Origin of the sequence: Streptomyces sp. CG4 (genome assembly GCF_041080655.1) — a bacterium.
GTDB lineage: Bacteria > Actinomycetota > Actinomycetes > Streptomycetales > Streptomycetaceae > Streptomyces.
The window spans coordinates 4,506,787-4,620,261 of sequence record NZ_CP163525.1 but is presented as its reverse complement, the minus strand read 5'-3'; the positions used below and the strand labels follow the sequence as shown (position 1 = coordinate 4,620,261).

Annotated in this window: 103 protein-coding genes, 1 tRNA gene and 3 pseudogenes (2 of these 107 cut by a window edge); 71 read left to right on the top strand and 36 right to left on the bottom strand. The window is 70.3% G+C overall.

Annotated elements, in window-relative coordinates; translation table 11 throughout:
- From AB5L52_RS20995 to AB5L52_RS20985, 3 genes are all read left to right on the top strand, one after another.
- Window positions 1–277, top strand: the 3' portion of a protein-coding gene (locus AB5L52_RS20995; protein WP_351017360.1) for a DinB family protein. 233 nt of this gene lie to the left of the window's left edge; the window shows 277 of its 510 coding nt (coding positions 234–510); the start codon falls outside the window, past its left edge; the stop codon is at window positions 275–277.
- 315 nt (window positions 278–592) lie between these two features.
- The gene (locus tag AB5L52_RS20990; RefSeq protein WP_369365588.1) at window positions 593–4,663 is read left to right on the top strand and encodes a Pls/PosA family non-ribosomal peptide synthetase; all 4,071 of its coding nucleotides are present in this window, start codon (window positions 593–595) and stop codon (window positions 4,661–4,663) included.
- Window positions 4,660–6,075 carry a M1 family metallopeptidase gene (locus AB5L52_RS20985; protein WP_369365586.1) on the top strand — a complete coding sequence of 472 codons (1,416 nt, stop codon included), beginning with the start codon at window positions 4,660–4,662 and terminating at the stop codon, window positions 6,073–6,075. Before AB5L52_RS20990 ends, AB5L52_RS20985 begins: the two co-directional genes overlap by 4 nt.
- A 666-nt stretch (window positions 6,076–6,741) precedes the next feature.
- On the opposite strand, the gene AB5L52_RS20980 is transcribed toward AB5L52_RS20985, so the two are convergent.
- Window positions 6,742–6,963: a hypothetical protein gene (locus tag AB5L52_RS20980; protein WP_351017369.1), complete on the bottom strand. Its 222-nt coding sequence runs from the start codon at window positions 6,961–6,963 to the stop codon at window positions 6,742–6,744.
- 315 nt (window positions 6,964–7,278) lie between these two features.
- Here AB5L52_RS20980 and AB5L52_RS20975 point away from each other — a divergent pair, with 315 nt between their 5' ends.
- The 10 genes from AB5L52_RS20975 to AB5L52_RS20930 all read left to right on the top strand — a co-directional run bounded on the left by AB5L52_RS20975 (window position 7,279) and on the right by AB5L52_RS20930 (window position 17,307).
- On the top strand, window positions 7,279–7,791 hold the full coding sequence (locus tag AB5L52_RS20975; RefSeq protein ID WP_351017371.1) for a hypothetical protein: 513 nt from the start codon (window positions 7,279–7,281) through the stop codon (window positions 7,789–7,791).
- A 148-nt stretch (window positions 7,792–7,939) separates the two neighbouring features.
- Window positions 7,940–8,296, top strand: coding sequence for a hypothetical protein (locus AB5L52_RS20970; protein WP_351017374.1), 357 nt, complete (start codon window positions 7,940–7,942; stop codon window positions 8,294–8,296).
- A 72-nt stretch (window positions 8,297–8,368) separates the two neighbouring features.
- The gene (locus AB5L52_RS20965; RefSeq protein WP_351566516.1) at window positions 8,369–8,578 is read left to right on the top strand and encodes a hypothetical protein; all 210 of its coding nucleotides are present in this window, start codon (window positions 8,369–8,371) and stop codon (window positions 8,576–8,578) included.
- A gap of 259 nt (window positions 8,579–8,837) precedes the next feature.
- Window positions 8,838–9,101 carry a hypothetical protein gene (locus tag AB5L52_RS20960; protein WP_369365581.1) on the top strand — a complete coding sequence of 88 codons (264 nt, stop codon included), beginning with the start codon at window positions 8,838–8,840 and terminating at the stop codon, window positions 9,099–9,101.
- Window positions 9,102–9,210: 109 nt separating this feature from the next.
- Entirely contained in the window at window positions 9,211–10,656 is a 1,446-nt protein-coding gene (locus AB5L52_RS20955; protein WP_369365579.1) for a condensation domain-containing protein, read from the top strand.
- Window positions 10,653–10,901 carry an acyl carrier protein gene (locus tag AB5L52_RS20950; RefSeq protein WP_351017386.1) on the top strand — a complete coding sequence of 83 codons (249 nt, stop codon included), beginning with the start codon at window positions 10,653–10,655 and terminating at the stop codon, window positions 10,899–10,901. The genes AB5L52_RS20955 and AB5L52_RS20950 overlap by 4 nt, the downstream gene beginning before the upstream one ends.
- On the top strand, window positions 10,898–12,133 hold the full coding sequence (locus tag AB5L52_RS20945; protein WP_369365577.1) for a beta-ketoacyl synthase: 1,236 nt from the start codon (window positions 10,898–10,900) through the stop codon (window positions 12,131–12,133). The genes AB5L52_RS20950 and AB5L52_RS20945 overlap by 4 nt, the downstream gene beginning before the upstream one ends.
- A 542-nt stretch (window positions 12,134–12,675) precedes the next feature.
- Entirely contained in the window at window positions 12,676–12,903 is a 228-nt protein-coding gene (locus AB5L52_RS20940) for a hypothetical protein (RefSeq protein ID WP_369365575.1), read from the top strand.
- A 271-nt stretch (window positions 12,904–13,174) separates the two neighbouring features.
- Complete coding sequence (locus tag AB5L52_RS20935; RefSeq protein ID WP_369365572.1) at window positions 13,175–14,374, top strand: MFS transporter; 1,200 nt, start codon at window positions 13,175–13,177, stop codon at window positions 14,372–14,374.
- Between the two features lie 260 nt (window positions 14,375–14,634).
- Window positions 14,635–17,307, top strand: coding sequence for a WD40/YVTN/BNR-like repeat-containing protein (locus tag AB5L52_RS20930; protein WP_369365570.1), 2,673 nt, complete (start codon window positions 14,635–14,637; stop codon window positions 17,305–17,307).
- A 245-nt stretch (window positions 17,308–17,552) separates the two neighbouring features.
- Here the strand turns inward: AB5L52_RS20930 and AB5L52_RS20925 are convergent, their stop codons facing one another.
- The 4 genes from AB5L52_RS20925 to AB5L52_RS20910 all read right to left on the bottom strand — a co-directional run bounded on the left by AB5L52_RS20925 (window position 17,553) and on the right by AB5L52_RS20910 (window position 23,537).
- Window positions 17,553–19,460: a hypothetical protein gene (locus tag AB5L52_RS20925; RefSeq protein ID WP_369365568.1), complete on the bottom strand. Its 1,908-nt coding sequence runs from the start codon at window positions 19,458–19,460 to the stop codon at window positions 17,553–17,555.
- 943 nt (window positions 19,461–20,403) lie between these two features.
- Entirely contained in the window at window positions 20,404–21,129 is a 726-nt protein-coding gene (locus AB5L52_RS20920) for a glycoside hydrolase family 16 protein (protein WP_351033366.1), read from the bottom strand.
- 158 nt (window positions 21,130–21,287) lie between these two features.
- Window positions 21,288–21,491: a hypothetical protein gene (locus AB5L52_RS20915; RefSeq protein WP_369365566.1), complete on the bottom strand. Its 204-nt coding sequence runs from the start codon at window positions 21,489–21,491 to the stop codon at window positions 21,288–21,290.
- Between the two features lie 252 nt (window positions 21,492–21,743).
- Window positions 21,744–23,537, bottom strand: a complete 1,794-nt coding sequence (locus AB5L52_RS20910) for a cellulose-binding protein (protein WP_369365563.1) — start codon at window positions 23,535–23,537, stop codon at window positions 21,744–21,746.
- A gap of 244 nt (window positions 23,538–23,781) precedes the next feature.
- Between AB5L52_RS20910 and AB5L52_RS20905 the strand changes: the two genes are divergently transcribed.
- The 4 genes from AB5L52_RS20905 (at window position 23,782) to AB5L52_RS20890 (ending at window position 28,688) form a co-directional block, all read left to right on the top strand.
- Complete coding sequence (locus tag AB5L52_RS20905; protein ID WP_369365561.1) at window positions 23,782–24,768, top strand: expansin EXLX1 family cellulose-binding protein; 987 nt, start codon at window positions 23,782–23,784, stop codon at window positions 24,766–24,768.
- Between the two features lie 43 nt (window positions 24,769–24,811).
- Entirely contained in the window at window positions 24,812–25,342 is a 531-nt protein-coding gene (locus AB5L52_RS20900; RefSeq protein ID WP_351033375.1) for a SigE family RNA polymerase sigma factor, read from the top strand.
- Entirely contained in the window at window positions 25,339–26,124 is a 786-nt protein-coding gene (locus AB5L52_RS20895; RefSeq protein WP_369365558.1) for a hypothetical protein, read from the top strand. Before AB5L52_RS20900 ends, AB5L52_RS20895 begins: the two co-directional genes overlap by 4 nt.
- 137 nt (window positions 26,125–26,261) lie before the next feature.
- The gene (locus tag AB5L52_RS20890) at window positions 26,262–28,688 is read left to right on the top strand and encodes a non-reducing end alpha-L-arabinofuranosidase family hydrolase (protein WP_369365556.1); all 2,427 of its coding nucleotides are present in this window, start codon (window positions 26,262–26,264) and stop codon (window positions 28,686–28,688) included.
- A 119-nt stretch (window positions 28,689–28,807) separates the two neighbouring features.
- Here the strand turns inward: AB5L52_RS20890 and AB5L52_RS20885 are convergent, their stop codons facing one another.
- The 11 genes from AB5L52_RS20885 to AB5L52_RS20835 all read right to left on the bottom strand — a co-directional run bounded on the left by AB5L52_RS20885 (window position 28,808) and on the right by AB5L52_RS20835 (window position 36,927).
- Window positions 28,808–30,433, bottom strand: coding sequence for an RICIN domain-containing protein (locus AB5L52_RS20885; protein ID WP_369365554.1), 1,626 nt, complete (start codon window positions 30,431–30,433; stop codon window positions 28,808–28,810).
- An 863-nt stretch (window positions 30,434–31,296) separates the two neighbouring features.
- On the bottom strand, window positions 31,297–31,584 hold the full coding sequence (locus tag AB5L52_RS20880; RefSeq protein WP_351033382.1) for an SCO5918 family protein: 288 nt from the start codon (window positions 31,582–31,584) through the stop codon (window positions 31,297–31,299).
- A 34-nt stretch (window positions 31,585–31,618) separates the two neighbouring features.
- The gene (locus AB5L52_RS20875; RefSeq protein WP_351033418.1) at window positions 31,619–31,954 is read right to left on the bottom strand and encodes a hypothetical protein; all 336 of its coding nucleotides are present in this window, start codon (window positions 31,952–31,954) and stop codon (window positions 31,619–31,621) included.
- Window positions 31,955–32,105: 151 nt separating this feature from the next.
- Window positions 32,106–33,620 (bottom strand): DEAD/DEAH box helicase, encoded by a 1,515-nt coding sequence (locus tag AB5L52_RS20870; RefSeq protein WP_369365552.1) that lies wholly within the window; start codon window positions 33,618–33,620, stop codon window positions 32,106–32,108.
- A 216-nt stretch (window positions 33,621–33,836) separates the two neighbouring features.
- Window positions 33,837–34,043 carry a cold-shock protein gene (locus tag AB5L52_RS20865; RefSeq protein ID WP_020943091.1) on the bottom strand — a complete coding sequence of 69 codons (207 nt, stop codon included), beginning with the start codon at window positions 34,041–34,043 and terminating at the stop codon, window positions 33,837–33,839.
- A gap of 232 nt (window positions 34,044–34,275) precedes the next feature.
- Window positions 34,276–34,614: a MerR family transcriptional regulator gene (locus AB5L52_RS20860; RefSeq protein ID WP_351033388.1), complete on the bottom strand. Its 339-nt coding sequence runs from the start codon at window positions 34,612–34,614 to the stop codon at window positions 34,276–34,278.
- Between the two features lie 174 nt (window positions 34,615–34,788).
- Entirely contained in the window at window positions 34,789–35,061 is a 273-nt protein-coding gene (locus AB5L52_RS20855) for a DUF5994 family protein (protein WP_351033391.1), read from the bottom strand.
- 109 nt (window positions 35,062–35,170) lie between these two features.
- A complete protein-coding gene (locus tag AB5L52_RS20850; protein WP_351033394.1) occupies window positions 35,171–35,560 on the bottom strand; it encodes an STAS domain-containing protein in 390 nt (129 codons plus the stop codon).
- A gap of 71 nt (window positions 35,561–35,631) precedes the next feature.
- Complete coding sequence (locus tag AB5L52_RS20845; RefSeq protein WP_369365548.1) at window positions 35,632–36,126, bottom strand: DUF5994 family protein; 495 nt, start codon at window positions 36,124–36,126, stop codon at window positions 35,632–35,634.
- Between the two features lie 135 nt (window positions 36,127–36,261).
- Window positions 36,262–36,588 (bottom strand): hypothetical protein, encoded by a 327-nt coding sequence (locus AB5L52_RS20840; protein WP_369365546.1) that lies wholly within the window; start codon window positions 36,586–36,588, stop codon window positions 36,262–36,264.
- Window positions 36,589–36,666: 78 nt separating this feature from the next.
- The gene (locus AB5L52_RS20835) at window positions 36,667–36,927 is read right to left on the bottom strand and encodes a hypothetical protein (protein WP_351033402.1); all 261 of its coding nucleotides are present in this window, start codon (window positions 36,925–36,927) and stop codon (window positions 36,667–36,669) included.
- Window positions 36,928–37,216: 289 nt separating this feature from the next.
- Between AB5L52_RS20835 and AB5L52_RS20830 the strand changes: the two genes are divergently transcribed.
- Window positions 37,217–37,906 (top strand): hypothetical protein, encoded by a 690-nt coding sequence (locus tag AB5L52_RS20830; RefSeq protein WP_351033404.1) that lies wholly within the window; start codon window positions 37,217–37,219, stop codon window positions 37,904–37,906.
- Between the two features lie 410 nt (window positions 37,907–38,316).
- Here the strand turns inward: AB5L52_RS20830 and AB5L52_RS20825 are convergent.
- A tRNA-Gly gene (locus AB5L52_RS20825) sits at window positions 38,317–38,390 on the bottom strand.
- 284 nt (window positions 38,391–38,674) lie between these two features.
- On the opposite strand from AB5L52_RS20825, the gene AB5L52_RS20820 reads away from it, so the two are divergent.
- From AB5L52_RS20820 to AB5L52_RS20810, 3 genes are all read left to right on the top strand, one after another.
- Window positions 38,675–38,833, top strand: coding sequence for a hypothetical protein (locus tag AB5L52_RS20820; RefSeq protein ID WP_023547984.1), 159 nt, complete (start codon window positions 38,675–38,677; stop codon window positions 38,831–38,833).
- Window positions 38,834–38,949: 116 nt separating this feature from the next.
- Window positions 38,950–39,525 carry a dCTP deaminase gene (gene dcd / locus AB5L52_RS20815; RefSeq protein WP_351034247.1) on the top strand — a complete coding sequence of 192 codons (576 nt, stop codon included), beginning with the start codon at window positions 38,950–38,952 and terminating at the stop codon, window positions 39,523–39,525.
- Between the two features lie 13 nt (window positions 39,526–39,538).
- Window positions 39,539–40,045 carry a phosphoribosyltransferase gene (locus tag AB5L52_RS20810; protein ID WP_351034250.1) on the top strand — a complete coding sequence of 169 codons (507 nt, stop codon included), beginning with the start codon at window positions 39,539–39,541 and terminating at the stop codon, window positions 40,043–40,045.
- Window positions 40,046–40,150: 105 nt separating this feature from the next.
- Here the strand turns inward: AB5L52_RS20810 and AB5L52_RS20805 are convergent, their stop codons facing one another.
- On the bottom strand, window positions 40,151–41,194 hold the full coding sequence (locus tag AB5L52_RS20805) for a YIP1 family protein (RefSeq protein WP_369365542.1): 1,044 nt from the start codon (window positions 41,192–41,194) through the stop codon (window positions 40,151–40,153).
- A 126-nt stretch (window positions 41,195–41,320) separates the two neighbouring features.
- Between AB5L52_RS20805 and AB5L52_RS20800 the strand changes: the two genes are divergently transcribed.
- A complete protein-coding gene (locus AB5L52_RS20800; protein WP_369365540.1) occupies window positions 41,321–41,644 on the top strand; it encodes an antibiotic biosynthesis monooxygenase in 324 nt (107 codons plus the stop codon).
- A gap of 111 nt (window positions 41,645–41,755) precedes the next feature.
- Window positions 41,756–42,139: a YrdB family protein gene (locus tag AB5L52_RS20795; protein ID WP_351025803.1), complete on the top strand. Its 384-nt coding sequence runs from the start codon at window positions 41,756–41,758 to the stop codon at window positions 42,137–42,139.
- Between the two features lie 117 nt (window positions 42,140–42,256).
- Here AB5L52_RS20795 and AB5L52_RS20790 read toward each other — a convergent pair whose 3' ends face one another.
- Window positions 42,257–44,539: a (Fe-S)-binding protein gene (locus AB5L52_RS20790; RefSeq protein ID WP_369365537.1), complete on the bottom strand. Its 2,283-nt coding sequence runs from the start codon at window positions 44,537–44,539 to the stop codon at window positions 42,257–42,259.
- 187 nt (window positions 44,540–44,726) lie between these two features.
- Here AB5L52_RS20790 and AB5L52_RS20785 point away from each other — a divergent pair, with 187 nt between their 5' ends.
- The 5 genes from AB5L52_RS20785 to AB5L52_RS20765 all read left to right on the top strand — a co-directional run bounded on the left by AB5L52_RS20785 (window position 44,727) and on the right by AB5L52_RS20765 (window position 50,065).
- Window positions 44,727–45,746 (top strand): MraY family glycosyltransferase, encoded by a 1,020-nt coding sequence (locus AB5L52_RS20785; RefSeq protein ID WP_351025808.1) that lies wholly within the window; start codon window positions 44,727–44,729, stop codon window positions 45,744–45,746.
- 94 nt (window positions 45,747–45,840) lie between these two features.
- Complete coding sequence (gene dnaK / locus AB5L52_RS20780; RefSeq protein ID WP_351025811.1) at window positions 45,841–47,688, top strand: molecular chaperone DnaK; 1,848 nt, start codon at window positions 45,841–45,843, stop codon at window positions 47,686–47,688.
- Entirely contained in the window at window positions 47,685–48,401 is a 717-nt protein-coding gene (gene grpE, locus AB5L52_RS20775; RefSeq protein ID WP_369365535.1) for a nucleotide exchange factor GrpE, read from the top strand. Before dnaK ends, grpE begins: the two co-directional genes overlap by 4 nt.
- 42 nt (window positions 48,402–48,443) lie before the next feature.
- On the top strand, window positions 48,444–49,613 hold the full coding sequence (gene dnaJ, locus AB5L52_RS20770; protein WP_351025816.1) for a molecular chaperone DnaJ: 1,170 nt from the start codon (window positions 48,444–48,446) through the stop codon (window positions 49,611–49,613).
- A 5-nt stretch (window positions 49,614–49,618) separates the two neighbouring features.
- Window positions 49,619–50,065, top strand: coding sequence for a heat shock protein transcriptional repressor HspR (locus AB5L52_RS20765; RefSeq protein WP_023547970.1), 447 nt, complete (start codon window positions 49,619–49,621; stop codon window positions 50,063–50,065).
- Window positions 50,066–50,155: 90 nt separating this feature from the next.
- On the opposite strand, the gene AB5L52_RS20760 is transcribed toward AB5L52_RS20765, so the two are convergent.
- Window positions 50,156–50,491: a hypothetical protein gene (locus AB5L52_RS20760; RefSeq protein ID WP_369365532.1), complete on the bottom strand. Its 336-nt coding sequence runs from the start codon at window positions 50,489–50,491 to the stop codon at window positions 50,156–50,158.
- Between the two features lie 331 nt (window positions 50,492–50,822).
- Here AB5L52_RS20760 and AB5L52_RS20755 point away from each other — a divergent pair, with 331 nt between their 5' ends.
- Entirely contained in the window at window positions 50,823–51,929 is a 1,107-nt protein-coding gene (locus AB5L52_RS20755) for a substrate-binding domain-containing protein (protein WP_351025821.1), read from the top strand.
- Between the two features lie 266 nt (window positions 51,930–52,195).
- The gene (locus AB5L52_RS20750; protein ID WP_351025823.1) at window positions 52,196–53,242 is read left to right on the top strand and encodes a LuxR C-terminal-related transcriptional regulator; all 1,047 of its coding nucleotides are present in this window, start codon (window positions 52,196–52,198) and stop codon (window positions 53,240–53,242) included.
- On the opposite strand, the pseudogene AB5L52_RS20745 reads toward AB5L52_RS20750, so the two are convergent.
- Both AB5L52_RS20745 and AB5L52_RS20740 read right to left on the bottom strand, forming a co-directional pair.
- A pseudogene (locus tag AB5L52_RS20745) lies at window positions 53,205–54,266 on the bottom strand (helix-turn-helix transcriptional regulator). The gene AB5L52_RS20750 and the pseudogene AB5L52_RS20745 overlap by 38 nt on opposite strands.
- Window positions 54,259–55,107, bottom strand: a complete 849-nt coding sequence (locus AB5L52_RS20740; RefSeq protein ID WP_351025826.1) for a helix-turn-helix transcriptional regulator — start codon at window positions 55,105–55,107, stop codon at window positions 54,259–54,261. The pseudogene AB5L52_RS20745 and the gene AB5L52_RS20740 overlap by 8 nt, the downstream one beginning before the upstream one ends.
- 278 nt (window positions 55,108–55,385) lie before the next feature.
- Between AB5L52_RS20740 and AB5L52_RS20735 the strand changes: the two genes are divergently transcribed.
- A complete protein-coding gene (locus AB5L52_RS20735; protein WP_351025829.1) occupies window positions 55,386–55,607 on the top strand; it encodes a hypothetical protein in 222 nt (73 codons plus the stop codon).
- On the top strand, window positions 55,604–55,939 hold the full coding sequence (locus AB5L52_RS20730) for a hypothetical protein (RefSeq protein ID WP_351025831.1): 336 nt from the start codon (window positions 55,604–55,606) through the stop codon (window positions 55,937–55,939). The genes AB5L52_RS20735 and AB5L52_RS20730 overlap by 4 nt, the downstream gene beginning before the upstream one ends.
- Window positions 55,940–56,085: 146 nt before the next feature.
- Here the strand turns inward: AB5L52_RS20730 and AB5L52_RS20725 are convergent, their stop codons facing one another.
- The gene (locus tag AB5L52_RS20725; protein ID WP_369365529.1) at window positions 56,086–56,478 is read right to left on the bottom strand and encodes a pyridoxamine 5'-phosphate oxidase family protein; all 393 of its coding nucleotides are present in this window, start codon (window positions 56,476–56,478) and stop codon (window positions 56,086–56,088) included.
- Window positions 56,479–56,594: 116 nt separating this feature from the next.
- Here AB5L52_RS20725 and clpB point away from each other — a divergent pair, with 116 nt between their 5' ends.
- The gene (gene clpB, locus AB5L52_RS20720) at window positions 56,595–59,192 is read left to right on the top strand and encodes an ATP-dependent chaperone ClpB (protein ID WP_351025836.1); all 2,598 of its coding nucleotides are present in this window, start codon (window positions 56,595–56,597) and stop codon (window positions 59,190–59,192) included.
- A 139-nt stretch (window positions 59,193–59,331) separates the two neighbouring features.
- Entirely contained in the window at window positions 59,332–59,874 is a 543-nt protein-coding gene (locus AB5L52_RS20715) for a YbjN domain-containing protein (protein ID WP_351025839.1), read from the top strand.
- 15 nt (window positions 59,875–59,889) lie between these two features.
- Here the strand turns inward: AB5L52_RS20715 and AB5L52_RS20710 are convergent, their stop codons facing one another.
- Together AB5L52_RS20710 and AB5L52_RS20705 are read right to left on the bottom strand one after the other, a co-directional pair.
- Window positions 59,890–61,002 carry a hypothetical protein gene (locus AB5L52_RS20710; protein ID WP_369368943.1) on the bottom strand — a complete coding sequence of 371 codons (1,113 nt, stop codon included), beginning with the start codon at window positions 61,000–61,002 and terminating at the stop codon, window positions 59,890–59,892.
- 169 nt (window positions 61,003–61,171) lie between these two features.
- Window positions 61,172–62,356, bottom strand: coding sequence for a pyridoxal phosphate-dependent aminotransferase (locus AB5L52_RS20705; protein ID WP_369365525.1), 1,185 nt, complete (start codon window positions 62,354–62,356; stop codon window positions 61,172–61,174).
- A gap of 119 nt (window positions 62,357–62,475) precedes the next feature.
- Here AB5L52_RS20705 and AB5L52_RS20700 point away from each other — a divergent pair, with 119 nt between their 5' ends.
- From AB5L52_RS20700 to AB5L52_RS20610, 19 genes are all read left to right on the top strand, one after another.
- The gene (locus AB5L52_RS20700; protein ID WP_369365523.1) at window positions 62,476–62,808 is read left to right on the top strand and encodes a hypothetical protein; all 333 of its coding nucleotides are present in this window, start codon (window positions 62,476–62,478) and stop codon (window positions 62,806–62,808) included.
- A gap of 319 nt (window positions 62,809–63,127) precedes the next feature.
- Window positions 63,128–63,679 carry a DUF2617 family protein gene (locus tag AB5L52_RS20695; RefSeq protein ID WP_351025847.1) on the top strand — a complete coding sequence of 184 codons (552 nt, stop codon included), beginning with the start codon at window positions 63,128–63,130 and terminating at the stop codon, window positions 63,677–63,679.
- A gap of 115 nt (window positions 63,680–63,794) precedes the next feature.
- Window positions 63,795–65,432 carry a polyamine aminopropyltransferase gene (locus AB5L52_RS20690; protein WP_351566609.1) on the top strand — a complete coding sequence of 546 codons (1,638 nt, stop codon included), beginning with the start codon at window positions 63,795–63,797 and terminating at the stop codon, window positions 65,430–65,432.
- Between the two features lie 66 nt (window positions 65,433–65,498).
- Window positions 65,499–66,374, top strand: coding sequence for an SRPBCC domain-containing protein (locus AB5L52_RS20685; protein WP_369365520.1), 876 nt, complete (start codon window positions 65,499–65,501; stop codon window positions 66,372–66,374).
- 62 nt (window positions 66,375–66,436) lie between these two features.
- Window positions 66,437–67,243: an aldose 1-epimerase gene (locus AB5L52_RS20680; RefSeq protein ID WP_351025855.1), complete on the top strand. Its 807-nt coding sequence runs from the start codon at window positions 66,437–66,439 to the stop codon at window positions 67,241–67,243.
- A gap of 10 nt (window positions 67,244–67,253) precedes the next feature.
- A complete protein-coding gene (gene pyrE / locus AB5L52_RS20675; RefSeq protein ID WP_351025858.1) occupies window positions 67,254–67,802 on the top strand; it encodes an orotate phosphoribosyltransferase in 549 nt (182 codons plus the stop codon).
- Window positions 67,803–67,946: 144 nt separating this feature from the next.
- A complete protein-coding gene (gene fbaA / locus AB5L52_RS20670; RefSeq protein ID WP_351025861.1) occupies window positions 67,947–68,969 on the top strand; it encodes a class II fructose-bisphosphate aldolase in 1,023 nt (340 codons plus the stop codon).
- 119 nt (window positions 68,970–69,088) lie between these two features.
- Window positions 69,089–70,540, top strand: coding sequence for an MFS transporter (locus AB5L52_RS20665; RefSeq protein ID WP_369365517.1), 1,452 nt, complete (start codon window positions 69,089–69,091; stop codon window positions 70,538–70,540).
- A gap of 94 nt (window positions 70,541–70,634) precedes the next feature.
- Complete coding sequence (locus AB5L52_RS20660; RefSeq protein WP_351025865.1) at window positions 70,635–71,048, top strand: DUF3151 domain-containing protein; 414 nt, start codon at window positions 70,635–70,637, stop codon at window positions 71,046–71,048.
- Between the two features lie 196 nt (window positions 71,049–71,244).
- Window positions 71,245–72,129, top strand: a complete 885-nt coding sequence (locus AB5L52_RS20655) for a tryptophan 2,3-dioxygenase family protein (RefSeq protein ID WP_351025868.1) — start codon at window positions 71,245–71,247, stop codon at window positions 72,127–72,129.
- Window positions 72,122–73,321 (top strand): kynureninase, encoded by a 1,200-nt coding sequence (gene kynU / locus AB5L52_RS20650; protein ID WP_351025871.1) that lies wholly within the window; start codon window positions 72,122–72,124, stop codon window positions 73,319–73,321. Before AB5L52_RS20655 ends, kynU begins: the two co-directional genes overlap by 8 nt.
- A gap of 251 nt (window positions 73,322–73,572) precedes the next feature.
- Window positions 73,573–74,514, top strand: a complete 942-nt coding sequence (locus AB5L52_RS20645; RefSeq protein WP_369365513.1) for an alpha/beta hydrolase — start codon at window positions 73,573–73,575, stop codon at window positions 74,512–74,514.
- 375 nt (window positions 74,515–74,889) lie between these two features.
- A complete protein-coding gene (locus AB5L52_RS20640) occupies window positions 74,890–75,921 on the top strand; it encodes an alpha/beta hydrolase (protein ID WP_351025876.1) in 1,032 nt (343 codons plus the stop codon).
- 214 nt (window positions 75,922–76,135) lie between these two features.
- Complete coding sequence (locus AB5L52_RS20635) at window positions 76,136–77,248, top strand: acyltransferase (RefSeq protein ID WP_351026211.1); 1,113 nt, start codon at window positions 76,136–76,138, stop codon at window positions 77,246–77,248.
- Between the two features lie 13 nt (window positions 77,249–77,261).
- Window positions 77,262–78,752, top strand: coding sequence for a sensor histidine kinase (locus AB5L52_RS20630; RefSeq protein ID WP_351025880.1), 1,491 nt, complete (start codon window positions 77,262–77,264; stop codon window positions 78,750–78,752).
- A gap of 117 nt (window positions 78,753–78,869) precedes the next feature.
- Window positions 78,870–79,550: a response regulator gene (locus AB5L52_RS20625; RefSeq protein ID WP_369365512.1), complete on the top strand. Its 681-nt coding sequence runs from the start codon at window positions 78,870–78,872 to the stop codon at window positions 79,548–79,550.
- Window positions 79,551–79,688: 138 nt separating this feature from the next.
- Entirely contained in the window at window positions 79,689–81,035 is a 1,347-nt protein-coding gene (locus tag AB5L52_RS20620; RefSeq protein WP_351025886.1) for a histidine kinase, read from the top strand.
- Window positions 81,032–81,697, top strand: coding sequence for a response regulator transcription factor (locus AB5L52_RS20615; protein ID WP_351566634.1), 666 nt, complete (start codon window positions 81,032–81,034; stop codon window positions 81,695–81,697). The genes AB5L52_RS20620 and AB5L52_RS20615 overlap by 4 nt, the downstream gene beginning before the upstream one ends.
- Window positions 81,698–81,801: 104 nt before the next feature.
- Window positions 81,802–83,025 carry a cytochrome P450 gene (locus AB5L52_RS20610; protein ID WP_369365509.1) on the top strand — a complete coding sequence of 408 codons (1,224 nt, stop codon included), beginning with the start codon at window positions 81,802–81,804 and terminating at the stop codon, window positions 83,023–83,025.
- Window positions 83,026–83,041: 16 nt separating this feature from the next.
- Here the strand turns inward: AB5L52_RS20610 and AB5L52_RS20605 are convergent, their stop codons facing one another.
- Window positions 83,042–84,613, bottom strand: a complete 1,572-nt coding sequence (locus AB5L52_RS20605) for an ABC transporter permease (RefSeq protein ID WP_351025895.1) — start codon at window positions 84,611–84,613, stop codon at window positions 83,042–83,044.
- On the bottom strand, window positions 84,610–85,512 hold the full coding sequence (locus tag AB5L52_RS20600) for an ABC transporter ATP-binding protein (protein WP_351025898.1): 903 nt from the start codon (window positions 85,510–85,512) through the stop codon (window positions 84,610–84,612). Before AB5L52_RS20600 ends, AB5L52_RS20605 begins: the two co-directional genes overlap by 4 nt.
- 75 nt (window positions 85,513–85,587) lie before the next feature.
- Here AB5L52_RS20600 and AB5L52_RS20595 point away from each other — a divergent pair, with 75 nt between their 5' ends.
- A complete protein-coding gene (locus AB5L52_RS20595; protein ID WP_351025901.1) occupies window positions 85,588–86,079 on the top strand; it encodes a MarR family transcriptional regulator in 492 nt (163 codons plus the stop codon).
- Window positions 86,080–86,101: 22 nt separating this feature from the next.
- Here AB5L52_RS20595 and AB5L52_RS20590 read toward each other — a convergent pair whose 3' ends face one another.
- Window positions 86,102–87,613 (bottom strand): APC family permease, encoded by a 1,512-nt coding sequence (locus tag AB5L52_RS20590; RefSeq protein WP_351025903.1) that lies wholly within the window; start codon window positions 87,611–87,613, stop codon window positions 86,102–86,104.
- A 377-nt stretch (window positions 87,614–87,990) separates the two neighbouring features.
- Window positions 87,991–88,812, bottom strand: a complete 822-nt coding sequence (locus tag AB5L52_RS20585; protein WP_369365506.1) for a diacylglycerol kinase — start codon at window positions 88,810–88,812, stop codon at window positions 87,991–87,993.
- 212 nt (window positions 88,813–89,024) lie between these two features.
- Here AB5L52_RS20585 and AB5L52_RS20580 point away from each other — a divergent pair, with 212 nt between their 5' ends.
- From AB5L52_RS20580 to AB5L52_RS20530, 11 genes are all read left to right on the top strand, one after another.
- A complete protein-coding gene (locus tag AB5L52_RS20580) occupies window positions 89,025–90,308 on the top strand; it encodes an adenylosuccinate synthase (RefSeq protein ID WP_351025911.1) in 1,284 nt (427 codons plus the stop codon).
- Window positions 90,309–90,415: 107 nt separating this feature from the next.
- A complete protein-coding gene (locus tag AB5L52_RS20575; RefSeq protein ID WP_369365503.1) occupies window positions 90,416–91,684 on the top strand; it encodes an ATP/GTP-binding protein in 1,269 nt (422 codons plus the stop codon).
- Window positions 91,684–92,457 carry an RloB family protein gene (locus AB5L52_RS20570; RefSeq protein WP_369365501.1) on the top strand — a complete coding sequence of 258 codons (774 nt, stop codon included), beginning with the start codon at window positions 91,684–91,686 and terminating at the stop codon, window positions 92,455–92,457. The genes AB5L52_RS20575 and AB5L52_RS20570 overlap by 1 nt, the downstream gene beginning before the upstream one ends.
- 105 nt (window positions 92,458–92,562) lie before the next feature.
- Window positions 92,563–95,289, top strand: coding sequence for an N-6 DNA methylase (locus AB5L52_RS20565; RefSeq protein WP_369365500.1), 2,727 nt, complete (start codon window positions 92,563–92,565; stop codon window positions 95,287–95,289).
- Complete coding sequence (locus AB5L52_RS20560; RefSeq protein WP_369365498.1) at window positions 95,279–96,499, top strand: restriction endonuclease subunit S; 1,221 nt, start codon at window positions 95,279–95,281, stop codon at window positions 96,497–96,499. Before AB5L52_RS20565 ends, AB5L52_RS20560 begins: the two co-directional genes overlap by 11 nt.
- Before the next feature lie 87 nt (window positions 96,500–96,586).
- The gene (locus tag AB5L52_RS20555) at window positions 96,587–97,441 is read left to right on the top strand and encodes a helix-turn-helix domain-containing protein (protein WP_369365496.1); all 855 of its coding nucleotides are present in this window, start codon (window positions 96,587–96,589) and stop codon (window positions 97,439–97,441) included.
- Between the two features lie 4 nt (window positions 97,442–97,445).
- Window positions 97,446–97,643 (top strand): DUF397 domain-containing protein, encoded by a 198-nt coding sequence (locus AB5L52_RS20550; RefSeq protein WP_369365494.1) that lies wholly within the window; start codon window positions 97,446–97,448, stop codon window positions 97,641–97,643.
- A 180-nt stretch (window positions 97,644–97,823) separates the two neighbouring features.
- Window positions 97,824–98,216 carry a hypothetical protein gene (locus AB5L52_RS20545; protein ID WP_369365492.1) on the top strand — a complete coding sequence of 131 codons (393 nt, stop codon included), beginning with the start codon at window positions 97,824–97,826 and terminating at the stop codon, window positions 98,214–98,216.
- Window positions 98,216–98,488 (top strand): hypothetical protein, encoded by a 273-nt coding sequence (locus tag AB5L52_RS20540; RefSeq protein WP_369365490.1) that lies wholly within the window; start codon window positions 98,216–98,218, stop codon window positions 98,486–98,488. The genes AB5L52_RS20545 and AB5L52_RS20540 overlap by 1 nt, the downstream gene beginning before the upstream one ends.
- Window positions 98,489–98,626: 138 nt before the next feature.
- Complete coding sequence (locus AB5L52_RS20535; protein WP_369365489.1) at window positions 98,627–98,980, top strand: hypothetical protein; 354 nt, start codon at window positions 98,627–98,629, stop codon at window positions 98,978–98,980.
- Window positions 98,977–99,240: a hypothetical protein gene (locus tag AB5L52_RS20530; protein WP_369365487.1), complete on the top strand. Its 264-nt coding sequence runs from the start codon at window positions 98,977–98,979 to the stop codon at window positions 99,238–99,240. Before AB5L52_RS20535 ends, AB5L52_RS20530 begins: the two co-directional genes overlap by 4 nt.
- Before the next feature lie 24 nt (window positions 99,241–99,264).
- Here AB5L52_RS20530 and AB5L52_RS20525 read toward each other — a convergent pair whose 3' ends face one another.
- Both AB5L52_RS20525 and AB5L52_RS20520 read right to left on the bottom strand, forming a co-directional pair.
- Window positions 99,265–99,885 (bottom strand): restriction endonuclease subunit S, encoded by a 621-nt coding sequence (locus tag AB5L52_RS20525; RefSeq protein ID WP_369365485.1) that lies wholly within the window; start codon window positions 99,883–99,885, stop codon window positions 99,265–99,267.
- A gap of 105 nt (window positions 99,886–99,990) precedes the next feature.
- Complete coding sequence (locus tag AB5L52_RS20520; protein WP_369365482.1) at window positions 99,991–100,338, bottom strand: hypothetical protein; 348 nt, start codon at window positions 100,336–100,338, stop codon at window positions 99,991–99,993.
- Window positions 100,339–100,698: 360 nt separating this feature from the next.
- Here AB5L52_RS20520 and AB5L52_RS20515 point away from each other — a divergent pair, with 360 nt between their 5' ends.
- From AB5L52_RS20515 to AB5L52_RS20505, 3 genes are all read left to right on the top strand, one after another.
- A complete protein-coding gene (locus AB5L52_RS20515) occupies window positions 100,699–104,451 on the top strand; it encodes a type I restriction endonuclease subunit R (protein ID WP_369365480.1) in 3,753 nt (1,250 codons plus the stop codon).
- Between the two features lie 4 nt (window positions 104,452–104,455).
- The gene (locus tag AB5L52_RS20510; protein ID WP_369365479.1) at window positions 104,456–105,280 is read left to right on the top strand and encodes a M48 family metallopeptidase; all 825 of its coding nucleotides are present in this window, start codon (window positions 104,456–104,458) and stop codon (window positions 105,278–105,280) included.
- Window positions 105,281–105,760: 480 nt separating this feature from the next.
- Complete coding sequence (locus AB5L52_RS20505) at window positions 105,761–107,578, top strand: bifunctional UDP-sugar hydrolase/5'-nucleotidase (protein WP_369365477.1); 1,818 nt, start codon at window positions 105,761–105,763, stop codon at window positions 107,576–107,578.
- 3 nt (window positions 107,579–107,581) lie between these two features.
- Here AB5L52_RS20505 and AB5L52_RS20500 read toward each other — a convergent pair whose 3' ends face one another.
- The 5 genes from AB5L52_RS20500 to AB5L52_RS20480 all read right to left on the bottom strand — a co-directional run bounded on the left by AB5L52_RS20500 (window position 107,582) and on the right by AB5L52_RS20480 (window position 111,003).
- Window positions 107,582–107,773: a hypothetical protein gene (locus AB5L52_RS20500; protein ID WP_351566649.1), complete on the bottom strand. Its 192-nt coding sequence runs from the start codon at window positions 107,771–107,773 to the stop codon at window positions 107,582–107,584.
- A complete protein-coding gene (locus tag AB5L52_RS20495) occupies window positions 107,760–108,011 on the bottom strand; it encodes a DUF6400 family protein (protein ID WP_369365475.1) in 252 nt (83 codons plus the stop codon). Before AB5L52_RS20495 ends, AB5L52_RS20500 begins: the two co-directional genes overlap by 14 nt.
- 75 nt (window positions 108,012–108,086) lie before the next feature.
- Window positions 108,087–108,737 (bottom strand): hypothetical protein, encoded by a 651-nt coding sequence (locus tag AB5L52_RS20490; protein ID WP_369365473.1) that lies wholly within the window; start codon window positions 108,735–108,737, stop codon window positions 108,087–108,089.
- A gap of 76 nt (window positions 108,738–108,813) precedes the next feature.
- The gene (locus AB5L52_RS20485) at window positions 108,814–109,509 is read right to left on the bottom strand and encodes a GntR family transcriptional regulator (RefSeq protein WP_369365471.1); all 696 of its coding nucleotides are present in this window, start codon (window positions 109,507–109,509) and stop codon (window positions 108,814–108,816) included.
- A 138-nt stretch (window positions 109,510–109,647) separates the two neighbouring features.
- Window positions 109,648–111,003: an aspartate aminotransferase family protein gene (locus tag AB5L52_RS20480; RefSeq protein WP_369365469.1), complete on the bottom strand. Its 1,356-nt coding sequence runs from the start codon at window positions 111,001–111,003 to the stop codon at window positions 109,648–109,650.
- Window positions 111,004–111,154: 151 nt separating this feature from the next.
- Here AB5L52_RS20480 and AB5L52_RS20475 point away from each other — a divergent pair.
- The 3 genes and pseudogenes from AB5L52_RS20475 to AB5L52_RS20465 form a co-directional block, all read left to right on the top strand.
- Window positions 111,155–111,640 (top strand): annotated as a pseudogene (locus AB5L52_RS20475) (DJ-1/PfpI family protein); the annotation flags it as partial.
- Window positions 111,632–112,012, top strand: a pseudogene (locus tag AB5L52_RS20470) (MarR family winged helix-turn-helix transcriptional regulator); the annotation flags it as partial. The pseudogenes AB5L52_RS20475 and AB5L52_RS20470, both read left to right, overlap by 9 nt.
- 119 nt (window positions 112,013–112,131) lie before the next feature.
- Window positions 112,132–113,475 carry the 5' portion of a serine/threonine-protein kinase gene (locus tag AB5L52_RS20465; RefSeq protein ID WP_369365467.1) on the top strand. Its footprint extends 603 nt past the window's final position, so the window shows 1,344 of its 1,947 coding nt (coding positions 1–1,344); the start codon lies at window positions 112,132–112,134; its stop codon lies beyond the right edge, outside the window.

Below are 113,475 nucleotides of genomic sequence, written 5' to 3'. Positions count from 1 at the left end.
GATGCTCTGGTCGCAGAAGGAGTTCGACTTCCAGGCCGCGTACGACACCACGGGCGCGAGCGCCGAGGAGGCGTTCGCGGTGTGGCGGGCCGAGGTCGAACACTCGCGCCGCATCGAGCGCGAGGCCGAGTCCCTGGACCTCGCCGGGCACCAGCCGCGCTGGGGCGAGGACGTGTCCCTGCGGATGGTGATGCTCCACATGATCCTGGAGTACGGCCGCCACAACGGCCACGCGGACTTCCTCCGCGAGGGAGTGGACGGCACGGTCGGCGCCTGACCTCGCGATTCCGTAAGGGATGGGTAAGTAAATTCGGTACCTGCTTTTTACTCGCGTCGACATCCGGTCGAAGGTGAAATAAACCCCTCGTCAATTCTTCCCCATCGACTGGTCGAGATTGCGTATCGAGACCGGTATAAAGACCAGCTCACCTGCCCAAACAGGATGTTTTGACGTACGTTCAATTTGTCTGATTCTTATGTGCGGTGGCGAACCGGACGACGGATGTACGGCATCTTCTGTTGCGAGTTACCGGAGGATTTCCTGATCCGCCGGCAGGGTACGAGCAACAGAGGCATATTGATGTCTTGGTCCTTGGAAAGATCTCCTTCCGGGCCGTCGACGGCACTGGCCGGCCGCGCCGTCTACCACGCTGGGGAGGCTGCCGCGCCCCGGACGCTGATCGCCGTTCTGGACGCGACGGCAGCCGCGTTCCCCGAGGCGCCCGCACTGGACACCGGGACGGAGGTCCTCTCCTACCGTGAGCTGCGCGAGGAGACGGCACGCCGGGCGCGGGAGCTGGCGGGACGGGGCATAGGCCCTGGTGACCGGGTCGGGGTACGGGTGCCGTCGGGTACGGCGGAGCTCTACCTGTCGATCCTGGCGGTGCTGAGGTGCGGCGCCGCCTACGTACCGGTGGACGCGGACGACCCCGAGGAGCGGGCCGCCACGGTCTTCCGGGAAGCGGGCGTCTGCGCCGTCCTGGGTCCCCACGCACAGGCCGCGGAACTCGTCGAGCCGGTCGGGGCCGCCACGGCGGACGGCCGTACGACGCGGCGGCACATGACGCCCGGACAGATCCCGCTCACACACACGACGCCCGGACAGATGATGTCCGGACAGATGACGCCCGGCCCGGGACCGGACGACGACGCGTGGATCATCTTCACCTCCGGCTCGACCGGCGCTCCGAAGGGCGTCGCCGTCACCCACCGGTCTGCGGCGGCCTTCGTGGACGCCGAAGCGGGCCTGTTCCTGCGGGAGCGGCCGCTGGGCCCCGGTGACCGCGTGCTGGCGGGGCTGTCCGTCGCCTTCGACGCCTCCTGCGAAGAGATGTGGCTGGCGTGGCGAAGCGGCGCCTGTCTCGTGCCGGCCCCGCGCTCGCTGGTGCGGGCCGGGTACGAGCTCGGCGGCTGGCTGGTCGAGCGGGGCATCACCGCCGTGTCGACGGTTCCGACCCTCCTCGCGCTGTGGCCGGTCGAGGCGCTGCGCCGGGTGCGGCTGCTGATCCTGGGCGGCGAGGCGTGCCCCGCGGGGCTGGTGGACCGGTTCGCCGCACCCGGCCGGGAGATGTGGAACACCTACGGGCCGACCGAGGCCACGGTGGTCGCGTGTGCCGCTCCGCTGGAACCGGGCGAGCCGGTGCGGATCGGACTGCCCCTGGACGGCTGGGAGTTGGCCGTGGTGGACGCGGCCGGCGACCCGGTGCCCTTCGGGGCGGAGGGCGAGCTGGTCATCGCCGGTGCCGGCACGGCCCGTTACCTCGACCCCGTCAAGGACGCCGACCGCTTCCGGCCCTGCCCGGCGCTGGGTTGGGAACGCGCGTACCGCACGGGTGACCTGGTGCGCGCCGACGCCGAGGGCCTGGTCTTCGTCGGGCGCGCCGACGACCAGGTCAAGCTGGGCGGCCGCCGTGTCGAGCTCGGTGAGGTGGACGCGGCGCTCAGCGACCTGCCGGGTGTGCGCGGCGCCGCGGCGGCCGTGCAGACGACACCGGCCGGGACCCAGGTGCTGGTCGGCTATGTGATGCCCGAGCTGAATCCGGCCGGCGGCTCGGCCTTCGAGCCCGACAAGGCACGCGCACTGCTCGTGGAGCGGCTGCCGCAGCAGTTGGTGCCGGTGCTGGCCGAGGTCGCGGAGCTGCCGACGCGTACGTCGGGCAAGGTGGACCGCAAGGCACTGCCCTGGCCGCTGCCCGCCCAGCGCGACGGGGCGCGAGGCGACGGGTCACGGGCCGACGGCGGTCCGGTCGGCCCGGCCGCGGAACTCGCGGGGACGGCCGCGCGGCTCGCGGACGTCTGGGAGGAACTGCTGGGCGTACGCCCCGGCCCGGACAGCGACTTCACGGCCCTGGGCGGCACCAGCCTGACCGCGGCGCGCATGGCGTCGCTGCTGCGCCGGCACCATCCCGGTGTCTCGGTCGCCGATCTGTACCGGCACCCGGTGCTGCGCGACATGGCCGGCCATCTGGACACGCTGGCCCCTGCGGCCGAGGAGCCACGGCCGGTGCGGCCCGTGCCGCGCCGCGCCGCGGTGGTGCAGGGCCTGGTCCAGACGGCCCTGTACGGGGTGGCCGGGCTGCGCTTCCTGACCGGACTGGCCGTGGCGGACAACGTGCTCGACTGGTACTCGCCGCGCGCCTGGGCGCCCCACACGCCGTGGTGGCTCGTGGCGGTGGCGTGGGTGGTGCTGTTCAGCGCCCCGGCACGCTGCCTGATCGGGGCGGGCCTGGCCCGTGCGCTGACCGGTTCCGTCCGCCCCGGGGCCCACCCGCGCGGCGGCAGCGTCCATCTGCGCCTGTGGAGCGCCGAACGGGCGGTGGCCGCGTTCGGTGTCCCGTCCCTGCTGGGTACGCCCTGGGCCGCCCGGTACGCCCGGGTGCTGGGCTGCACGACCGGCCGGGACCTGAGCCTGCACGCGATGCCGCCGGTGACGGGACTGGCGGAGCTGGGTGACGGGTGCGCCGTAGAGCCCGGAGCGGACATCTCCGGCTGGTGGCTGGACGGTGACACGCTGCACGTCGGGCCGGTGACCGTGGGCGCGGGCGCGCGCGTGGGGCATCGCAGCATGCTGCTGCCCGGCGCCGTGGTCGGCCGGGACGCGGAACTCACGTCCGGTGCCTGCCTGGACGGACGGGTCCCCGACGGCGCGTGCTGGGCGGGCTCGCCGGCCCGCCCGGCGGACGAGACCGAACGCCTCGACGGCGCGGGGTGGCCCGCCCCGCCGCAGCGGGCCCGACGCCGGTGGCACATCGCCTACGCCGGGTCCCTGACCGTCCTGCCGCTGGTGTCGTTCGTGGCTTCCCTGCCGGGCCTGTGGGTGGGGTACCGGCTGGTGCGCGACGCATCGACCCTGCAGACCGTGGCACTGCGCCTGCTGGCGGCCGTCCCGCTGTTCACCGTCATGACGGCCTTCTCCTCGGTGCTGGTCCTCGCGCTGCTGGTGCGGGGCCTGAGCCGGGGGATCACACCGGGTGTGCATCGCGTGGACGGCGGGGTGGCCTGGCGGGTGTGGCTGGTCACCCGGCTGCTCGACGGCGCCCGCTCCAGCCTCTTCCCGCTGTACGCGAGCCTCGCCACGCCGCACTGGCTGCGGCTGCTCGGGGCGCGCGTGGGACGGCACGCCGAGATCTCGACGGTGCTGCCGCTGCCGTCGCTGCTGCACGTCGAGGACGGTGCGTTCCTCGCGGACGACACGCTCGTCGCCCCCTTCGAGGTACGCGGCGGATGGCTGCGGCTCGGTCATGTGCGCATCGGACGACGGGCGTTCGTCGGCAACTCCGGCATCGTCGGACCCGGCCGTACGGTGCCCGACCACAGCCTGGTCGGCGTGCTCTCCGACATGCCCGCGCACGGCGAGGAGGGCATGTCCTGGCTCGGGCGGCCGGCGCTGCCGCTGCCGCGGGTGGCCACGGCCGCCGATCCGCAGCGCACGTTCGCCCCGCCCCGGCGGCTGCTGGTGGCCCGCGCCCTGGTGGAGACGTGCCGCGTGCTGCCGCTGATGGCGGGCACGGCCCTCGCCGAATGCGTGCTGCTCGGCGAACAGGACGCCTTCACCCAGGGCGGTCTGGCCCTGGCGGCTCTCGTCGGCGCCCCGTTGCTGCTGGCCGCGGGCCTGGTGGCGCTGCTGACGGCCACCTGCGCCAAGTGGCTGCTGGTCGGCCGTTTCCGGACCGGTGAGCATCCGCTGTGGTCGTCGTTCGTGTGGCGCAACGAACTCTTCGACACGTTCGTGGAGTCGCTGGCCGTGCCCTGGATGGCCGGCGCCTTCCTCGGCACCCCGGTCCTGAACTGGTGGCTGCGCAGCCTGGGCGCACGCATCGGACGCGGCGCGTGGCTGGACACCTACTGGCTGCCGGAGACGGACCTCGTCACGGTGGGCGACGGCGCCAGCGTCAACCGCGGCTGTGTGCTGCAGACCCACCTCTTCCACGACCGCATCATGCGCATGGACACCGTGCGCCTGGCCGACGGTGCCTCGCTCGGCCCGCACGGCATCGTGCTGCCCGGGACCACGGTCGGTGCGGGCGCCTCCATCGGCGCCGCCTCGCTGGTGATGCGCGGCGAGACGGTGCCCGCCGGCACCCGCTGGGCCGGCAACCCCATCGCGGGCGAACCCGCCGTACACCCCGCACCACCGCTCGCCGAGGGCGGTGCGGCCGCGTGACCCGCTGCAGCCGTCGCACCCTGATCAGGGGCGCGGCCGTGATCCCGCTCGCCGCGGCCGTCTGTGACGGTCTCGGCGACGCGGCCGGGCCGGACGACCGCTACTTCTCGCACCACGGCACGTACGACCACCACACCCTCTCCTACGACCTGCATCTCACCTACGATCCGGCGGGCGGCAGCCTCGACGGGCGCGCGTACCTGCACGCCGTGGCCGCCCGGCCGCTGCGCCAGGTGGAACTGGACCTCGCCCACCTGACCGCCTGGACCGCCCGCATCGACGGAACTCCGGTGCGCCCCAGGCAGCGCGGCCACAAGGTGTACCTGCCCAGCCCGCACCCGCTCCCCGCGGGCACCCGGTTCACCGTGGAGGTCGGCTACCGGGGCCGGCCGGCCCCGGTGGGCTCGCCGTTCGGACAGATCGGCTGGGACCGTACCGGCGACCGGCACGGCGGCACCCTCGTGGCCTCCCAACCGCTCGGTGCGCCCTCGTGGTTCCCCTGCAACGACCGCCCCGACGACAAGGCCGCCTACACCTTCCGGATCACCGTCCCGCACGGCCACCACGCGCTCGCCAACGGCACCCTGCGGGAACGGCGCGCCACCGGAACCGGCGAGTGCCTGACGTACCACCACCCGGGCCCCATGGCCCCCTACCTCGCCGCCCTCTACACCGGCCGCTTCGCGCACCAGACCTGGCGGGCCGTGGACAGCGCGTCCGGCAGAACGATCACCGGACGCAACCACTACCCCGCACACCTGTCCCGCGAGGCCCGCCACGACCTGGCCCGGCAACCGGAGATGCTGGCCGCGTTCACCGGCTGGTTCGGCCCCTATCCCTTCGAGACCTACGGCGCCGTCGTCGTCGACGCGGAGGTCGACCAACCGGTGGAGAACCAGACCCTGCCCGTGTTCGGCAGCAACCACATCGACGGCGCCCGCGGCTCGGAGACACTGGTGGCCCACGAACTCGCCCACCAGTGGTTCGGCAACAGCGTCAGCCTGTGCGACTGGCGCGACATCTGGCTGAACGAGGGTTTCGCCACCTACGGCGAGTGGCTGTGGTCCGAACACATCGGCGAGGACTCCGCCGACACCATCGCCCGTGCCGAATGGCGGAGCCTCCACCGCCGCAAGCAGGACCTGGTCCTCGCCGATCCGGGCCCGCACCGCATCTTCGACGACCGCGTCTACACCCGCGGCGCCTGCACCCTGCACGCCCTCCGTCTCGCCCTGGGCGACGCCCGCTTCTTCCCGCTGCTGCGCACCTGGCACGAGGCCCACGGCGGCGCCAGCGCCACCACGACCGCCTTCATCACCCACGCCACACACAACTCACCCCACCTGGCCCCACCACTCCTGCACTCCTGGCTCTACGAGAGCCCCCTGCCCCCGTTTCCCACCACCGCGTAGCCCCACCGACAGCCACTCACCGCACGGCAACGCCGGTCAGTTCCCCGGACACGGCCCACAGCCGGCGGGCGACGTCCGTAACTAACGGTCCGTCAGAAGCCCGGCCACGGCGGCCCGGTGACCCACGCCCCGTTCGGCCCGAGCACACCGATCACCTTGCCGGCCGGCACCTCCAGGCCGACGCCGTCCGGCGCGACCATGTCCGGGGCAGGCTCTGGCAGGCGCACTTACGCCCCAGAGGCTCCGGCCGTAGGCTCTTGTCCGGCGGACACATTCGTTGGTTGGTGGCCCGACCGTGTGCAGGCGTGTGCACGGTGAACGGGACTGGATGAGACGGAGACCGAGACAGCCGCGCTCCTCACCGCAGCGGCGGTGACGGCCCGCAGCCGGTTGCCGCAGCCACCGTCGCTCGTGGAGCTAGGCTGCCTCGGGTCGCGCCGCACGCATGCCCGAGTCGGGCTCCTGTGCGCCATCGAGCGGCAACGTCTCCTCTTCCTCGAAGTCAGGGGCCTGGAAGGGGTTTTTCGCCGGAGGCGGCGATGCCGCGGTGGAGTAGCGGGGCTTCCCGTCCGGGGCGGAGAACAGCGGCGTCAGATCGATGAGAGGTCTCTCTTTCCATACAGGTCCCCCAAGGGGCCTGGTGTGCCGTGACCGGGCACAGCGGTCCTACAGCTTGGTCATCTTGGCGTACGGGCTCAAGATCCGCATGCGCGCCGAGCCGAAATCCACGAGCGCCGCGATTCCGTCCTCGATGCCGATCACCCGGCCAAGGCCGTACACGTCATGTGTGACCTGGTCACCCACGGCGAAGTGCTTGGGTGCCGGTGCGACCGGGGCCTTGAAGGGACTGGTGGGCAAATGACGCTTCGGTGCAGCAGGCTTTGTCATGGCTCAGTATGAGCCTACGCGTATCGCGCTCGCTGTGGCCGTCGGCACAGATCCAGACGAGAAAAACCGCGTCACGCCGCTGACCTGCGGCTTCGAGACCCGGTGCGGCGAAAACTCGACCGCGGGTCGCTCACTTCTGCGCACCGTAACCGTCGTTTTCGAATACCGCGAGTTGTCGGGAATCGCGCGGCCGACTGCCCCATGATCGAAGTGCGGCCGCCTTCGCGCGCCTTGACGATGGCGCTGAAGGGCGGAGCGCGAAGCTGGTGACAGCCGAACACTCCGCCGAGTCATGCGTCAAAGAAAGAGAGAGTCATGACGGCTACGACGGAGACCCCCACTCGAGAAAAGGCCGGGGTGGGCCAGGAAGAGCTGGGTGAGGAATCCGCCTTCGGACCGCTTCTGCTGGCCGCGCTTCTGGCGCGTGGTGAGGAGGGGGGCGAGGAGTCGGTCATCGAGCATCCGCTTCTCCTTGCCGCGCTCGCGCGCCGCCGCGAGGAGCGTGGTGAGGAGTCGGTCATCGAGCACCCGCTTCTCCTCGCCGCGCTCATGCACCGCCGTAAGGAGCGCGGTGAGGAGTCGATCATCGAGCATCCGCTGCTGCTGGCGGCGCTCACGCGCCGTCGTCGTGAGGAGCGCGGTGAGTCGCTGATCGAGCACCCCCTCCTGCTGGCGGCGCTCATGCGCCGTCGTCGTGAGGAGGGGGGTGAGGAGTCGATCATCGGGCATCCGCTGCTGCTGGCGGCGCTCATGCGCCGTCGTCGTGAGGAGCGCGGTGAGTCGCTGATCGAGCATCCGCTTCTGCTCGCCGCGCTGATGCGCCGCTGAACGGAAACGGCGACACCCCTGCCCCCCGGATCCCCGCAGTCGCCGGAATCGGGGGGCAGGTCCCATAGGGAAATCGAGACATGAGGACATAAGGACATGAGGAACGACCATGGCAGCTGAGTCCGGCGGACAATCGGAACGGGACCCCTTGGAGAGCTTCATCGACGAGATCTTCGATGAAATGGTGCGTGACGCCGGAATGCTCCATACCGGCATCGGCGTCAGGCACGGAAAGGACCCGCTGGCGGGAGCCCTGATGGAAGCGGCCGTGGCATCCCTGTCGCAGCCGCCCTCCCGTTCCTCGGAACTCGAAAGGGTGCTCTTCGCGCAGACCCTCGCGACCGCACTGGCAGAAGCTCTCGCGCCCGCTCTGTCGGACGTACTGGCCTCGGAGATCATGAAGGTGCTGACCCACCACGCGGACCCCCAAAGGAGCCCCACCCATGAATCCGTCGGCGGGACCGGCCACGGCCACCGTTCTTCCGCAGGCGGCGAACATTCCTAGGAGCCCTTGAAGTCCCTTGCGTAAGAGGCTGTACAAGGAGCGCGGCGAGCCGGTCGACCCTAACCTGAAGGCATGGACGGTGAAGAACACCTCTGCCCTGTCTGCGGGCAGCCCGTGGAGGCGGTCGTCCGGCGGCACAAGACTCTGGGCGTCTGGGTGCCGGTATGGGGGCCCGGGCCGTGCCGGAACCCCGAGTGCAGGACTTTCGCTCGCCCCGCCGGTCCCACTGGCCCCGCCCGCCCCGCTCGTCAGCAGGCGGCCGGGCCGCGGGCGAAGCGTTAGTACACGCCTCGCCGGGCCGCCCTCCGGATCCGTCGCGCACCCTGCGGTCGCGCCCCGGCTCACTGTTCTCCGCCACCCGCGCCGCCCACGCCGTCGACCGGGGATCGGGAACCGGGGACCGGGGGCGCGTCGGCGCGCGCGTGGAGGGCGGCCGCCCACAGGTTCTACGCCGCCCAGGCGGAATCGCGTGCCCTGGACCACCGTGCCTCCCCGACCGCTACCGGTCCGGTGGCTGCTGCCGAAGGCGGCTTGGACGGCAGTGCCGCTGATCATCACCGTGGCGTACCTGGCGTTGTTCGCGGTCGCCGCCCGATCCTGGAGGCAGCGCACCGGCGTGGCACTCCGGTTCGACGTGCCGCCCAAGCGCGCGACCGTTCCCCTGGTGATCGGCATGCCCATGCTGTTGGCGGGGCCGGCCTGGATGTTCCGCGCCACCGGCCAGGCATGGTGGCTCGCCGCCGCCTCGGTTGTCTTCGAGGTCGACTCATCCCTTTGTGTGGTCGACTCACCCCTTTGTGTATGAGATGCGCCCGGCAGGCGTGGGGCCGTCCGTGCTCGGGCAGGCAGAGCGGTGATGCGAAGTTCGAGAGAGGTCGGGTGGGCGTGGAGCGTACTCGGGCCGGGGGGTACGGGTGCTGATCGCCACGCTGTCGGAGTGCCGTGTGCGGCCCGGGCTGCTCAGGGAATGGCGGCTGGACGAGAGCCCCTTCCATGAGGCGGCGCGGGCGGCCGGGGAGGCCGTGCCGGCGTCGTACAACCAGGAATGGCACCTGAAATCCGTCTCCAAGCTCACCGAGCGGGGCTTGGGGGTCCCGCCGTGGATCGGGTTCGGCTTCGAGCTTCCCGGCCCGCTGGACGCCGAGGCGTTCCGTGAGACGCTGCGAGCCTGGGTCGTACGCCATGACACGCTGCGCAGCGCTTTCCGCATGGCGGTCACCGGGGTGGAGCGCTTCTCGATCCCACCCGCCACGGTGTCCGTGCGGGACACGGTGGTGGGGAAGCTCTCCGACGGGGACGACATTCCCGGCCGCCTCCAGGTCCGCATCGACGCGGCCGTCGGCGCGTTCCGCAGACCCAGTCACGTGGTGGAGACCGTCGAACGGGACGATTCCACCACGGTGTTCGTGGCCATGGACCACGCCCACGCCGACGGCTACTCGGTCATGACGGCCGTCGCCGAATGGCAGCACCTGTACGGCGCCGCCCTCGCCGGGGGACGGCCGACCGCCCTCCCTCCGGCCGGCAGCTATGTGGACTTCGGCCTGGACGAGCGTGCCGCTGCCCGGCGGATCGGCGCCGGCCATCCGGCCGTGGGGCACTGGAGCCGATTCCTGGAAGGTGGCGGAGACCGGCTGTTCCGCTTCCCGCTCGACCTCGGTGTCGCCGACGGTGAACTGCTGACGCATGCCAAGTTGGACGTACGGCTGCTGGACGCCGCCGAGGCCGACGCGGTCGAGGAGGTCTGCCACTTGGCGCACGGCGGTTTCCTCGCCGGTCTGTTCGCGGGCCTGGCCGCTGTCTCGTACGACATCACGGGCGAGCCCGTCTACCGGACGGTGATGCCGGTGCACACCCGCTCCCGGCCGGAGCTGCTGCACTCGATGGGGTGGTACGTCGGGCTCGCCCCGGTCGAGATCAGCCTCGGCACGGCGGGCAGCTTCCGTGAACTGGTACCCGGCGCGCACCACTCCCTGGGGACGGCCCTGCGCTCCGGCCGCGTACCGATCGTGAGGATCGCCGAGATCCTCGGGATCAGCGAGGAACTGGAGCGCCGGATGCCCGAGGTGTTCCCGTTCGTCTCCTTCATCGACACTCGCGTGATCCCGGGCGTGCGGCAATGGCCCGAGTGGAACGCCCGGACCGTGGTCCGGATGAGAACCCGCGGCAGCAAGGTGAACATCTGGGTCCACCGCACCCACGACGGCCTGTGGCTGACCGCACGGTATCCCGGAACCGAGTCCGCGGAAACCGGCATCGCCGACTTCTTCGACCGGCTGCGGGGCGTGCTCCACTGCGTGGCGAAGACCGGCGACCACACATTCGACCGCAGCCCAAGGACAATGGGAGGAACACCATGACCTCGACAGCCTCCGCACGGGAGACCGTGACGGCCGCCCTCACGGGCAAGTTCGAAGTGCTCCCCCAAGCGCTCCGGCCGGAACAGCCGTTGGCCGAGCTGGGCCTTGAGTCGCTGGACGTCGTCGAGCTGATCTACACCGTCAACCGGGACCTGGGCATCCGGATCGGCGAGGACGAGGTGACCACCTGGAACACGCTCGGGGAACTGCTCGCCCTGGCCGAGGCGAGGACCGGATGCCGATGACCCGCGCCGCCGTCTCCGTGACCGGCCTCGGCATGCTCACCCCCGCCGGAACCGCCGCGGAGGCCACCTGGCGGGGCGTCCTCGCCGGAACCTCGACGGCCGCACCCGATCCGGCCCTCGCCGGCCTGCCCGTCGACTTCTCCTGCCGCGTACCGGACTTCCGCCCCGAGACACACCTCGGCGACCGTGCACTCTGGCGGACGGACCGCTGCACCCAACTCGCCGTCGCTGCCGCCCGCGAGGCCGTACGCGACGCGGACCTGGACCCCACGACCTGGGACGGCACCCGGGTGGCCGTGATCATCGGCACCTGCTGGAGCGGCCGTCGCTCCGGCGAGGACGCCCACCACGACCTGCTCCGGGAAGGCCCTGACACGGTCCCGCCCACCCTCGTCCCGAAAGTGCTCTTCAACATGCCCGCCGCCGAGGTGTCCATGGCCCTGGAGGCACGGGGCGCCAGCCTGGGCGTCTCCTCCGCCTGTGCCTCTGGCGCCCACGCGATCGCCCTGGGCCGGGACCTGCTCGCCTCCGGCGCCTGTGACGTGGCGATCACAGGCGGTACGGACTCCGCCACCACCCCCCTGCTCGCCTCCGCCTTCCACCGTATGGGTGCCCTCTCCCGCCGCCGCGACGACCCGGCCGCGGCCTCACGCCCGTTCGACGCCGGCCGCGACGGCTTCGTCCTCGGCGAAGGCGCCGCGGTACTGGTCCTGGAGCGCACGGCCGATGCCCTGCGCCGTGGTGCCACCCCGCGCGCGACCCTGGCCGGCTGCGCCTCTACCTGCGACGCCCTCCACGTCACGGCCCCGCACCCCGAACACCGCGTTGCCGAGGCGGCGTTGACCACCGCCCTGCAGGAGGGGGGTCTCGCGCCCCACGACATCGACCACATCAACGCCCACGGCACCGCCACCCTTCGCGGCGACGCCATCGAGGGCCTTCTGATCGCCCGTGTCTTCCCCCACGCCCCCGCCGTGACCTCCCCCAAGGGCGCCCTGGGCCACACCTTCGGCGCCAGCGGAGCCATCGAAGCGGCCCTCACCGTCCTGACCCTCCAGCACCAGCTGATCCCCCCGACGGCCAACCTGGACGCCGTCGACCCCGACATCCCGCCCCTGGACCTGGTGACGAAGACCGCCCGCGAGCAGCGGGTGGACGCCGCCGTCAGCCACGCCTTCGGCTTCGGCGGCCACAACACGGTCCTGGCCTTCCGGCGCTCTCCGGAATCGTGAAGGCCCCACCGAGAACCTCCCGGAGTCGGCTTCGCTGCCCGCGCTTCGGCCGAGGCTGATGCCGCACCGTCCGCTCACAAACTCTGGGCGACTCCGGAGGGTCGCGGGAGTCATCGGAGCCGAGGCGTCCGACGGCATCTGTGGTTCGGGTTGCTGGGAAGGGGTGGCGTTGGCCGGTGCGGGACTCCATGCCCACGCATGGACGGCGGGCGCACCGTCGCCCAGGCCTCCGCCTCAGGACAGGCCGCCGCCGGCGGCATTGTGTGGGAACCATTCGTACGGCTCAGCTACTGACCGGCCGTGCCCGGCGTTGTTGTCGTCGAGGAAACACCTCAACGCCAAGCACTGGATGGGAAATCACGATGAACCGCGCGTACCGTCTTGCCGCTGCAAGCACTCTCGGCGTCATTCTCCTGACGGGGGGTGCCACCGCCGCAGTCGGAGCCCCCCTGGCCACCACGCAGACGGCCAGTGCCGTAACGCCAAAGGCGACACTGACCGCCAAGCCCAGCGTCAGCAGCGTCCAGGAAAGGGAGGCGTTCATGATCACTGGCAAGTCGACCGGCCTGAAGCCCGCCACCAAGGTGACGCTCCAGAACAAGCAGGGCGCCAAGTGGGTCAGCTTGCCGAACGCCACCACCGTCGCCCAGGACGGCTCATACGCAACGTCGTACGCAATGCGGGACAAGCTGAGCTTCAAGGGCAAGAAGCAATTCCGCGTGGTCGGCGGTGGTGCGGTGTCCCCCGTGTTCACGGTCAACGTCCGCTGACCTCACCACCCACGATGTCTGGGTTTCGCCACACGGGCTGCGCGCCATGTGGCGAAACCGCCATGGCAGTCATCGACGACGACCCGTGCTTGCCTGCCCGCGCCGCCGGCAGGACGCCTCAGGCGGCCCGGCGCCGCGCACGTTCGCGGTGCCGGCCGTCGTTCTGCTCCCCTGTCGCCTCTTCCGGTTCGCGCGCACGGTGCGGCGGCGGCGCCGTGAGGTGCGAGCACCGGGCGTCCTGCGGGGGCTGCCGACGGCCGGAGACCCGCCCGTGACCGCGCCGACCACGCGGACACCGCAAGGCCCGTCCTGGCTGACCCGCAACGTCAAAGTGCTGTGCGGGGTGTCCTTCCTCCAGGATGCCGCCAGCGAACTCCTCTACCCGATCCTGCCGATCTTCCTGACGGTGACGCTCGGCGCGCCGCCCGCCGTGGTCGGTGCCATCGAGGGGCTGGCTGAAGGGGCGGCGTCCCTCACCAAGGTCGCCGCAGGACGTCTGGCCGACCGGTTCGCCCGCCGCCCGCTCATCGCCACCGGATACGGTCTGGCCGCGGTCGGCAAGCTGCTCGTCGCCCTCGCCACGGTGTGGCCCCTGGTGCTGGTGGCACGCGTGGTCGACCGGCTCGGCAAGGGCATGCGGGGCGCACCGCGCGACGCCCTCCTCGTCGACGGCGTTCCGAACGGGCAGCGCGGCAGGGTGTTCGGGCTGCACCGGGCGGCCGACACCGCCGGAGCCGTGGTCGGCCCGCTGACGGGTCTCGCGCTGTACGAGGGCCTCGACCACCGTCTGCGGCCGCTGTTCTGGGTCGCGGTGATCCCGGCCGTCGCCTCGGTCGCCTTGGTCGCGGCTGTCCGCGACCCCGCCCGGGGCGGCGTCGATGAGGCGAAGGCCGTACGAACTCCGTGGCGATCCCTGCCCCGCCCGTACTGGCGCGTCCTGGCCGCGCTGACCGCCTTCAACCTGATCAACTTCCCCGACGCGCTGCTCCTTCTGTGCGCCCACGAGCTGGGCCTGTCCACGGCCGGGGTCGTCGCGGCCTACGCGGTCTACAACCTCGCCTACGCCGCCCTGTCCTACCCCGCCGGAGCCCTGTCCGACCGACTGTCCCGCCCCCTCGTGTTCGCAACGGGCCTCGCCTTCTTCGCCGTCGGCTACCTCGGCCTCGGCCTCATCCATGCACATGCGCCTTGGCTGGTCTTCGTCGTCCTGCCCCTGTACGGCGGATTCGCCGCCTGCACCGACGGAGTGGGCAAAGCCTGGATCTCCACCCTCGTCCCCGACCGCCAACAGGGCACCGCCCAGGGCCTCTACCAGGGCGCCACCGGCGCCGCGATCCTCCTCGCCGGCCTGTGGGCCGGACTCGCCTGGGGCGCCGACGGGCACGTCCCGCTTCTGGCGTCCGGCGCGGCCGCCCTCGCCCTGGCTGCCGCTCTGCCTCTCCTGCGCCGCTCCCGGCAGGTCAGCGAGTGACCGTGCCGGCCGGCGAGCGCGGCGGCCACAGTCACACCGCGAGCGCCGGTTCCCCAGGCGGCCCCGCCGCACCGGATCCTCCGGTGATCAGCGGCCGGCCCTCCTGAACGCCCGCGGCGAACGGAAGTTCGGGTTGATGTGTGCCGTGAGGTAAACACCCACCCATTTTTCCTGTGCACCCTTTGTGTGACTGTTGTGGTCACGCCAAGATCCCTCCTGCGTCGGGACACCCCCATACGTCTGGCGCAGGGAGGAGAGGCATGTTGCCCCCAAGGCACCAGCGACGGTTCATAACCTGCACCGTCGTGGCCGCCGCGTTCGGACTGGTAAGCACTCAGTCGTTCGCGGCGTCGCATGACACCAGAACCCGGCCCTGGCAGGCGCGCCACCAGGCCGCCATCGGCCGGCAGCACATCAAGGCGGTGCACGCGGGCCACGGAATGTCCCCGTTCGCCGCGGAGGGTGACGACGGCGGTGCCGACGAGGCGGAGAACTCCGCCGAGTCGACGGCCCAGTTCACCGAGGCGCGCACCGCGCCCGGTGTGGTCGCGCCCGGCGCCTACGGGGCGGCCTGGCAGCAGCTGCAGTCGATGCGGCACACGAGCGGCGGCTGGGACCACGTCACGAAGAAGGTGTACAACGCCGACGATCCCCGCTACCGCGACGTGAACTCCAACTCCAGTGCCGGCGCGGGCGACGTGACCGGCCGGATCACCGGGATCGCCGCCGACGACCAGGGCTATGTGTACGCGGGCGGAGCCAACGGCGGTGTCTTCCGCTCGACGACCGGCGGCGGGCACTGGAAGCCGATCTCCGACAAGCTGCCGTCCCTGTCGACCGGCACCCTCTCCCTCGACGGCCAGAAGCGGCTCTGGTACGCCACGGGCGAGTCCAACACCGGGGCGACGTCCTTCGTCGGTACGGGTGTCTACGTCCTCAAGGACCCACGCCACGGGCAGTTCCAGCCCGGCGACCGCGTCGGCGGCGCCGAACTGGAGAGCACCGTCATCCATGCCCTGCGCTTCGCCGGCACCAAGGTCTGGGCGGCGACCAGCACCGGTGTCTGGTCGCACTCCACGACCACCCTGTCCGGCCCGTGGACGCACGAGTTCGCCCCCAACCCGGACTATCTGCCGGGCGGTTCGAAGGCGGAGGACCCGAGCGCGCCGTACAAGAACATCGCCAACGACATCGCCGTCGACCCCAAGGACCCGAACAAGGTCCTTCTCGCGGTCGGCTGGCGCGGCGGTGACACCTACAACGGGCTGTACGCCAAGCAGGACGACGGCAGCTGGAAGCCGGTCAGCGGGCTCGGTGACCTGCCCACCAGCAGTGCCGACGTCGGCAACATGACGTTCGCTTCGGCGGCCGACGGCTCGCGCCTGTACGCCATCGACCAGTCCCCGGCGCAGATGGCAGCGAACCCGGACAGCGGGCTCAAGGGCGTGTACGTGTCGAAGAGCGGCTCGCCGTTCGGGCCGTGGACGCTGATCGCGGACTACACCAAGCTGAAGGCGTCGGGGTCGGCGCTGCAGACCGCGGGCTACATGCCGGGCATCCAGTCCTGGTACAACCAGTTCCTCCAGGTCGACCCGGCCAACGCCGACCATCTCTACCTCGGCCTGGAAGAGGTCTTCGAGACCAGGAACGGCGGCCAGAGCTGGACGACTCCGGGCCCGTACTGGAACTTCCCCTTCCCCTGCTGGAGCAACGACCCGGCCAAGCAGACCGGCGACTGCTCGCCCACCACCCACTCCGACCAGCACGCGGTCGCGGTCGGCAGCTATAAGGGCAAGACCTGGGCGTATGTCGGCAACGACGGCGGCATCTACCGGCGCCCGCTGAACGGCGCCGTCGACTCCGGCGGCCACGCCAAGGACTGGCAGTCCCTGAGCGACGGCACCCTCGACACCCTGCAGTACTACTCCGTGGGTGTCGGCAAGGACCTCACCTATGGCGGTGTCTCGGTGACCGGCGGGCTCCAGGACAACGGCCAGTCGATCCTGCGCGGCCACGACAAGGTCATGGGCTCCAACTTCGGCGGTGACGGCGGCGACACCATCACCGACCCCGCCAACGGCTGCAACATCGCCGCCGAGTACGTCTACCTGGACATGTGGGTCACCCAGAACTGCGGTGTCAACGACGGTTCCTGGTCAACGGACCCGTCGAAGGCCACCGAGTACGAGGTCGCCCCGCCGGACAAGGACCTCGGCGGCGCGGGCGCCCGCTTCATCGCGCCGATCGCCGCCGACGCCAAGGACACCCACACCTGGATCGCCGGCGGCCGGCACGTGTGGGTGAACACCAAGGGCTTCGCCATCCGCTCCGGCAAGGAGTGGACGAACGCCTACGACCTCGGCGAGGGCCATGTGGCCACGGCCGTGGCATCCTCCGGCGGCACGGTGTACGTCGGCTGGTGCGGGCCCTGCAACAACCAGGGCTTCACCCGGGGCATCGCGGTCGGCAACGCCGACGGCACCGGCTGGCACCAGCTCAGCCTCCCGGTCGACGGCAGCATCCCGAACCGCTACATCTCCGGCTTCGAGATCGACCCGGCCAACGCCCAGCACGTCTACGTCGCGGTCAACGGCTTCTCCCGCAAGTGGACCGAGGGCCCCGGCGCGGGCGTAGGCCACGTCTTCGAGTCCAAGGACGGCGGCGCGAACTGGACGGACATCTCCGCCAACCTGCCCGACGTCCCGGCCGACACGGTCAAGCTCCTCCCGAACGGCGGCCTCGCCCTCGGCACCGACCTGGCCACCTTCTACCGCCCCGCCGGCGCCACGAAGTGGCTGGTCCTGGGGCACGACCTGCCCACCACGGCCGTGATGCAGCTGCGCCTCGGCCCGGACGGCACGCTGTACGCCGCCACCCACGGACGCGGCATCCGGTCCTTCGACGTACGGCGCCTCAAGGGCCGTAAGGACTGATCACCACCCCTACGCTGCGTCGTACGACGACGGCCGGTGCGGCCCCGCTTACGGGACGCACCGGCCGTCCGACGTTCGGGATCACTGCACCGGATACGCCGCCACACTCAGCCGAGCAGCCCGACGACGCAGATGCTATGTCGCCGCACGCCGCTGTGACGTCCTGGTCCGGCGCCCGGTTCCCGCACGTATAGGGACGGTGCGCCCCAGCGTTGCCGCCGGGGCGCACCGTGTGCCTTCCCAGGTCAGTGCCGGATCGGGAGGGGCTTGGTGATGTGTGGTGAGGGAACGGTGGCGGCGCCGCGGGTCGTCGAGGCGGTGCTGCCGCCGGTGACGGTGAGCGGGCCGGCGGTGTAGAGGGCCTCGTCGAAGGCTTGCCCGCCCGCCGGTGCCTTGCCGACGGCGAAGGCGGAGACCGCCTTGCCTCCGATGACCGAGGTGGAGAGGTAGTCGCCGACCATGCGGCCCTGGGTGGTGTCGGCGATCTGGGACAGGGACATGGGCCCGGCGACGGTGGTCGGGCTGCTCCAGGTGCTGCCGCCGTTGACGGAGGAGAGGTAGCCGACCTCCAACTGGCAGGTGGAGGCGGTGCAGTTGGCGTTCGGGTAGAAGTAGTAGTAGAGGCCGATCTTGGCTGTGCTGCCGGAGGTGGTGGGGTCGACGCCGATGCCGGGGATGAAGTGGTCCACGCCGCTGGTGGTGGCGTCGATCGGGACCCGGGTCACGGACGACCACGACGTGCCGTTGGTGGAGGTGGCATAGACGATGTCGTTGGCCGGGCAGCCCGAGCGGAAGCGGCAGTCCTGCCAGGCGACGTAGATCTTGCCGGAGCCGTCGATCTCGGCAGACGGCAGGCCCTCACCGTCACGCAGGTTGCCGGCCACACCGTGGCTGGAGACGTTGGCGATCAGCGTGCTGGAGGACCAACTGGCGCCGCCATTGGTCGAGTTGAAGGCGTTGACGGAGCTGCCGTTTGCCGAGTAGGGCACTACGACTGTGCCGTTGGGCTGGACGAGGGGCTGGCCGCCCAGGCCGTTCGGGCCTCCGGACGGTGCCACCGGTGCCGACCAGGTCGCACCGCCGTCGGTGGAGCGGCTCATCACCACGGCGTTGCCCGAGGAGGTGATGTCGACCTCGACGTAGCAGGTGCCGTAGTACGGGCTGGCGGTGGAGTCGTCGCAGACGATCCATTCCTTGTCGTAGCCCTGGCCGTCGTTGCCGACCGCGATCACCGGGTTCTGCCAGCTGATGCCGTCGGCGGAGCGGCTGACGCTGACGCCGGCGCCGTTGACACTGGAGTCGATGACCAGCCCGGCGACCATCCAGGTCCCGTGCTTGGCGTCGTAGGCCACGGCCGGGTCGGAGACGCGGGCCCAACTGCCGCCCTGGTAGGTGGTGATGCCGGGCAGCATGCCGTGCTGCCAGGTGGTGCCGCCGTCGGTGGAGGTGTTCCAGCCGATGTCGGAGGACCCGCCGTCGGTGAACCGGCCCACTTGCGAGGACGCGACGATCGTGTTGCCGTGCGCGAAGGTGTCGGGCTCCAGCTCGGTGGCGTGCTGGCTGGAGGAGTTGGTGAAGGGATCGGTGCTGACTTGGGTCGGACCACCGGGCGGCGGGGTGGAGGTGGTGAAGGCGACGTCGTCGTAGAGGGTGTAGGTGGGGTCGCCCGCGTAGTTGTCGTCGTGGCTGATCAGCGTGAGTTTGTAGCTGTGCCCGGTGGTGACCGCCGAGGTGACCTGCTTCCAGCCCTGGCTGCTGGTGCACGTCTTGGCCAGTACGGTCGTCGTCGTGCCGGTCGTCGTGTCGGCCAGGGTGGCCGTCGCCCAGTCGTACGTCACCGTGTCGGGGCAGGTGACGCTGTACCAGAACGACAGCTGAGTGGCGCCGGTCGGCGCGGTGAAGGTCTGGGCGATCGAGGAGTCGCCGTTGGTGGGCGAGGTGCCGCCGACGCGGGCGGCGTACGTCCCGCCGTGGGCACCGGAGCCGACCACCGCGGTGGTACCAGCGGAGGTCCAGCCGGTCAGGCTGCCGGACTCGAAGCCGCCGTTGGCGACATCGGCCAGCGCCGGGTGCGAGGCGAGGAGGAGACCGCCCAACGAGAGCAGGGCGGTGGTGGCGGTCGCCACGGATCTGCGAACAGCGGTGCGCGGCATGAGGAAACCCCTTGTCGTCTGGGGGCGGGGGTGAGGTGGGGTGGGCCGACGGCCCACTCCGAGGACGACGCGGTGGATCCGGACAGGGTCACGTCGTCGTAGCGGGTGCAGGTGGCGTCACCCGTCCAGTTGTCGCCGTGGCTGATCAGGGTGAGCGTGTCCGGGCACGTCACGTTGTAGGAGAAGCCGAGCGGTGGACCACCGGGGTGTGGGCCGCGGGTGCGGCCAGCCAGAGAGCGGGGACTGCCGTCAGGATCGCGATGACCACGGCTATTCGGCCGCGTCTGTGTCTGCGTCTGCGTCGGGATCGGGACACGGAACATCCTTTCGGGCAGCCGGGGTTCACCCGGCACGAGGGGGAGAAGGACGTTCACGCCGATGGAGCGCGTGTTCGCAACCCGGGATGCTTGCACCGGACATGTCACGCAACAAGAGAGAAGGCGCCAGCGTGGCGCAAAGCAACCGAGAATTTACGGACGACAGTCAACTCCCAGCAAAAACACAGGGTTTCCTCTGCATCGCCAAAGGGGATTTCCCTGTGTCGCCCGCAACGGGAGCATGAGCGCGTGGGCACGACGATCCGCATCCGCCGGCACCGCCAACCTCACGTCGGCCGACACCTACATCCCCGACCCGCATGGTCCGCCCTCACGAGCCTGGCAGCTGATGCTCACCGTGGTTCCGTAACGGTCGTACGCCTTACGACGGTTCGACGTGCACCAGCAGCCACCACAGCCGCGTCCGCCGTCCGAACCGATCCCAGCGGAACGACGAGGTCGACCGCAGCTCCGCCTCGCTTGACCACCTCGACCGGCGTCCCCCGTAGGCCGGTGATCCCTGCAGAGTGATCACCAACTCGTCCCCCACACGCACCTGCAGCGGGGCCCCAGGCGGATCCCCGGGACGCTGGACCGTGTCCACCTGCCTCGCCCTGTCGGAACCCTTACGGTTGGTACGGGGTGTATGTGATCGAGGAGACCTTCAGGTACCTCGCGCCGTCTGCTGTGGCCCATGTCGAGTCGTTGGGGTTGCCCGGCCAGTCGCCGCCGACGGCGGTGTTGACGATGAAGTGCATCCCGACACCCGGGGCGGTGGTGTACCACTTGGTGCCGGTGATGGTGCCGTCCACGGCGAAGTCGATGTGATCGGGCCACCAGGTGAACGAGTACGTGTGGTACGCGTTGGTCCAGCCCGCAGAATTCGTCTTCGAGAACTGGGTCTGGGCGTTGTTGGAGTCGTGGGAGGTCTGGTAGACGGTGTTCGGGTTCTGGCCGACGATTTCGGCGGCGTCGAACTCGGGCAGCCACGGATTCAGGTAGGCCGCCCATACCGCAGGCAGGAGGCCCTGGCCGCCCGGCATGTTCGCGGTGAAGCTGTAAGTGCCGTAGCCGTAGAGTGCCTTGGACTCCACGCGGCCCGAGTAGTACGTGCTGCCCGACCTGTAGGTCTTGACGACGAGGGTGTTGCCCTCGTACCAGACGCAGTCGGGGGTGTAGGTCTCCAGCTCGTTGTTGGCGGTCCACCGTCCGTTGATGGTGTTCCACGAGTTGATGGTCTGGGGGGCTCCCCAGGACGCCGCGTGGGCTTGCGGCTGTCCCAGGAGAAGCAGTGACAGCGCCGCCAGGGCGGCAACTATCAGGCGTCCAGGCCTGGGAAGTGCAGATGACATCGCGGTTCCATTGCTCGGATGACATGAGGCGGGGGGAGCGGTCCCACGCTCCCTCTAGCGCCGGACTCTAGAAGTCCGTTGAATATTTGACAAGATGCGCGGCATCGATCGCTTCATGGCTTCCGGAGTTGAAGACACCAGGTGTCGCGCCCCCGGCTTCATAGCAACTGGATACAGGCCCTGGCCCCTCCCCAGCACGCGTCGCGGCCGGGGTCCTTCGCCGTGAGCGGGGCGCGGAACGCGCTCACCGCTTCCAGGGTCTTGCCGAGCGGTGCCGGGAAGACGACCTGCTCGCCCTGCGCGAGGTTGTGGCTCGCGACCTTGCCCGAGGGCAGCGCCGCGTAGCGACACGGTGGCGCCACGGCCGGCCGAAAGATCGTCTTCGTGCAGACCGTTCCCGCGCTGATCGGACTGGCGCTGGTGCTGGCCGCCCGCTGAGCATCGCCCGGCAAGGTGAACGGGGCTGACGGAACTGCCAGTGGTGGGCGGCACGATCGGGAGATGTGACTCGTGCCCTGGACCGTGCCGCCCCGTCCCGTTACCCCCAGGCCACCGTGCCCCGCCCCCCCATTGCCCCCGAGGCCGTTGGCCGGCCGTCGGCCGCCGGCGTGGGTTCACCCGCCGTGCGAAGTCCTGCTGCGGCGTACGCGAAGTACCAGCACGGAGCCTGCAGCGATGGCCAGCAGGCCGCCGACGGCGCTGTAGGTGACAGCGTCGCTCATCCCGGTGGAAGCCAGGTCGCCGGCCGTGCTGTTCCGGTCCGGCCGGCCGAGGGGTGCGCCGGCCGCCGTGGCCTGCGCTCGGGTGCCGATCGTGCCTGAGGCGGAGGCGACCGGGGCAGCGGCAGTGTGTGTGGCGGCGGTCGGCGTGGGGGCGGGAGACGGGGTGTCAGTGCGAGTGGTCGCCGACGAGGGCTTCAGCTGGAGAGTCGTGATCGAGTAGGCGGGCAGTGTCTGTGCGGCCGCCGTTCCTCGCGTCGCCGTGGTCAGGGCGGTGTCGCCCTTGGCGTACGAAACAGTCGTGACCGTTCCCGGGGCCGGGGTGTATCCGGCGTAGGAGAGGGACACCTGTGCCGCGTTCTGCGGGTCCTTGTTGATCAGCATGACGTTCAGGCCGCCGTTGCTGCTCCGCACGGCGTGCACGGCGACCGACTGCTTGCTGGAGGACGCCTTGACCATGGTGTCGCCGGGCTGCGCGAGTGCGGTCAGCGAGCGGATGCCCCAGTAGGTGGGGAAGGGCGTCTCACGCGCCGGTTCGCATTTCCCGCCGACGCACTTGCCGCTGGAGAGCACGCCCTGGTCCAGGTAGTCGGACTCGCCGTTGACGGTGGTGGGTGCTGTGCCCATGCCGTTGTGCAGGTCCCACCAGTCGACGCTGGCGGCGCCGTGTTCGAGCCAGCTCATGTACGTGTCCGACGCGAACAGGGCCGCGGCCTGGCTGGTGAGGGCCGGCGACATGGAGCTGTCGGTCTCGGTGACCGCGATCTTGACCGAGGCGGCGTGCGCACCCGCGTAGGTGTTGACCAGCGAGCGCACCGCGGAGGTGGCGCCGGCGATCTTGGCGGGCGTGTTCAGCAGGTCCGCCGTGCCGGTGCCGCCCGGATACCAGTGGATGATCACGAAGTCGATCGACTTGCCCGCGATGGAGAGCACCGTGTTGTTCCAGTCGGCGTCGTCGCCGGAAGCTTTCACTCCGTCCGGCCAGGAGCCCGGCGTGTTGAGCACCGCCCCGATCTTCACCGTCGGGTCCACGGCCTTCATCGCCTTCGCGTAGGCGAGCAGGTTGTTCGCGTACGCCCTCGGGCTTTTGTCAGCGTGGTTGTCGACCTCCCATTTGCTGCCGTAGTACCCGTTGCCGGGGATCTCGTTGCCGATCTCCCAGTACTTCACGCCGTAGTGCTTGTCGACGTTGGCGTACTTGACCCAGTCGGCGGCCTCCTGGGGTGTGCCAGACCCGTAGTTCGCGGTGATGATCGGCTGGGCGCCGACCCTCTTCGCGGTGGCCATGAAGTGGTCGAAGTCGGTGCCCGGCGCGACCCAGCCGCCGTCGGTGAGCGTATGGGTCTTCCAGTGGTAGGCGTCCGCGTACGAGCCGCCGGGGAAGCGCAGCTGCCGGACTCCGGCGGCCTTCATCAGCGATGACGCCGTGGCGTCGTTCATGTTCGGGTCGTAGACGGCGGTGTTGAGGCCGACGCCGGTGCTGGGCACCGTGCCCAGGGAGGTACCGGCATCCACCGTGATGTCGACGGCCGGCGCGGCGCCCGCGCTGAGCGCCAGGGCCCCGGCGCCGGCGCCGGCCACGAGGACCGCCACTGCCCCCGCGACCATGCGGCGGCGCGTTCGGCTGCGGCGGTGCGTACGGTCCCGAGGCATCGGCTGCTCGGCGGTTGTCGAGTCGTCAGGTGACACGTGGGGCTCCCGATCGGAGTGCGTGGATACGGGTGGCGTGGCGCCGCTGACTGCGGCTCGCCGTGGTTGGTGCGCCCCTGGGTGGCCGCTCGGGAGGGAAAGGTTGCCGCCGTACCCGATGTTCTTCAGATCCCTTTCGTGCCGTGCACCGGTCGCCGGGAAATCAGCGTCGGCGCGGCAACCTTCTCGTCCCCTGCGGCAACTGAGAGCCGGAAGGCCGAGTCGAACTACCGGATGGACGGGCATGAGGGCAACGAAGCACGCCGCGCCGCAACCGTGGCGCAGGCGCGGACTGGTCACGGGCATTCCCTTGGGGCCGCTGGTCGTCGGTGTGCCGGCACGCCTGGCCCTGACCGTCCTCACGGGGAGCGGAACCAGTGCCGGAACGGCAGCCGACGCGTCCGCCGCAGGCGCACGGGCGGCCGCCCCGTCCGATGCCGGGTCGGCGGCGGGCGGCGGTGCGAGTGCGACGGTGCGGCCGACGGCCTCGGCCAGTCCCACGCTTCCGGCCTCGGCCACGCCGTCGCCTTCGGTTTCGGCCACTCCGACGGCCTCGGCCGGGAGCACCGCGCCCGCGAGCTCCAGGGCGGCGGCCCTGGCCGGACGGATCAGACCAGCCGTCCGCTACCAGGGAGTCGCCACCGCCTACGCGGCGGGTGACGGCAGCGGCTCCTGCCTGTGCGGGGCGTCCGACGACCTGGTGATCGCAGCGATGAACGTCACCGACTATGAGTCGGCCAAGGCGTGCGGGGCCTACGTGCTGGTCCGCGCGGCCGGCGGAGCCACCATCACGGCACGGATCGTCAACGATTGCCCGTGGCCGTGCGCGCAGGGGCGACTCGGCCTCAGCCGACAGGCGTTCGCCAAGCTCGCCGACCTGTCGGTGGGCCGGCTCCCGATCACCTGGTCGCTGCTGAGCCCGGACCTGCCGGGCACGACCGCCGTCCGGTACAAGACCGGGTCCACCAAGTCGTGGTGCGGGATCCAGGTGATCGGCCACCGGAACCCGGTGGCCGCGCCGGAGGTGCGGGCCGCTCAGGATCACCGACATCTACGGGGAGCGGCTGACCGCCGACGGCATCGCCGTGCAGCCGGACCTCGCGCAGCCGACCGGCGTCCAGTTCGCCCGGCATTGACCAGCCCGCCGGTCAGCCTTCACCGGCCCGCAACCGAGCACGCCCGCCGTTCGAATCCCGGGCTGGGCACTGTTAGGCTGCGCCCCCATTGTTAAACGCGCAACTAACGCGCACATCTTTGCCAGGAGAGGGCGGGGGATGCTCCTCGATGACGCGTCCGCGGAGTTCCACGAATTCTTCGAACGCCACTATGCCGAACTCGCCCGTCTGGCACACCTCCTGACCGGCGAGACCGACGCGGCGGACGACCTCGCGGCGGATGCCCTGGTCGCCCTGTGGCAGCGCTGGGACCGGTTGCGGCAGGCCGACCACCCGGTCGCCTACGCCCGCGGTGTGGTGGCCAACCTGGCGCGGGGACGGATCCGCAGCGCGGTGCGCGAGCGACGCCGGATCACGCTGTTCTGGTCCCGCAGCCCCGAGAAGGTGGAGGGGCCGGACATGGCGGCCGTACTGGACGTCCGTGCGGCGCTCGCCCGGCTGCCGTTCCGCAAGCGCGCCTGCGTGGTGCTGCGGCACGCCTTCGACCTGTCGGAGAAGGACACGGCCGTGGCGCTGGGCATATCGGTCGGTACGGTGAAGAGCCAGACCTCGAAGGGAATGGCCGAGCTGGAAAGGATTCTTGGCGCGCGAGCGGTCGGGGACCTGGTGGCAGGGAGGAGGAACCGGTGAACGAGGAGATCGCCCGTCGGCTGCGCGAGGCCGCCGAGGCCCACCGGCCCGACCGTGCGAGGATGCTGGCCCGGGTGCAACGCGGCATGGCCGGCCCCGCCGTCCGCCACCGCGCGCGGCCGTTCGCGAGGTCCGGTACCAGGGTCGCGCTCGCCGGGCTCGCCGCCACCGGCATCCTGGCGACCGGCGGCTTCGCCGTCGCCGCCATCGTCGCGCACTCGTCGCCGTCGGCCACCGTGACCGCGCCTGCCACCCCGTCCCCGACCGCCGGCTCCTCGCACTCGACATCGGCCCGCCCCACCCCTGTCGCGCCGGCCCCGGCCACCACCCCGGGCAGCGCGCACCCGACTCCGCCGGCCACCAGTCCATCGCCGGCCGCCGGCGAGAGCCAGAACGGGCCGCTGTGGTCGGCCGGCTCGGTGGACCCGCACAGCACCGTCTACTGGACGCAGAGCAACCTCGTCCTCAAGACGGCCCAGCCGCTCACCTCGCTCACGATCGAGATGCGGATCGTGCAGACCGGCGGGGTGAAGATCACCGGCACCTGGCAGACCCTGCCGAGTGCCGACTTCACCGTCACCGCCCAGGAGGCCGACGGCACCCTGGTCTACCGCTGGGTCCTCAAGCCGGGCCTGACCGTGCCGGCCGGGAGCCATGAGTTTGCCGCCCAGTTCAACCACGCCACCGGCGTGCGCAGTGCTGCGGGCGACGGCTACCGCGTCGACGCACAGGGTTCGGGCGGCTCCGCGTCGGTCCGGGGAGGATTCGTCCCGACCCGGTGAACGCCGCTGTGCGGACCTGGGTGGGGACGGTGACGGCGGCCGTGAAAACTCTTCCCTCGATCGCGGCAACCTTTGTGCGCGTGGCGGCAACTGGCGGGTAACCAGGGCCGGATCAAGGCCCGTTGTGCCAGAAGGACATGCCCTTGTCAGATCAGAACCGCTCTCATCGCCGCCGTCCGGCCACTCGCCGCGTGCTCGCCGCCGCCGTGGTCCTCGCCGCCGCTGGTGCTGCCGTACCGCTGGTCGCCCAGGCCGCACACACGCCGAATGCCCGCACGCCGACCCTGGCCGGTGCAGCGGCCGGCAGTGGCCGCTACTTCGGTACGGCAGTGTCCTCGGGCAGGCTCGGCGACTCGACGTACTCCAGCATTCTCGACCGGGAGTTCAACATGATCACCCCGGAGAACGAGATGAAGTGGGACACCGTCGAACCCTCCCGCGGGAACTTCAACTTCGGCCCGGCCGACTCGATCGTGGGCCACGCCGCCGCGCATGGCCAGCGCATGCGCGGCCACACCCTGGTCTGGCACTCCCAACTGCCCGGCTGGGTCAAGTCCATCACCGACGCCAACACCCTGCGCAGTGTGATGGACAGCCACATCACCACCGAGATGACCCACTACAAGGGCAAGATCTACGCCTGGGACGTGGTCAACGAGGCGTTCGCCGACGGTGGCAGCGGTCAGCACCGCAGCTCGGTCTTCCAGGACGTGCTGGGCAACGGCTTCATCGAGGAGGCGTTCCGCACGGCCCGGGCCGCCGACCCCTCGGCCAAGCTCTGCTACAACGACTACAACATCGAGAACTGGACCGACGCCAAGACGCAGGGCGTCTACGCGATGGTCAAGGACTTCAAGTCGCGCGGTGTACCGATCGACTGCGTCGGCTTCCAGAGCCACTTCGGCGCCGGCGGTCCGCCGGCCGGCTACCAGACCACTCTGTCCAGGTTCGCCGCGCTCGGCGTGGACGTCCAGATCACCGAGCTCGACGTCGCCCAGGCGTCGCCGACGGCGTACGCAGGCGCCGTCCAGGCGTGCATGAACGTCGCCCGCTGCACGGGCATCACGGTGTGGGGCATCCGCGACAGCGACTCCTGGCGCACCGGTGAGAACCCGCTGCTGTTCGACGCGGGCGGCAACAAGAAACCCGCCTACAACGCGGTACTCACCGCCCTGGGCGGCAGCAGCGGCGGCACGCCGGACGCAGGCGGCATCACCTCCGGCACCGTCTACACGCTCTCCGACGTGGCCGCCGGACGCGTTCTCGACGAGCCCGCGGGATACAACGGCAACGGCACCCCGCTCCAGGTGTGGGACGCCAGCGGTGCCGCCAACCAGCAGTGGCGGGCCGGCCGGAACAGCGACGGCTCCTACACGCTGACCAACGTCGCCAGCGGCCGGGTACTGGACGAGCCGGGCAACCAGACCGGCAACGGGACGAGGATGCAGGTCTGGGACTCGGACGGCGGCGCTAACCAGCACTGGCGGGCCGACCGCAACAGTGACGGCTCCTACACGCTGACCAACGTCGCCAGCGGCCGGGCGCTGGAGATCCCCGGCGGTCGGACCGCCAACGGCACTCCCGTCCAGGTCTGGGACTCGGGCGGCGGCGCCCGCCAGCACTGGAACCTCAGGACTTCTACGCCTGCGACGGCGGGCGGTGCGTGTGCTCTTCCATCGACGTACCGGTGGACGTCGACGGGTGCGCTGGCGCAGCCGGCGAACGGGTGGGACGCGGTGAAGGACTTCACCGACGTGGTGTACAACGGCAAGCACCTGGTCTACGCGTCGAGCGTGTCGGGATCGTCGTACGGCTCGATGATGTTCAAGCCCTTCACGAACTGGTCGGACATGGCGTCGGCCGGCCAGACCGGGATGAGCCAGTCCGCGGTGGCGCCCACGCTGTTCTACTTCGCGCCCAAGAACATCTGGGTGCTGGCGTCCCAGTGGGGCGCGTCGCCCTTCGTCTACCGTACGTCGAGCGACCCCAGCAACCCCAACGGCTGGTCCGCGCCGCAGCCGCTGTTCACCGGCAGCATCCCCGGCGCCGCCCCGATCGACCAGACCCTGATCGCCGACGACCAGAACATGTATCTGTTCTTCGCCGGTGACAACGGCAAGATCTACCGGGCGAGCATGCCGATCGGGAACTTCCCGGGCAGCTTCGGCTCGTCGTACACGACGGTCATGAGCGACTCGACGAAGAACCTGTTCGAGGCGCCGCAGGTCTACAAGGTGCAGGGCCAGAACCAGTACCTGATGATCGTCGAGGCGCGGGGTGCGAACGAGCAGCGCTACTTCCGCTCGTTCACGGCCTCCAGCCTGAGCGGCTCGTGGACCCCGCAGGCCGCCACCGAGTCCAACCCCTTCGCGGGCAAGGCCAACAGCGGTGCCACCTGGACCAACGACATCAGCCACGGTGACCTGGTCCGCAACAACCCCGACCAGACCATGACCATCGACCCCTGCAACCTGCAGTTCCTCTACCAGGGCAAGTCCCCCACGGCGACCGGCCCCTACGACCGACTGCCGTGGCGGCCGGGTGTCCTCACCCTGCAGCGCTGACCCGCCTGATCCCGGGCGGCAGCCCCCAGACCCACCCGCTGACGAAGAAGACGAATGCGCCCCCATCGGGAAGATGGGGGCGCATTCGTTTCCTTCGCCTACTTGAGTGCTTTCTTCGCCTACTTGAGCGCTGTGCCACCTGAGTTGTGGTAGGCGATGGTCTTGCCGATCAGGTTTCCGCCGTCGGTCTCGGCCGTGGTCTGTTCCTGCTGCCCTGGACCGAAGAGCAGCCCGGCGACATGGGCGTTCGCGACCTGGTCCATGTGTGCGAAGAACCAGTCGACCTTGTCGTCCTTGTAATGGTTGAGGGTGTTGTTCTGTGCCATGTTGCCCACGGGGATCTGCCACAGGACGACCGGCTTGCCCACGGACTCGGCCATCGTCTTGTAGAACCCGAGCGCGGCGGCGGCCTTCTGGTCGTTCCAGAAGTGGTCACTGCCACCGTGGGCCGGCTGTGCGTACCAGCCGGCGTCGCGGTCCGACACGTCGGTGACCAGGAAGTCGGCGTTCTTCGCCCCGAGGTTCGCGTAGTCCTTGACGCATGCCGGTGTGTTGGTCTGCCAGTCGAAGCAGGAAAGGTGCAGCCCCGCGGCGGTGTTCGGCGCGTACTTGTGGGCCATCGAGATCAGGCACTGGGCCAGGCCGGTGGCGCTGTTCTCCTGCGATCCGCAGTCCGTCGGATTCGAGGCCGTGACCTGCGCGGGAACCTGGTGCGGATTGCCGAGCGAGCGGACGTAGCCCCAGAAGTCGGGTTCGAGGTCGATCGCGTCGTGCGAGTTGCCGATCTTCTGGAGGAAGAAGCGGTAGTCGTTCAGGTACCGGGTGAGCAGGTCGGTCCTGTTGATGGCCTGGACCTCGCCCGGGCCGTCGCCCTGGCCTGCCGCATCCCCGAGGTCGCGCAGCGAGTACCAGGTCCAGAGCATCTTCTGCGGACGCGAACTGCCCTTGTACGTCGCCTCGGCCGCCACGGTGTCCCGATAGGTCACGTACGTGCCGGGCGCCGTGGTGCTGCCGGTCCAGCAGCCCCACCAGCCCGACCACCCGTCGTGGCAGCGCGCTGCCGAGTAGTAGTCCGACGAGGGCGCGGGCTGGCTGTGCACATAGGCGTAGCGCACGTCGAACGGCGCGGCGGCCGCCGAGGCGTCGGACACCGAGCCGCCGACGAGCACCGTGCTGCTGCCCATGAAACGTGTCGTCGAGCCGCCGCCACCGGGCGCGGGAGACGGTGCTGACGACGGCTGCGTGCCGACACTCCCGGCCGGGACGAGTTGCCATTGCTGGTCGGCGCCGCCCCGGTCGCGATCCTGGACGACGTCGCCCCCGTCGGCCTTGGCGGCGTTGTGGACCTCGACGGCCATGCCACTGAAGCGATTGACCAAACGCACGTAGCCGTCCGGCGACTTGGCCAGTTTGAACTGCTGGTTGGTGCCGTTCAGGTCTTTCCACTGCACGATGGCGGAGCCGGCGGTCTTCGACCAGCCGAGGTCGTCCAGCACCTTGCCGGAGTTCCGGTTCTGCAGCCGGTAGTACCCGTCACCCGCGTCGATGAGCCGCCACTGCTGGTTGGCGCCGCCATGACGGCTCCACTGCACCACCGCCGCGCCGTCGTTCGTGGCGAAGGCGCGGTCGTCCAGCACCTTGCCGCTGTTGCGGTTGACCAGCACGTACCACTTCTTCAGATCCAGGGTCTTTTGCTGCGCCGAAGCCTGGTTGACCACCACGGCGGAGCCGGCCACGACAACCATTCCGAGGGCTGCCCACAAACCTCGACGCGCGAGCAACCGACGGCCACGATGCTTCGGGCGACCACCGCGGGCGTGGCCGTCGGCACGGCGGCCGCCGGCGCGGGCCGCCACCGACGACGTGGGTGGGCTGGGGACATGTCTGTGCTCTCGTTCAAGGGACATGTCGGTGCTCTCTTTCAGTCGTCGCATCTGACCGGACCGCTTGGCCGGGCAACACTGAGTGGTCCGAGAGGCCGAAAAGGTTGCCGCGAAGAGCCACAGATTTCTTTTTCCGCCCTGACCGCTTCCCGTCCGCCGCGAAGCGGGGCGCCCAGGGCGCCGGGGCCGGTCCGGATGACGTCAGGCAGCGCGGTCAGGGCGTCGTCGAGGGTGTCCAGCCAGGCCCGCCCGTCCAGGAACCTCTCCAACGTGCCGCTGCCGAAGCCGTCCCGGGCCGGTGAGGCAGAACCCGCGACCGCACGGACGCGTTCCCGGCGGCTGGGCCACAACGTGCCTGCCGTGACCGCCAGTTCGATGCGCAGCTACCCGTGACGGGTCCGTATGCCGTGGTCCGTGACCTCTCCTGGTACGCCGAGCATCACCCCCGCCGCCTGCGAGGCCCGGCACCGCCGCGTCCCCGGCCGTCACCATCCGGACCGCCGGGTGCGCCGAGGCGACTGCGAACGCCACCGACCGGCCCAGCACACCCGCCCCCGCCACCACCACGTCCGCGCCGACCTGCGCAGACGTGTTCTTTTACAGGTGGCCGGCGTGGGCGGGTACAGGTGGCCGGCGTGGGCGGTACGTACCGCTGCGAACCCTTGTTGTCTCCGCGGCTTTCCGCCCCGCACACCGCGTCTCACCTGCCGTCGCGCTGGAAGACGTCACCAATCGAGCGCACGCTCGTCGGCTCGCGCGTCCCAGTCCGGCGTGACCGGGCGCGCGTCGTGGCAGGTGAAGCCGAGGCGAGTCAGTGCCCGGTGCATCTCGACCGAGGTGAAGTCGCGGCGGTTCTGTCTGGTGATCACTTCCCCGACCTGCATCACGGGGTAGACACGGCGGTCGATGGTCACGCACACGCCGGTGGCGGGTTCGGGCGTGATGCCGCTGATCGACTGTTCGACCTCGAACTTGGTCAGGTCGAAGGGGAACCGGGCGATGACACAGCGCATGGATGCCTCCACGGGGCGGTCAGGGGGTGATGGCTCAGGACGTGAGGGCGAGGATGCCCAGGGCGTAGCCGTGTTCGTCGATCACGGGGGACACGTCCAGGGTCCGGTCCCGCATGGCGGCCTCCGCCTCGCCGAGTGCGGCGACGGACGAGGTGAACGGTCCGCGGTCGAGCGGGATGTCCCGCAGCCGGGTCCGGTCGCTGTACCACGAGCCGCCGCGGTGCGCGGCGAGCTGGGCCCGGGTGACCAGCCCCCCGCACCGTCCGTCCTCGTCCCGGAGGAGCAGGTGCGGGACGCGGGCACCGATGAGCACGGACAGGGCCACGTCGACCGTCATGTGGTCGTCGACCTGGGGCCCGGGAGCGTGCATGGCGTCGCGGGCGGTCAGACCGATGCCGTCGGCGCTGCCGGCCTGCTGTGTTCGGGACGGGTACTGCGTCAAGGGCTTCTCCTCTTCGTCGGGGCGGGCGGGACGGGCGACGGATCTGCCTGACTGCTGGGAGTGCATCCCCGTACGGGGGCTACGGGGTGTTCCCCCGGGCCGAGCGACGGGTGCGGGCGGCGGCCCGGCCGCTCCCGCCGTGGCCGGCGGCCCACCCCCTGCGATTCCGGCCGGCGGATCCCTTGCCCTCGCGTCTGCCCTCGGTTCGTCCGTCGACCGGGGCGGTGAGGGTGACGGGCATGCCGGAGGGGGTCCGGGCGCCGGTGATGCGCTGCAGTTCGGCCTCGCCGGGACGGACCCGGGCGGTGCCCGGAGTGATGCCGGCGTCGGCCATCAGACGGTCCACGGTGCGGCGCTGGTGCGGCAGGACGAGGGTGACGACGGTGCCGGACTCACCGGCGCGGGCGGTACGGCCGCCGCGGTGCAGGTAGTCCTTGTGGTCGCTGGGAGGGTCGACGTTCACGACGAGGTCGAGGCCCGCGACGTGGATGCCGCGGGCGGCGACGTTGGTGGCCACCAGGGCGGTGACGTGGCCGTCCTTGAACTGGGCGAGCGTCCGGTTGCGCTGCTGCTGGGACTTGCCGCCGTGCAGGGCGGAGGCGCGCACCCCGACGGACAGCAGGTGCGTGGCGAGCCGGTCCACCGCGTGCTTGGTGTCCAGGAACATGATCACGCGTCCGTCGCGGGCGGCGATCTCGGTCGCGGCGGTGTCCTTGTCGGCGTCGCGCACGTGCAGCAGATGGTGCTCCATGGTGGTGACGGCTCCCGCGGACGGGTCGACCGAGTGCACGACGGGGTCGTGGAGGTAGCGGCGCACCAGGAGGTCGATGTTGCGGTCCAGGGTGGCCGAGAACAGCAACCGCTGGCCACGGGCGGGGACTTGGCCGAGCAGAGCGGTCACCTGAGGCATGAAGCCCATGTCGGCCATCTGGTCGGCCTCGTCCAGGACGGTGACGGCGACCTGGTCCAGCCGGCAGGCTCCCCGCTCGATGAGGTCCTTGAGGCGGCCGGGCGTGGCGACGACGACCTCGGTGCCGCCGCGCAGCGCACTCGCCTGCCGGCCGATCGACATGCCGCCCACCACGGTGGCGAGCCGCAGGTGCAGGGCACGGGCGTACGGGGTGAGCGCGTCGGTGACCTGCTGGGCCAGTTCCCGGGTGGGGACGAGGACGAGGGCGAGCGGCTGTTTGGGCTGGGCCCGCTGCCCGTCGAGGCGGGCCAGTACCGGCAGGCCGAAGGCGAGCGTCTTGCCCGAGCCCGTCCGACCCCGGCCCAGGACGTCCCGGCCCGCCAGCGCGTTCGGCAGGGTGGCCGCCTGGATCGGGAAGGGAACGGTCACGCCCTCGGTGCGGAGCGCGGCCAGCAGCCGTGCGGGCATGTCCAGTTCGGCGAACGTCTCGACCGCGGGGAGCGGCTCGGTGAGGGTGACCGGCAGGGCGAACTCCTGTCGGCGCGCGGTGGGGCGTGCTCGTTGACCGTTCTTGTGCCGGGGGCCCGGACCGGAATGTCGACGGTGCGGTTCCTGCGCCCGGAAGCGGCTGGAACTGCTGGAGCTACTGGAGCTACTGGAGCGAGCGGAACGGGTGCGGTCCACGACGGGGCCTTCCTCGATGCGGCACGTATCGAGGAATTCCTTGAGGAGGAATCACAGGACTGAGCCGAGTGAAATCCGAAGACCTTGGGTTGACGTTCCTTACGTTCCTTACGGCCTTGCGGGAGCAGAAAAAATGGGCTGGGGCCCGCACCCCGAGAGTGCGGGCCCCAGCCACATGATGCGCGAACCAGTGGCTCGCGACGGTTCGCGTCAGCGTCAGGCGGGAACGATGTTCTCGGCCTGCGGGCCCTTCTGGCCCTGCGTGACATCGAAGCTAACCTTCTGGCCTTCCTGAAGCTCGCGGAAGCCACCGTTGCTGATGATGTTCGAGTAGTGGGCGAACACGTCAGCGCCGCCACCCTCCTGCTCGATGAAGCCGAAGCCCTTTTCCGCGTTGAACCACTTCACGGTGCCAGATGCCATATTGAATCTCCCTTGGAGGGGCAGTGTCGGACTCCGCACTTTGCGGAGCCGAGTCGCCGCGATGATCACACCTCCGGAAAGATCCCGGAAAGCTCTGCAAAGAAAAAATCTCTGGCAACCAAAACCGCAACAGCTATCACGTTAACACAGGGCGGGTGGCAGCAGCCATGACTTTTCGGACCAGTCCGGTAATTGTCATCCCGCTGGAGTGTGCATTTCTATATCGGTGGGACTAGGTATCCGCACCGGGCTCGTCCAGCTTCCGGCGCATTTCCCGGTTCAGCCGGAGGGTGTCGTCGAGCTGGTCCTCCAGGGTGATGATGCGGCACGCGGCCTCGACGGGGGTGCCCTGGTCGACCAGTTCCCGGGCGCGGGCGGCGATGCGCAACTGGCGGCGGGAGTAGCGGCGGTGGCCGCCTTCCGAACGCAGCGGGGTGATCAGCCCGGCTTCGCCGACGGCCCGGAGGAAGGCGGGGGTGGTGCCGAGAACATCGGCGGCCCGCCCCATGGTGTAGGCGGGATAGTTGTCGTCGTCGAGATTGTCGGCGACAGGGGTGTTCTCAGCGGGCATGGCACCTTCGTTTCGGGGGGCGCGGCGAGGGGCCCGGGTGTGCGTGGCACCCGTGCTGCGAAGGATTCGGCGCCATCCGCCTTCGCGCCATCTGCCTCGTGCGACAACCCTAACTCCGGCGGGCACGGACATGTGGTCTCGCCGTGGCAGATATCCCCTCTCCGGCCGGCGTACTCAGCTCGCGAAGTCGCACTGCTCCGGTGTCGGCCCGGCTGCGGACACGAGCGATACGGCGGCCCGTCCGGTGGCCTCCGGCGGGACGACCAGCAGGTCCCTGCGCCCCTGGCCGGGTGCCATCAGGACGACGGTGCTCGGCGCGTGCGCCGTGGTGGCTCTGCGCAGCCGGACGAACTGGTCGCGGAAACGTGGCACGGTGCTCTCGGGTGCGAGGTACAGGCGCGGGAGAGGCGGGGCGGGCGGCGGGGGCCGTAGGCGGTCGCTCGTCATGAGGTGTCCTGTCGAGTGGTTCGGCGCGGTACGTCGGTCCCGGCCGGACGGTGTGCCTCGGCCGCCGGGAGAGCGCAAGCGGAGGACGCAGTGGCTCGGATCGCCGCGGTCAGCTGTGCCGTCCGGGCGCCTTTGGCGCCCCGGTGTCGGCCGTTCGTCCCTCCCAGGCGTCCTGCGCGCTGGCGTAGGCGGGGAAGCGGTGGAGGAGACCGGTGCAGCGGAAGACCAGGTCGGTCGTGTGGCTGTCGTAGACGACGCGTATCCAGCCGCCCCGGGCGCGGCAGTCGGACCACGCCTCGCACAGAGGCGCCAGGATGCTGCCGTCGGAGAAAGTCACCCGGCTCAGGTCCACGATGAGGCGGAGCCGTCCGGGCCGGGTGGCGCGGGCCTCGGCCAGGGCGCGGACCAGCGGCGCCACGGTCTGCGCGTCCAGCTCGCCGTGCGCGCGGACGATGCGGCACTCCTCGAAGAGCTCGGGTGCTTCGCCCTGACTGGTCAACGATCCGTGCGAGGAGGGCACTTGAGGCCGGCCGGCGGTCCCTGCCGAAGGTGCCCACGGGGTGGCGTGCCTCATGGTGTCTCCCCTGTCGTGCTCCCGAGGAGCCCGGTCTCGGCGAGCGTCAGCATGCGCGCGGCGGTCAGCGGGTTCTCGGGGTCGGCTGCCGCGGCCGGCAGCCGAGCGGCTGTTCCGGCGGGCTCCTCGCCCGGGACGACCCGCAGTACCCAGCGCCCCACGGTGCCGCGGTCCAGGGTGATGACGTGCGCGGCGCTTCCGGGGCCGGCCGGCTCCACGGCGATCTCCCGGCCGGGTGACATGACCGTGTGCGGCGCGTCGGGCCATTCGACGGGATCCACGGTGACCCGCACCGTGGTATCCGGGTCCGGCTCCAACGAGCCGACCAACGAGGGCAGTTCGAGTTCCAGCGCGGCGCAGCGCAGCCACCGGGCCCCGTCCAGCGGGCCGTGGCTGACGTCCGGGGTGAGGGCCAGGCGCGGCAGGGGCATCCGGTACGTGTGCGCATCGGCCGCGGGCGCGCCTCCGGCCGGCGTACTGCTCGGTTCCATCGTGCGGTCCCGTCCCGGGAGCCGTGGAGCGACTGCCCGTCTGGTCACTCGCCGGGAACGGCACCGCCGGAAGCGCTGCGCGAAGAACTCTCGGTACGGTCGAGGCTACTCCCTGGCCGACGAGAGGCGGGCGGGTCAGTCGCCCGACCGCGACCGCTCTGTCCTCTCCCGGACGTCCTGCTGCTCCCGCTCCTCCTCCTGCTCCTCCTCCAGCTCTTCCATCAGGCGGACGCCGACGTGTGTCAGAGAGACGGCGGCCGGGGTCCGGTGTGAGGTCCACTCCACGTCGATCAGGCCCTCGTCGGCCAGGTAGACGCACGCGGCGGAGAGGTCCTCGTCGGGCAGGTCCAGCTCGGCACGGAGCACCGATCCGCTGACCTCGGGGCGGTTGTGCTCGACGGCCCCGTACAGGGATTCCAGGACCGCCTTCCGGTTGTTCTTGCGTTCGCGGAGTTTCGTCATGGCTGTCGTTCTCCGAGGTGTTGACGGCCGCGTGGGCATGGACGCGACGGTGGATCCCCGTGGCCTCAGGGACCCGGGTCACACCTCGTCGGCGTGTGCTTGCGCCTGCTTTGTCGATGTACGGGTCGAGAGCCGGGGCCGTGCGGGTTCCGCGGCGTTCGCGGTGTCGAGGGTGAGATGGAGCCGGGTCCCTCCTTCGCGGCCGGCGGGATAGCTGCGCTGCTCGGTCGAGGCGAAGCAGCGGCGGAGGACGTCGGCCACGCACCGGGCGACCTCAGGGGTCGCGGCCACGATGCGGACCTCGGCGTGACTCTCGGAGGGCAAGGGATTGTGCTCCATACGGACCTCCTGGCGGGCGACGGGTACACACCGGAACGCGGTCGTTGCCCGAGCCGCCGAGCGACGGTGACGGGCTGCGGCGTGTTTCCACGGCACCCCTCTTCTGAAGGGTATGCCGGGCAAGGGCGGCCGTGCGTACCCCGCCCGGCCGGCCGTCCGGCCGGGAGTATGCCTGGGAGTACGGTGGAGACATCGAGGGCACTCCGTGCACCGGCTCCGACACCGGGCCGCTCTCGGTGATCGACGACACGGGGGCGGTCTTGTCCGCGCCCGGGGCAGGGTCCGCCCCATGACCGCGCACATGTTCGTCCCGACCACCCCGACGCCGTCGAACGTTCCCGCGCCCCGGCCCGCACCGGCCAAGCCGCGCACACGTGCTCCGGGCCGGCCGAGGTGGGAGCGGGGAGCCTCACCGTACGAGGGAGAACGCCTCCGCCCGCTGACCCGCGGGCAGGTCGAGGATCGCCTGCAAGACCTGGGCGACCTGTACGCGAAGGTGTCCGGTGACGGCCCATGGGCGTGGAACCAGGGGCGCGGCGCCTTCCTGCGGCATCTCGCGGCCGACGCACGACGACCGGGGTTCTCGCTGCTGATCGCGGAGACCACCGCCCTGACCGGATGCGCCTACGGCTTTCCCGCGGGCGGTGCCGGTCCGTGGCGGGAGGGCTTCGACGGACATCTGCCAGGGAGCCTGCTCCGCCGCGCCGCCTCCAGGCGACTCTTCGTCGTATCCGGGATCGTCGTCCCTCCCCGTGTGCGCCGGGAGCACCCGGACCGTGCCTGGAATCTCGCCAGGCGCTTCCAGCGGCGACTGCTCGCCGACCACGGCGCCGTACTCGGCGTCACGCTGGTGGACGCCCGGGACCACAGGGCGGTTGAGACGTTGCGGTCCTGGGGGTGGCGGAGCGCCGGGGACGACACACTCACGGCTGTGCCGCCCGGCCCGTTGCGGGTTCTGGTGCTGGTTCCGGGGACGTGAGCCCCGTACTCGTCGCTTCGCCTTCGCCTTCGCCTTCGCCTTCGCCTTCGCCTTCGCCTTCGGCTTCGGCCTCGGGCAGGCGCAGGGCGAGGAGGGCGATGTCGTCGGTGCTGCCGGGGGAGCTACGCGTGAATTCGGACGGTTAAGTCGCCCTCAGCGCGATCGACGACCTCCGCCGCTGGCCGCTTTGACGCGAACGTCCGGACGCTGAAGTCGCAGCCGTAGAAGGAACTTGGGCAGCCGTGGCCTTCAGACGGAGGGGCACGTGACTCGGCTTGACCGAGGGGACGGCAGGCTGAGGGCCCCTGAATCGGTCGCTCCACCTGCACTTAGGGCACGCAGAGGGCACGCCCCCCCGAATTGGCCTAGACAACAAACAAACCCCAGGCCGCCGACCTGGGGTTTCTCTCTGGAGCGGGTGACGAGAATCGAACTCGCGCTCTCAGCTTGGGAAGCTGATGTTCTACCATTAAACTACACCCGCGTAAGTACGGACATGATCCCTGGTGGGGTCCTTGTCCGGACCTTGCTCACTGTACATCATCGCAGACCCCTGGTGCCCGGGCCCTGGGGTCTGAGTCTGTTTCAGGGGTGGGATCCGGCTGCGGGCAGGGTGAGTTGGGGCGTACCGTGGAGGCCTGGCGGAGGGGTCGGGGGAGGCCGGAGTGCCGCCTGGAGGGTGGTCTCTTTCATCCCGTAATGTGGCTTTTGTCGTCAGGGCTCGGGTAGGCCCGACGAGGCTCTTGGGGAAGGGACTTAAGGGACTTGATGGAACGCACCGTCGTCCGCTGTGCGGACGGGCACGTCTTCAGCACCGCTTCGTTCCCGATGCAGCAGGCCGGTCGGCTCGGCCCCGGCCGGCTCATGAGGTGTCCCCGGTGCGCCCGGCTCCGCAGTGTGGTGCCGGTCGCCCTGGAGAAGCGCTAGCGGGGCCGGCTCGAAGACCGGCAATAGCAGAGGTAACACAGGCACACAGCAGTAACACAGGCGCGCGGGGTCGTCACGATTGTCACGGCTCCGCGCGCCTTGCGTATCCTCGCTACGTGCTTCTCTCAGACAAGGACATCCGGGCCGAGATCGACGCCGGGCGGGTACGGATCGATCCCTATGACGAATCCATGGTGCAGCCGTCGAGCATCGACGTACGGCTGGACCGGTACTTCCGGGTGTTCGAGAACCACCGGTACCCGCACATCGACCCCTCCGTCGAGCAGCCCGATCTGACCCGGCTGGTCGAGCCGGAGGGCGATGAGCCGTTCATCCTGCATCCCGGGGAGTTCGTGCTCGCCTCCACCTATGAAGTGATCTCGCTTCCCGATGATCTGGCCTCCCGGCTCGAAGGGAAGTCCTCGCTCGGGCGGCTCGGGCTGGTCACCCACTCCACCGCAGGGTTCATCGACCCCGGCTTCAGCGGGCACGTCACCCTTGAGCTGTCCAATCTCGCCACGCTCCCGATCAAGCTCTGGCCGGGGATGAAGATCGGGCAGCTGTGCATGTTCCGGCTGACCTCGCCCGCCGAGTCCCCGTACGGCAGCGAGCGCTACGGCTCCCGCTACCAGGGGCAGCGCGGGCCGACCGCCTCGCGGTCCTACGTCAATTTCCATCGGACCCAGGTGTGAGGGCTGCAGCGGTATGAGTGACACGCAGGGCGTGCGGGAGAACCTGACCTACGAGGCGTTCGGCGGTGCCATCCGCGAGCTGGCGCAGACCATCGCCGACGACGGGTACGAGCCCGACATCGTGCTCAGCATCGCCCGCGGCGGCGTGTTCGTCGCGGGAGGGCTGGCCTACGCCCTCGACTGCAAGAACATCCACCTCGTGAACGTCGAGTTCTACACCGGGGTGGGGACCACCCTGGACATGCCGGTCATGCTCGCGCCCGTCCCCAACGTGATCGACTTCTCCGACAAGAAGGTGCTGATCACCGACGACGTCGCCGACACCGGCAAGACCCTCAAGCTCGTCCGCGACTTCTGCCTCGACACCGTCGCCGAGGTGCGCTCCGCGGTGATCTATGAGAAGTCCCACTCTCTCGTGCAGTGCGAGTACGTCTGGAAGCGGACCGACGACTGGATCAACTTCCCGTGGAGCGTCCTGCCACCCGTGGTGAAGCGGGCCGGGCAGGTTCTCGACGCCTGACGCCCAGGACTCGGACTCCGGGTACGGAAAAGGGCCTCCGGCTGCCTCGCCGGGGCCCTTTCGTATGCCGGTCACCAGGACCGGTCCCGCGTACTAGCCCGCGTACTAGAACGTGCCCAGCTTCACTATCGACAGCAGCGCGATCAGCTGGATCGCGGACGCGCCCAGCGCCTTCGGCCAGGGCAGGTCGTGGGAGCGGGAGGCCATCAGCGTCAGCAGGGCGCCCGCGCCGATCCAGGTGGCCCAGCCGAGCAGCTGCACGAAGCCGGCGTCACCGCCGACGAACATGGCGACCAGCAGACGGGGTGCGTCCGTGACCGCCGTGATCAGCATGGACAGGCCGACCGTCGGCTGCCAGGCGCCGTCGCCGCCGAGCTGGCGGGCCAGGGTGTGGGTGACCACGCCCAGGACGAACAGGCCGAGCACCATCACGACCGCCGTGATCAGCACGATCGGCACCGTGGTGGAGAACGCGGAGCCGATCGCGTCCTTACGGGCGCCGTCGAAGCCGAAGACGGCGAGCAGGCCGTAGAGGAAGGTCGTGATGAGCGCCGGGGCCCACATCGTGTAGTCCCGCATGCGCAGGAAGGTCTGGTTGGGGGAGAGGACGATCCCCTTCAGCAACTCCTTCCAGTGCAGCGGCGGGCCGATCGGGGCGGCGGGGGCCGCGGCCGAGCCGGCCTGGTAGGTCGCGCCCTGGGTGTAGTCGGCGGCCTCGTCGATCGAGAACGCCTGGGTGTGGCCCGGGTTGTTGGCCGCGTACGGGTCCTGGCCGGGAGGGCCGGCCGGGTAGCCGCCGTCGTCGCCGAAGTACTCCGGTCCGTCGTCGGCCGGGCCCGGGTGGCCGTACGACTGCCCGGGCCGGCCGTAGGGCCCGCCCTGCTGCGGGTACGGCCGCTGCGGCGCCTGCGGGTAGCCGTACGAGGGCCCCGCGGGCTGTCCGTACGACGGTCCCGCGGGCTGCCCCTGCTGCGGTCCGCGCCGGCCGTACGACGGTCCCTGCGGCGCCTGCTGTCCTTGGGGGGTGCGGTTGTCCCGGCCCCCGCGTCCGATCCTGAATCCAGCCACGTCATCGAACGTACCTGGTCCCGGAGAGTGACGTGCGGGGCCCGGGCTTCCGGGCCGGGCTTTGCGGCCGACCTGTGACATCCCCTAAGGGACCGTCAGCGCATCGACCAGGGAGCCCTCAGGGATGTCCCCCGGTTTCGCCGCCCGCCATGCCGTGAAGGACGGTGCGGCGAGCGGTGGGTGGTGGGTGTGGGCCAGGATGGTGCCATGAGCGTAGTGAAGATCAACGTGCTGACCGTGCCCGCCGAGCAGCGGGAGGTGCTGGAGAAGCGGTTCGCCTCGCGAGCCCACGCCGTGGAGAACTCCGACGGCTTCGAGTGGTTCGAGCTGCTGCGCCCCGTCGAGGGCACCGACACCTATCTCGTCTACACGCGCTGGCGTGACGAGGAGTCCTTCCAGGCCTGGATGGAGGGGCCGATGAAGTCCGCGCACCAGGGCGGTGCCGAGGGCGAGCGGCCGAAGCCGGCGGCCTCCGGCTCCACCCTGTGGTCCTTCGAGGTGGTGCAGCAGGCGGGGCCGAAGGAGGCGTAGAAGAAGGGAAGTTGGGCACATAGACGGTGCCCCGTGCGGGGCGCCGTCACTGGCCCGGCTTTCGCGGTGATTTCGCGGTGATTCGCGGTGATTTCGCGGTGAGAGGACACCATGCCCCCACGCCCTGGCGCCATGGACGCGCTCGATGAGCGGCCCTGGTACGTCGCCAACGAATTCCTGGCCTTCGTGATCGAGCTCGCCGCGCTGGCCTGTCTGAGCTGGTGGGGATTCGGCGCCGGCGGCAACCTCGCCCTCCACGTCCTGCTCGGCGTGGGCACGCCGCTGCTGGCGATCGTGCTCTGGTCGCTGTTCGCGGCGCCCAGGGCACGGCTGCGGCCGGCGCTGCCGCTCGTCCTTGTCGTAAAGGCGGTCGTGCTGGGTGGTGGGGCGGCGGCCTTGTACGCGGTCGGGCATCCCGTCGGCGCCGTGGTCATGGCGGTCGTCGTGGTCGTGAACACGGCACTCGCCGAGACCTTCCGCCGTCGCCGGGCGTAGTCGCCCTGCGCGGCCGGGCCGGTTCCGCCTGCCAACGCCTTCTGCTGAGCCCCGCGTGCATGAACGGCGCCCCCTGCCTGTGCGAAGCAGGGGGCGCCGTACGTCAGGGAGCCGTGGTCACTTCACCGGCTCGGGCTCCGGCTCGTTCTCCGGCGTGGTCTCGCCCGCCGGGTCGACCGGGGTCCTCACCGAGTCGAGGAGCAGCTGGGCGACGTCCACGACCTGGATGGACTCCTTGGCCTTGCCCTCATTCTTCTTGCCGTTGACGGAGTCGGTCAGCATGACCAGGCAGAACGGGCAGGCCGTCGACACGATGTCGGGGTTCAGCGACAGCGCCTCATCAACACGCTCGTTGTTGATGCGCTTGCCGATGCGCTCCTCCATCCACATCCGGGCGCCGCCGGCGCCGCAGCAGAAGCCGCGCTCCTTGTGGCGGTGCATCTCCTCGTTGCGTAGGCCCGGGACCTTGCCGATGATCTCGCGCGGGGGCGTGTAGATCTTGTTGTGGCGGCCCAGGTAGCACGGGTCGTGGTAGGTGATGATGCCCTCGACCGGGGTGACCGGGATCAGCTTGCCCTCGTCGACCAGGTGCTGCAGCAGCTGGGTGTGGTGGATGACCTCGTAGTCGCCGCCGAGCTGCGGGTACTCGTTGCCGAGCGTGTTGAGGCAGTGCGGGCAGGTGGCGACGATCTTCTTCGCCGACTTCGGCTTCTTGGTCGACTCGTCCACCTCGCCGTCCTCGTTGAGGGACTCGCCGAACGCCATGTTCAGCGCCGCGACGTTCTCCATGCCGAGCTCCTGGAACAGGGGCTCGTTGCCGAGGCGGCGGGCGGAGTCACCGGTGCACTTCTCGTCGCCGCCCATGATCGCGAACTTCACGCCCGCGATGTGGAGGAGTTCCGCGAAGGCCTTCGTCGTCTTCTTGGCCCGGTCCTCCAGCGCGCCGGCGCAGCCGACCCAGTACAGGTAGTCGACCTCGGAGAGGTCCTCGATGTCCTTGCCGACGACCGGGATCTCGAAGTCGACCTCCTTGGTCCACTCCAGGCGCTGCTTCTTCGCCAGGCCCCAGGGGTTGCCCTTCTTCTCCAGGTTCTTGAGCATCGTGCCCGCCTCGGACGGGAACGCGGACTCGATCATGACCTGGTAGCGGCGCATGTCGACGATGTGGTCGATGTGCTCGATGTCCACCGGGCACTGCTCGACGCAGGCGCCGCAGGTGGTGCAGGACCACAGCACGTCCGGGTCGATGACGCCGTTCTCCTCGGCGGTGCCGATCAGCGGGCGCTCGGCCTCGGCGAGGGCCGACGCGGGAACGTCCTTGAGGGCCTCGGCAGAGGCCTTTTCCTCGCCCTCCACCGTCTTGCCGCCGCCGGCCAGCAGGTACGGCGCCTTGGCGTGTGCGTTGTCCCGCAGGGACATGATCAGCAGCTTCGGGGAGAGCGGCTTGCCGGTGTTCCAGGCGGGGCACTGGGACTGGCAGCGGCCGCACTCGGTGCAGGTGGAGAAGTCCAGCAGGCCCTTCCAGGAGAACTGCTCGACCTGGGAGACACCGAAGACGTCGTCCTCGCCGGGGTCGGTGAAGTCGATCGGCTTGCCGCCGGAGGTCATCGGCAGCAGGGCGCCGAGGGAGGTCTCACCGGTGGCGTTGCGCTTGAACCAGATGTTCGGGAAGGCCAGGAAGCGGTGCCAGGCCACACCCATGTCGGTCTTCAGGGCGACCGTGATCATCCAGATGAAGGAGGTCGCGATCTTCAGGCCGGCGAAGAAGTAGGTGAGGTTCTGCAGCGTGGCGACGCTCATGCCCTTCAGCCACGCGACGACCGGGTACGAGATGAAGAACGAGGCGTCGTAGCCGTCCACATGGTGCTGGGCGCCCTCCAGGGCGTGCAGCATGAAGATGCAGATGCCGACGATCAGGATGACGGCCTCGACGAAGTACGCCTGGCCGAAGTTGGAGCCGGCGAAGCGGGACTTGCGGCCCGGCTTGTTCGGCTTGCTCAGCTGCCGGATGACGATGAGGGTCAGGATGCCGAGCGTCGTCATCGTGCCGAGGAACTCGACGAAGACGTTGTACGGTGCCCAGTCACCGATGATCGGCAGGATCCAGTCCGCCTGGAACAGCTGCCCGATCGCGTTGACGATCGTCAGCAGCAGGGAGAAGAAGCCCACCGCCACGAACCAGTGCGCCACACCGACGATGCCCCAGCGGTTCATCCGGGTGTGGCCGAGGAACTCCTTGACCACGGTGAGGGTGCGCTGTGCGGGGTCGTCGGTCCGCGTCCCGGCCGGTACCGGCTGGCCGAGCCGCATGAAGTGGAAGATCTGCAGGAGGGCGCGGCCGAACAGTGCCACGCCGACCACGATCAGGACCAGCGACACGATGATCGCGGCGAGTTGCATTGGGGCTCCTGGGGCGGCCTCGAATTAACCGAGCGACATTACTAAGCGGTAACTTATTCAGTCCGTCTGAGACTACCCCCATCTTCCGCCGGGATGCAGCCGAGCGCGGGGTGATGCGCATCATCCCACGGGTCATCGGATCGTGTTATTCGTACCGAATTGCTACTTTCGCCCCTACCTTAGGGCTGTGCTCTACGGGATCGCCGCCGCTACCGCAGCCCTCCTTCTCGCCGCCCTTCTCGCGGCGCTGCTCAGGGTGCCCGCGCTGCGGGCGGGCATCGTCGACCGGCGGCTGCACCGGCGGCTGCCGCTGCTCGGCGGGCTCGCCGTGGTGGTCGTCACCTGTCTCGTCGCCGGGGTCGGACAGTGGACCGGGGTCGCCCCGCTCGGCGACGGCGTCTGCGCACTGGTCGTCGCCGCCGCCTCGGTGGCCGCGCTCGGCCTGATCGCCGACGTCTGGCGGCTGCGCCCGCGCGTGCTCGTCGCCGGTACGGCCGTGGCGGCGGCCTGTGTGGTGCCGTACGACGAGACGGGGGTGCTGGGCGGGCTGCTGGGCGTGGGCTGGATCGTCGCGGCCTCGCTGGCCTTCAAGGGGCTCGACCACGCGGACGGCCTGGCCGGCACCGTCGGGGTCGTGACCGCCTTCGGGGCGGGAGCCTGTGCCGCGGCCGAGATCATGGACGGGCTCGCCGTCCTGCTGAGCGTGTTCGCCGCCGCCCTCACCGGCTTCCTGATGCACAACTGGCATCCCGCGCGGATCGGGCTCGGCAACTGCGGCTCGCTGTTCACCGGGTTCCTGCTGTCGTCCTCGCTGGTCTTCACGCGCGCGGGGTACGACCTCGGGCCGAGCGCCGCGGTGATGTTCTGCCTCGGCGCGGTGGCCCTCGCCGACGCCCTTCTGGTGGTCCTGGCCCGGGGGCTGGCCCGGCGGCCGCTGCTGCGGCGCGGCCCCGACCATCTCGCGCACCGGCTGCGGCGGCTCGGGCTGACCCCGCCGGGCTCGGTCATCCTGCTGGGTGCCGCCTCCTTCTCCTCGGTGCTCGTGGGGGTGCTCGTGCACACCGGGTGGACGGGGGAGGGGGCGGTGCTGTGGGTGGCCGGAGGGGCGCTGCTGGTGGTCGTCGTACTCCTTGGCATCCCTGTCCAGTCGTCCCAGCGGACGGTATCGACGCAGGTCAGCAGCCAGTTGCGTGTAAGGAACGGATAAGACCTGAGTCGGTCCGACTCAGGTCTGTTGACCCAGCGGGGAGAGTCATGCATGCTTGAGTCCGTTCCACTCAAGTCAGCTGGAGGAATCAACCATGGCACGTGCGGTCGGCATCGACCTGGGCACGACTAACTCCGTCGTCAGCGTTCTGGAGGGCGGCGAGCCCACCGTCATCACCAACGCCGAGGGCGCCAGGACCACGCCGTCCGTCGTCGCCTTCGCCAAGAACGGCGAGGTGCTCGTCGGCGAGGTCGCCAAGCGCCAGGCGGTCACGAACGTGGACCGGACCATCCGCTCGGTGAAGCGCCACATGGGCACCGACTGGAAGATCCAGCTCGACGGCAAGGACTTCAACCCGCAGCAGATCTCCGCGTTCATCCTGCAGAAGCTGAAGCGGGACGCCGAGGCCTACCTGGGCGAGAAGGTGACCGACGCGGTCATCACCGTACCGGCGTACTTCAACGACTCCGAGCGTCAGGCGACGAAGGAGGCCGGCGAGATCGCCGGTCTGAACGTCCTGCGCATCGTCAACGAGCCGACCGCCGCCGCGCTGGCCTACGGCCTCGACAAGGACGACCAGACGATCCTCGTCTTCGACCTCGGTGGCGGCACCTTCGACGTGTCCCTGCTGGAGATCGGCGACGGCGTCGTCGAGGTGAAGGCCACCAACGGTGACAACCACCTCGGTGGTGACGACTGGGACCAGCGCATCGTCGAGTACCTGGTCAAGCAGTTCCAGTCCGGGCACGGCGTGGACCTGTCCAAGGACAAGATGGCCCTGCAGCGCCTCCGTGAGGCCGCCGAGAAGGCCAAGATCGAGCTGTCCTCCTCCACCGAGACCTCGATCAACCTGCCGTACATCACGGCGTCCGCCGAGGGCCCGCTGCACCTGGACGAGAAGCTCACCCGCGCCCAGTTCCAGCAGCTCACCTCGGACCTGCTGGAGCGCACCAAGACCCCGTTCCACAACGTCATCAAGGACGCCGGCATCTCCCTCTCGGAGATCGACCACGTCGTCCTCGTCGGCGGCTCCACCCGTATGCCCGCCGTCGCCGAGCTCGTCAAGGAGCTGACCGGCGGCAAGGAGGCCAACAAGGGTGTGAACCCGGACGAGGTCGTCGCCATCGGCGCCTCGCTCCAGGCCGGTGTCCTCAAGGGCGAGGTCAAGGACGTCCTGCTGCTCGACGTCACCCCGCTGTCCCTCGGTATCGAGACCAAGGGCGGCATCATGACCAAGCTGATCGAGCGCAACACCACGATCCCGACCAAGCGCTCCGAGATCTTCACGACGGCCGAGGACAACCAGCCGTCCGTGCAGATCCAGGTCTACCAGGGCGAGCGCGAGATCGCGGCGTACAACAAGAAGCTCGGCATGTTCGAGCTGACCGGTCTGCCGCCGGCGCCGCGTGGCGTCCCGCAGATCGAGGTCTCCTTCGACATCGACGCCAACGGCATCATGCACGTCACGGCGAAGGACCTCGGCACCGGCAAGGAGCAGAAGATGACCGTCACCGGCGGTTCTTCGCTCCCGAAGGACGAGGTCGACCGGATGCGCCAGGAGGCCGAGCAGTACGCGGAGGAGGACCACCGCCGCCGCGAGGCCGCCGAGACCCGCAACCAGGGCGAGCAGCTCGTCTACCAGACCGAGAAGTTCCTCAAGGACAACGAGGACAAGGTCCCCGGCGAGATCAAGACCGAGGTGGAGTCCGCCGTCGCCGAGCTGAAGGAGAAGCTCAAGGGCGAGGACACCGCCGAGATCCGCACCGCCACCGAGAAGGTCGCGGCCGTCTCGCAGAAGCTGGGCCAGGCCATGTACGCCGACGCCCAGGCCGCGCAGGGCGCCGGTCCGGAGGGTGCCGCCGCCGGTGGCGCCAAGCCCGCGGACGACGACGTCGTCGACGCCGAGATCGTCGACGAAGAGCGCAAGGACGGTGCCGCGTGACGGAGGAGACCCCGGGCTTCGAGGAGAAGCCCGACGTCCCCTCCGGCGCCAGCCCCGACGACGCCGAGTCGAAGGCCGCCCCCGAGGAGGGGGCGGCCCCGGCCGGGGACGGAAACGAGAGCGTGGGTCTGGTGGCCCAGCTGGACCAGGTGCGCACGGCGTTGAACGAGCGCACGTTGGACCTCCAGCGCCTCCAGGCCGAGTACCAGAACTACCGCCGCCGCGTCGAGCGCGACCGGATCGCGGTCAAGGAGATCGCCATCGCGAACCTCCTGACCGAGCTCCTTCCGGTGCTCGACGACATCGGCCGCGCACGGGAACACGGCGAACTGGTCGGCGGCTTCAAGTCGGTGGGCGAGTCGATGGAGACCGTCGCGGCGAAGATGGGCCTGCAGCAGTTCGGCAAGGAGGGCGAGCCCTTCGACCCGACCATCCACGAAGCCCTGATGCATTCGTACGCGCCGGACGTCACCGAGACGACCTGCGTGGCCATCCTGCAGCCCGGGTATCGCATCGGCGAGCGCACCATCCGCCCCGCGCGGGTGGCCGTCGCCGAGCCGCAGCCCGGCGCACAGACGGTCAAGGCCGAGGGCGCCGAGGAGACCACCGAGGCGAAGCAGGCCGGCTCCGCCAACTCCACCGGCTCCGCCAACTCCACCGGTTCCACCGGTTCCACCGACGACAAGGAGAACGGTGGCCCGGACGAGGGCTGACGACCACACTGAGGGGAACTCCGGAAAGGGGGTACGTCGAGGATGAGCACCAAGGACTTCATCGAGAAGGACTACTACAAGGTCCTCGGCGTCCCCAAGGACGCCACCGAGGCCGAGATCAAGAAGGCGTACCGGAAGCTCGCCCGCGAGTTCCACCCGGACGCCAACAAGGGCAACACCAAGGCCGAGGAGCGCTTCAAGGAGATCTCCGAGGCGAACGACATACTCGGCGACCCCAAGAAGCGCAAGGAATACGACGACGCGCGCGCCCTGTTCGGCAACGGCGGCTTCCGCCCCGGGCCGGGCGCCGGCGGTTCCTTCAACTTCGACCTGGGCGACCTCTTCGGAGGCGGTGGGACCACCCAGGGCGGAGGCTTCGGCGGCGGCATCGGTGACGTCTTCGGGGGGCTGTTCAACCGCGGCGGCACCACCGGCACGCGGACCCAGCCGAGGCGCGGCCAGGACATCGAGTCCGAGGTCACGCTGAGCTTCACGGAGGCCATCGAGGGCGCCACGGTGCCGCTTCGGATGTCCTCCCAGGCGCCCTGCAAGGCCTGCTCGGGCACCGGCGACAAGAACGGCACACCGCGCGTGTGCCCGACCTGCGTCGGCACCGGGCAGGTCGCCCGGGGCTCGGGCGGCGGCTTCTCGCTCACCGACCCCTGCCCCGACTGCAAGGGCCGCGGTCTGATCGCCGAGCACGCCTGCCCGGAGTGCAAGGGCAGCGGCCGCGCGAAGTCCTCGCGCACGATGCAGGTCCGCATCCCGGCGGGCGTCACCGACGGGCAGCGGATCCGGCTGCGCGGCAAGGGCGCGCCCGGCGAGCGGGGCGGCCCGGCGGGCGACCTGTACGTGGTCGTGCACGTCGGCGAGCACCCGGTGTTCGGCCGCAAGGGCGACAACCTCACGGTGACCGTCCCGGTGACGTTCGCCGAGGCGGCCCTCGGCGGCGAGGTCCGGGTGCCGACCCTCGGCGGCCCGCCCGTCACCCTGAAGCTGCCGCCCGGCACACCCAACGGCCGGACGATGCGCGCCCGCGGCAAGGGCGCGGTCCGCAAGGACGGCACCCGCGGCGATCTGCTGGTCACCGTCGAGGTGTGTGTTCCCAAGGACGTGTCGGGGAAGGCTCGTGACGCGCTCGAGGCGTATCGCGAGGCGACCGCGGGTGAGGATCCGCGGGCGGACCTGTTCGAGGCCGCGAAGGGAGACTGAAAGAGATGGACGGCCGTCGACGTAATCCGTATGAACTGACCGAGGAGACCCCGGTCTACGTCATCTCGGTGGCGGCCCAGCTCTCCGGACTCCACCCGCAGACGCTGCGCCAGTACGACCGGCTGGGCCTGGTCTCCCCGGACCGCACCGCGGGCCGGGGCCGGCGCTACTCGGCCCGTGACATCGAACTGCTGCGTACCGTCCAGCAGTTGTCGCAGGACGAGGGCATCAACCTGGCCGGCATCAAGCGCATCATCGAACTGGAGAACCAGGTCGCCGCCCTGCAGTCCCGCGTCGCGGAGCTGGAGGCGGCCCTGGACGGCGCGGCGGCCGCGATGCAGCAGCGCGAGGCCGCCGTCCACGCCTCCTACCGCCGCGACCTGGTCCCGTACCAGGAGGTCCAGCAGACCAGCGCGCTGGTGGTGTGGCGGCCCAAGCGGCAGCAGGACTGAACAGCGCCGGGACGCACACGGCGAGGGGCCGGGAGGAACGATCCTTCCGGCCCCTCGCCGTATCCGGCGCCGGCCGGGGAGCACCGTGGGTCAGCCGGGGAGCAGCTCGCCGGCCAGTTCCGTCGCGATCATCCACATCGGCCGGGCGCCGGTGCCGAACGCGGCGGCCGGGGCGTATCCGAGGGCCGCGTCCGTGGCGTCGGGCCGCGCCCCTTCGCGCCACACGGCGGACACCCGTCCGTCGCCCTCGCAGCGGAGATCCCCGAGACGCTCTCCGTCGCGCGACAGCCGGCTGCCGGGGACCGAGTCCGGCACCAGCCGCCAGTGGCGGCCCGCGTGCCGTACGTCGACGCGGTACGACCGCCGGGTCAGCCGTCCCCGGGCGGGCGCCACGACCGCCCGCGCACCGTCGACGGTCAGCGCCACCCGGGGCAGTGGCCGGTCGGATCCATTCGGTCTCCTCTTCGCACAGGTGAAGATATCGGTGGGCGACGTGCCCTTTCGGTGATCATGACGCGCCGGGGGCCGAGTCGGTTGTGCCGATTTTTGCCGGCCCATGAACTCCCTTTGAATGGAGGGTCCGTAAAGAGCATTTGGAGGGGATTCCGCTCGGCCTTCACAGAGTCAGCCGTGCGTGGTGTTGCGGACTCGTTAAGTAGTTCCGCTTGACGCCGGGTGTGGCCGCCGCGTTGTCTTTTCAGACACCTGGGTCGTATAGCAGCCCTACGTCCGGAACGCACCTGAAGTGAGCCCTCGAATGCGTCGTATCGCCATATCCGTGGTCGCGTCCACGATGACCCTCTCGCTCGCCGGCTGTGGGGTGCTGAACGCGACGGGGGCCGGCGGGGACGCGAGCCCGAGCAAGGGCAACGACCTCACCGTGGGCCTGCTGCTGCCGGAGAAGGCCAACACCCGTTACGACAAGTTCGACTTCCCCATCATCAAGCGCAAGGTGGCCGAACTCACCGGCCAGAAGGGGACGGTCGAGTACGCGAATGCGAACGCCGACGCCTCCCAGCAGGCCTCGCAGCTGCAGAAGATGATCGACGAGAAGGTCGACGTCATTCTGCTCGACGCCGTCGACTCGCACGCGATCGCCGCCGAGGTGAAGAAGGCCAAGGACGCGGGCATTCCGGTCATCGCCTACGACCGTCTCGCCGAGGGCCCGATCGACGCCTATGTCTCCTTCGACAACGAACTGGTCGGCGAGGTGCAGGGCCGCACCCTGCTGTCGGGACTCGGTTCGAGCGCCGACTCCTCCTCCAAGATCGTCATGGTGAACGGCTCGCCCACCGACCCGAACGCCAAGCAGTTCAAGGAGGGCGCGCTCTCCGAGCTGACCGGCAAGGTGACGATCGCGGCGACGTACGACACCACGGACTGGAAGCCGGAGCTCGCCGAATCCAACATGGCCAAGGCCATCAACGCGATCGGCAAGAACAACATCGCCGGCGTCTACGCCGCCAACGACGGCATGGCCGGCGGTGTCATCAAGGCCCTGAAGGCCGCCGGTGTCACCAGCCTGCCCCCGGTCACCGGCCAGGACGCGGAACTCGACGCGGTGCAGCGGATCGTGCTCGGCGAGCAGTACATGAGCGTCTACAAGGCCTACCCCGACGAGGCCGAGGCCGCCGCGCAGATGGCCGTCGCCAGGGTCCAGGGCAAGGACATCCAGTTCGACGCGCTCACCCAGGACAAGGTCGACAGCCCCACGGACAAGAGCATCCCGGCCAAGCTGATCCAGCCGGTCGCCCTGACCAAGAGCAACATCAAGTCCACGGTCCTCGCGGACGGCATCTACACCGTGGACGACATCTGCACCGCCAAGTACCGGGCGGCCTGCGCGGCGATCGGCCTGAAGTAGACCCTCGGGCCGCGCCCTGGCGCACCGGCCGGGCCTGCCGCATGGCGCCACCCCCGTGGGCGCGATGCGGCCGGATCAACGATGCCTGGCGTGATCCGGCCCCACCACCTTCAGCTTGTTGCAATGCGAGGGGCGGAGCATGCCCGATACCCGGACATAACGGCGTTTTGCGGCGGCCCTGTTGGGGTGAGCCGTGTTGCGGACCCGGTCGGCGCCGCGCATAGTTGCGCTGCGGAAGTGGCAGCACACCGGGGGTGAAATGCACGATGGCCGGGCGCGGGGCGGAGCAGCATCCACACGGCGCCGACCGGCTGTGCGCGGCCGGGGATCGGGTGTACTCACGGGCCGTGCGCCGCGGGCGCGTGCCCCGTACTGATGCCGAGGCGGTGCCCTGCCTGCTGGAGCTGGCCCTGCTGCACCCGGACCCGGACGACATGGACTGGCTGGTGCCGACCTCCCCGCAGGAGGTCATGACCAGGCTGCTGCGCGGGGTCTACGACGAGGTCAGCGAGAGCCAGCGGCGGGTGGGCTCGGCGGTGGCCGCCTTCGAGTGGTACGCCGGTCTCGGCCGTCAGCTGGGCGCCCTGGCCGCACCGGCCGAGGGCAGTGCGATCCGGGTGCTGGACGGGCTCTCCCGGATCCAGGCCGCGATGGACGAGGCGACCGAGGCGTGCACGACCGAGGTGCTCACCGTGCAGCCGGGCGGCATCCGCCGGGAGGCCGAGCTGACCGAGGGGCTGCACCGGGCGCTGGCCCTGCGCGGCCGGGGCGTGCGGATGCGCGACCTGTACACGCATGTGGCCCGGCACGGGCAGGGGCTGCTCAACTACCTGGAGCTGATGGGCGACACGGTCGAGGCCAGGACGCTGGACGAGGTGATCGACCGCCTCATCCTGTTCGACCGCACGGTGGCCTTCATCCCCGCCAACGCCGACCGCACGATGGCCCTGGAACTGCGCCACCCGGCCCTCGTGGAGTACCTGGTGACGGTCTTCGAGCGGCTCTGGCGCCTAGCGATCCCGCTGACGGCGCCCCTGCCGGACACCGGCATCGAGGGCATCTCGCACCGCGAGCAGTCCATCGCCGCGCTGCTCGCCGAGGGCCACCAGGACGCGGTGATCGCCGAGCGGCTCGGCATCAGCGTGCGCACCTGCCGCGCCCATATCGCCCGCCTGTCGGAGACCCTCGGCGCGGCCAGCCGTACCCAGCTGGGCGTGCGGATCGCCCAGGTCGGCCTGGACGGCCACCGCGGCTCCGCGCTGCCGGCCGGCGCGCTCACGGCTGCCGATCAAGAATCCCCGAGCGTGCGATGAGATGGCCCAGCTGGGCCCGGCTGGGCTGCCGAGGGTGGCGGCGAGCTTGGCGATGTGCAGCCGGGCCGTGCGGACGTTCATGCCGAGCCGGTGGGCGATGACGACATCCGTGTGGCCCTCGACCAGGAGGCCGCGATGGCGCGCCGGCGGGGCGTGACGCCGTTGAGGGCGGGACGCTGGACGGCTTCCGGGTACATGGGGGTCGCCAGGCGCCAGAGGCGGTCGAACGCGGTGGCCAGGTAGGCGACGAGCGGGGGATGGCGGATCTCCGCGGCCACCGTCCGGTCCGCGTTGGCGGGGACGAAGGCGACCGCCCGGTCGAGGACGATGAGGCGGTCGGGGACCTAGTGCCCCAACAGGCAACGTTCGCCCCGACGGGCAATCGTTGCCTGCCGGGGCACTGGTCGAGGGTGCGTACCTCGACGTCGCCGTCCAGGCACTCGTAGTGGGCGAGAACCGCCGGGTCGTACCGCGTGGTGTGCCGGTAGAGGGTGCGCATACGGCCGCCCCGCGACAGCAGCTCCTGTTCCATGGGCAGGGCGGCGGCCAGGACCGGGACGGGGCGCTTGCCGCCCGGCTGGATGGTGAGGACCTCGTCGCAGGAGCGGAGCATGGCGTGCCGGATGGCGTCGCTGATCCGCTCGACACCGCTGAGCAGGGTGATCAGCCCGGTGCCCGCGTCCGGCGCGGGGCCGGTGCCGAGCGCCGGCAGCGGCTCGAAGGCCTCGGCCGGACGGGTCTCGGCCCGCCGCCGCAGGGCGATGTCCTCGGCGATGCCGCGCAGCAGGCGGGGAAGGGCCAGGGCCGGGGCGACGGGACGCAGCCGGTGCACGTCGTCGAGGTCCAGCTGGAGCAGCCCGGACCGGATCACGCAGGGCGCCTCGGCGGCCTCGTGTTCCGGCACGGACCCCTCGCGCAGGGCGCGGCCGTACAGCTCCAGTCCCGTTGCGCACAGCTCCTGCGGGCCGTGCCGGTGCGCAGGTGTCGTCCAGGCGAGCCTCTTGTTCCGTCGGGCGTCAGAGATCCTGTTCCAGCATCCCCGACTGCGCGATGAGGAAGCCGAGTTGGGCCCGGCTGCCGCTGCCCAGCGCGGTGGCGAGCTTGGCGATGTGGGCCCGGCAGGTGCGCACGTTCATGCCCAGGCGCCGCGCGATGGCCTCGTCGACATGCCCCTCGACCAGCAGCTTGGCGATGGAGTGCTGGATCTCGGTGATGCCGTCGGGGGCGGTCTCGTAGGGGGCGCCGGCGCTCAGCGGAACCGCGCGGGCCCACATGAACTCGAAGACCTTGATCAGATAGCGGACGAGCCCCGGATGCCGGAGTTCCAGGGCGATCTCCCCGTCGTCCCGCGTCGGGATGAAGGCCACGGTCTCGTCGCAGACGATCAGCCGCTCGACGAGTTCGTCGATGGTGCGGTACTCCACCTTGCCGTCGGTGAACTGGGCCACGTAGGCGAGCGTCTCCGGGCTGTAGCGGGCCGGGTGCTGGTAGAGAGTCCTTATCCGGCAGCCGCGTTCGATCAGGGGGCGGTCGCGCTCCAGCGCTTTGGTGAGGGTGTGTTCGAGCCGCCGGCGGCTCGGCTGCACGGTGAGCATCTCGCTCTGGCACTGGGTCGTGGCCAGATCCAGCGCCGCGTTGATCCGGTCGAGTCCTTCCAGCACAGTGATCGAGTGCGTGGTGGCCGTCGGCTGGGCACTGATGCTCATGAACGGCTCGAAAGCATCGGCGAGTTCGATGGACTGGCGCCGTCGCTGACTGATCTCGTGCTCGATCGGGTTGAGTCGCTGGGCCAGGGCGATCGAGGGGGGTACCGGGCGCAGCCAGTTGGGGTCGTCCGGGTCGGGATGAAGGAGGGCGAACTCCATCAAACACGGGGCGGGTTCCACATCCGCACGGGCCAGTCGTCCCGTCCGGAGAGCGTTCCCGTAAAGGCGGCGCCCGTCCTCGCACAGGTCGGTCAGCCCGTGGGGATGTGTCCGCTTAGTCTCATTTATCGCCAAATCTCCACCCCCCAGGGTCCTGAACGTGCAGGAACATGATGCATCGATTGTGTGGCCATGACGTGCCGGAATGGGCCATCGTCGTATTCGGACGGGGGAGAGGTGACCTTCAAATGAGGACGAAGCCGACTATGCATAAGAGAATGCTTCGCTCGGCGCTTGTCGCCGCCTTCTCCGCCGCACTGGCCTTCGGGGCGCTGACCGGCCACGCGGGGACGAAGAGTGATGCCGCCGCGCAGGACAGCAGTTGGCGCGTGGCTGCCGCCGCTTCGGGTGACAGCAGTTGGGTGATCGCGGCATCCGGTGCCCCGGGTGACAGTTCGTGGGTCGCCCCGAGTGACAGCAGCTGGATCGTGCGGTCATGACGACTCCACCCGACGACCGCTCCTTCCGGCGTGAAATGGCCACGGCCTACCGCTCCGGCTGGCACTTCATCGACCTGGTCACCGCCATCCCCCACAGCGGCGACTCGCTGATGGTGACCGTGTTCGGTGAGCCGGTCGTCGTGACGCGGGACGACGACGAGGACGTACGGGCGTACCGGTGCCTGCGCAAGCCGCGGGGCGCGCCCCAGCCGGTGCGATGCGCCATCCGGTACGGAATGATCTTTGTCAACCTCGACCAGCGGGACCATCGGCTCAGCGGGCCGACGGACCACGACGTGAGGACCATCTCGGCCACCCCCCGCAGTGCCTGACGCGATTCCCCCGTCGTAAAAGATCGCTCAGGTGCTTCCCCCGCAGCGGCGTCACCGTGACCTGAACACGGTGACGCCGCTGCAGTCTGTGGGGATATGTCCGGGTATGAGGGCGTCGGCAGGGTGGCTGAAGGTTTTCGGTCATCTCAGCCGTTCCCCAGCGCTCGTTCCACCGTGATCTCGATCACCACGCGCGCCGGATTCGGCCCCGGCGTCCGCTTGTAGCGCTCGGCGTAGCGCCGTACCGCCTCGGCGACCCGTTCCGGTTCCGTCCGCACCCGTGCGCGCCCTTCCAGCGTCGCCCAGCGCCGGCCGGCCACCTGGCACACCGCGACCCGCGCGCCCTCGGGCCCGGCCGCGCGCACATGCCGCACCTTCGCGCTGGTCCCCGCGGTGATCACTCTGGCCAGCCCGGCCTCCGCGTCGTACGTCACCCCCACCGGGACCACATGCGGACTGCCGTCGGGGCGGAGCGTCGTCAGGGTGCACAGGTGGCGTTCTCGCCAGAACTCCAGGTACTGCTCAGAGTGGATCGGCATGCCCGCAACCTAGCCCCCGCGCCGCTTCCCGCCTACCTTGAGCGGAATAGACTCAACTTTGTGTACGCTGGTTAAGTCAGCAGTGGAGACTGTGGCCGAGGAGGAGAACGGACGACGTGGACGCCGAGCTGACCAACAGGAGCCGGGACGCGATCAACGCGGCGAGCAACCGGGCCGTGACCGAGGGGCACGCGGACCTCACCCCGGCTCACCTGCTGCTGGCGCTGCTTCAGGGCCAGGACAACGAGAACATCACCGACCTGCTCGCGGCCGTGGAGGCCGACCAGGCGGCCGTACGCGCGGGTGCGGAGAAGCTGCTGGCCGCGCTGCCCAGCGTGACCGGATCCACGGTCGCGCCCCCGCAGCCGGGCCGGGAGCTGCTGGCCGTGCTCGCCGACGCCGCGGAGCGCGCGAAGGACCTCGGCGACGACTATCTGTCGACCGAGCATCTGCTGATCGGCACCGCCGCCAAGGGCGGGGCCGCCGGCGAGCTGCTGGTGCGCCAGGGCGCCGATGCGAAGAAGCTGCTGGAGGCCTTCAAGAAGGCCAGGGGAGGACGTCGCGTGACCACCGCCGACCCCGAGGGTCAGTACAAGGCCCTGGAGAAGTTCGGCACCGACTTCACCGCCGCCGCCCGCGAGGGCCGGCTCGACCCGGTCATCGGGCGGGACCAGGAGATCCGGCGGGTCGTGCAGGTGCTGAGCCGGAGGACCAAGAACAACCCGGTCCTCATCGGTGAGCCCGGTGTCGGCAAGACCGCCGTCGTCGAGGGGCTCGCGCAGCGGATCGTCAAGGGGGACGTGCCCGAGTCGCTGAAGAACAAGCGGCTGGTGGCGCTCGACCTCGGTGCGATGGTGGCCGGCGCCAAGTACCGCGGTGAGTTCGAGGAGCGGCTCAAGGCCGTCCTCGCCGAGATCAAGGACTCCGACGGGCAGATCATCACCTTCATCGACGAGCTGCACACCGTCGTCGGGGCCGGTGCCGGCGGCGACTCCGCGATGGACGCGGGCAACATGCTCAAGCCCATGCTCGCCCGCGGTGAGCTGCGCATGGTCGGCGCGACCACGCTCGACGAGTACCGCGAGCGGATCGAGAAGGACCCCGCGCTGGAGCGCCGCTTCCAGCAGGTGCTGGTCGCCGAGCCGACCGTCGAGGACACCGTCGCGATCCTGCGCGGCCTGAAGGGCCGGTACGAGGCCCACCACAAGGTGCAGATCGCCGACAGCGCGCTGGTGGCTGCCGCGACCCTCTCCGACCGGTACATCACCTCCCGCTTCCTGCCCGACAAGGCCATCGACCTGGTCGACGAGGCCGCCTCCCGCCTCCGCATGGAGATCGACTCGTCCCCCGTCGAGATCGACGAACTCCAGCGCTCCGTCGACCGGCTGAAGATGGAGGAGCTGGCGATCGGCAAGGAGACCGACCCCGCCTCCCTCGCCCGGCTGGAGAAGCTGCGCCGCGACCTCGCCGACAAGGAGGAGGAGCTGCGGGGCCTGACCGCCCGCTGGGAGAAGGAGAAGCAGTCCCTCAACCGGGTCGGCGAGCTGAAGGAACGCCTGGACGACCTGCGCGGCCAGGCCGAACGCGCCCAGCGCGACGGCGACTTCGACACCGCCGCCAAGCTGCTCTACGGCGAGATCCCGCAGCTGGAGAAGGAGCTGGAGGCCGCCTCCGAGGCCGAGGAGGAGGCCGCCAGGGACACGATGGTCAAGGACGAGGTCGGCTCCGACGACATCGCCGACGTGGTCGCCGCCTGGACCGGCATCCCGGCCGGCCGCCTGCTGGAGGGCGAGACGCAGAAGCTGCTGCGGATGGAGGACGAGCTGGGCCGGCGGCTCATCGGCCAGACCGAGGCGGTACGGGCCGTGAGCGACGCCGTACGACGCTCGCGGGCCGGGATCGCCGACCCCGACCGCCCGACCGGTTCCTTCCTCTTCCTCGGCCCGACCGGTGTCGGCAAGACCGAACTCGCCAAGGCGCTCGCCGACTTCCTCTTCGACGACGAGCGGGCCATGGTCCGCATCGACATGTCCGAGTACAGCGAGAAGCACAGCGTGGCCCGCCTGGTCGGCGCGCCCCCCGGCTACGTCGGCTACGAGGAGGGCGGCCAGCTCACCGAGGCCGTCCGCCGCCGCCCGTACAGCGTCGTCCTGCTGGACGAGGTGGAGAAGGCCCACCCCGAGGTCTTCGACATCCTCCTCCAGGTGCTGGACGACGGCCGCCTGACGGACGGTCAGGGGCGCACGGTCGACTTCCGCAACACCATCCTGGTGCTCACCTCCAACCTGGGCAGCCAGTACCTGGTCGAGCCGACGACCAGCGAGCACGAGAAGAAGGAGCAGGTCCTGGAGGCCGTACGGGCCTCGTTCAAGCCGGAGTTCCTCAACCGGCTCGACGACCTGGTGGTCTTCTCGGCCCTGACCAAGCCCGAGCTGGAGCGGATCGCGCAGCTCCAGATCGACCGCCTGGGCAGGCGGCTCGCCGAGCGCCGGCTCACCCTGGACATCACCCCGGAGGCGCTGGCCTGGCTCGCCGAGGAGGGCAACGACCCGGCCTACGGCGCCCGCCCGCTGCGCCGCCTCGTCCAGACCGCCATCGGCGACCGCCTCGCCAAGGAGATCCTGTCCGGCGAGGTCAAGGACGGCGACACGGTCCGCGTCGACCGCTTCGGGGAGGGGCTGCTGGTGGGCCCGGCGACCGGGAAGACGCTGTGACCGGGGTACTCGTCGACGGAGGTTCCCCGGCGGGCGACGGGTAATGTCAGCCCTGGGCTGACACGGGGCCGCCGGGGCTTGCCACCCCCCTCCCCGGATGGGGGAGGATGGCGGAATCCACCATGAAGGGAAAAACACGGTGAGCATCGACCCGTCCTCGATTCCGAACTTCGGGGGCCAGCCCGAACCGCAGCCCCAGGGACCGGCCGGCCCCGTCCTCCCGGATCAGGACCTCGTGAAGCAGCTCCTCGACCAGATGGAGCTGAAGTACGTCGTCGACGAGGAGGGTGACCTCGCGGCCCCGTGGGAGCTGTTCCGCACGTACTTCATGTTCCGCGGGGAGGCCGAGCAGGCCGTCTTCTCGGTGCGGACCTTCTACGACCGCCCCCACAAGATCGACGAGAAGCCGCAGCTGCTGGAGTCCGTCGACGACTGGAACCGCCGCACGCTGTGGCCCAAGGTGTACACCCACACCCACGACGACGGCACCGTCCGCCTCATCGGTGAGGCCCAGATGCTGATCGGCACGGGCGTCGACATCAACCACTTCGTCTCCTCCACGGTCAGCTGGGTGCGGGCCGCGATCGAGTTCGACAAGTGGCTCGTCGAGACGCTCGGCCTGGAGGAGGCCGTCAACGAGGCGGACCAGCCCGAGGGCGACGGCGAAGCCGACGGCGAGTAGGACCCGCAGCACCGCCTACAGCGGTGCCTCCGCGTACACCACCAGGTACGCGCCGTAGAGATAGCTGAGCCCGGCCAGGGCCGCGACCAGCACGGTCGCGTGCCACGGCCGGGTTCTTGCCGTTCGCACCAGCCCCCGGGCGAGCGGCAGCAGCAGCGGGAACGCCGGCAGCAGGAACCGCGGCTTGGACTCGAAGAACCCCGACCCGCCGAGCGCGATCAGCAGCAGCACCCCGGCGTAGACGAGCAGCGGCAGGGGGGCGCGGTCCAGGAGCAGCACCACGTACAGCAGCGTCGCCACCGCCACGACGGCCAGCGCCATCGGGACCACGAACCGGCTGCCGTCCAGCAGCATCGCGCGCAGGTACCGCAGCGCACCGCGCCCGAAGTCGAACTTCGACCCCCACAGCCGCTGCACCTCGAAGTAGCCGCCCAGCAGATCGCCCTTGCGCCGGCCGACCCACAGCACATACGCCGTCCAGCCCAGCGGGGCGAGTGCCACGCCCGTCCACAGCCTGTGGGAAACCTTTCCGCGCCGCCGCCACACCTCGACTCCGGCCACGCCCAGCACCGCGGCGGCGACCGCGAAGCCGTTCGGCCTGGCCAGCCCCGCGAGCGCCGCGAGGACGCCCGCCCGCAGCCAGTTCCCGGCCAGCACCGCGTACAGCGACCAGGCCGCGAACGCGGTCAGCACCGGCTCGGTGTACGCCAGCGACAGCACCACCGAGTGCGGCAGCAGCGCCCACAGCAGCACCAGCGCTATACCGGTGGCCCGCCCGTGCAGCCGGGAGCCGACCGCGTGGATCCCGGCGGCGGCCACGGCGGCCGCGGTCCACGAGAGCAGCAGCCCGGCCGTGCCGCCGCCGAGCGGGGTCAGCGTGGTCACCGCCCGCACCAGCGCCGGGTACAGCGGGAAGAACGCCAGGTCGCTGTGGACGCCCGGGTGGTGCGAGGGCAGGTCGTGGCCGTAGCCGTGCGCGGCGATGCCCAGGTACCAGACCGAGTCCCAGGACCGGGCGAGCAGCGTCAGCGGGTGCTTGCCGACGCTGTGTGCGACGAGGGCGAGCACGGCCGCGCCGGTGAGCCGGGCGCCGAGAAAGAGGCTCACGGCGACCCAGCTCGCCCGCACGGTACGCTGCGCCGGCTTCGGCGCGGCTACGGGCTTGGCGAGGGTGGTACTGGCATAAGTCACATCTACGCACCCTGCGTGACGGTGCGGTTGGGCCGTGCGGTGACGCGCCGTTGCGCTGTTCGCCGTCGCCCGTCTGCGGGTGCGTTGTGGCTGGTCGGGCCTGCAGCTAGAGCGCCCGCAGCCTCTCCACGGCCTCCCTCAGGACCTCCTCGCGCTTGCAGAACGCGAACCGTACGAACGGTGCGCCCGCCTCCCGGTCGTCGTAGAAGACGGCGTTCGGGATGGCCACGACGCCCGCGCGCTCCGGCAGGGCGCGGCAGAAGGCGAAGCCGTCCTTCTCGCCCAGGGGGCGGATGTCGGTGGTGACGAAGTACGTGCCGGCCGGGCGGAAGACCTCGAAGCCGGCCGCCGTGAGGCCCTCGGCGAGGATGTCGCGGCGGGCCAGCATCGAGCGGCGGAAGTCCTCGAAGTAGGAGTCGGGCAGGGCGAGGGCCTCGGCGACCGCGTACTGGAAGGGGCCCGAGGAGACGTACGTCAGGAACTGCTTCACCGAGCGGACCGCGGTGACCAGCTCCGGCACGGCCGTGACCCAGCCGACCTTCCAGCCCGTGAAGGAGAACGTCTTGCCGGCCGAGCCGATCGTCACCGTGCGCTCGCGCATGCCGGGGAAGGAGGCGAGCGGCAGATGCTCGGCGGCGTCGAAGACCAGGTGCTCGTAGACCTCGTCCGTGACCACCAGCAGGTCCCGCTCGACCGCCAGCTCGGCGATCGCCGCCAGCTCCGCGCGCGTGAGGACCGTACCGGTCGGATTGTGCGGGGTGTTGATCAGGAGGAGGCGGGTGCGGTCGGTGACCGCCGCGCGCAGCTCGTCCAGGTCCAGGCGGAAGGAGCCGTCGTGCGGGCGCAGGGTCACCGGCACCCGGCGGCCGCCCGCCAGCGCGATGCTCGCCGCGTAGGAGTCGTAGTACGGCTCCAGGGCCACCACTTCGTCACCCGGCTCCACCAGGGCCAGCAGCGAGGCCGCGATCGCCTCCGTCGCGCCCGCCGTGACCAGCACCTCCGTGTCGGGGTCGTACGACAGCCCGTAGCGGCGCAGCTGGTGCGCGGCGATCGCGGTGCGCAGCTCCGGGACGCCCGGACCCGGCGGGTACTGGTTGCCGCGGCCCTCGCGCAGCGCCCGCACCGCCGCCTCCCGGACCTCCTTGGGGCCGTCGGTGTCGGGGAAGCCCTGGCCGAGGTTGATCGCCCCGGTCGCCACGGCGAGTGCGGACATCTCGGCGAAGATCGTCGTCCCGAACTCGGCGAGCCGGCGGTTGAGGTGAGGGCGTGCGCTGGAGGTCATGCCGGCCATCCTGCGCCCAAGCTCTGGAGTTCCTCAACTCTGCTTTGAGCCGTCGGGGAGCCGGGCATCCGTCGGTCACCGCGGTCCACGGGGGGCCGCTTCGGGGGGAACGGAAGGAGGGTGACGCCATGGGAATCGGCATCATCTTCATCGTGGCCGTGGCCGCGTTCGTGGCCGTAGCGGTGCTGAGGAGCGAGTCCAGGAAGCGCCGGGCGCGGGTGTCGCTCGGCAAGAGCGGCCGCGGCCGGTCCGGGTCGTCCCGCTCGTCCTCTTCGTCCTCGTCGTACGACGGCGGCGGCAGCTGGTGGGCGGGCACCGCCGACTCCGGCTCGTCGGGCGGGCATCACGGCGGCCACCACGGCGGGCACTCCTGCGGCGGCGGCCACTCCTGCGGTGGTCACTCCTCCTGCGGCGGGGGTTCGTCGTGCGGCGGCGGGGGCGGATGCGGGGGAGGCAGCTGACACGGGGCAGCCGAGCTCCCGGGGGAACCGTATCCGGGCCGTATTCGAGCGCCCGCCGGCGAAGGCAGCCGGCGGGCGCTCGGCGCGTGTTCCCCGCGCCAGGCGTACGCCATGGTTGAACAGTTGAGCAGCGAAGCCCCCTGAGGGATGGAAACCCCACGAAGTTGGGTAAAGACGCTGTGGGGGCGCCACTGTTCATGATTCCCTCTAAAACGCCAACGCAGCCCCTCGGACGTCACTGAGACTTCCCACCCCGGCCGGGCCGGCTGGGCTGACATGGCCGATCTCCCCCTCATCGCGTGTTATGCGGAGCCGATCCATGCTCACGACCCTGAACACCTCCTACACCGATACGCGCGCTGCCGACCTAGCCTGGGCCCTGGGACGCGAGCCGCTGCCCGCCCTGGCCGCCCTCGACCTGGAACTCAGCGGTGCCAAGCTCCAGTTGAGACTGCTCGGCGCCTCCCACCAGGTGCTGCTGGAGGAGGAGCACGGCAGCTGTTCGGAGACGGTCGCATGCATCCCCGGCTCCAGCACCCCGCTGCCGCTCGGCGTCGCCAAGCGGGTCGGCGACTGGGAGTACGAGTTCGCCGCCCGCGTCGAGGTGCTCACACCCGGCTCGTTCGCGGGCCGCGCCCAGGAGTTGCTGGCCCTCGTCTCCGACCATCCGCACGGCCTCGCCGGCGTCTTCCCCGGCAGCCCGCACGCCTTCACCGCGATGCTGGCCCAGCGCCACGAGGGCCAGGTGCACTGGCGCACCTGGCACGCCTACCCGCAGGACGGACAGTTGGTGGCCACCCGCACCCGGGTCGGTGCGCGGGTGCCGTCGGCGCAACCGGACCGCCGGGCCGAGAACTCCGCACGGACGTGAGGCCGACGTAAGGCCGAGCACGCCTTGCGGGCATAAACCCCTACGACGTCAACTGCCCCCATTTCCACACGTGTGGGTGACGAAGCGTACCGCGCATGTGACGTAACGTCGCAGCGTGATCGAACCGCACGCCCCCGCTCCCCCGGGTGCCCCGCCCTCCTGGACAGGCCCCGCCCGGCTGCCCGTCCGGCCCGGCACCGGGCGGTTCCTGGTTCTCGTGTGCGTCTTCGTCTGCGCGGCCTGCGGACTCGTGTATGAACTCGAACTCGTCGCGTTCGCCTCGTACTTGATCGGCGACTCGGTCACCCAGGCCTCCGTCGTGCTGTCCGTGATGGTGTTCGCGATGGGCATCGGCTCCCTCGGCGCCAAGCGGCTGCGCTGGCATGCGGCCGCCGGCTTCGGCGCGATCGAGACCGTCCTCGCCCTGGTCGGCGGGTGCAGCGCGATGGCGCTGTACGCCGTCTTCGCCTGGACCGGCGGCTGGGGCGGGATGTGGGCCGAGGGCCCGCGCTGTCTGCTGGTCGCCTTCTCCCTCGCCATCGGCCTGCTCATCGGCGCCGAAGTCCCGCTGCTGATGGAGCTGATCCAGCGCATCCGGCACCAGGACGCGGGCGGCGCGGTGGCCGACCTGTTCGCCGCCGACTACGTGGGCGCGCTGGTCGGCGGCCTCGCCTTCCCCTTCCTACTCCTGCCCTTCCTCGGCCAGTTGACGGGCGCGCTGCTCACCGGCACGGTCAACGTCGTCGCGGGCGGCGCCCTGGTGCTGGGCCTGTTCCGCCGCGACCTGACCCGCCGGGCCCGCTGGACCCTGCTGCTCGGCGGCCTCGTCGTCCTCGGCGTCCTCGGCTCCGCCGCCGCCCTCGCCGACGACTTCGAACGGGCGGCCCGGCACGCCGTCTACGGCAAGGACGTCCGGGTCGCCGAACAGACCGAGGTCCAGGAGGTCGTCCTCACCGGCGGTACCGACGGCAAACCCCTCGACCTCTTCCTGGACGGCCGGCTGCGGGTCGGCGGCCGCGACGAACGCCGCTACCACGAGGCCCTCGTCCACCCCGCGCTGTCCGGCGGACCGCACGCGCGCGTGCTGATCCTCGGCGGCGGCGACGGCCTGGCCGCCCGCGAGGTGCTGCGCCGACCCGGGGTGCGCCGCCTCGACATCGTCGAACTCGACTCCGGCCTGCTCCGGCTGGCCCGCCACGACCCCGGCCTCGCCGCCGCCAACGCCCACGCCTACGACGACCCGCGCGTCCATCCCACCACGGCCGACGCGCTCGGCTGGCTGCGCCAGGCGCGGGGGCGGTCGTACGACGTCGTGATCGCCGACCTGCCCGATCCCGGCATCACCGCCAGCACCAAGCTGTACTCCCAGGAGTTCTACGGCCTGGCCCGCCGGGTCCTCGCCCCCGGCGGCCGGCTCGTCGTGCACGCCGGCTCCGTCACCACCCGCCCCCGAGTCTTCTGGACGGTCGCCGCGACCCTGCGCGCCGCGGGCTTCGCCGGCTCCCCCTACCGGGTCCTCGGCCGCGACTCCGGCTTCCCGGCCGGCCCCGACCGCTCGGCGGGCCCCTCCGGCTCCCCGTACGACTGGGGGTTCCTGCTGGCGACGCCGGGGGCCACCGCGCCCTCCCTGCGGCTCGGTTCCTGGCACCCGCGCACGCTGACGCAGGGCGAGCTGACGGCGGACGGCAGGGCGGCACGGCGGACCCGGATCGGCGGGCTCCCGCCGTCCACGCTGGTCCATCCGCGCTACTGAGCCGGTACTGACGAGCCGGTCAGGCGGGGGGTACTTTCCGGTCACACCTGGGTAGGCTCAGCGGACATGGAGCACCAGGTCTTCGTCCCGGTCCCGGTCGAGCCGCTCAAGGACGCCCTCGCCGACCCCGCGCGCGTCGCCCGGGCGGTCCCCGGTCTGCAGCAGGACGCCGGTGCCGAACCCGTCGCCGGACGCCTGAAACTGCGCGTCGGCGGGCACTCCGTCACCTATCGGGGCACGGCCCGGGTGGTCGCCCGCGGGGACGGTACGTACGCCGTCGAGGGCGACGCCGTCGAGGCCCGCGGCACCGGCACCGTGAAGCTCGCCCTCACCCTCCGCCTCACGGACACCGAGGGCGGCACGACGGTCACGATCGAGGGCACGGCGGACGCGGACGGCCGTATCGCGGATCTGCCGGCGGACGCGGTGCGTACGGCGGTGACCCGCCTGCTCAACCGTTTCGTGGAGAGCTTGGCTACGGCACCGGAGACTCCGGAGGAGCAGGCGGAGGCGGAGGCGGAGGCGCAGGAGCAGGAGCCGGAGCCGGAGCTGGAATCTGAGCCCGAGCCCGAGCCCGAGCCCGAGCCCGAGCCCGAGCCCGAGCCTGGGCCTGGGCCCGAGCCTGCTCCTGGGTCCGAGGACGAGCGCGCCTCCGTCTTCGACGCCGAGGTCCCCCCGCCCTCCCTGGACCCGGCGGCCGACCGCCTCGCGGACTTCGCCGACACCGGCGAGCCCCCCGCCGAGGCCGCGCACGCACGCCGGACGATGATCGGCCGCAGCGCCGAGGAGGTCGACCACGCCCCGCCCCGCGGCCGCTACGCCCCGGTCCCGGCCCCCCAGACGACCACGGCGACATCGACACTGCGCTGGGCGGCACCGGCGGCGGCACTGGTGGTGGCATCGGCGATCGTGGTCACCAGGGCACTGCGCAAACGCCGTTGACCGCGGCCGGCCGAGGGCGCGGGGCCGTGTCTCCCCAGTAGCGTCTTCAGTAGTGTCTTCCCGTGAGTAACGAAGACATCACGCTGACAGCGGGCGACGCAGAGGTACACGTCAGCCCTGCCAACGGCGGCCGTATCAGCGGCCTCAAGGTCGGCTCCCTGGAACTGCTGAGGCAAGGGCACCGCTACGGCTGCTTCCCGATGGTGCCCTGGTGCGGCCGTATCCGGGACGGCCGCTTCCTCGACGGCGGATCCGCCCGCCAGATGCCGCTCAACTCCCCGCCGCACGCCATCCACGGCACCGCCCGCGACGGCGCCTGGCGCGTCGCGCGCGTCGCGGAGAACGAGGCGGTGATCACGTACGACCTGGTCGATCCCTGGCCGCACCCCGGCCGCGTCACCCAGGTCGTCACGCTCACCGAGGACAGCCTGACGCTGACGATGTCGGTGGAGGCGCGGGACGACTCCTTCCCGGCGCAGATCGGCTGGCACCCCTGGTTCAACCGCACCCTCGCGGGCGAGGACGGTGCGGTCGGCGAGGAGGTGACGCTCGACTTCAAGCCCGGCTGGCAGGAGGAGCGCGGCGCCGACCATCTGCCGACCGGCAACCGCATCGACCCGAGGCCCGGCCCCTGGGACGACTGCTTCGGCATGCCCGACGGAGTCGACGTCACCCTCACCTGGCCCCGGCAGCTGGAGCTGAAGGTGACCAGCCGCGAGGAGTGGGTGGTCGTCTACGACGAGCAGGCCGAGGCCGTGTGCGTCGAGCCGCAGACCGGCCCGCCCAACGGCCTGAACACCGCTCCCCGCCTGGTCACCCCGCTGGAGCCGCTGGAGGCGACGACGACCTGGAGCTGGCGGCGCCTTTAAGCTGGTCGGCATGACGGACGTACGCGGCGCGCTGCTGCAGCAGATCAAGGACAAGGCCGTGGTGCACGGCAAGGTGACCCTGTCGTCGGGCAAGGAAGCCGACTACTACATCGACCTTCGCCGGATCACGCTGGACGGCGAGGCCGCGCCGCTGGTCGGTCAGGTCATGCTCGACCTGACCGCCGAGCTGGACTACGAGGCCGTCGGCGGGCTCACCCTGGGCGCCGACCCGGTGGCCACCGCGATGCTGCACGCCTCGGCCGCGCGCGGGAAGGTCCTCGACGCGTTCGTCGTGCGCAAGCAGGGCAAGGCGCACGGCCTGCAGCGCCGTATCGAGGGCGCCGAGGTCAAGGGCCGCCGCGTCCTCGCCGTCGAGGACACCTCCACCACCGGCGGCTCCGTGCTGACGGCCGTGGAGGCACTGCGCGAGGCCGGCGCCGAGGTCGTCGCCGTCGCCACGATCGTGGACCGGGCCACCGGCGCGGCCGAGGCGATCGCCGAACAGGCCGGGGTGCCGTACCTCTTCGCCTTCTCGAAGGATGAACTGGGTCTGGACTGACCGGGCGGTTTGACCTGGACTTGACGGGTGCGCCGAGCAGGGCGCCGGGTCTGGAAAGATGGGATCGACGACGGCGTCGAATCCCCAGGTCTAGGTCAGGGCCGTAACGCAGAACCTCTCACCCGCAACACAAGGAGCGGACAGATGCCCATCGCAACCCCCGAGGTCTACAACGAGATGCTGGACCGGGCGAAGGCAGGCAAGTTCGCCTACCCGGCCATCAACGTCACCTCGAGCCAGACCCTGAACGCGGCGCTGCGCGGCTTCGCGGAGGCGGAGAGCGACGGCATCGTCCAGATCTCGACCGGTGGTGCCGAGTTCCTCGGCGGCCAGTACAGCAAGGACATGGTCACCGGCGCGGTCGCGCTCGCCGAGTACGCGCACATCATCGCCGAGAAGTACCCGGTCAACATCGCGCTGCACACCGACCACTGCCCGAAGGACAAGCTCGACGGGTACGTCCGTCCGCTGCTCGCGGTCTCCGAGGAGCGCGTGAAGGCCGGCAGGCACCCGCTGTTCCAGTCCCACATGTGGGACGGCTCCGCCGAGACGCTGGCCGACAACCTGGCCATCGCCCAGGAGCTGCTTGAGCAGGCCCGCCGCGCCAACATCATCCTCGAGGTGGAGATCACCCCGACCGGCGGCGAGGAGGACGGTGTCTCGCACGAGATCAACGACTCCCTGTACACGACGGTCGACGACGCGATCCGCACCGCCGAGGCCCTGGGCCTGGGCGAGAAGGGCCGCTACCTGCTGGCCGCCTCCTTCGGCAACGTGCACGGCGTGTACAAGCCGGGCAACGTCGTGCTCCGCCCCGACCTGCTGAAGGAGCTGAACGACGGCGTCGCCGCCAAGTTCGGCAAGCAGTCCCCGTTCGACTTCGTCTTCCACGGCGGCTCCGGCTCCACCGAGCAGGAGATCCTGACCGCGCTGGAGAACGGCGTCGTGAAGATGAACCTCGACACGGACACCCAGTACGCCTTCACCCGCCCTGTCGCGGCCCACATGTTCCAGAACTACGACGGCGTCCTGAAGGTCGACGGCGAGGTCGGCAACAAGAAGGCCTACGACCCGCGCACCTGGGGCAAGCTGGCCGAGGGGTCGATGGCCGCGCGTGTCGTCGAGGCCACGCAGAACCTGCGCTCGGCGGGCAACAAGATCAAGTAAGGCAGTTGTACGACGTCTGCATCACGTAAGGCGTCGTACGACGTCTGTGGCGGGCCCGGTGACTTGTCCAAGTCGCCGGGCCCGCGCCTTTTCCCTTGCGCGGCTGTATACCTGGGGGCATGCCCGATGTCCGGCTGGCTTCGTCCCAGGGCAAGTGGATCCTGCTCAGCACGGTCCTCGGCTCCAGCATGGCCCTGCTGGACTCGACCGTCGTCAATGTGGCGCTGCCGCGCATCGGCCGCGACCTGGGCGCGAGCCTCGCCGCGCTGCAGTGGACGGTCAACGCGTACATGGTCACGCTGGCCGGTCTGATCCTGCTGGGCGGCTCGCTGGGGGACCACTACGGCCGCCGGAAGATCTTCGTGCTGGGCGTGGTGTGGTTCGCGGCGGCGTCCCTGCTGTGCGGGCTGGCGGTGAATTCCGCGATGCTGATCGCCGCGCGGGCACTGCAGGGCATCGGCGGCGCGCTGCTGACTCCGGGATCGCTGGCGATCATCCAGGCCTCGTTCCATCCCGACGACCGGAGCCGGGCGGTGGGCCTGTGGTCCGGCTTCGGGGGGATCGGCGCGGCGGTCGGCCCGTTCCTGGGCGGCTGGCTCGTGGCCGGCCCCGGCTGGCGCTGGGTGTTCCTGCTGAACGTCCCGGTGGCGCTGCTCTGCGTCCCGGTGGCGCTGCGGCACGTCCCGGAGTCGGAGGACGGCGGTGAGCACGCCCGCTTCGACGCGCTGGGCGCGGCGCTGGGCGCCCTGGCCCTGGCTCTGCTGACATACGCGCTGATCGAGGCGAGGGCCGGTTCGCTGGTGGTGGCGTTGACCGCGGTCGCGGGCCTGGCGGCGGCGGTGGCCTTCGTGTACGTCGAACGGCACCGCCCGGACCCGATGCTCCCACCGGACATCTTCGCCTCCCGCCAGTTCACCGCCGTCAACCTGGTCACCGTGTGCGTGTACGCGGCGTTCGGCGGCTTCTTCTTCCTCACCGCGCTGCAACTGCAGGTGGTGGCGGGCTACTCACCCCTGGCGGCCGGCACGGCGTTGCTGCCGACGACGGTCCTGATGCTGCTGTTCTCGGCCCGCTCCGGTGCCCTGGCGGACCGCACGGGCCCCCGCCTGCCCCTGACCGCCGGCCCTCTCCTCTGCGCGGCGGCGATGCTGCTGATGCTCCGGGTGGGCCCGCACGCCGGCTATCTGACGGACGTCCTGCCGGCCGTCCTGGTCATGGGCGCCGGCATGGTCACGCTCGTCGCCCCGCTGACGGCCACGGTCCTGGCTTCGGTGGGTACCGCCCGCGCGGGCCTGGCCAGCGGCATCAACAACGCGGCGGCCCGGGCGGCGGGCCTGATCGCGGTCGCGGCGCTGCCGCTGCTCGCGGGGATGGGCCCCGAGGCGTATCGCTCCGCGCCGGCTTTCAACGCGGCGTTCGACCGGGCGATGCCCCTGTGCGCGGGGGTGCTGCTGCTGGGCTCGGCCCTGGCCTTCACACTGGTCCGCCGGCCGGCCCCGGGGTGCCGTCGCCCGGAATGCCGCACCCATGGCAGCGTGACGGCTCCGCCGCTGGAGGGGCGGGGGCGGTAGGGGCCTGGGCGTTGCGGCGCCGTCGGCTTCACAGTGCCGCTGCCCGCACACGGCACCAGCACAGCGCGGCGCCACGTGAGCCAGACTGGACCTCATGACGATTCATGAAAACCTCCTCGGCGGCCCGCCCCCGACCCACCTCCCCGACGACCCGGAGCCCCGCGAACTCCTCGCGGCCGGCACCGCCCCCGCGGACGTCGCCGCCAAGTACCCCACCTCCTCCCTCGCCTGGGCCCAGCTGGCCGACGAGGCGTTCGAGCGCGGCGCGGTCGTGGAGTCGTACGCCTACGCCCGTACGGGCTACCACCGCGGGCTCGACGCCCTGCGCCGCAGCGGGTGGAAGGGCCACGGCCCGGTCCCCTGGGAGCACGAGCCCAACCGCGGCTTCCTGCGCGCCCTGCACGCCCTCGCCCGCGCCGCGCAGGCGATCGGCGAGCAGGAGGAGCACGAGCGCTGCGCCCAGTTCCTGAGGGACTCCTCGCCGACGGCCGCCCAGACCCTGGGCTGACCTCGGGCTGACCCTGGGCTGACCCCGGACTGATCCTGGGCCGCCCCCTACGGGAGTCCCCGGTGTGGCCCGTCTGGCAGCAGACGGGCCTTGCCGTATCCGGTGGGATTGCGGAGGATTCCGCTTGGGGACCGGGGCCCCCGTGCCGGAATCGGCAGGGGCGGACCGCTACCCGGAGTAACAACAGGAGACAGCGATGTCCCAACAGGCTCAACCCCCTCTCCAGGCCGCTGAGCCCGAGACCCCGCATCTCGCACAGACCCCCGACGGCACCCTCGACCCGAACCTCGACTTCGCGGGCACGACGCCGTACGAGGACTACGTCAGAGCGGACGTCCTCACCCACCTCCAGCACACCCTCTCCGACGACCCCGGAGAGATGGTCTTCCTGGTCACCACCCAGGTCATGGAACTGTGGTTCACGGTGATCGTGCACGAGTGGGAGACCGCCGCGAACGCCCTCCGCTCGGACGACGTCCCGACCGCCGTCGCCGCGCTCAAGCGCTCCGTACGGGAACTGGAGGCCCTGAACGCCTCCTGGAAGCCGCTCGGCCAGCTCACTCCCGCCCAGTTCAACTCCTACCGCTCCGCCCTCGGCGAGGGCTCCGGCTTCCAGTCGGCGATGTACCGCCGTATGGAGTTCCTGCTCGGCGAGAAGTCCGCGTCCATGCTCGTCCCGCACCGCGGCGCCCCGCGCGCCCACGCGGAACTGGAGAAGGCGCTGCACGAGCCGAGCCTGTACGACGAGGTCGTCCACCTCCTCGCGCGCCGCGGCCACGCGATCCCCGAGTCCGTCCTGAACCGGGACGTCTCCCGGCGCTACGACGCCGACGACGCCGTCGAGTCCGCCTGGACCGCGATCTACTCTGCCGACCAGGACAGCGAACTCGCCCGCCTGGGCGAGGCGTTGACCGACGTGGCCGAACTGGTCTGGCGCTGGCGCAACGACCATCTGGTCGCCACCCGCCGTGCGATGGGCGCCAAGCCCGGCACGGGCGGCTCGGCCGGCGTGGCCTGGCTGGAGAAGCGCGCCCGCAAGAACGTCTTCCCGGAGCTGTGGACGGCGAGGTCCCATGTCTGACTCGGCACTCTCTGAACTGGCCCTGCAAGCAGAGAAGTTGGACGCGGCGGACGACCTGGCACCGCTCAGGGACCGCTTCGTCACGGACGGCGTCGTCTACCTGGACGGCAACTCGCTCGGCGCGCTCCCTGCCCACGTCCCCGACCGCGTGGCCGACGTGGTCCGCCGCCAGTGGGGCGAACTGCGCATCCGCTCCTGGGACGAGAGCGGCTGGTGGACCGCGCCCGAGCGGATCGGCGACCGGATCGCCCCGCTGGTCGGCGCGGCGGCCGGGCAGATCGTCGTGGGCGACTCCACAAGTGTCAACGTGTTCAAGGCACTTGTGGCGGCGGTCCGGATGTCGGCCGACACCCGGACCGAGATCCTGGTCGACGCGACGACCTTCCCCACGGACGGCTACATCGCCGAGTCGGCGGCCCGCCTGACCGGCCGCACCCTGCGCCCGGTGACTCCGGCGGAGGTCCCCGCAGCCCTGACCGACCGCACGGCGGCCGTCCTGCTGAACCACGTCGACTACCGCACCGGCCGCCTGCACGACCTGCCGTCCCTGACGGCCGCGATCCACGAGGCGGGGGCCGTGTCCGTCTGGGACCTGTGCCACAGCGCGGGCGCCCTGGAGGTGGGCCTGGACCAGCACGGGGTCGACCTGGCGATCGGCTGCACCTACAAGTACCTGAACGGCGGCCCCGGTTCACCGGCGTACCTCTACGTCCGCAGGGACCTGCAACCCCGCTTCGACTCCCCCCTGCCCGGCTGGAACTCCCACGCCGATCCCTTCGGCATGAGCCCGTCGTACGCCCCGGCACCGGGTGCGCTGCGCGGCCGCGTGGGCACCCCGGACATCCTGTCCATGCTGGCCCTGGAGGCGGCCCTGGACGTTTGGGACGGCGTCTCCGTCGCCGCCGTCCGCGCCAAGTCCCTCGCGCTGACCGACTTCTTCCTGCGCTGCGTGCGGGCGTACACCGAACCGGGCCGCGTCGAGTCGGCGACCCCCGAGCGCCACGAGGAACGCGGCAGCCAGATCGCCCTGCGCTGCCCGGACGCCGGTGACGTGATGCGCCGCCTGATCGCCCGGGGTGTCGTAGGCGACTTCCGCCATCCCGACATCCTCCGCTTCGGTTTCACCCCGCTGTACGTCACCTTCACCGAAACCGAGCGAGCGGCCCGGATCCTGAGCGAGGAACTGACGTAGGGGAGGGGCGGGGGCGGGGTCGCGCGGTGGGGTCGTGGGTGGGGCGGCGGCTCCGGTGAGCGACCCCACCCCCGCCCAGCCCCCGCCCGGCGCTCCCCGCCCCCGGCGCAGAACCGTTTACTCCTGACCCTGCGTCACATCCCCATGCCCCCGCGCATGACTGGCCTGATACCGTCCCGCCAACGGCGAACGAAAATTCCTCACCTGGTCCGCCACACGCCAAACACGTTCCATCGCTGAGAGGTTGGAGCATGCCGGACGACGCCGCCGCAGCAGCCCGCGCCGCCGCCGAAGAGGATTCGGCCTTCTCGCACGCCGCGGTCGACCCCGACGCCACCTCCGCGTACGGCACCCACCCCGACCAGGTGATCGACTTCTACGCTCCCCGAACCACCTCGGAGTCCCCCGTTCCCCTGGTGGTCGTCCTGCACGGCGGCGCCTGGCGTGCCCGCTACGACCGCCGCCACATCACACCGTTCGCGGACTATCTGGCCCGCAGGGGCTTCGCGGTGGCCAACGTCGAGTACCGACGCGGCGGCGATCCGTTGATCCCCGAGCAGAAGCAGAAGCAGAAGCAGAAGCAGAAGCAGAAGCAGGAGCAAGAGCAGGACCCGGGTGACGCCACCCCTCCGGCGGGCCGCTGGCCGGAAACCTTCGACGACGTCGCGGCGGCGCTGGACGCCCTGCCCGCGCTGGTCCGAGAGGCGCTCCCGCAGGCCGACCCCCGCCGCACGGTGTTGACGGGCCACTCGGCCGGCGGCCACCTCGCGCTGTGGGCCGCGGCCCGCCACGTCCTGCCCGCGGACGCCGCCTGGCGCACCACCCAGCCCGCCCTGCTGCGCGGCGTCGTCGCCCTCGCCCCGATCGCGGACTTCGAGGTGGCCGAGAAGCTGGACGTCTGCGGCAACGCGAGCCTGCAACTCCTCGGCGGCCAGGACACGTTCGCCGAGCGCCGCCCGTACGCCGACCCCGTCCTCCTCCTTCCGACGGGCATCGCGACGACGCTGGTCCAGGGGCGCACGGACGTGGTGGTACCGCATACGGTGGCCGAGTCGTACGCGGACGCGGCGGCGAAGGCGGGCGAGGTGGTGGGCCTGACACTGCTGGAGGACGTGGGCCACTTCCCGTTGATCGACCCGGCGGCGGACGCGTGCGCGGTGGTGGCGGAGGAGATCGCCCAACTGGCGTGGTGACGGCGGCAGTCCGACCCGTCCGGGCCGGCTCAGGTGATACCCGTAATACCTGAGAGCTACCCCGCAGAACGGCTCCCTGGCGGGACGCCGACGACAGGCCCAGATCCCTAATTTCCTTCTCAGAGAAGCCCGACGGCCGGGCCATCTGAAAGGAACCCGACCATGGGCCACTCCCACGCGCCCTCCTCCAGCACAACCCCCCTCTCCCAAGCCCGGCACCAGCCCACGAACACCGATTCCTCCGAATCCCCTTCCTCCGCCCCGCAGCCGCCGACAGGCACCGATGTCCTCTCCCCGGACCCGCAGCCGCCGACGGCGATTCCGTCCCGAGGGGGCCACCCGCACTCGACGACGAAACTGTCACGGGTGGTGCGGGTGGGAAACCGAATCCCGCCGAAGGCGCCCCACGCCCCCCACGCCTCTCACGCCCCCCACACCCCCCGCAGCCACACATGGCGCCGCACCCTCCTCGCCACCCTCCTCACCGCAGCCATCGCCGCCCCCCTCTCCGGCGCGGCCCGCCCTCAGATCCCCGCCCCCACCCCCGCATCGCTCCCCCCACTCACAGCCACCACCCTCCACACCACGTACGAGGCCAACCGAGCCAACGCCACCCGCGCAGCCCACATGGCCGCCACCCACGGCGACCCCCACCGCGCCGCCGCCGACCAGGCTCTGGCCGCCCCGTCCCGAAACCTCCTCACCTTCGACGGCCGAGGCGCCGGCCAGGCCACGGAGGTCCTCGGCGACCTCGCCCACGCCGACCACATCGCGGTCCTGGTCCCCGGCTCGGACACCTCCCTGGACACCTACGCCCGCTTCCACAAGGCCGCCGCGGCCCTGTACGCAGACCTCACCCACCGCGCACCCAAGGGCACCAGCACCAGCGCCGCCGCCGTCGTCGCCTGGCTCGGCTACGAACCCCCGGCCACGGTCAGCACCACGGTCACCACGACCACCCGCGCCGACGAAGCCGCCCCCCACCTGCGCACCTTCATACGCGACCTGCGTGCCGCGACCCGGCCGCAGGCGCACATATCCCTGCTCTGCCACTCCTACGGCACGGTGGTCTGCGGCCGCGCTGCCCCCGGCCTGGACGCGGACGACATCGCCCTGGTTGGCAGCCCCGGCACCGGTGCGGACGCCGCCGCGGCCCTGCACACCCACGCCCGCATCTGGGCGGCCCGCGGCAGCGACGACTGGATCCGGCACCTCCCGCACACCAGCGCCACCCTCTTCGGCACCACCATCGGCTTCGGCACCGACCCGGTCTCCCGCCCCTTCGGCGCCCGGGTCTTCGACGCGGCCGACGCCGACCACAGCGGCTACTTCACCCCGGGCTCGGCCTCCCTCGCCAACCTGGCCCGGATCACCCTCGGCGAGACCTCGGAGGTGACCCGTGACTGAGCTGACCGCAAGCACCCGCCGTATCCGCCGTACCCCTCCTCACCACACTGGCCCGGCAGCCTTCGCCCCCACTCCCACCCCTACTTCCACCACCACCCCGCGCGGCACGCGCCGCCGCACTCGCCTCCCCTTCACTCCCGCCACTGCCCGCCACGCCCTTTGCGAAGCCGCCCGCCAGGTCGACGCCGCCACCCCCGCATCCCGGGACCGCGCGATCGACGCCCTTCGCGCCCTCGCGATCCTCGGTGTGGTCCTCGGCCACTGGCTGGTGACGGCGCTGGTCGCGGGAGACGGCGGTCTGCACACGGTGAGCCCGCTGCAGCACCTGCCCTGGCTGGCCCCGGTCTCCTGGCTGTTCCAGACGCTGGCCGTGTTCTTCCTGGTGGGCGGCCAGGTGGCGACGCGCAGTCTGGCCTCGGCCCGCGGCAGAGGAGACACCTACGGCTCCTGGCTGCGCGCTCGTCTGACCCGCCTCCTGCGCCCGGTGGCCGCACTGCTCGGTCTGTGGTCGGTGGCGGCCGTGACCCTCCTCCTCACCGGCGCGCCCCTGTCCACGATCCACACGCTGGTCAAGCTGGCGCTGTCCCCGCTGTGGTTCCTGGTGGTCTTCGCCGCGCTGACGGCCGTCACCCCGCTCGTCGCGCGCCTCAACCCCCTCTGGCCGCTCGCCGTCGTCCTGCACGTGGACGTCATCCGCTTCGGTCTGCACCTCGGCCCGTCCTGGCTCGGCTGGGTGAACGTGGCGGCGGGCTGGCTGGTCCCGTACGCGCTGGGCGCCGCCTGGGCCCGGGGCGAGCTGCGCAGCCGCCGCTCGGCCTGGGTCCTGCTGCTGGGCGGTACGGCGGCCACGGCCCTGCTGATCATCTGCGCGGGCTACCCGGCGTCCATGGTCGGCGTCCCGGGCGCGGCGATCTCCAACCTCAACCCGCCGACCCTGGCGGCCGTCACCTTCGGCCTGGCCCAGTGCGGCCTCGCCCTGCTGCTCCGTGACCGCCTGCGCCGCGTGATGGCCCGGCCCGTGGTCTGGGCGGCGACGGCCTTCGTCAACCTCTCCGCGATGACCATCTTCCTGTGGCACCAGACGGCCATGATGGCGACCACGGCGACCGGCCTGTCGGCCGGCCGGCTGCCCGGCCTGCACACATCGCCGGACTCCGTCGCCTGGGTGGCGTCCCGCCTCGTCTGGCTCCCCGTCTTCGCCCTGGTCCTGGCCCTGTGCTGGATGGCCTTCCGGCACCACGAGCAGGGCCCCGCCCGTCCCCGGAACCGTGCGTCGCGGGTGATCCGCCGCCATGTGCCCCCGTCGAGGTCCTCGCGCCATGCCTAGAGTTACGTCCGTGATGTCCGCGGCCTCCGAGAACCCGACCGGTGATCCCGGCCACCCCAGCCACCCCGGCGACGCCGGGCGCGCGGCCTCACCCGCCTCCCGGACCCCGTCCGAGCCCGATACCGAGCCCGATGCCGATACCGAGGCTGAGACCGAGCCCGGCCCCGCCACCCGGTCCCGTGCCGCCCGCCTCGGCGCCTGGCTGGGCGAAAACCCCTCGCCCCAGTCACCCCCTTTCTCCAAGTACCGCTGGCTGCGTCTCCTCACGTACACCCTCGTCGTCTACGTGTCCCTCGGCATCGCCCTGGCCGGCGCCGAGGAGCTGTCCACCAGCTACGGCTTCACCACCGCCGTGGCCTTCCTGAGCACGTTTCTGCAGGCTGGCGCCGTCATCCTGGCTCTATGGCGTCCGGTCCCCGCCTTCGCCCTGTCCCTGGCGGCCGCCACCGTCACCGCGCTGCTGGCCCGCCCGAACCTGGCCTCTCCCGAGCTGGTGAACCCCAACTGGCCCTGGGCCGCGCCCATTCTGCTCGCCCACATGGCCGTGTTGCTGCTGCTCGCCCTGCGCGTCCGCCCTCGCGGCACCCTCGCGGCGTTCGCCGTGACCGCCCTGACGACCTACGTCGTCGAAGGTGGCATCGGAGCGCAGAAGTACTCCGCGACGGGACCTGTCGCCCTCGCCCTGTTCGCCGTGGCCGCCGTCATCGGCGCCGCCCTGCGCAGCCGAAGCGTGGCCCGTACCGAACTGGTCCAGCAGACGACGATCACCGCGGAGGAGCGCGCCCGGCGCACCCTCCTGGAGGAGCGCAGCCGTATCGCCCGGGAACTGCACGACGTGGTCGCCCACCACATGTCGGTGATCTCCATCCAGGCCCAGGTGGCGCCCCACCTGGTGGAGAACCCTTCGGAGGAGCTGAAGGAGAACCTCGCGGGCATCCGTAACAATGCCCTGGAGGCCCTGACCGAGCTGCGGCGCGTGCTCGGCGTGCTGCGTTCCGAGAGCCCGGACGAACCGGAGACCGTCGAGGACGCCCCTAGCCTGTCCGCGCCCGGCACCGGCCCGGCCCCCGACGCCCCGCAGCCGAACCTCGCCCGGCTGGACGCCCTGCTGGAGAACACCAGGGCGGCCGGCCTGGACGTGGTGAAGGCCGAGGAGGGGGATGCGCGCGGCTACTCGCCGGGCGTGGAACTGTCCGCGTACCGGATCGTCCAGGAGGCGCTGAGCAACGTGCTGCGGCACGCGCCGGGGGCGAAGGTCCGAGTGGACATCGCCCACCTGCCCAACGGGATATACCTCAGCGTGAGCAACACCCGCCCCAGCCGTCCGGTGCCACCGTCCCCGGGCAGCGGTCATGGCCTGCTGGGCATGCGGGAGCGCGCGGCGATGCTGGGCGGGCAGGTCGAGGCGAAACCGACCCGGCAAGGCGGCTTCCTGGTGACGGCGTTCCTCCCCCGCGGGGGCACCCCCGAAGCGACAGACCCCGCGCCGCTCTCTCCGCCCTGACCGTGCCCCGCCCCATACCCACCGACCCGCAAGCCCCAGGCCCAGGCCCAGAATCCAGGGCCCCAGGCCCAGACCCCCGGGCCCCAGGCCCCGAGCCCCGACAGGAGAACAGACCCCATGACGAGCGGCGCCGGCAGTATCCGCGTACTGATCGCCGACGACCAGCAGATGGTCCGGCAGGGCTTCACCGTGCTGCTCAACACCCAGCCCGACATCGAGGTGATCGGGCAGGCGGTGGACGGTCTGGACGCGATCGCCCGGACCGCCGAGCTGGCGCCGGACGTGGTGCTGATGGACATCCGGATGCCCGAACTCGGCGGCATCGAGGCGACCCGCCGGATCACCGTCGAGCATCCCGCCGTCAAGGTGCTGGTGCTGACCACGTTCGACCTGGACGAGTACGTGTACGAGGCGCTGCGGGCCGGGGCCTCCGGCTTTCTGCTCAAGGACGCCTCCGCGGACAAGCTGGCCGAGGCGGTACGGGTCGTGGCCGCGGGCGACGCCCTGCTCGCACCCGGCATCACCCGCCGGCTCATCGCCGAGTTCTCCCGGCTGGACGGCAGCCGCCGGGCCCCGCTCAAGCAGCGCGTCGGCGACCTCACCGAACGGGAGACGGAGGTGCTGGCGCTGATCGCGCAGGGCCTGTCGAACGCGGAGATCGCCGAGCGGCTGGTGGTGGCCGAGCAGACCGTGAAGACGCACGTGGGCCGGATCCTGGTGAAGCTGGGCCTCAGGGACCGCACCCAGGCGGCGGTCTTCGCCTACGAGTCCGGCGTGGTCCGCCCCGGCGGCCGCTGACCCCTCGAAGAATCCCCTGTGACCGCTGGAGCAGCCCCTCTCACCCGTGCGGGGCGACCCGTAGTACCTGAGAGGGATCCCCGAGGACCCCTCTGCAAGGTGACGACCGCGACCCGGCGGACGCCTACCGTTTTGTATGTGACCGAGACGACGCACACGCAGACGACACCGCCGGGCCCGCCCGGCCAGCCGCGCAGCCCGGAGTTCCGGCTCGCCGCGGACGCCCTGCGCGGCTTGCGGCAGGACCTGTTCGAGGACGTTTTCGCCTACCGCCCCCTGCCCCCCGCGTCCGTGGCTGGCCCGCTGGCCCGCCGGCTGCCGAGCCGCATGCGGGAGAAGGCGCGGTGGGCCCCGCATGCGACGGTGGCGGCCGCGGGAGCACTGGCGGCGCTCGTCGCCCTCGCGGACAACGAGGCGGGGTTCAGAGCCCTGCTGTGCGCGCTGATGGCGTTGCTGCCGGTGCTGCTGACCCTGGTGCGTCCGACAGGTGCGCTCTGGCTGTCCTTCGTGGCGACGACGGTCACGGCGATCATCGGCACCACCTGGGGCAGCTGGCCGTGGCTGCCGAGCAGCTTCATCTCCCACCTGGTGGTGCTCACCGTCGTGGCGATCCGCACCCGCCCGCGCACGGCCGCCTGGATGTGGCTGGCGACCGCGCTGTACGGCTTCTTCACCGAGGCACTCTTCGGCCGGGAGTACGACACCGACACCGGCCCGATGCTGTTCCTGTCGGCGCTGGTCCTGCTGATCGTCACGGTCTGGCACATACGCCGGGAGGCCCGGCAGGAGGTGACCGCCCAGCAGACGGTGACCGAGCACGAACGCTCCCGCCGCACCCTGCTGGAGGAGCGCACGACCATCGCCCGCGAGCTGCACGACGTGGTCGCCCATCACATGTCGGTGGTCGCCATCCAGGCGGAGGCCGCGCCCTACCGGGTGGAGAACCCGCCGGAGGAGCTGGAGAAGGCGTTCGTCACGATCCGGGAGAACGCGGTGGCGGCCCTGACCGAGCTGCGCCGGGTCCTCGGCGTCGTGCGGGCGGAGGACTACGCGGCGCCGGACGCCCCGCAGCCGACCCTCGCCGACCTGGACGGCCTGCTCGCCAATGTGCGCGAGGCGGGCCTCACCGTGGAGAAGGCCGTGACCGGCGCGGTGCGCGAACTGCCGCCGGGCGTGGAGCTGTCGGCGTACCGAATAGTCCAGGAGGCGCTCAGCAACACCCTGCGGCACGCGCCGGGAGCGAGCGCCCGTGTGGAGATCGGCTATGTCCTGGGCGGCCTGGGCCTGCGCATCGTCAACGGCCCGCCGCCCGCCCCGCACCTCATCAAGCCCTCACCGGGCGCCGGGCACGGCATCACGGGCATGCGGGAGCGGGTCTCGATGCTGAACGGCGAGATGACGACGGGCCCGACGGAGGACGGTGGCTACGAGCTGACGGTATTCCTGCCCGTGCCGGCCCCCACGGGGATCGAAGAGGACGCATGACCATCCGCGTACTGATAGCCGACGACCAGATGATGGTCCGCGAGGGATTCTCGGTCCTGCTGAACGCGATGCCGGACATCGAGGTCGTCGGCGAGGCCGTCAACGGAAGGGAGGCGGTGGAGCGGGTCCGTGAACTGGCCCCGGACGTCGTCCTGATGGACATCCGGATGCCGGAGCTGAACGGCATCGAGGCGACCCGCGAGATAGTCGCCGCGGACGAGGGGGCGAAGGTGCTGGTCCTGACGACCTTCGACCTGGACGAGTATGTGTACCAGGCACTGCGGGCGGGAGCCTCCGGCTTTCTGCTGAAGGACGCCTCGGCACGCCAACTGGCCGACGGGGTAAGGGTGGTGGCCTCGGGCGAGGCGCTCCTGGCCCCCTCGGTCACCCGGCGTCTGATCACGGAGTTCTCCCGTCTGGCGGAGACCCCGCGCCTGATACCGGCGGCTCACGCGTCGTACGGCGAGCTGACGGAGCGGGAGACGGAGGTGCTGGTCCTGATCGCGAAGGGCCTGTCGAACGCGGAGATAGCCGAGCGGCTGGTGGTGGCGGAGTCCACGATCAAGACCCATGTGAGCCGCATCCTGGTGAAGCTGGGCCTCAGGGACCGCACCCAGGCAGCGGTGTTCGCCTACGAGGCCCGCCTGGTGACACCGGGCTGACCGCCGGGCGTGCAGGTGAGGGTCCCCGGCGAGGACCGGGGCCGGGCACGCCAGGCGCCGGAGACCCCTGGTCAGCCGTGGGTGCGGCGGGTTAGCGTCCCGGCATGGCTGGTTCCACCGACGCGACCTTCGACCCCTGGGACCCGGCGTTCCTCGCCGACCCGTACCCGGCCTATGCCGAGCTGCGGGCTCGGGGCAGGGTGATCCGGTACGAGGCGACCGACCAGTGGCTGGTGCCGCACCACGCGGACGTCTCGGCGCTGTTGCGGGACCGGCGGCTGGGGCGGACGTATCAGCACCGCTTCTCGCACGAGGAGTTCGGCCGGAGCGCGCCCCCGCCGGAGCACGAGCCGTTCCACACGCTCAACGACCACGGGATGCTCGACCTGGAGCCGCCGGACCACACCCGGATCCGGCGCCTGGTGTCGAAGGCGTTCACACCGCGCACGGTGGAGCGGCTGCAGCCGTATGTGCAGGGTCTGGCGAGCGAGCTGGTGGCGGGGCTCGTCCGCAAGGGCGGCGGAGATCTTCTCACCGACGTGGCGGAGCCGCTGCCGGTGGCGGTGATCGCCGAGATGCTGGGCATCCCGGAGGCGGACCGGGAGCAGTTGCGCCCCTGGTCGGCGGACATCTGCGGGATGTACGAGCTGAACCCGTCCGAGGAGACGGCGGCGAAGGCGGTCCGGGCCTCGGCGGAGTTCTCGGAGTACCTGCGGGAGCTGATCGCCGCGCGCCGCAAGGAGCCGGGGGAGGACCTGATCTCCGGGCTGATCGCGGCGCACGACGAGGACGACGACCGGCTGACCGAGCAGGAGATGATCTCCACGGCGGTACTGCTGCTCAACGCAGGGCACGAGGCCACGGTCAACGCCACGGTGAACGGCTGGTGGGCGCTGTTCCGCAACCCGGACCAGCTCGCGGCCCTGCGCGCCGACCACTCCCTGATCCCGTCCGCGATCGAGGAGCTGATGCGTTACGACACCCCGCTGCAGCTCTTCGAGCGCTGGGTGCTGGACGACATCGAGATCGACGGCACGACGGTCCCGAGGGGCGCGGAGATCGCGATGCTCTTCGGTTCCGCCAACCACGACCCGGCCGTCTTCACCGACCCCGACCGCCTGGACCTGACCCGCGCCGACAACCCGCACATCTCCTTCAGCGCGGGCATCCACTACTGCATCGGCGCCCCCCTGGCCCGTATCGAACTGGCCGCCTCGATGACGGCCCTCCTCCGGCAGGCCCCCACCCTGACCCTGGCGGCGGAACCGGAGAGGAAGCCGAACTTCGTGATCCGGGGGCTGGAGGGGCTGAGCGTGGAACTGGGGTGATCACCCGGACCGGGCCTCAGCCGGCCAGATCACGGCGGCGCAGGCCCGCCAGCCCGCAGGCCACCAGCACCACGGCCAGCCCCAGCAGGGCCAGTACCGGCCCCCACTCCATCGCCCCGCCCGGCAGCTTCGGCAGATGCCCGAACGGGGAGACGTCCAGCACCGCCTGCGGGACGTTCAGGGCGGGGCCGATCCAGCCGAGCAGGAGGACCGCGCCGGCCACGCCCCAGGCCGCCGTGGCGCCCTGCGGCAGGACGCCGAAGAGCAGGACGGCGATTCCGCCGATGACCCAGACGGCGGCGACCTGGAGCAGGCATGCGCCGAGGACCGGCCCGATCTGCCTGCCGTAGCCGACGGCGAAGCCCAGCCCGGCCAGCAGCATGATCAGGGCCGAGCCGCCGAAGGAGATCAGCAGATGGCCGGCGGCCCAGCGCAGCCGGCCCACCGCACCCGCCAGCACCGGCTCGGCCCGCCCGGACGTCTCCTCGCCGCTCAGCCGGAGCACGGAGGACACCACATGGAGCGCGGCGACCAGGCCGAGCATGCCGACCATCGCGGCGAGGAAGGCGTCCGTCAGGCCCGACTGGCCGCCCATCCGCTGGAAGATCTCCCGCGCCTTGGCGTTGTCGCCGACGAGCCTGGCCGCGCCGTCCGTCATCCCGCCGTAGACGACCCCGGCGAGGAAGAAGCCGGTCGACCAGCCGAGCACGCTGCCGCGCTGCAACCGCCAGGCCAGCGCGCCCGCCGTGCCGAGACGGCCGGCCGCCGGGCCCGGCCGGGTCGGCAGGAAGCTCATGCCGATGTCCCGGCGCCCCGCCAACGCGTAGGCGATTCCTGCCTGGAGGGCCGTCGCCGCCGCGAACAGCAGCAGGACCCACCAGCGTTCGGCGGCGAAGGCGCGCACGTTCTCCAGCCAGCCCAGCGGGGACAGCCAGGTCAGGACCGAGGAACCGTCGTCGGTCGCCGAGTCGCCCGCCGCGCGCAGGACGAACGCGGCGCCCAGCAGGGCCGCCGTCAGCCCACGGGCCAGCCGGGCGCTCTCCGTCAGCTGGGCGACGATCGCCGCCAGCGTCGCGAAGACCATGCCCGCGCCCGCCACCCCCAGCCCGAAGGCCGGCGCGCCCGCCGCCCCCTGCCCGGCCAGCCCGGCGGTGATCAGGACGCCGAGGGCCGCGTTCGCGACCGCCGCCGTCAGCAGGGCCGCCGTGAGCGGGGCCCGGCGTCCCACCATCCCGGAGGAGACCAGTTCCTGGCGCCCGCTCTCCTCCTCGTCCCGGGTGTGCCGGACGACGACGAGCAGGCTCGTCACGGCGGCGAGCGCGGCCGCGTACACCCCGACCCGCCAGGCCGTCAGCGCGCCGAGGGAGTCGTCGAAGACCGGGCCGACCATGGCGCGCAGGGAGGTGTTGGTGGCCATCTGGTGGAGTAGATCGGCGCGTTGGGCGGGGGTGCCGTACAGGGTCTTCAGGGTGTTCGGCATGGAGAGGACCATCAGCGCGTTCACCGCGACCCACACCGGGATCAGCAGCCGGTCGCGGCGCAGCGCGAACCTCAGCAGCGTTCCCGTGCCCGCCAGTTGGGAGGTCATACGGCCACCTCGGCGATGTCCTCCTGGTAGTGCCGCAGGAACAGCTCCTCCAGCGTCGGCGGGGTCGAGGTCAGCGAGCGCACCCCGGAGGCGCTCAACGAGCGCAGTACGGCGTCGAGTTGGTCCGTGTCCACCTGGAGCCGGACCCGGTGGCCGCGCACGTCGAGATCGTGCACGCCCGGCAGCTGGGCCAATCCGTTGGGCGGGCCCGCGAGTTCGGCGCTCACACTCGTCCGCGTCAGATGCCGCAGATCGGCCAGCGACCCGCTCTCCACGGTCCGCCCCTTGCGGATGATGCTGACCCGGTCGCAGAGTTCCTCGACCTCGCTCAGGATGTGGGAGGAGAGGAGGATCGTCCGGCCCCGGTCGCGCTCCTCCTCGACGCAGCGCTGGAAGACCTCTTCCATCAGCGGGTCCAGACCCGAGGTCGGCTCGTCCAGGATCAGCAGGTCCACGTCCGAGGCGAAGGCGGCGACCAGGGCGACCTTCTGCCGGTTGCCCTTGGAGTAGGTGCGGCCCTTCTTGGTCGGGTCCAGCTCGAACCGCTCGATCAGCTCGGCCCGGCGCCGGGTGTCGAGGCCTCCGCGCAGCCGGCCGTAGAGGTCGATGACCTCGCCGCCGGAGAGGTTGCGCCACAGGGTCACGTCGCCGGGGACGTAGGCGATCCTGCGGTGCACCTGAACCGCGTCCCGCCACGGGTCGTGGCCCAGCACCTGCGCGGCGCCCGAGTCGGCGCGCAGCAGTCCGAGCAGCACCCGGATCGTGGTCGACTTGCCGGCGCCGTTGGGGCCGAGAAAGCCGTGCACCTCACCTGCCTCGACGTCCAGGTCCAGGCCGTCCAGCGCGTGCGTACGGCCGAAGGACTTGTGGAGCCCGGCGACCGTGATTGCCTTCGTCATGGCTCCGAACGTACGCTTCTTTCAGAAATTTGTGAAGTTAGGGAAGGCTCTGAATCGCTGGGTAGGATGACGACCATGGCAGAGGTGGCGGGGCGTGACGCGGAGGCGGTTTCGAGGTTCGTGGAGAGCTTCGCGGCCCAGCTGGTCGAGGCCGGGATGCAACGGATGCCGGCCCGGGTGTTCGCGGCCCTGCTGTCCTCGGACTCGGGCACGCTGACCTCGGCCGAGCTGGGCGAACAGCTCCAGGTCAGCCCGGCGGCCGTGTCCGGGGCCGTGCGCTATCTCGCGCAGCAGCACATGGTCTCGCGAGAGCGCGAGCCCGGTTCGCGCCGCGAGCGCTACCGGGTGCACAGCAACCAGTGGTACGAGGCCCTCACCAACCGCGAAGCCGTCATCAAGCGGTGGGAGGGCGCTCTGCGCGAGGGCGTCACCAGCCTGGGCACCGACACCCCCGCCGGACGCCGCATGGCCGAGACGCTCGCCTTCTTCGAATTCATCGACGGCGAGATCTCGGCCATGATGGAGCGGTGGCGGGTCCACCGGGAGAAGACCTTCGGCGAGGGCTGAATCCGCCGGCGGCCCCGGACGGCTACCGTTCCTTCGTCTCCTCCAGCACCGTCCGCCCCAGCAGCGCATACCGCTCGGGCGCCCACCGCTTGAGGTACTGCGCGTAACCCACCCCCGTCGCCGCGACCAGCGCCACCAGCCAAGGCGTCGCCTTGAGCAGGAGTGACCCGGACTCCGGCCCCGCCGCCGCGCTCATGTTGGACACCAGCAGCACCACCACCCCCAGCATCGCGATCCCCCCGACGAGCGGAGCGGCGAACGTGCGGAACCAGTGCCGGCTCTCGGGGTGGTGCCGGCGGAAGTAGACGAGCACCGCGAAGGAGCACACGGCCTGCACGACCAGGATCGCCATCGTGCCGAGGATGGCCAGCAGGACGTAGAGGGCGTTGTACGGGTCCTTGCCCGCGATCCAGAACGCGGCGATCAGTACGGCGCTCACCCCCGTCTGCACCAGTCCGGCGATGTGCGGGGAGCCGTGCCGGGCGTGGGTGCGGCCGATGGTGTTCTTCAGCGAGGGCAGTACGCCCTCCCGCCCGAGGGCGTACAGATAGCGGGCGGCGCAGTTGTGGAAGGCCATGCCGCAGGCCAGCGAGCCGGTGATCATCAGCCACTGCATGACGTCGACGGCCCAGTGGCCGACGTAGCGCTCGGTGGGGTTGAAGAAGAGCGCGAGCGGGTTCGCGGAGGAGGCGGCCTTCACGGCCTCGGCCTCGCCGTTGCCGGTGATGGCCATCCAGGAGACGAAGACGTAGAAGACGCCGACGCCCAGGACGCTGATCATCGTCGCCTTGGGGATGATCCGCTTGGGGTCGCGGGACTCCTCGCCGTACATCGCGGTCGATTCGAAGCCGACCCAGGACCAGAAGGCGAAGAACAGCCCCAGCCCGGCGGACGTGCCCTTGAAGGCGTTGACCGGGTCGACCGGCGCGAAGGTGAAACCGTGCGGGCCGCCGCCATGGAGGGCGACGGACACCGCCATGGCCGCCAGCACGGTCACCTCGGTCGCCAGCAGCAGTACCAGCAGTTTCTCGGCGACGCTGATGCCGAACCAGGTGCCGGTCGCGTTGATCGCGAGCATCAGGAGGGCGAAGGCCCACCAGGGCACGTGCACGCCCGTCTGGTCCTTCAGGGTGGTCGTGGCGAAGGTCGAGAAGATGCCGATCAGCGCCGGTTCGAAGACGACGTAGGCGAAGGTCGCCAGCAGCCCGGAGGCGAGACCGGCGGTGCGGCCGAGGCCGTAGGAGATAAAGCCGTAGAAGGCCCCGGTCGAGGTGATGTGTTTCGCCATCGACGTGAAACCCACGGAAAAGATTGCCAGGACGACCATTGCCACGAGGTAGCTGGCGGGCGCCCCGATGCCGTTGCCGGACGACACCATGAAGGGCACGTTGCCGGTCATCGCGGTGATCGGCGCGGCGGTCGCCACCGCCATGAAGACCACGCCGAGCAGGCCTACGGCGTTGGGCTTCAGCCGATGAACCGTCTCGTCCTCCGTTGTGCCCGCCGCCGGGGCGACGCCCTCGTCCACTGCCATCGGGTGGCCCTCTCCGTGTCGGGAACGTGAATCCTGGTGGGTCCTGATGGAGCAGGATGGTGCACCGGGGAGGGGTGCGGGAAGGGGTCGGCGCGGTTAAATATTTGTCACCAGACCATTGGCTCGACTTCCCGGCCCGGGGGCCGAGGTCAGCCGGTTACGCTGTGCGTCGAAAGGAGGGCTGGGAGTGAGCTTCGAGCAGCTGTTGTCCGATCTCGACGAACTGATCGCTGGAGCCGCATCTGCCCGAAGGGCACCGCATCTGTGACGGGCCCCAAGGCTACGAAGAACGCTTGACCAAGCCCTTCGGTCAGAAGCTGCGTATCCCGGAGCCCTTCGGCTGCTCCCTCGACACCACCGGCTTCCAGGCCCCCGCCTCAAGCTGACGGCAGCACCAGCCCCCAGGCCCCCTCCACCACCCGCCACGTCCGCCGCCGTACCGGGCCCGCCACCCCCGCGTCCGCCCGGTACCGGAAGTCCGCGCCGGCCACCGTCACCGTCTGCCCGGACGCCTGGTACGGCGTCGCCTCCGCCCCCACCGACAGCGGCCGTACCTCCACCCGCGCCAGCCCGCCCGTGCCCGCCGTCACCGACACCGCCTGCACGGGCTGGCCCAGATCCACCACCGTCTCCCCGTCCACCTCGACCCGGAGCCGGGAGGGGCCGGGGGAAGGCACGGCGGCCAGCCGGGGCCGGACGGGGGCGAGGGTGCGGACCAGGGAGCGGTACCAGGGCCGGCCCGCGGCCACGGTCACCGGTTCGGCCGCCGCCGCCCGCACCGGCTCCGGCGGGATGCCGAGCCCGCCGAGGACGAGCCCGCCGCTGTCGTCGACCAGCAGGTCCAGGCGCCGCTCGGCCCCGTCCAGGACGGCCCGCGCCGCCGCCACCGCGCCGCCCGGCACGCCCAGCGACTCGGCGAGGCCGCTGTCCCCGACCGGGACCACCGACAGCGCACATCCGGCCAGCTCCCGCGCCCGGTGCAGCTGGGTCACGGCCCGCACCAGCGCCCGGTCGTCGCCGACCACCACCGGCCTTCTGGAACCCCGTCGGCCCAGCGCGCGGGCGAATTCCTCCGGCCCCTCGGGCAGGCACACCTTGGCCGCCGCACCCGCGCTGAGCACGTCTTTCGCGATCCGTACGGACTCCCCGTCCGTCTGCCGTGCCGCCGGATCGATGATCACCAGCAGCTGTTCGGACATCGCGAAAGTCGCCACCTCGGTCCTGCCTCGCTTCCTCGGGTAGCATCTTTGTGCAAGAGCCCCTTGCGCTATTGCGCCAGGGGCTTCGTCTATTCCGGGGCATCCGGTCCGACGGTTGTGCGACCAACGGCGGTCGCTGTGGCACGCGGCGGTGAACCTTACGCCCACGCCCCCGACCTTGGACATGCCCCGCCCGGAAGGGGTGTACGCGCGTGCCCGCACTTGTGCTGCTCGGTGCTCAGTGGGGTGACGAAGGCAAGGGAAAGGCGACGGACCTGCTTGGCGGCTCCGTCGACTATGTAGTGCGTTACCAGGGTGGCAACAACGCCGGCCACACGGTCGTCGTCGGCGACCAGAAGTACGCACTCCACCTTCTCCCTTCCGGAATCCTCTCGCCTACGTGTGTTCCGGTCATCGGCAACGGAGTCGTCGTCGACCCGTCGGTCCTGCTCTCCGAGCTGAGCGGTCTGAACGAGCGTGGCGTCGACACGTCCAAGCTCCTGATCAGCGGTAACGCGCACATCATCACGCCGTACAACGTGACCGTCGACAAGGTGACGGAACGCTTCCTCGGGAAGAGGAAGATCGGCACGACCGGGCGCGGTATCGGTCCCACCTATGCCGACAAGATCAACCGCGTCGGCATCCGGGTCCAGGACCTCTACGACGAGTCGATCCTGACCCAGAAGGTCGAGGCGGCCCTCGACGTCAAGAACCAGATCCTCACCAAGCTCTACAACCGGCGCGCGATCGCCGTGGACCAGGTGGTCGAGGAGCTGCTGGGCTACGCCGACCAGATCAAGCCGTACGTCGCCGACACCGTGCTGGTCCTGAACCAGGCGCTGGAGGACGACAAGGTCGTCCTGTTCGAGGGCGGTCAGGGCACCCTCCTGGACATCGACCACGGCACGTACCCCTTCGTGACCTCCTCGAACCCGACCGCCGGCGGCGCCTGCACCGGCGCCGGCGTGGGCCCGACGAAGATCAGCCGGGTCATCGGCATCCTCAAGGCCTACACGACCCGCGTCGGCGCCGGTCCGTTCCCGACCGAGCTGTTCGACGAGGACGGCGAGGCGCTGCGCCGCATCGGCGGCGAGCGGGGCGTGACCACCGGCCGTGACCGCCGCTGCGGCTGGTTCGACGCGGTGATCGCCCGCTATGCGACCCGCGTGAACGGCCTGACCGACTTCTTCCTCACCAAGCTGGACGTGCTGACCGGCTGGGAGGAGATCCCGGTCTGTGTGGCGTACGAGATCGACGGCAGGCGTGTCGAGGAACTGCCGTACTCCCAGACCGACTTCCACCACGCGAAGCCGGTCTACGAGACGCTGCCCGGCTGGTCCGAGGACATCACCAAGGCGAAGTCCTTCGCCGACCTGCCGAAGAACGCCCAGAACTACGTCAAGGCGCTGGAGGAGATGTCCGGCGCCCCGATCTCCGCGATCGGCGTGGGTCCGGGCCGGGACGAGACGATCGAGATCAACTCGTTCCTGTAGGGCTGACCTTGCGCGGCGGCAGTCTTGGCAGAGGTGTCGGCTGCCGCCGCGGGCCGGGGACGCGGGCGGGACTGTGTGACTAGTCTGTCCGCCATGAAGGAGACAGGATGCTGCTGAGATTCAGAGTGGCGAACGTCCGGTCCTTGCGTGACGAGCAGGAGCTGTCCTTCGTCGCGCGGGAAGATGCCGACGGTGACCTCGCGGCGGCCCGCGAGGTGGAGCTCTCCGACGGCCGACGCCTTCCCGTCCACACAGTTCTCGGTGTCTTCGGCGCCAACGCATCCGGCAAGTCCAATGTCATCACCGCTCTGAAGAACATGCGCAAGGCGGTGCTGCGTTCCTACGCTGACTGGACTTCCTATGACGGCATCCCCCGCGACGAGTTCGCCCTGGACCCGAAGGCGGCCTCGGAGACCACGCTGTACGAGGCGGACTTCGTCCTCGACGCAGGCGTCCGATGGACCTACGGCTTCGAGCTGGGAGAGCGTCGCGTAGAGACGGAGTGGCTCTTTGCCTATCCCAAGGGCCGCCGTCAGGTGTGGTTCGAGCGCGATGCGACGCGGGAGAAGGACTTCGACTTCCCCGGTGATCGTCTTCACGACCGTGCTCGGCTTTCCCGCACCACCCGGCCCGACGCTCTGCTGCTGACCCGTGCAGCCAATGACGGGCACAAGCAGCTCACCCCTGTGTTCGACTGGTTCAAGGACAACCTGTGGGACGTAACGCCGGAGACCGAGCGCGCGCAGCGCGAGGACTACACGGCGATGCGGCTGCTCCGCAGCGAGGACTTCCGGCGGCGGACCGAGGAACTACTGCGGGTGGCCGACCTCGGTATCGCCGGCGTCGAGGTCGAGCAGTCGTCCTCCGGCCGCCCTGTGGTGAGTCTTGTCCACGCCAGCAGCGGTGAGCGGACCTCGCTGGACTGGTCGTCGGAGTCATGGGGGACGCGCTCGTGGTTCGCTCTGATCGGGCCCCTGCTCCTCGCCCTCGACACGGGTGCGGTCCTGCTGGTCGACGAACTCGACGCCAGCCTGCACTCACGCTTCGCGGCGGAGGTCGTACGTCTCTTCCAGGCGCCCTGGGTGAACCCGAAGGGCGCCCAGCTGGTCTTCACCGGACATGATCCCTCTCTCCTGCGGACACCAGGCGGTGGACGGCTTCTGCAGCCCGGACAGATCTGGCTCACGGAGAAGGACGAACGAGGCGCCACGGAGCTCTCCTCGGTCGCCGAGTGGGAGCCGACGGAGGAGGAGGACCTGATGGTGTCGTACCTCGCCGGTTCCTTCGGCGCCGTGCCCAAGGTGTCCGAAGGGCAGATCGGGCGGCGGCTGCTGCGTACGGACGACATCGCACGGATGGAGGCGGAAGAGGTCTGATGGCCAGGCCAAAGGGAGGGGACAGCATCACCCCCAAGAAGGGCGGCGCGAAGGGGCGCGCGCTTCGACCTCGCCAGGTGTACGTCTTCACCGAGGGAGAAGTCACCGAACCCGAGTACATCGACCTCATCCTCCAGAAGGGCGTTCCCGACAAGCCGGGCCGCACGGTCCAGCACCACATCGAGAACCCGAACGCCGAGGGCAAGCTGCGCAAGCCGTACCGGATGGTGCAGGACGCGGTGCGCACGTTGCGCAAAGTGGAGCGGGAGGCGAAGGCGGCGGGACTGAAGCCGTACCGGGTCCGCGGTGGAGTCGAAGAAGGGGACTGGAACTGGCCCCAGGTGTGGGTGCTGTTCGACCGCGACGGCCATGAGGGCATCCGCGAAGCCATGCGGCTGGCGGACAAGGAGGGGATCCGGATCGCGTACTCCCACCCCTGTTTCGAGTTGTGGCGGCTGCTGCACTACATCAACTACACGAGTACGTTCGGCAAGGAGGCCTGCGGCGACGCGAACAGCCGCCTGCGATCACGCCCCGGATTCGCGGCGACGTACGGACGTGGGGTCCGTACTGTCTCCGAACAGGAGTCCAAGCACATCCGCGAGGAACAGGTGCTGAGCCCGAAGGACACGGACGGCAGGCGATACCGCGAGGCCAGGAAGTACGCGCAGGCGATCAACAAGCGCTGCGAGTCGTCCAACCCGAACGACTGGGATCCCTACACGGACGTCTGGTCCTTCGTGGAGGAGGGACTGCTCCTCAGCCACTACTAGGCTGGGGGGTCGTACTTCTCCGTACTTCTCCGTACGTCTCCGTGGCAGAGCGGTGTTCGCCGCCCGCCCTGCCCCTCCGCCCGCTCACACCTAGGGAGCCCGTACGTGGCCAAGCTCACGCTCGACCAACTGGAGCGCCACCTCTTCGCGGCCGCCGACATCCTGCGCGGCACGATGGACGCCGCCGAGTACCGCGATTTCCTCCTGGTCCTTCTCTTCCTCAAGCGTGCCAACGACGAGTTCGAGGCCGCCCGTGAGGAGATCATCAAGAGGGAGATGACGGGCGGGGCCTCGCGCGCGGAGGCGGAGGAGGAGGCCGACGAGCCGGCCAACTACACGGCCCGCCGGATCATGTACGTCCCGCCGGAGGCACGCTGGCAGAAGCTGGCCGACGCGGTGGACGACGTGGCCACGAAACACCTCCAGCCCGCGCTCGACGCGATGGAGGGCCAGAAGGGCAACGAGCGGCTGCGCGGGCTGTTCAACCACATCAACTTCAACCGCATCGGCGGGGGCGGTGGCACCGGCGCGACGGCGGCCAAACTCGCGGACAAGCGGCTGTCCGCGCTCATCGGTCACTTCGGCAGCCTGCGGCTGCGCGGCGAGGACTTCGAGTTCCCCGACGTCATCGGTGCCGCGTACGAGTACCTGCTGAAGGACTTCGCCGACTCGGCCGGAGCCAAGGGCGGAGAGTTCTACACCCCGCGTGCGGTAGTGCGGATGATGGTCGAGCTGGCCCGTCCCCGCCCCGGCGACAGCGTGTACGACCCGTGCGTCGGATCGGGCGGCATGCTCATCCACGCCAAGGAGTACATCGAGGAGCACGGCGGAAACACCGAGGACCTGGCCCTGGCCGGGCAGGACGCCAACAACGGCTCCTGGGTCATGGCCACCATGAACATGCTGTTCCACGGTGCCCACGACTTTGAGCTCTGGACAGGCGACACCCTGACTCAGCCGCTCCACCTGGATCGGTCCTTCGACGTCGTACTCAGCAACCCGCCTTTCTCCATGGACTACCGGGCGGCGGACATCGGCGACATCGACGACCGCATGCCGTACGGCCAGACGTCCGAGAAGGGCAAGGCCGACCTGATGTTCCTCCAGCACATGCTGCACATGGTGAAGGGGCGCGGCGGCTCCGTCTTCACGGTCATGCCGCATGGCGTGCTGTTCCGGGGCGGCGCGGAGGAGCGGATCCGGGCGAAGATCATCGAGGACGACCTGCTGGAGGCCGTGATCGGCCTGCCGTCCAACATCTTCTACGGCACCGGCATCCCGGCCTGCGTGCTGGTCCTGCGCACGCGTGGCCGCAAGCGAGACGGCAGGGACGACCAAGTCCTCTTCATCAACGCGGACCGCGAGTACCACTCCGAGCGGGCGCAGAACGTCCTGCTGCCCGAGCACACGGAGAAGATCGTCTCCACCTTCCACGCGCCGGCAGGCACGGAGGTGCCACGTTTCGCACGGTGGGTCGAGCGGGACGAGATCCGGAAGAACAAGTACAACCTCAACATCCGCCGGTACGTGGACAACACCCCGCCGCCCGAGCCGCAGGACGTGCGGGCGCACCTGGTGGGGGGTGTGCCCCGGTCCGAGATCGAGGCGGCGGAGAAGGCGGCGGTGCTGTCGGCGTACGGAGTGGGTGTGACGGACCTCTTCGCCGAGCGGGACGAAGAGCCTTCCGAGTACGTCGACTTCCTGCCGGAGGACCGGCGCCCGGACGCCGACCGGCTGACCGCACTGGCCGAGGGCCGGGAGCGCGAACTCTGGGAGGCGTTCGAGTCCTGGTGGACGGCCGAGACGGAACAGATCGCCTCCCTCGCGCCGTACGAGGGCGACGACCGTACGGAATCCGAGAAGCGCGCCCAGCTCGCCCGCCTGCGCGCCGACCTGATCGACTCCTTCCGCGAGCGGCTGCTGAACGTCGGCCTGCTGGACCGGTACGCGCTGGCCGGCGCGGTCGCGGGGTGGTGGCAGGACGCCAGGAACGAACTCAAGGCCCTGGCGGAGAACGGCTTCAAGGGCGTCGTCGAGGGCTGGGTCGACACGGTGGAGACCCTGCTGGAACCCGAGCCCGATCCGTGGACGGGCGGAGCGCGCAAGCGGACCGCTGCGGAGCGGCGACAGGCTTACGGCCACAAGGTCGTCGCCCGTATCGCGGACAAGTTCCTGAAGGAGCTGGCGGACGCGGACGCGGAGAAGGCTCGCCTGGACGCGAAGGTGAAGGCTGCAGAGGAGGCGGAGGCGGCGCGGGCCGCGGCGGCATCGGGAGCCTTGGAGGACGGCGAGGCCGGTGAGGGAGCCGACGGTGCTGAGGGCGGTCCTGCCCTCGACCCGGCGGTGGCGGAAGCGCTGCTCAGCGAGGCCGACTTGAAGAAGGCGAAGCGGGAGCGGACGGCGGCGGGGAAGGCGGTGAAGGCCTTGGAGGAGGCGTTCTATCCGCTGGACGGCTTGGGTGCCGGTGCTGTCGCGAAGGCCGGCAAGTCGTCGTCCAAGACGGTCGAGGCTGCCACCTCCGACGATGCGGCCGGACAAACGACCCTCGACGTGACGCTCCCGGCGGAGCCGGACCGTCCCACTCCTGGCCTGCACGAGGCACGTGACGCCCTGGACGAGGCGGGCGCGCGGCAGGTCGTCCTCGGCATCCTCCGCGACGACCTGGCGTCGAAGCTGGAGGGCCATGTCGTGCGCAGGCGGCGCGAGTTGATCGACACGTACGTGGGTTGGGAGCGCAAGTACCTGGTGTCGCTGCGCGACATCGAGGCGCGGCGCGAGGCTGCGGCGAAGCGGCTGAACGGGTTCCTGGAGGAGCTGGGTTATGTCGGCTGAGGTCACCTTCGTCCGCCGTCGCCTTGATTCCATTGCTCAAGTAGGAGGGGGGCTGGCACTGGGGCGTTCTGTCTCAGAGGGGGCGAGCGTCGAACTTCCCTATCTGCGCGTCGCGAATGTGCAAGATGGTCACATCGATACGTCGGATATGAAGACCGTACGCGTCCTCCCCGCAGAAGTAGAACGATATCGAGTCCGCGAGGGAGACCTACTCCTCACGGAGGGCGGGGATTTCGACAAGCTTGGGCGAGGGGCGGTATGGGATGGCAGATTCCCAATCTGCTTGCATCAGAATCATGTATTCAGGTTGCGGGCTAATCGAAAATTCGTGCTGCCGGAATATCTCTCGCTTTACATGGCTTCCTGGCGTGGCAGGCAGTATTTTCTGAATGTAGCGAAGCAAACCACAAATCTTGCTACAATCAGCTCCTCTCAACTGAAGGCCATGCCTATCGAGGTCCCGGATTTGAAGGATCAGCGGCGCATCGTTGAGATCTTGAATTCGGTCCGCGAGTTGGAGAAAGCTTCAGAAGGTCTGATTCTTAAGTTGCGTACCCTGCGACGTAGTGCCGTTGCGACGGCCCTACCGAGAGAGGGGAAACAAGGGTACCTGCAAGATGTTCGCTGGGTTCCTGTCGCTGAGGCGGGATCTGTGAGAATGGGTAAACAGTTGTCGCCGGATAGTCAGCGTTCGGTTGTTCAGTACCCGTATCTTAGGGTCGCGAATGTCTTGGCTGGGCGAATCGACTATTCCGATGTAAAGACCATGGGGTTTTCGGGCCGGGAGCTATGCGTCTACGGTCTTGAGCCTGGGGATATTTTGCTCAATGAAGGACAGAGTCTTGAGCTTGTTGGGCGTAGCGCAATCTACGAGGAGAAGTCTGGGGAATTCTTTTTCCAGAATACGCTATTGCGTTTCCGTTCGAGTGGTGAAGTGCTGCCGCGCTATGCCCAGGCTGTTTTCTCTTCGTGGCTAGAATCGGGTAAGTTTGCTGAAATTGCAAAGAAGACCACGAGTATTGCGCACCTAGGGGGTGAGAGGTTCGGTGCCCTGCGCTTCCCGGTGATTTCGATCTCGGACCAGCGGCGGATTATTGACATTCTGCAGGCGTGGGATGTGAAGATCTCTGACGAAGAGCGGGCATTGAAGAAGCTGAATGATTTGAAGCGCGGGCTTGTGCAAGATCTGCTCGCTGGGAAGCGGGCGTGAATGGATTGCTCTAAGGGCCTTTCCTCCTCCTCCTTGCGTGGGTGGGGGTTGGGCGGGTCGCTGTAGGCGAGTATCGAAGGAAATTCTGTGCCCATCCGTAAGCCTCCCACTGCCCGCCAGCGAAGGCTCGGCGCTGAGCTTCGGCGGATGCGTGAGCGGATCGGGCTCTCCCTCACGGAGGCCGCCGCGCTGCACAGGGTGGACAAGACCGCGATCAGCAACACCGAGTCGGCCCGGTTCGGTGTGAGTGCCGACCGCGTGCGAGTGTGGGCCGCCAACTACACGTGCCCGCACCAGGCCTACGTCGACGCGCTCGCGAACATGGCCAAGGAGCGGGCTGGTGCCAACTGGTGGGATGCGTACCGGGATTCCATGGCCTCGTTCATGCTGGACCTGGTCGAGCTGGAGCATCACGCCGCCAGCCTGCGGCATGTGCAGATCACGCATCTTCCCGGGCTGTTGCAGCACGAGGACTACGCCAGAGCCGTCTTCAGCGAGGCGGTCCCACCTCTTGCGCGGCAAGCCCTCGACCTTCAGGTCGAGTTCCGCCTGCGGCGACGGGCGTTGCTCGACCGACCGGAGCCGCCGGACTGCTCGTTCCTGCTCCATGAGGCGGCACTACGGATGCTGTTCGGTGACCGTGCCGTCGTGCGTCGGCAGTTGGAAGAGCTGTTGAAGCAGTCCGAGCGAGAGTCGGTGGCGCTGCGGGTGATCCCGTTCTCCTCCGGAGGGTTTCCGAGCGCGGGCAGTTCGACGATGTACGCGAGTGGGCCGGTTCGCCAGCTGGACACCGTACAGATCGACGTCCCGAACGGGGTCACGTTCCTGGACTCCGAGACCCACCTCACCAACTACCGCGCTGTACTTGACCGTATGGAGCAGCGGTCCCTGGATCCGGGACACTCGCGTGACTTCATCCGCAAGGTGCTGCATGAGCTGTGAGGGTATGAGGGCGTTGGAGATTCAGTGGCGTAAGTCGTCGTACTCCGAGCAGTCGGGCAACTGTCTCGAACTGGCGGTGGTCGATGGTCAGGTGCTGGTCAGGGAGAGCGACGATCCCGGCGTGATTGTCAGCACGACTTCTGCCAAGCTCGCGGCGTTCCTGGCCGGAGCCAAGGCTGGGGAGTTCGACGACCTCGTGTGAGGTCAGCCGATACCGGCATATGCCAAACCGCACTGCTTGCGCATCAATGTTGATGCGCAAGCAGTGTTGTGGCTACCTTGGTGTCGGACGGTAGTGGATCGATCACCGTCCGAACGTCAAGCGCCCCGGCGGTGTTAGCGGCACCCCGGGGCATGGCCAACGCCCTGTAGGAGCGTCAGCATGTCCCACCGTATCCGGCCCGGTCTCGCACGAACACTCGTGCAGGCGGCCGTCCTGGTCCTCGTGTGCTTCGTACGCGCACTCCTCCCCGCACCCGCGCCCGTGCTGGACGTGGTTCGGCGTCCTCCCGGCTACCGGATTCTCATCGCCGGTGCCGAGATCCCCGTACTGCCGCCGTACCTCCTGAGGCGGCGACGGTCCAGCAGGCCGACCACGGCCACCCCAGCCCGACGTCCCGCTTCCCGCGTCCGCCCCTACCTCGTCGCGCACGAACAGCGCATGCGGCGGCGGGCGTTGGTGCTCGCGCTCGACGGGATCGATGTCGGGCCCTGGGTGATCCACGGTCACCGCATCGGCAGCTCGGTCACCGTCCCCCTGGAGGTGGCGGCCTGATGGGCGCACCTCGGATGCGGATCAGCCGCGTACCCAGCAGGCCCGTACGGCGAGGAGAGGACGGCGCCCTCACGATCGACCTCTGGTTGACCAGGGACGGTGGGTTCGAGACCGACCTCGCCCTGCGCCTCACGCCCGCCGAGGCGGAGGTCCTGCACGCCCAGCTCTGCTACGCCCTGGACGACACGGCGGTCTCGGTGATCACGCCGATGTCCAAGCTGCCCGACTGTCGCAAGCCCGCCGTGGGCAGCCAGGGAGTCCACTGGCCGTAGGCCGGACCTTCCCGTGTGGGCGGCACGGACATGAATGTGTCGCCCACACGGGCCGCAGTCGACTCGTACCCTTCGCCTGTCCGGCACCTGCGGGTACCGTCGAGAACACAGCGAACGTCCACCGGCCGGGAGCACACCGTGACCGCCCTTCCCGCGGATCCGCAGGCCGACGAGCCGCTCATCCCCATGCCGGCGCTCACCCCTGGCGCCCTGCGTACCGCCGTCGAAAGCCTGACCCCGAGCCGGATGCCGGCGTTCGTAAGTGATCTTGTCGACGCGACCACCAGCGCCCAGCAGCTCCAGTCGTTCGCGCCGTTGCGTACGTTCGTCCACACCTGGGGGGTGTTCGTGGCGATTCAGAGATATCCCTCGCGCGCTGCCCGCCTGCGCCATCTGGAAGAGATGGTGAGTGCCGGGGTGGAGGACCCGGCGGACGCCATCGTCGAGATCAGGAAGATCCATGCGAGCGCCGAGGCCGAGGCCGGGCTGTGACCGTCTGGAAGTGGGACTACAACCCGAGCGAGGAGCATCTGACCGACAGCCTTCCTGTCGGTGTGATCGCCGAGGTGGAGCGGGTCGCCACCGAATTGGCCGCGCTCGGACGTGACGCCGAGACGGCGGGCAGCAGGCCAGAGGACAAACCCGGAGGACTGGGGAACTTCCCCCTCTTCGGCGGACGTGGCTTCATCCAGTTCCTCGCGGTTCCCCGGCGCGAGTGCGTCTGCGTCTGCAACATCGTCTGGAACGGATGAGCCGGGCCGCCCACCCGCTCGTCGTCATGGCATGCCCGGCTCGGCGAACGCATCGCTGAGCAGGTCCGTCAGGAGCCCCAGCCGGAACGCTTCGCGCTTCGTGATCATTTGTCTGTGCGCCTCGATCTGTGTGTCGATCTCGTTCAGTGCCCCGGCGACGGTCCGCTGCCGCTCCAGCGGAGGAACGAAGATCGGCGCCGTGGCCAGGGTCTGGGAGGGAAGTGTCTCGACGGCTTGGCTGCGGTTCGCCTGTGAGGTGATCCAGTCGTGGACGAGCGGATGCCCGAGGTAGTGGAGAAGGTATTCGGGCAGGATCGCTTCCGTTGTGGGCCTGATCCGCAGGCACGCGGCGCCGAAAAGCCAGGTGGCCTCCGCAGGACCGACGAGAGCCCTCCGGCCGAGCGTCCCTTGGCGTACGTAGACCAGGTCTCCCTTTCGCAACCGAAAGCGATCGAGACCAGCCGCTGTCCCCAGACTGACACGCTTGATGCTGCGCGTATCGATCTTGTGCTCCGTGGTCAGATCGGGGGGTGTGATGACCGGGACGCCCTCCCAATTCGCCGCGAGCCCCTCCAACTGTTGCCCCGACGGCCCCGAGGCGATCTCACAGAGGTCGATGAGGCGGTGTGTTCGGCGCGGGGGCATCTCGGTGGTCCGTCCTTACTGTTGCCAGTGACGCTCAGGGTGGGTTCTGATCCGCCCGCGCACAGAGGAGGCCGGGGCGCTGGACGCCCCGGAGTGCGGGTGCGACTAGACGCCGACGATCTCGCGGATCTGCTGGAGCTGAGCCCGCGCCTCGGAGTCCCCAGCGCCGCGCAGGATCGCGTCACCCTTGAGACTCGGGTTCTGGACAGCGTCGGCGGTGTCGGCGATCGGGGTCCCGAGCAGGTAGACCCGGACCGGGCTGTCCTGATTGCCGGGCAAGTCCTTGGGAATGTGCCCCATCCCGTGAGACTTCAACTTGTCGGAGATGGTGCCGAGTACCCGGCTGCCCAGTCGGCCGGCTCCCTCAATGTCGCGCAGCACGCCCATGGTGACGACGTGCAGACCGCCGTCGGCCGCGACCGCCGTACGGAGCTCCTCGTAGCTGCTGCCCATCCTTACCCCCACTTCTCGCCGTGCGCCCGGCGCACAGCGATACCCGGAGCGGCTGGTGCCTGAGTCCCAACCGCCCACCCCTCATCCGTTGGGCAAGAAGGTAGCCCTGCCGCTCAGGCGAGCGCAACTCATCTTCATAGGTATCTATGGGGGATTGCTTCGCTGAAGTCTGAGGATCCAGGGCTGGGCTGACGCCACATCACCAGCGCACATCCAGAAACCCCTTGCGCCCGATCCTCCACCGGAGCCGTGAGAAGGCTCTGGCTGTCCAGGAGCGCACGAACCACCCTCGCGCCCCTCCCTCGTGGACCACAATGGACCCTCACACGTTCACCGTGACGCAGGGGAGGGCGCGGGCGCATGGCTGCCGGAGTGGTCAGGGAGTCGACCGAGCGGGTCGAGGCGGAACGGCCGCTGCTGGAGCACCTCAAGGCGATGGGGTGGCAGCACATCGAGGGCGCCCGGCTGAAGGAGGCGGGGGAGCGCGGCGACTACCGGGAGGTGGTGCTGGAGCGGCGACTGCGGGACGCTCTGCGCCGGTCCTCGTCCTGGATGAAGAGTGACGCACACACCGAGGCGGCCGTCTCCACGCTTCGTGCCGCCACCCGTCATGTGTCCGCGCAGTCGCTGCCGCAGGCCAACCGCGACGTCACCACGCTCCTGCTGCACGGTCACCTGCAGCAGGGGCCTGACGACAAGCAGATGCAGGCGAAGTTCTTCGACTGGTCGCGCGAGGCGCTGGAGGGCGGTCGCGAGGAGGTCCTGGCCCGTAACGACTACCTCGTCGTCGATCAGTTCCGGGTGCACGACGCGGACGGGCGGCCATCCGTGCTGGACCTCGTCCTCTTCGTGAACGGCATCCCCCTCGTCGTCATCGAGTGCAAGTCGCCGGACATACCCGACCCGCTCGGCAAGGCCATCCGCGACCTGCGGGCCTACACCGGTCGCCCGCTGGACGACGACACCCGGCGAGGTGCCGGCGCACCCCGAGGCGTGCCGCACCTGTTCGTCCCGGCGCAACTGCTCGTGGCCGCCGACGGAACGCACGCCGCGCTCGGCACGTACTCCTCGGCCGAGCAGCACTACGCGCTGTGGCGCAGTGTCACCCCGGACTACGGCGATCCGGACCGGCCGGGCGACGACGGTGTGGAGGACCTGCGCCAGGGACTGCGCGGCCAGGGACTGCTCGGGCCGGACGCGGCACCCACCCTCCAGCAGAAACTCACCGCGATCGTCCTCAGGCCCGGCAACCTCCTCAACATCGTCCGGCACTACGTCTTCGAGAAGCCGGTCGACGAGGACAGCGGCACCACGAGTACGAACCGTCGCGTCCGTGCGACGACCGAGCCGAAGACGGTCAAGGTGGTCTGCCGCCATCAGCAGTACCGGGCCACCGAGAAGATCGTGACGAGGCTGCGCACCCGGCCGAGCCGCCTGGTCACCGGCGGGGACCGGGACGAGCGGGGCGGCGTCATCTGGCACACCCAGGGCGCCGGCAAGAGCTTCACCATGCAGTTCCTGGCCCGACGGCTGCATATGAGCACGGAACGCGAGCTGAACGGGATCACGATCGTCGCCGTCACGGACCGTACCGACCTCCAGCGACAGTTGCGGCGGGCCGTGGCACTCAGCGGTTCCGAGATCCGGGAAGCCACCTCTCGTACGGACCTGGAGAACCTGCTCCAGCGAGCCGGACGATTCGGCGGGCGAGCTGTGATCTTCGCGACGATCCAGAAGTTCCTCGGCGATCTGGCGCCTGCCACGGGGGAGGGGCGGGACACCGCAGACGGTGAGGACCGGGCGCTGGCCGAGGACTTCGATCAGGCAAGGCGGCGGGTCGAGGCCGGCGAGAGCGCCGAGGAGGTCGCCGACCCCACGCCGGACGAACGTACGCTGAAGCGCGCCGAGCGGATCTTCCCCGAGTGCAGCGACGAGGACCGGGTCCTGGTCCTCGTCGACGAGGCCCACCGCTCGCACACCTCCGTCCTGCACGCCTGTCTGCGCAAGGCCCTGCCCAACGCGGCCCGGATCGGATTCACCGGCACCCCGCTGATGCAGGGCCGGCTCACCGACACCGGGCGCATCTTCGGTCTGGAGCCCAGCAGCGAACCCGGCGGGGACCCGGAGTTCCTCGATACGTATCGCATGACCGAGGCCGAGCGCGACAACGTCGTCGTGCCGGTCCGCTACGAAGGCCGGGCCACCACCGCCGAGGTGCGCGACAAGGAGCGGCTGGACCAGTGCTTCGAGGACCTGATCGAGCCGCTGGACGAGAAGCAGCAGGAGCGGGTGCGGGACAAGTACGGCGCGCCCTCCGCACGGGCCGTGGCCGAATCTATGCCGCTGATCCGGGCCAAGGCCGCCAATATGCTGGAGCACTACGTCACGGGACCGCTCACCGGCGGGTTCAAAGCCCAGGTCGCCGCGGTGAGCCGGCGGGCCGCGGTCCTCTACCGCGCTGCCTTGTGGGACGCGCGGGCCGAACTGCTGGCTCGTGTGGCGGAGTTCGATCGCAGCGGGAGGCGCGAGGCTCTGCGCGACAGGAATCCGGAGACGTACACGGCCGAGGAACCGCTCCTGCTGCGGGCCTGGCAGTTCCAGGAACTGCTGCGGCGGATCGACTTCGTACCGGTCATCTCCGCCGGGGCCGAGCAGAAGGAGGGAGTGTGGCGAGAGTGGACCGACCCGGAGGAGCAGCGCAAGCACATCGCCCGTTTCCTGCGGCCCTTCCCGCAGCTGCCGCCGGACAACCCCTGGGCGACCTACCCGCCCGCCGAGCCCGACCCGGTGCCGGCCGGGACAGAGGGCAATATGAACCCGTGGAGCGATCTTGTCTTCGGCGGTGGTGCCGCATCCGGCGGTGGCGACCGAACAGGCGATACGACGCAGCCACCCATCGCATTCCTCATCGTCAAGTCGATGCTGCTCACCGGCTTCGACGCCCCCATCGAGCAGGCGCTCTACCTGGACCGGCCCATCCGCGATGCCGAACTGCTCCAGGCGATCGCCCGCGTCAACCGGCCGGCCCGCCGGAAGCGGGAGGGGCTGGTCGTCGACTACTACGGCGTCCTGAACAATCTCGGCGTGACACTGGCCGCCTACCGGGGCAACCCGCCCGCCCTGGACTCCCTGCGCAGCATGGCCGACGAGATCCCGGAGATGAAGCGCGCGGCTGGCCTGGTCCGCGAGTTCCTCGTGGCAGCGGGAATCGATCCGGAAGGCCTCACGACACGCGGGGCTTTCGGCAGCGCCGTGCTCGCGCTCGCCGACCCCACGACACGCGCCGACTTCGACACCCGGCTGGGCGACTTCCTCGGGGCGGTGGACCGTGTACTGCCGCACGAGGGGGCGCTTGACTACCTGTCCGACGTCCGGGCGTGGAGCGTGCTCCAGATGCGTGTGCGCCGCCACTACCGGGACGACACCGGCGGTGGCTTCGCGATGCGCGGGTACGGCCGGAAGGTGCGCGCCTTGATTGCCGACCACCTTCACGCACAGGAGATCGAGCAGAAGATCCCGCCCGTCTCCATCCTCGCTCCGGACTTCGACGAGGTGGTGGGCACGCTTCCGGTACGCGAGGCGGCCGCCGAGCAGGTGCAGGCCCTGCGCTACCACCTGGAAGAGCGCCTGGCCGTGGAGGAACGACCGGTGTACCGGCAGCTTTCCGTGGAACTGGAGCGGGTGCTGGAGGAGTTCGCCGGGAACTGGGAGGAGATCTCGCGTGAGCTCCTGCCGCTGGTCGAGCGAGCCCGGCGGGCGGAGGAGGCCGATCCCGCCGTCGCCGATCTGTCGCCGATGGAGCAGCGGCTGTATGTCCTGATCAACGAGAAGCTGACGGAGAGCGAGACCCTGGAGGATGCGCATCCGGAGCGGCTGCGTCACCTGGTCGACGAGGTGTACGACGAGATCACGACCACTGTTCGGCTGGCGTCGTTCGGCGGTCGGGAGCGTCATGTGACGTTGTTGGAGGCGCGTCTGTACGAGCGGCTGCGGGCATCCGGGCTGCGGGGCTCAGGCGCGGCACGCGAGGCGGTCAAACGTCTTGCTTCGGCACTCGCGGGGTACGCGACGGAGCACCTTGCGGAGTTTCGGGCCGAAGCACGGCAAGAATGAGTCCATGACCGCTGCCCAGCTCCCCGACTCGCAGGCCTGCTCCGATGAGCCTGCGATCACCGAAGACGGTCCCCTGCTCGTCGATGGACGTGAGCTGTGTGTCCGCATCAGCTCACGGCGGCGTCGCCTTGGCCTGACCGTGGAGCGGGACCGGTCTTTGACCCTGCACGTTCCCCAAGGGTGCAGCATCCGGCGGGCTGAACAGTTTGTCCGGGACAGCGGGGGGTGGATCGGCGACAAGACCCGTCTCAGTGACGAGCGCCGTCAGCTGCATCCCGCGCGTGCTCTCCGCGACGGGGAGATCCATCGCTACCTGGGGCGGGACTACCGGCTCCTCGTCGTCGATGACGAGAAGGACGGGGATAGGAATCCTGGCGGCTCGGCTGCGGCACCCGCTGTAAGGCTCGTGGCGGGACGGCTGCGTATGGATGGCTCCGTCGCTGCCGATCCGGTCCTCGCGAAGAAAGCACTCGCCGACTGGTACGTCCGGGCCGGGCAGCGTTGGGTGCGGGGACGACTCCAGCCATGGGCGGCTCGGATGGATGTCCCAGAAGCCTCTGTTCGGGTGCGGGATCTGGGGCACCGGTGGGGTAGCTATCGTGGCGGAACGGATGACTGTGGCGCGATCTCGCTCCACTGGGCAACCTTCCAACTGCCGATCCACCTCGTCGACTATGTCGTTGCACATGAACTTGCACATGCACGTGTATCCGGTCACGGCCCCGAGTACTGGCGGCTGCTCAGTAGAGCCCTCCCCGAGTGCCGTCGGTTGAAGATGGAACTGGATGAACTGGGGAGACGGGTATGGATGGGGGACTTGTCGGGGTGACGGGCGGGCCGCCTTCCATCGTGCCCGATGGACAATGGACGTATGAGCGTCCACCGGAACGCACGGTGTCGGGGACCGTACGGCGGTGATGGCGACGACGCCCACGGTACGGACTGCTCCGACCCCGCTGTCTTCGAGGTCGCCCGGTACCAGCTGTCTCCCGCTCCGCGTGTGTCCCGCGCATCTCGGCCTCACCCTGCTGATGGCGAGCAGGATGCTGTGGCCGCCGGAGATCAGGCTCATCGGCCGCCGCTGACGACGGCAGCCGGCGCATCAACCAGCTCTGGCGCTACGGCGGTTAATGGCCGGTGAACTCGGCCCGGACTGGTCATGGACATGAACTTCCTTGACCGTCCCTTGGGTTTTTCCTGGTTCTCAGCGAACCGGAGTGAGGCAAGCATCTACGCGGGTAGCCCCCGCACGGGCACGCGCACTGCACCTCCTCACATCTCCTCACTCCAGCCCTTCCAGGAGCCTCGAATGCCCCTCAGTCCCATGAACCGCCGGGAGTTCGTGAAGAAGACGGCCGCCACCGGCGCGGCCGTCGCCGCCGCGGGAACCGTCGCGGCGGCCCCCGCGCAGGCGGCCGAGCAGCAGCGGGACTGCCCTCCTCGCACCTGGTCGTTCTCCATCCTCGGCACGACCGACCTGCACAGCCACGTCTTCGACTGGGACTACTACAAGGACGCCGCCTACAGCGACAAGGCCGGCAACTCGGTGGGCGTCGCGCGCGTGGCCACCCTCATCAAGCAGCAGCGCGAGGCGAAGGGCGAGGACCACGTCCTGCTCGTCGACGCCGGCGACATCATCCAGGGCACCTCCCTCGCCTACTACTTCGCGCGCGTCGACCCCATCACGGGCACCGGCGGCAAGAAGGGCCCCAAGCACCCGATGGCCGTGGCCATGAACCACATGCGCTACGACGCCGCCGCCCTCGGCAACCACGAGTTCAACTACGGCATCGAGACGCTGCGCAAGTTCGAGAGCCAGTGCCACTTCCCGCTGCTCGGCGCCAACGCCCTGGACGCGAAGACCCTGCGCCCCGCTTTCCACCCGTACACCGTCAAGCGGATCCGGGTCCCCGGCGCGCCCGACATCAAGGTCGGCATCCTCGGTCTCACCAACCCCGGCATCGCGCTGTGGGACAAGGACAACGTCAGCGGGAAGATGGTCTTCCCCGGGCTGGTCGAGCAGGCGAAGAAGTACGTGCCGAGGCTGCGCGCGCTGGGCTGCGACGTCGTCTTCCTGACCGACCACTCGGGCTTGGACGGCTCGTCCTCGTACGGCGACCAACTCCCGTACGTCGAGAACGCGTCGAACCTCGTCGCCGAGCAGGTGCCGGGCATCGACGCGATCCTGGTCGGCCACACGCACGTCGAGGTCCCCTCCTACACGGTCAAGAACGCGGAGACCGGCGAGGAAGTCCTGCTCTCCGAGCCGTACTGCTGGGGCTTCCGGCTCAGCGTCTTCGACTTCGAGCTCGAACTGCACCACGGGCAGTGGAAGGTGACGAGCAAGAAGGCGCAGACCCTCAACCCCAACACGGTGGGCGAGGACCCGGAGATCAAGCGGCTCCTGGAGGCCGACCACGAGCTGGTCGTGAAGTACGTGAACACGGCGGTCGGCACCTGCACCGCGGACCTCTCGGCGGCGGACTCCTGCTGGAAGGACGTGCCGATCATGGACTTCATCCACAAGGTCCAGATGGAGAGCGTGAAGGCGGGCCTGTCCACGGCCGATGCCGCCCTCCCGCTGATCTCCGTGGCCGCGCCCTTCTCCCGCACGGCGGACATCCCCCAGGGCAACGTCACCATCAAGGACATCGCCGGCCTCTACATCTACGACAACACCCTGTACGGCAAGAAGCTCACGGGCGCCCAGCTCAAGGACTACCTGGAGTTCGCGGCGAAGTACTACCACCAGGTGCCGGCCGGCACGAAGGTCGACACGGCGACCCTCACCAACGCCAACAAGTTCTGGGACTACATGTACGACACGGCGGCGGGCGTCGACTACGAGATCGACATCGCCCAGCCGGAGGGGTCGAGGATCAAGAACGTCAGCTACAACGGCAAGGCGGTCGCCGACGACCAGGTCTTCGTCGTGGCGGTGAACAACTACCGCGCGAACGGCGGTTCCGGCTACCCGCACATCGCCTCGGCGCCGAACGCCTACAGCTCGACGAACGAGATCCGCCAGCTGATGATCGACTACGTCACGGCGAAGAAGACGCTGAACCCGGCGGACTTCGCGGTCACCAACTGGAAGCTCACGCAGAACGGCACGCCGGTCTTCTGACCGTCAGGGCGCCTGGCGGGTGGCGCCGAAGTGCGTCTCGTGCGACCAGACGTGGTGGCACGCCGGACACTGCAGGTGCAGCAGGCTGCCGGTGTTGGACAGCAGGTAGCGCCACCCGCGCCGGTCGTCGCACTCAGGGCAGTCCACCCCCCAGGCGCGCCGTCCCGTGTCGGCCTGCGGATCAAGCGGCAGCATCGCCGGGTCCCGCGGGGAGTACGCCGGCCGCCACCAGTTCGTCGTAGATCCGCTGCTGCTCCGCGTCCAGGCCGGAGTAGAGCAGCGCCCGAGCCTCCTCCTCGCCACGGAGCGCCGCCGCGGGGTCCCAGTCGGGGCCCAGAGCGGCCACGACGTGGGTGCGCCGGAGCATCTCGTGGGCGCTGAGGTCGACGGTGAAGTCGAAGGCGGGGTCGTCGGGGGAGTCGTCGGGGGACATGTCACCGAACGTAGGTGTGCATTTCCCCCACGACAAGAACAGGTGGGTGAAATCACACCAGGCCAGAGGCGGGGCTCAGCTGAAGACGATCATCGAGCCCTGGGCCAGGGAACGGGTCGCGGCCGCGTGCAGACCCAGCCACACATGCCGTTCGCGGGCGAAGGGGCTCGGGTCGTACGGCGCCGGGACGGCCGGTTCCTCCAGTTCCGTGGGGGCCGTGGGCGGCGCCGGGGCCGCCGGGGGGTTGGCCGGGTCGATGCCGATCGTCGGGGCGACGTACTCCAGCTCCCGCAGCAGCGTCTGCGAGGAGCCCAGCGGGCCGCCGCCCGCCAGCAGGTCGTCGTTGGACAGCGGCTGCGGGAAGTCGACCGGGACGTACGCGCCCGCGTGGTCGTAGTGCCAGACCAGGTGGGACTGCTGCGCCGTGGACTCGAACATCTCCAGCAACTGCTCGTAGTCTCCGCCCAGTTCGTCCACCGGGGTCACCGGCAGCCCGCACACCTGGAGGAGATAGACGCGGCGCAGGAAGTGCAGGGCGTCGTAGTCGAAGCCGGCCACGGGGGCGACCTCGCCGGACAGGCCCGGCATGTACTGGTACACCGGCACCGGGGGCAGTCCGGCCGCCGTCAGCGCGTTGTTGTACTGAGCGAGTTCTTCGGCGAACGGGTTGTCCGGGGTGTGGCACAAGACGTCCACGAGCGGTACCAGCCACAGGTCACAGGCCAAAGAGGGCTCCTCACACACAGAAGGTGGTCCGGGAAGCGTAATCGGTGCGGTGCGGGTCCCATACCCCTTCGGCCGCTCAGCTACCGGCCAGGTGTTCCAGCAGCGCCAGCGAGTGGGCGTTGGAGGCGGCGACGATCGAGCGGGCGGTGTCGGCCTCGCGCCGGGCCAGCGCGTCGACCAGGTCCGTGTGCCCGGCCCACAGCCGGCCGCGCAGGTCGGGCACGCGCAGCAGATGCTGCACCGCGCACACCCAGGACTGCATGCGCAGCCGGTCGAGGAAGTCGCCGAGGTAGGGGTTGCCGAACAAGGCGCTCAGCTCGCGCCAGAAGCGGAGGTCGTAGCCGATGAGTATGGTGAGGTCGCCGGCCGTCGCCGCCCGCTGGGCCTCCTCGCCGCGGCGGCGCACGGTGGCCAGGGCCGCGGTCGTGCGCGGGTCCTGAGGCGGGGTGCGGAAGGCGGGGTGGCCGCTGCCGAGGGCCTGGAACATGCCGTCGGTGACCAGGCTGCGGGCCTCGATCATGTTCCGGTAGTCGGTGAGGGTGTACTCCGGCACCCGGAAGCCGCGGTGCTGGTCGGCCTCCAGGATGCCCTGCGCGGACAGGTCGACCAGCGCCTCGCGGACGGGTGTGGCGGAGACGCCGTACTGGTCGGCGATCTCCTTGACCGTGAACGCCCGGCCCGGTCGCAGCCGTCCCGCCAGCACCTCGTCACGGAGCGCGTCCGCGATCTGCTGGCGCAGCGTGCTGCGCGTCACGGCACCGTTGCCGGGCATCGTCGGAGTCTCCTCACGCGTAGCTGACGTACTCGCCCACTTCTTGCTTACGAGCACGTCACCTTACGCGTTCGAGTCTGCCCGGCGGCAGCCGCTGTCCGGTTGCGCGGTGTCCTACGGGGTGTCCTACGCGGTGTCCTACGCCGTGTACGCGTCGGCCACGGTCAGCGCGGCGTCCAGGGCGGCGAAGCCCTCCTTCAGCTCGGCCTCCGTGACCGTGCACGGCGGCACCACATGGGTCCGGTTCATGTTCACGAAGGGCCATACGCCGTGCTGCTTGGCGGCGGCGGCGAACGCGGCCATGGGGGCGTTCGCCTCGCCGGTCGCGTTGTACGGCACCAGCGGTTCACGGGTCTCGCGGTTCTTCACCAGGTCCAGCGCCCAGAACATGCCGACCCCGCGCACCTCGCCGACGCTCGGGTGCCGCTCGGCCAGCTCGGCCAGGGCCGGGCCGACGACGCCCTCGCCGAGCCGCCTGGCGTTCTCGACCACGCCCTCCTCCGCCATCACGTTGATCGTGGCGACGGCGGCGGCGCAGGCCAGCGGGTGCCCGGAGTAGGTCAGACCGCCGGGGTAGGGCCGCTTGCCGAAGGTCTCGGCGATCTTCTCGGAGATCGCGACGCCGCCGAGCGGGACGTAGCCCGAGTTCACGCCCTTGGCGAAGGTCAGCAGGTCGGGTACGACACCGAAGAGATCGGCGGCGAACCACTCGCCCGTGCGCCCGAAGCCGGCCATGACCTCGTCCAGGATGAAGACGATGCCGTACTTGTCGCAGATCTCCCGGACACCGGCCAGATAGCCGGGCGGCGGGACCATGATCCCGGCCGTGCCGGGGACGGTCTCCAGGATGATCGCCGCGACCGTGCCCGGCCCCTCGAAGGCGATCGTCGTCTCCAGGTGCTCCAGCGCCCGCGCGGTCTCCTGCTCTTCCGTCTCCGCGTAGAAGCGGGAGCGGTACAGGAACGGCGCCCAGAAGCGGACGACACCGGCCGCGGCGCCGTCGTTCGCCCAGCGGCGCGGGTCGCCGGTGATGTTGATGGCCTGCTGGGTACCGCCGTGGTACGAGCGGTAGGCCGAGAGCACCTTCGGGCGGCCCGTGTGCAGCCGGGCCATGCGCACCGCGTGCTCGACGGCGTCCGCGCCGGCGTTGGTGAAGAAGATCTTGTCCAGGTCGCCGGGGGTCCGCTCGGCGATCAGCCAGGCCGCCTCCGAGCGCGCCTCGATCGCGAAGGCGGGCGCGAAGGTCGTCATCGTGGCCGCCTGCTCCTGGATGGCCGCGACGACCTTCGGGTGCTGGTAGCCGATGTTCGTGTAGACGAGCCCGCTGGTGAAGTCCAGGTACCGCTTGCCGTCGTAGTCCCAGAAGTACGACCCCTCGGCGCCGGCGACGGCGAGCGGGTCGATGAGGTCCTGCGCGGACCAGGAGTGGAAGACGTGCGCACGGTCCGCGGCCTTCACTGCGGCGCCGGCGTCGGGGTTGGGCTGAGGGGTCATGCGGCGAGCGTAAATGTCCGCGATGCGGAAGGCCTATCGGCGTCTTGTTCTGTGGACGGGGGGTTTCCGCGACAGGTTGTCCAAGGAGATCGACTGCGGCGGTATCGACAGGGTGCTGTCCTGTCTCGCCCGAGCCGGGTACGAGGTCCTGGCCGGGTACGAGGTCCTGAACGTGGGACCGAGCCGGGAGCCCGTCGTCAGCATCGGTGGGCTGCGCATCCAGCCGGACCTAGCGCTCGGGGAACTGCGCCCCGAGGACAGCTCCCTGCTGATCCTGCCGGGCGCCGACCTCTGGGACGCCACCGACGACCTCGCGCCCTTCGCCCGCACCGCCCGCGCCTTCCTCGACGCCGGTGTCCCGGTCGCCGGGATCTGCGGCGCCACCGCCGGCCTCGCCCGCGAGGGGCTGCTGGACGACCGCGCCCACACCAGCGCGAGCCCGTACTACCTGGCGGGCGCTTCCGACTACGCCGGGGGCGACCGGTACGTCGAGACGGACGCGGTGACCGACGGCGGCCTGATCACCGCCGGGCCCACCGAACCCGTCGCCTTCGCCCGGGAGGTCTTCCGGCTGCTCGGGGGGTACGAGGGGGAGGCGCTGGACGCCTGGTACCCGCTTTACCACGACTCCGACGCCGAGGAACTGGCCCGGTGGCTCACCGCTGCCTGGTGGCAGGTGCTGGGTGCGGTGCTGCCCGGGCCGCTGTCGGTGGCGGGCATCGCACGCGTCATGGGCATCACCCGGCAGAGCGTGCAGCGCGTCGCCGATCTGCTGGTCGGGCGGGGGCTCGCCGAGTACCGGCCGAATCCGGCCCATCGGCGGGCGAAACTCCTCGCGCCCACGGAGGAAGGGCGGGCGGCGATCGCGCGGATCGGCCCAGGGCACGCGGCCTTCGCCGGGCGGCTGGCGGCGGCGCTGGGTGAGGATGAACTGGCCGAGACCGTACGGGTGTTGGAGCGGCTTGCGGCCGTGCTGGACGAACTGGGCGAGCCCGTTACTGAACCGTAGGCGCCGGGCCGCGCGACGCCCCCGTGGGGCCGGATTATCCTCGTCCGTCGTACACCTATGCGTGGCTGTTGGGCGCGTACGGGATGCTTGGGGCGTACGGGGGGAAGGCGGGGCGGGTCATGGAGAAGCTGGGGGCGGGGGATCCGCCGCATATCGGCGGCTACCGGCTGCTGGCGCGGCTGGGCGCGGGCGGCATGGGGCACGTATATCTGGCCCGGTCGGAGCGGGGCCGTACCGTCGCCGTGAAACTGGTCCGCGAGGAACTCGCCGCGCAGGAGGAGTTCCGGGCGCGGTTCCGGCAGGAGGTGCAGGCCGCGCGGCGGGTCGGCGGGTACTGGACCGCGCCCGTGCTCGACGCCGACACCGAGGCGGCGGTGCCGTGGGTGGCCACGGGGTACGTCGCCGGGCCGAGCCTGCAGCAGGTCGTGGGCCACGATCACGGGGCGCTGCCCGAGCGGTCGGTACGGATCCTCGCGGCGGGGCTCGCGCATGCGCTGAAGGACATCCATGCGGCGGGAATCGTGCACCGGGACCTGAAGCCGTCGAACGTGCTCGTGACGATCGACGGGCCGCGCGTGATCGACTTCGGGATCGCGCGGGCGCTGGAGACGACCTCGCTGGGCGAGGAGGGGCTGACCCGGACCGGGTCGCTGGTCGGGTCGCCGGGGTTCATGGCGCCCGAGCAGGTGCGGGGGGACGGGATCACGCCGGCGTGCGACGTGTTCTGCCTCGGGTCCGTGCTCGCCTATGCGGCGACGGGGGCGATGCCCTTCGGGTCCGCCAACAGCGGGGTGCACGCGTTGATGTTCCGGATCGCCCAGGAGGAGCCGGATCTGTCGGGGGTGCCGGAGGGGATCGCCGACCTGGTGCGGGATTGCTTGCGCAAGGATCCGGGGGCCCGGCCTTCGCTGGACGCGTTGCTCGAGCGGACCGGGGCGGAGGACACCGTGTCCGGGGGGCGGTCTCGGGACCCTTGGCTGCCGGGGATGCTGGTGGCTCAACTCGGGCGGCATGCCGTGCAGTTGCTGGAGATCGAGGATCCGGAGGGGGATGGTTCGTCTTCGTCTTCGTCCTCGTCTCCGTCTCCGCCTCTGTCTCCGTCTGCGGGTGCGGGTGCGTTGGGGGGCAGCTGGCCTCCGGCCGGGCCCGGGTTCCCGCCCGCACCACCCGTACAGCCGTCGGCGGCGGGTGCAGGTTCGGGTGCGGGTGGCGGTCGTAGTGTCTCGGCGGCGGACCGTGAAGGGGCGCCTGAGCATGCTGCTGTTTCCGATGCGCCGGCCGGGGGTCTCGAATATCTGCCGACCATTGCTTCGGGGGAGGCTCCGGCGGGTGTGCCGCCCGTCCCTCCCGGGTTCGGGTTCGGGTATGCGCAGCAGCACCCCCAGGGGGGTGCGCCGTCGTATCCCTCCTACGGCGGCGGACTCGGGTCCACGCCGGCCTACGGGCCCGTGCCGGAGGTGGAG

What these genes read in the sequence shown, in the direction of transcription:
- AB5L52_RS20890 (WP_369365556.1), top strand. Translation starts at nt 26,262, where the DNA reads ATGCCCTTGTCAGATCAGAACCGCTCTCATCGCCGCCGTCCGGCCACT.
- AB5L52_RS20940 (WP_369365575.1), top strand. Translation starts at nt 12,676, where the DNA reads ATGATCACTGGCAAGTCGACCGGCCTGAAGCCCGCCACCAAGGTGACG.
- AB5L52_RS20885 (WP_369365554.1), bottom strand. Translation starts at nt 30,433, where the DNA reads ATGGTTGTCGTGGCCGGCTCCGCCGTGGTGGTCAACCAGGCTTCGGCG.
- AB5L52_RS20950 (WP_351017386.1), top strand. Translation starts at nt 10,653, where the DNA reads ATGACCTCGACAGCCTCCGCACGGGAGACCGTGACGGCCGCCCTCACG.
- AB5L52_RS20725 (WP_369365529.1), bottom strand. Translation starts at nt 56,478, where the DNA reads ATGCCGATCCACTCTGAGCAGTACCTGGAGTTCTGGCGAGAACGCCAC.
- AB5L52_RS20845 (WP_369365548.1), bottom strand. Translation starts at nt 36,126, where the DNA reads ATGGAACCGAGCAGTACGCCGGCCGGAGGCGCGCCCGCGGCCGATGCG.
- AB5L52_RS20880 (WP_351033382.1), bottom strand. Translation starts at nt 31,584, where the DNA reads ATGCGCTGTGTCATCGCCCGGTTCCCCTTCGACCTGACCAAGTTCGAG.
- AB5L52_RS20835 (WP_351033402.1), bottom strand. Translation starts at nt 36,927, where the DNA reads ATGGAGCACAATCCCTTGCCCTCCGAGAGTCACGCCGAGGTCCGCATC.
- AB5L52_RS20575 (WP_369365503.1), top strand. Translation starts at nt 90,416, where the DNA reads ATGCTGCTGAGATTCAGAGTGGCGAACGTCCGGTCCTTGCGTGACGAG.
- AB5L52_RS20730 (WP_351025831.1), top strand. Translation starts at nt 55,604, where the DNA reads ATGACGACTCCACCCGACGACCGCTCCTTCCGGCGTGAAATGGCCACG.
- AB5L52_RS20610 (WP_369365509.1), top strand. Translation starts at nt 81,802, where the DNA reads ATGGCTGGTTCCACCGACGCGACCTTCGACCCCTGGGACCCGGCGTTC.
- kynU (WP_351025871.1), top strand. Translation starts at nt 72,122, where the DNA reads ATGTCTGACTCGGCACTCTCTGAACTGGCCCTGCAAGCAGAGAAGTTG.
- AB5L52_RS20510 (WP_369365479.1), top strand. Translation starts at nt 104,456, where the DNA reads ATGACCGCTGCCCAGCTCCCCGACTCGCAGGCCTGCTCCGATGAGCCT.
- AB5L52_RS20605 (WP_351025895.1), bottom strand. Translation starts at nt 84,613, where the DNA reads ATGACCTCCCAACTGGCGGGCACGGGAACGCTGCTGAGGTTCGCGCTG.
- AB5L52_RS20875 (WP_351033418.1), bottom strand. Translation starts at nt 31,954, where the DNA reads ATGCACGCTCCCGGGCCCCAGGTCGACGACCACATGACGGTCGACGTG.
- pyrE (WP_351025858.1), top strand. Translation starts at nt 67,254, where the DNA reads ATGACGGACGTACGCGGCGCGCTGCTGCAGCAGATCAAGGACAAGGCC.
- AB5L52_RS20500 (WP_351566649.1), bottom strand. Translation starts at nt 107,773, where the DNA reads ATGCTGCCGCTTGATCCGCAGGCCGACACGGGACGGCGCGCCTGGGGG.
- dnaK (WP_351025811.1), top strand. Translation starts at nt 45,841, where the DNA reads ATGGCACGTGCGGTCGGCATCGACCTGGGCACGACTAACTCCGTCGTC.
- AB5L52_RS20545 (WP_369365492.1), top strand. Translation starts at nt 97,824, where the DNA reads ATGTCCCACCGTATCCGGCCCGGTCTCGCACGAACACTCGTGCAGGCG.
- AB5L52_RS20810 (WP_351034250.1), top strand. Translation starts at nt 39,539, where the DNA reads ATGAGTGACACGCAGGGCGTGCGGGAGAACCTGACCTACGAGGCGTTC.
- AB5L52_RS20590 (WP_351025903.1), bottom strand. Translation starts at nt 87,613, where the DNA reads ATGGCAGTGGACGAGGGCGTCGCCCCGGCGGCGGGCACAACGGAGGAC.
- AB5L52_RS20735 (WP_351025829.1), top strand. Translation starts at nt 55,386, where the DNA reads ATGCTTCGCTCGGCGCTTGTCGCCGCCTTCTCCGCCGCACTGGCCTTC.
- AB5L52_RS20865 (WP_020943091.1), bottom strand. Translation starts at nt 34,043, where the DNA reads ATGGCATCTGGCACCGTGAAGTGGTTCAACGCGGAAAAGGGCTTCGGC.
- AB5L52_RS20660 (WP_351025865.1), top strand. Translation starts at nt 70,635, where the DNA reads ATGACGATTCATGAAAACCTCCTCGGCGGCCCGCCCCCGACCCACCTC.
- AB5L52_RS20560 (WP_369365498.1), top strand. Translation starts at nt 95,279, where the DNA reads ATGTCGGCTGAGGTCACCTTCGTCCGCCGTCGCCTTGATTCCATTGCT.
- AB5L52_RS20945 (WP_369365577.1), top strand. Translation starts at nt 10,898, where the DNA reads ATGACCCGCGCCGCCGTCTCCGTGACCGGCCTCGGCATGCTCACCCCC.
- AB5L52_RS20905 (WP_369365561.1), top strand. Translation starts at nt 23,782, where the DNA reads ATGAGGGCAACGAAGCACGCCGCGCCGCAACCGTGGCGCAGGCGCGGA.
- AB5L52_RS20595 (WP_351025901.1), top strand. Translation starts at nt 85,588, where the DNA reads ATGGCAGAGGTGGCGGGGCGTGACGCGGAGGCGGTTTCGAGGTTCGTG.
- AB5L52_RS20615 (WP_351566634.1), top strand. Translation starts at nt 81,032, where the DNA reads ATGACCATCCGCGTACTGATAGCCGACGACCAGATGATGGTCCGCGAG.
- AB5L52_RS20520 (WP_369365482.1), bottom strand. Translation starts at nt 100,338, where the DNA reads ATGGGCAGCAGCTACGAGGAGCTCCGTACGGCGGTCGCGGCCGACGGC.
- AB5L52_RS20495 (WP_369365475.1), bottom strand. Translation starts at nt 108,011, where the DNA reads ATGTCCCCCGACGACTCCCCCGACGACCCCGCCTTCGACTTCACCGTC.
- AB5L52_RS20925 (WP_369365568.1), bottom strand. Translation starts at nt 19,460, where the DNA reads ATGCCGCGCACCGCTGTTCGCAGATCCGTGGCGACCGCCACCACCGCC.
- AB5L52_RS20750 (WP_351025823.1), top strand. Translation starts at nt 52,196, where the DNA reads ATGGCCGGGCGCGGGGCGGAGCAGCATCCACACGGCGCCGACCGGCTG.
- AB5L52_RS20655 (WP_351025868.1), top strand. Translation starts at nt 71,245, where the DNA reads ATGTCCCAACAGGCTCAACCCCCTCTCCAGGCCGCTGAGCCCGAGACC.
- dnaJ (WP_351025816.1), top strand. Translation starts at nt 48,444, where the DNA reads ATGAGCACCAAGGACTTCATCGAGAAGGACTACTACAAGGTCCTCGGC.
- AB5L52_RS20830 (WP_351033404.1), top strand. Translation starts at nt 37,217, where the DNA reads ATGACCGCGCACATGTTCGTCCCGACCACCCCGACGCCGTCGAACGTT.
- AB5L52_RS20665 (WP_369365517.1), top strand. Translation starts at nt 69,089, where the DNA reads ATGCCCGATGTCCGGCTGGCTTCGTCCCAGGGCAAGTGGATCCTGCTC.
- AB5L52_RS20480 (WP_369365469.1), bottom strand. Translation starts at nt 111,003, where the DNA reads ATGACCCCTCAGCCCAACCCCGACGCCGGCGCCGCAGTGAAGGCCGCG.
- AB5L52_RS20805 (WP_369365542.1), bottom strand. Translation starts at nt 41,194, where the DNA reads ATGTCACAGGTCGGCCGCAAAGCCCGGCCCGGAAGCCCGGGCCCCGCA.
- AB5L52_RS20700 (WP_369365523.1), top strand. Translation starts at nt 62,476, where the DNA reads ATGGGAATCGGCATCATCTTCATCGTGGCCGTGGCCGCGTTCGTGGCC.
- AB5L52_RS20800 (WP_369365540.1), top strand. Translation starts at nt 41,321, where the DNA reads ATGAGCGTAGTGAAGATCAACGTGCTGACCGTGCCCGCCGAGCAGCGG.
- AB5L52_RS20685 (WP_369365520.1), top strand. Translation starts at nt 65,499, where the DNA reads ATGGAGCACCAGGTCTTCGTCCCGGTCCCGGTCGAGCCGCTCAAGGAC.
- AB5L52_RS20705 (WP_369365525.1), bottom strand. Translation starts at nt 62,356, where the DNA reads ATGGCCGGCATGACCTCCAGCGCACGCCCTCACCTCAACCGCCGGCTC.
- AB5L52_RS20505 (WP_369365477.1), top strand. Translation starts at nt 105,761, where the DNA reads ATGCCCCTCAGTCCCATGAACCGCCGGGAGTTCGTGAAGAAGACGGCC.
- AB5L52_RS20930 (WP_369365570.1), top strand. Translation starts at nt 14,635, where the DNA reads ATGTTGCCCCCAAGGCACCAGCGACGGTTCATAACCTGCACCGTCGTG.
- AB5L52_RS20515 (WP_369365480.1), top strand. Translation starts at nt 100,699, where the DNA reads ATGGCTGCCGGAGTGGTCAGGGAGTCGACCGAGCGGGTCGAGGCGGAA.
- fbaA (WP_351025861.1), top strand. Translation starts at nt 67,947, where the DNA reads ATGCCCATCGCAACCCCCGAGGTCTACAACGAGATGCTGGACCGGGCG.
- AB5L52_RS20980 (WP_351017369.1), bottom strand. Translation starts at nt 6,963, where the DNA reads ATGACAAAGCCTGCTGCACCGAAGCGTCATTTGCCCACCAGTCCCTTC.
- AB5L52_RS20600 (WP_351025898.1), bottom strand. Translation starts at nt 85,512, where the DNA reads ATGACGAAGGCAATCACGGTCGCCGGGCTCCACAAGTCCTTCGGCCGT.
- AB5L52_RS20820 (WP_023547984.1), top strand. Translation starts at nt 38,675, where the DNA reads ATGGAACGCACCGTCGTCCGCTGTGCGGACGGGCACGTCTTCAGCACC.
- AB5L52_RS20965 (WP_351566516.1), top strand. Translation starts at nt 8,369, where the DNA reads ATGGACGGTGAAGAACACCTCTGCCCTGTCTGCGGGCAGCCCGTGGAG.
- AB5L52_RS20630 (WP_351025880.1), top strand. Translation starts at nt 77,262, where the DNA reads ATGTCCGCGGCCTCCGAGAACCCGACCGGTGATCCCGGCCACCCCAGC.
- AB5L52_RS20695 (WP_351025847.1), top strand. Translation starts at nt 63,128, where the DNA reads ATGCTCACGACCCTGAACACCTCCTACACCGATACGCGCGCTGCCGAC.
- AB5L52_RS20795 (WP_351025803.1), top strand. Translation starts at nt 41,756, where the DNA reads ATGCCCCCACGCCCTGGCGCCATGGACGCGCTCGATGAGCGGCCCTGG.
- AB5L52_RS20485 (WP_369365471.1), bottom strand. Translation starts at nt 109,509, where the DNA reads ATGCCCGGCAACGGTGCCGTGACGCGCAGCACGCTGCGCCAGCAGATC.
- AB5L52_RS20585 (WP_369365506.1), bottom strand. Translation starts at nt 88,812, where the DNA reads ATGTCCGAACAGCTGCTGGTGATCATCGATCCGGCGGCACGGCAGACG.
- AB5L52_RS20525 (WP_369365485.1), bottom strand. Translation starts at nt 99,885, where the DNA reads ATGCCCCCGCGCCGAACACACCGCCTCATCGACCTCTGTGAGATCGCC.
- AB5L52_RS20860 (WP_351033388.1), bottom strand. Translation starts at nt 34,614, where the DNA reads ATGCCCGCTGAGAACACCCCTGTCGCCGACAATCTCGACGACGACAAC.
- AB5L52_RS20755 (WP_351025821.1), top strand. Translation starts at nt 50,823, where the DNA reads ATGCGTCGTATCGCCATATCCGTGGTCGCGTCCACGATGACCCTCTCG.
- AB5L52_RS20920 (WP_351033366.1), bottom strand. Translation starts at nt 21,129, where the DNA reads ATGTCATCTGCACTTCCCAGGCCTGGACGCCTGATAGTTGCCGCCCTG.
- AB5L52_RS20550 (WP_369365494.1), top strand. Translation starts at nt 97,446, where the DNA reads ATGAGGGCGTTGGAGATTCAGTGGCGTAAGTCGTCGTACTCCGAGCAG.
- AB5L52_RS20975 (WP_351017371.1), top strand. Translation starts at nt 7,279, where the DNA reads ATGACGGCTACGACGGAGACCCCCACTCGAGAAAAGGCCGGGGTGGGC.
- AB5L52_RS20855 (WP_351033391.1), bottom strand. Translation starts at nt 35,061, where the DNA reads ATGACGAGCGACCGCCTACGGCCCCCGCCGCCCGCCCCGCCTCTCCCG.
- AB5L52_RS20765 (WP_023547970.1), top strand. Translation starts at nt 49,619, where the DNA reads ATGGACGGCCGTCGACGTAATCCGTATGAACTGACCGAGGAGACCCCG.
- AB5L52_RS20740 (WP_351025826.1), bottom strand. Translation starts at nt 55,107, where the DNA reads ATGGAGTTCGCCCTCCTTCATCCCGACCCGGACGACCCCAACTGGCTG.
- AB5L52_RS20790 (WP_369365537.1), bottom strand. Translation starts at nt 44,539, where the DNA reads ATGCAACTCGCCGCGATCATCGTGTCGCTGGTCCTGATCGTGGTCGGC.
- AB5L52_RS20840 (WP_369365546.1), bottom strand. Translation starts at nt 36,588, where the DNA reads ATGACGAAACTCCGCGAACGCAAGAACAACCGGAAGGCGGTCCTGGAA.
- AB5L52_RS20900 (WP_351033375.1), top strand. Translation starts at nt 24,812, where the DNA reads ATGCTCCTCGATGACGCGTCCGCGGAGTTCCACGAATTCTTCGAACGC.
- AB5L52_RS20540 (WP_369365490.1), top strand. Translation starts at nt 98,216, where the DNA reads ATGGGCGCACCTCGGATGCGGATCAGCCGCGTACCCAGCAGGCCCGTA.
- AB5L52_RS20570 (WP_369365501.1), top strand. Translation starts at nt 91,684, where the DNA reads ATGGCCAGGCCAAAGGGAGGGGACAGCATCACCCCCAAGAAGGGCGGC.
- AB5L52_RS20625 (WP_369365512.1), top strand. Translation starts at nt 78,870, where the DNA reads ATGACGAGCGGCGCCGGCAGTATCCGCGTACTGATCGCCGACGACCAG.
- AB5L52_RS20645 (WP_369365513.1), top strand. Translation starts at nt 73,573, where the DNA reads ATGCCGGACGACGCCGCCGCAGCAGCCCGCGCCGCCGCCGAAGAGGAT.